Source organism: Dokdonia sp. R78006 (assembly GCF_042466145.1).
Classification (GTDB): Bacteria; Bacteroidota; Bacteroidia; order Flavobacteriales; family Flavobacteriaceae; genus Dokdonia.
In genome coordinates, this window is sequence record NZ_JAXHBU010000001.1 from 986,373 (window position 1) to 1,101,715 (window position 115,343).

Here is a 115,343-nt window from a genome sequence, read left to right on the forward strand (position 1 = left end):
GAGTAAGGCATCATAATCTTCTGCTTCGGCCTCTTCAAATGTCTTTCCAGAGGCGTCTTGCAATCTATTTGCAAGTGCGTCAAACCCTGCTAGAATTTGCGTTTTACCTTCTGCATCTACTGCTTGATTCCAGTAAGTATCTATAAACTTGTGTACACCTACATCTACCGCTCCTGGGATCATCTCGTCAGAAGGAATAATAAGATCTACCATATGGCGCAATGCTTTACCTTGAGACTTGCTTAAAAATACAGGCTCAAACACCGGTCCATCTGCTTTACAACTTTGTAAAAGGCTCAATATCGTAGGTGTTGCAACAAGTGCTACTCCACCTAATCCTAAGTTCTTTATTAATTGTCTTCTATTCATCTTACGCTTCTTTTTTGATTTGAGCAGCAGCGTGATTTGCAGCACGTGCGCTAAAAGCCATATATGTGAGTGATGGGTTTACACAACTTGCAGAGGTCATAAACGCTCCGTCTGTTACATAAACGTTAGGAACAGCGTGTAACTGGTTATTACCGTTACAAACTGATGTCTTAGGATCACGACCCATACGAGCCGTACCCATTTCATGTATTCCGTTACCCGGAGCACTAGGATCATCCATAGTCTGGATATCTGTAAATCCAGCCTTTTTAAGCATATCTTTTGCACTTGCAATCATATCCTTACGCATTTCCCATTCATTCTCTTTCCACTCTGCGTCAAAGTTTACCTTAGGTTGTCCCCATTTATCAAGATCATTATAATCTAGCGTCATTTTGTTCTCATGGTAAGGAAGACACTCTCCAAAGCCCATAAGACTCATAGTCCATCCTCCTGGTTTTTGAATCTCTTCTTTAAGCTTTGCTCCGTATCCTGCTTCGGCAATTTGTGGTTGGTAATCACCACGACCTGCACCACCTTGATAACCGTATCCACGCTTAAAAGTTTTTTGATCTGTTACTCCGCCTATGTTTCTAAAGCGAGGAATATATAATCCATTAGGACGACGTCCTTTGTAATATTTGTCTTTATCACCATCCCACTTTGCAGTTGCTCCTGCTTTAAAGTGGTGATCCATTAAGTTATGACCTAGCTCTCCAGAGTCATTACCCATTCCATTAGGAAAACGCTCACTCTTAGAGTTCATAAGAATACTAGCAGAGGCAATTGCAGAAGCACAAAGGAAAACGGTCTTTGCTTTAAACTCCATAGTCTCCATAGTCTCTTGATCGGTAACTTTTACTCCTGTTGCCTTCCCTGTTTTATCATCATACACCACTTCTGTCACGATAGAAAATGGACGTAACGTCATATTCCCTGTGCGTTCGGCAGCTGGTAATGTAGATGAGTTACTTGAGAAGTATCCTCCAAAAGGACATCCTCTCACACAGCGATTTCTAAACTGGCAAGCAGAGCGACCATCATATGTTTTTGCTCCTGTAATGTGCGCAACACGCCCAATAGTAAGTAAACGACCGTCTTTATAATTTTCGGCCATGTTTTTCTTAAGTACTTCCTCTACACAGTTAAGTTCCATAGGAGGTGAGAATTTACCATCAGGTAATACTTCAAGACCTAGACTCTCTCCAGAAACAGAGATATACTCTTCCACCTTATCATACCAAGGAGAAATATCGCTATAACGCACTGGCCAGTCTACAGCTATGCCTTCTTTTTTATTTGCTTCAAAATCAATATCAGATAAACGGTAACTCTGGCGTCCCCACATAATAGAACGACCTCCCACGTGATATCCACGTATCCAGTCAAAACGTTTTGTCTCATTGTAAGGATGATCTACATCATCTACAAAAAAGTGACGACTCTCTGCTTTATGAACATAACCCGTACGAGCTTGCTTCTCATAACGAGCCTCTACTTCTACACTATTATTACCCTTTAACTCAAAGTCCCAAGGGTCTTTATGCATAGTAGGGTAGTCTTCAATGTGATTAACCATACGACCACGCTCTAAAACAAGCGTTTTCATACCATTCTCACATAACTCTTTTGCTGCCCATCCTCCGGAGATTCCTGAGCCTACGACAATTGCGTCGTACATTTCGTTTTCGTTGGCTGTGTTCACTATATATTGTATTAATGAAAAAAAATTGTGATGTAGTTTACCAAATATATAAATTTTAAGTTGTTTTTTGTTAATATGAGAAAAAGGTTACCTTAGTCAAACACTAGATTTAACAGTAATTCACGGGCGAAAACGTTATAGTTCTACCCTCCAATTAAATTATATTATGAAAAAATATCTTCTAGGAGCATTTTTATGCGCATTTACACTCTTTTCTTGTAAAACAGATCAAAAAAAAGAGGGTGATAACGCTTCCGCGAAAGCAGAAATTGAAAATTCTCAAAAAACAGCTCCAACTTTCAAACATTCCCTCGCTCAATGGTCTCTTCACAAACCGTTTCAAGACGGTACTATGGACCCGATGGAATTCCCGCAAATTGCCAAAGATCTTGGTTTTACCGGAGTAGAATATGTGACACAATTATATCCATCTGTTGCTGAAGTAGGGGCAGGTTATAAAGAACGTGTAATGAAACTTGCAAACAACCTTAATGCTAAGGCAACTGCTGCAGGAATGGATAACGTTCTTATTATGGTGGATCACGCTGGTGAACTAGCAGATCCAGACCCTAAAAAACTAGAAGAAGCTATTGCAAATCACAAAATATGGATGGATGCAGCAAAACTTATGGGAGCACACTCGGTAAGAGCAAATCTCTTTGGAGAGCTAGATCCTGTAAAATGGCATGCTCTATCTGTAGCATCTCTTAAAGAGCTAGGAGCTTACGGTAAAGAAGTAGGTGTAAACGTAATCATAGAAAACCACGGAGGATGGTCAAGCGATGGAGAAAAGCTTATTGCTGTGATGAAAGAGGTTAATATGGAAACAGTAGGTGTTTTGCCTGATTTTGGAAACTTTTGTGTTAAACGTGAAGGTGGAGAACGCTGGAGCGCTCCTTGTGTGTTAGAATATGATACTTATAAAGGAATAGAAGAAATGATGCCGTATGCAAAAGGAGTGTCTGCAAAGTCATATAACTTTGATGAAAATGGTAATGAGACAAAATTAGACTACCAACGATTAATGCAAATCGTTGCCGATAGTGGTTTTGAAGGATATGTAGGTACAGAATATGAAGGACCTCTAGAAGATCCAAAAGAAGGCATCGCTCTTACTAAAGCACTAGTTCAAAAATCAATAGACAATCTAAAATAAGCCCTATGAAATCAACTACTAAATTCCAGTTATCTTTTATGATGTTCCTCGAGTTCTTTATTTGGGGAGGCTGGTTTGTGACCTTAGGCACATTCATGGGCAATAACCTGAATGCAGAAGGAGGAGAAATTGCAGCAGCATTCTCAACACAATCTTGGGGTGCTATAATTGCACCATTTATTATAGGTCTTATTGCAGATCGATTTTTTAATGCAGAGCGTATACTAGGTGTACTTCACATCATTGGCGCTGCATTAATGTATATGATGTCTCAAGCAACAGACTCAGCTGTCTTTTATCCTTATGTTTTAGGGTATATGATTGCTTATATGCCTACACTAGCACTTGTAAATTCCGTTGCGTTTAATCAAATGAAAGATCCTTCAAAAGATTTTCCATTCATACGCGTATGGGGAACAATAGGGTGGATTGTAGCTGGATTGTTAATCAGCTTTGCTTTTGGATGGGATTCACAAGATGCTATTGCATCAGGCATGCTTAAGAATACATTTGTAATGACGGCTATAGCTTCGGCAGTATTAGGCGTTTTTAGTTTTACACTTCCTAAAACACCACCAAGTGCAAAAGGAGAAAAAGTTGCTATCAAAGATATTTTAGGTCTTGAAGCGCTAGGTTTACTTAAGGATAGAAATTTCTTAGTGTTTTTCCTTTCTTCTGTACTTATCTGTATTCCACTTGCATTTTACTACCAAAACTTAAGTCCGTTCCTTACAGAATCTGGTGTAGAAAAATCTACAGCATTAGCTTCTATTGGTCAAGTATCTGAGGTAGTGTTTATGTTATTACTTCCTTTCTTCTTTAAGAAGTTTGGATTTAAGAAGACTATCCTAGTAGGAATGTTAGCGTGGACATTACGCTATTTATTATTTGCTTACGGAAACACTGGAGATTTATTCTTTATGGTTATCACAGGGATTGTACTTCACGGTATCTGTTATGATTTCTTCTTTGTATCTGGACAGATTTATACAGACAGCAAAGCTGGACCAAAAATCAAGAGTGCAGCTCAAGGGCTTATCACACTTGCTACTTACGGTGTAGGGATGTTAGTAGGTTTTTATGTGGCAGGAAAAATAACAGATGCAAACATTGTAGGTGAAGGTCACGATTGGAACTCTGTATGGATATTCCCAGCAATTTTTGCAGCAGCAGTATTTGTGATATTTGCAGTGCTATTTAAAGAAGAAAAAATAGAATATACGGAGTAGTAGTTCAGGCTTAAAAAGTTTTTCCCCTACCTTGAAGGGTGGACTTTTTTAGGACAAGTAATAATATACTCAGTATAAATAAAAATCTAAAAAGTCGATTTACACACCCTTTAAGACAGGGAAATGGAAATCGGCAAATAAAAACACAACACAATGAGCAATAAAATAAGATGGGGCGTCTTAGGTGGCGGCGGAGATAGTTTAATAGGTGTGTTACACCGCGTGGCGGCAAGTATGTTTGATGCATACCAGCTAGTAGGTGGTTCTTTTAACCCAGATATAGAGATAAGCAAAGACTTTGCTACTCAAATAGGCATCCCTACAGATCGTATTTATAAAGATCTCAACGAACTTATAGAAAAGGAATCAGCACTCCCAGCAGACCAGCGTATGCAAGTGGTATCTATACTTACGCCTAACTTTTTACACTTCCCGATGGCAAAGCAGCTTCTAGAAGCTGGCTTTAACGTGATTTGTGAGAAGCCTATGACAATGACGCACGCAGAGGCGCTAGAGCTTGAGGCTATCCAAAAGAAAAATGGTACCGTCTTTGGGCTTACACATACGTACACAGGTTATCCTATGGTGCGCCAGATGAGGGAAATGATAGCAAATGGAGAACTGGGTGAGATACAAAAGGTAGACGCGCAGTATTATCAAGGCTGGATTAATAACCTAATACACGACAAAGAGCAACGCAATAGCACCTGGCGTTTGATGCCTGAAAAATCGGGAATTTCTTGCTGTCTTGGTGATATAGGCGTTCACGCTTACCAGATGCTAGAGTTTGTAACTGGCAAGAAAATTAAATCTGTACTTGCAGACCTCAACCATCTATATGCAGATAATGAGATGGATATAGACGGTACCGTATTACTACGCCTAGACGAATACACAAAAGGTGTGTTGCGATCTAGTCAAATAGCAACAGGTGAGGAGAACAACTTTACCGTAGCTGTTTATGGTACAAAAGCAGGTCTCAAATGGGAGCAAGAAAACCCTAACTATCTCTATTTACTAGAAGATGGACAACCTATGCGCGTGCTTAAACCAGGCCACGCTTATAACAGTCCGCTATCGCTAGACGGCACAAAACTACCTCCAGGACACCCAGAAGGAATTTTTGATGCGATGGGTAATATCTATAAAGGTGTTGCAAAGGCAATACGTGGAGAAGACTACAATTCAGGGGAATTTCCGGGTATGACAGATGGTGTGCGAGGGATGAACTTTATAGAGAAAGCCGTACAATCTCATCGTGATGGGAATGTGTGGATAGACCTAGAGTAGTTTAAGTACGCTTTCGCGAAAGCGTAAAAAACAACAACTAAAAAGATTGTCGCCTTTGCGAGAATGAAAAAAATATATCCAATGAAAACAATAAAAGGACCCGCAGTATTTCTCGCCCAGTTTATGGATGACAAAGCTCCATTTAATTCGCTAGACGGATTGTGTAAATGGGCAGCAGACCTTGGGTATAAAGGAATACAAATCCCAACTTGGGAAAACCGATTAATTGACCTCACCACAGCTGGAGAAAGTAAAACCTACTGTGATGAACTTAAAGGGAAAGTAAATGACTATGGGCTTGAGATTACAGAGCTCTCTACACACCTACAAGGACAACTAGTCGCAGTACATCCTGCTTATGATTTGATGTTTGATAATTTTGCTCCAGATGATTGTAAAAACAATCCAAAGAAGCGTACGGAATGGGCTCGCAAGCAAGTAATAAGCGCTGCACACGCAAGTAAGCATCTAGGTCTTGATGTGAGCGCGACGTTTAGTGGTTCGTTGCTTTGGCACACCATGCACCCTTGGCCACAACGTCCTGCAGGACTTGTTGAGATGGGGTTTGAAGAACTAGCCAAACGATGGTTACCTATACTCAATACCTATGATGAATGTGGTGTAGATGTGGCTTATGAGATTCACCCTGGTGAAGATTTACACGACGGAGTGACTTTTGAGCGTTTTCTAGAAGCTACAGGTAATCACAAGCGTTGTAATATTTTATATGACCCAAGTCACTTTGTGTTACAGCAACTCGATTATATCGCATACATAGACCACTATCACGAGTTTATAAAGGCCTTTCATGTAAAAGATTCTGAGTTTAAACCAGATGGGAAGCGCGGTACTTTTGGCGGTTACAGTGACTGGCAAGATCGCGCTGGGCGTTACCGCTCTCCGGGTGATGGACAGATAGACTTTAAAACCATTTTTACTAAACTCACAGAATACGGTTGTGACGTTTGGGCAGTGATGGAGTGGGAATGTTGTGTAAAAAGTCCTGAGCAAGGAGCTCGAGAAGGTGCGCCATTTATCGCTTCACACATTATTGAGGCAACACAAAAACGCTTTGATGATTTTGCTGGAGAAGATATCGACAAAGAGCAGTTAAAAAAGATACTGGGACTTTAAAACACAATTATGAAGAGAACAATTTATATCGCAGCAGTGGCTTTAATGGCATTTGCTTGTAAAAATGAAACTAAAACCACGGTTGTAGACATTAGGAGCGGAGAAGGAAACACTTTCTCTATAGGTGGCAAAAAAATTGCCGATCCTAGTGATAAAGTTGTTCTTTTTGACGGCTCTAACCTCAACGCTTGGAAAGGATATGGTACAGACGGTATGCACGACAATTGGACCATAGAAGATGGAGCAATGGCTTTTACGCCTGGGGAAGAAGGTGGTAAAAACATCATTACAAAAAACACCTATAAAAACTTTGAACTCAATCTAGAGTGGAAAGTTTCTGAAGGTGGTAACAGTGGCATCTTTTGGGGTGTAAAGGAATCAACAGAGTTTAAAGAAGCTTATGAAACTGGCCCAGAAATACAAGTGCTAGATGACGAGCGTCACCCAGATGCAAAGGTGGCAAATGGAACGCACAAAGCAGGATCTCTTTATGATATGATAAAACCTGCGGACGGTATGATCAATCCCGCTGGTGAGTGGAATAAAGTAACGCTTTATATCAATCACGATAGCAATCTAGGTAAAGTAAGCCTTAATGATAAAGAAGCATACACCTTCCCCGTAAATGGCGAAGAGTGGGATGCTATGGTTGCAAAGACTAAGTTTGCAGACTGGAAAGGCTTTGGTAAATATCAAGAAGGTCACATAGGTCTCCAAGATCACGGAGATAAAGTATGGTACCGCAACATTACAATAAAAGAATTATAGATTATGAAATTATACCATTTAGGAATTATCGCAACAGCACTAACCATTATATCGTGCGGCTCAGGAAATGTGGGTGATGAACCAACGAAACCAGAACAAACAGAAGTATGGGGTCCAAAACCTGCAAAGGTTGCCATAAACGGGCAGACCGGTATCCCTAGTGATGCTGTTGTATTGTTTGACGGCACAAACCTCAACGCTTGGAAAAGTAAAAACGACGGCGGCGCTCCTAAGTGGACGATTAATCAAGACGGTAGTATGACCGTAAAAGATAAGACGGGAGATATTGTGACCAAAGAGGACTTCGGGAGTGTACAATTACACCTAGAGTGGCGTAGTGACCCAAACAACACACAGACCAACCAAAACAGAAGTAATAGTGGTGTGTTTTTTCAAGGCTTGTACGAGGTGCAAATCTTAAATAATAATGACAATGACACCTATGTAAATGGTATGGTAGGTTCTATTTACAAGCAAAAAGCACCAGATGTGATGGCTGCAAAACCTACTGGAGAGTGGAACACCTATGATATTGTCTTCCATGCGCCAGAATTTGACAGTGAAGGAAAAAGAACAAAAGCCGGCACACTAACAGTGTTGCTTAATGGTGTCCTTGTTCAAGATCACTATGAGTTACAAGGAAGCACAGAGTACATAGGTTTCCCAAAAAACAATGCCCATGGAGATGGACCAATCATACTTCAAGATCATGGCGATATGAGTGGTGTAGGATATAGAAATATTTGGTTACGTAAACTTTAAAAGCTCCAAACTAGACGAATTTAAAAGATGAAAGATCTTGCAACGGTAAATCAAGAAGTAATTTGGGCAATGATCACCATTGCTTTTATCATGCTCTGTATCTCCGTTTTTTACTGGAAAAATCCTCCCGTAAAAATCAATAAATTATACGGTTACCGCACGCGACACTCTATGAAAAACCAAGAGATATGGACAGCAGCAAATAAACATAGTTCGATTATGTTTATAAACCACGCACTTATTTTATTTGTGATTACCGTTGTTCTAAGTTTTTTAAAAACACCTTATTCACTTCTTATTTTTTTGATAGTATTGTTAGGTGGTATTTTATTTGGAGCATTAAGAACAAGTCAATTTCTAAAAAACAATTTTGACCAAGAAGGAAATAAAAAATGATAGATCTCCCTACAATACTCACCACGCTAGCGCCAGCACTCATAAGTCTAGCATTATTTATAAATACGCGTTACTTCCCACCGTCAATGGGTAACTCATTCTTAGCAAAATCTCCAGAATGGTGGATGAGAGATCAAGCCACTTGGAATAGTGCATATTCGTTTTTGGCTCAAAAATATGGCATCGGTACTATCGCACTTTTTGCAATTTGTAGCTGTTTGTTCTTTCTTGAAAGCCCTTATGCAGCATACGGCGGTTATGTTGCGCTTATAGCATATGTGATTTTAGCAAATTACCAAGTGCGCTCATATATGACTGACAAAATAAAATAGCATTGTCTCGCTTTCGCGAAAATTTGATTGCATTCACTAAACGTCTTGAATGATTGTATGTAAGCACGACTTAAATACTCTTTATTACAAGATTATGGGAATACAACTATGCTTTCGCGAAAGCGTACAAACCCCATTCATAATTAATAACTGAACCTTTATCTTTGCCGAATGATAAAATCGATGACTGGTTTTGGGAAAAGTGTACTACAACTTCCTGGAAAAAAAATTACAATAGAGATCAAATCGCTTAACAGCAAAAATCTAGATCTCAATGCTCGTATACCTTCTACCTATCGTGAGAAAGAACTTGCCCTGCGCAATATGGTTGCAAAAGCACTAGAACGCGGTAAGATTGATGTAGGTCTTTATGTAGAAAGTACTGGAGAAAACACCAATACAGTTATTAATGGAACGGTGGTAAACGCTTATATGGCTCAGCTCTCTGATGCTGTGAGTGGTAATCCTAGCGAGACAGAACTTCTTAAAATGGCAATGCGCCTTCCAGATGCTCTTAAAACAGAACGTGAGGAACTAGATGAAAACGAGTACACATCGATTGTATCAAATCTAGAGGAAGCACTTAAGGAAATAAACAAGTACCGTCTAGATGAAGGGAATTCTCTTAAAACGGAGTTTGAACTACGTATTGCAAACCTACAGCGCTTGCTGGAAGAGGTTATTGTACTTGATGTAGATAGACTGAGTGATGTAAAAGTAAGGCTTGAGAAAGCTGTTTCTGATCTTAAAGTAAATGTAGATGAGAATCGCTTTGAGCAAGAGCTTATCTATTACCTAGAGAAATATGACATTACTGAGGAAAAAGTTCGCTTAAAAAATCACCTAGATTACTTTACAGAAGCCCTAGAATCTGATGATTCTAACGGTAAGAAACTTGGCTTTATAGGTCAAGAAATAGGTCGCGAGATTAATACCGTAGGATCTAAGTCTAATTATGCACCTATGCAGCAGCTGGTAGTGCAAATGAAGGACGAACTAGAAAAAATAAAGGAGCAAGTTTTAAATGTACTCTAATGGCAAAGCAACCAGAAGATAATAATAGTGAACATCAAGGAAAGCTCATCGTATTTTCGGCACCTTCAGGAAGTGGAAAAACAACGATAGTAAGACACCTTCTAGCACAAGAAGAATTAAACCTTGAGTTTAGTATCTCTGCAACGAGCCGTGAGTCTCGTGGAGAAGAAAAGAATGGGAAGGACTATTATTTCATAGATCTCAAAGAATTTAAAAATCACATCAAGGCAGACGACTTTCTAGAGTGGGAAGAAGTTTACCGCGATAACTTTTATGGAACACTGTGGAGCGAGGTACAACGTATCTGGGCCATGGGCAAACATGTGATTTTTGATATTGATGTTGTGGGAGGTTTACGTATCAAAAAGAAATTTCCAGATAAGACACTTGCTGTTTTTGTAAAGCCACCTAGTGTTGACGAGCTTAAGATACGCCTTAAGAAGCGTAGCACAGAGAGTGAGGATAAGATTAACATGCGTATCGCAAAAGCTTCTGTAGAGCTCGCTACGGCACCACAGTTTGATCATATCATTCTTAATGACAATCTAGACAAAGCACTTAGAGAGGCTGTAACACTTGTTACTGATTTTGTAAAATAACATCAAGATGACATTACAAGATTTTAAAACCAAACTTGTTACCACACCTAGTGATATTCAATTTACCGATACCATGGAGGTTATAGAATCTCTATATACTTTTACGCCTAGCTCCTTTACAAATGGAGACATTCGTAATGAAAGCGGTCAGAACAATGGCTCTTGCAAGTTATTCGGTTTTGCAAAAGACCAAGGGTTGAATAAAAGTGACACACTACACTGTTTTGGCGCATATTACAGAGAAGATGTACTACAAAACCCAGAGGGTACAGATCACCAAAACATTAGAAACTTCATGCAGCACGGCTGGGATGGTATTTCCTTTGATGCAAATCCTCTCCATAAGAAATAACACATAAATACTACTCTATTGAAAATAGGTCTCTACTTCGGAACATTTAACCCTATTCACATAGGGCATCTTGCGATTGCAAATCACATGGCAGAGTATAGCGACCTAGACAAAATCTGGATGGTCATCACGCCACACAATCCATTTAAGAAAAAGAGTAGCTTACTAGATAACAATCATCGTTATCAGATGGTCTTAGAAGCTCTTGAAACCTATGATAAAATAGAGCCAAGTAATATTGAGTTCAATTTACCACAACCTAACTATACAGTATACACACTAGCTCATCTAGAAGAAAAGTATCCTCAGCACGAGTTTTGCTTAATCATGGGAGAAGACAATCTTAAAAGTCTTCATAAGTGGAAAAACTACGAAGTTATTCTCGAGCGTCACGACATATATGTATATCCTAGAATCTCTGAAGGTACGGTTGAAACACAGTTTGACAACCACTCAAAGATTCACAAAGTAGACGCTCCTATCATGGAAATTTCTTCTACAATGATTCGTAAGGCTATTAAGGATGGTAAAAATATAAGACCTTTATTACCACCTGAGGTACATACTTATATCGATCAAATGAACTTTTACAAATAGGTCATAAGTGTATGTCTAAACGGGACTTGACACAGCAAAATAGCAAAGAGGCTACCTACTACGGTATCTTGATGGTTATTTCATTTCTTGTACACCTCGCTTTAAAACGTGTAAAAGCTTCAGATAATGATTTACCTAATTTTCTCTTGGGATTTACGGTTGCTTTATTTGTTGCATCTAGTATACTCACTATCATTAAATATCTTAAAGCTAGAAAGGAACCTCAAAGCCCTAAGCTAGCTAAGGCTCGCGTTTTTATAATTATAGCAGTTATTTTCTGGCTATTTTTCTTAATGACCCTTTCTAAAGAAGTTTTGGAGATTTTTAGTCAGCTAGCTTAATTACTACAAATAAAAAAAGAACAAACATTCCAGACTATCGTCCTTCATATTTGTTCTTTTAATTAGTCTATAATCGCGCTTGAGCGCTTTCTTTTATTTCTCTAAGTGAGGAATACGTAATACTTGACCTGGATAAATCTTATCTACATCCTTAAGCATTGGTTTGTTTGCTTCAAAGATTTGTGGGTACTTCATTGGATCTCCGTACATCGCTTTTGAGATCTTGCTTAAAGAATCTCCGCTTACTACTGTGTAGAAACGAGCTTCTGGCTCTGGGTTCTCTACCGTAAGTCTATCATCTACAGTTGCAATACCTGTAGAGTTTCCTACTACCAGGATTACCTTTTCTTTAGTTGCTTGATCGTTTGCACTTCCAGTAACTACAGCAACATCTCCATCTATTGAGATATCAAGGTTATCAACATCAAGACCTAAGTCATTAATTGTTTCTGCCATGTTACTTGCTGCCTTAGCATTAGACATTGCAATTTTTTCTTCGGCTACTGCTGCTTTTTCGGCTGCTTCTTCTGCATCTGTTTTTCCTATTCCAAAAACTTTTGCTCCTGCATTTTTAATGAATGAAAATAATCCCATAGTTATAATATTTAGTTAGTGTTTTTATTGAGTACGGAAGTTACAAAAAAGCTAGAGTTATCAATCTATTGTTATGATGACTTTAGTAAATCTCAACGTATATTAACCCTTACCTAACATTTAAGCAGATCATCTATGTTTTTGTAGAATCTCATTCACATGAGCCACTTCCCAAAAAAAGAGAATCCTCACACTAAGTAACACTTAGGTAAGGATTCTCCAACTAAATAACCAACCAAAAATTCTTGAATCACACTGCCGTGGCTAGTGCAGTGATTATTACTTTTTAAGCGCTGCTGCTTTCTTTGCGGTAAGCGCTTTTATTTCTGCTTTAATGTCTGCCGTTTTCTTACGAAGTTTCGGCGCATTTTTACTCTTTCCATCTGTTGCTGTTCTAAACTGGATATACCCTCTACCTCTAAACTGGTAAGTAGTTCCCGTATTTACTTGATACAGCTCTATCGTTTCATCATCAATAACGGTAAGGTCAAAGAACTCATTGTCTGGAAAATTATAATCTAATGTTAAAGTCTTCAAGTAGAAATCTCCAGGCACATCATTTACATCATAGATTCCATCATAGTCCCAAAAAATGTTATTTGTAGATGTTCCGTTTCCATCTTCAGAGCTTCTAAAGTTTCCAGACTGTCCCGCAGGTAAAAACTGTAAGAAATTCTCATTATCAAATGGGTTTATTGCTCCTTCTTCACTGGTATATATTTTTTCCCAAGCTTCAAATTCTTGCAAGAAGTAGTGGATGTTGTTATAGAAAACCAAGTCATAGTCAAAAGTGCTACGTTGGTATCCTACTAGAATATATACTGCTCCTGTAGACGGGTGAAATAACTCTATCTCATTACCAGATAAAACACGCACATCAAATGAATAATCTCCATCCAGGTCATGATAAGCATCTAGCTCATACCCAAAAGTGTCATATGCTCCCACATCAATACCAAATCCTCCACCATTCTGACCTAAACCAGATAAGTTATTGTTTGCAAAGATGGTTCCGTTTCTAAAGGATACTGTAAATGCCTTTTGTAAAAATGGTACGGTAAGATTACCAGAAGAGGCATCGATATCTACATAAAATATTTCATACTGACTCAACACTTGATTAAGTGAAGGTCCATTATCTACTTCAACATAAGGATCTACTACTACGATCTCTTCTGTATAACAAGAAGTAAATAGAGCTGCGATAAGCGCTACTGCAAATAATTTTTTGATCGTTTTCATACTGTTTGTTTTTTGATTCCCTTAACAGTATTCAAACGGCGTGCCAAAAATATAAATATCTAATTATTAGTTGATTATGTTTTAATTTCGCTTTCGCGAAAATGTTCTCAACCTCTTAAAAGTGCATTATATATAAAGTACTCACTTACGATGAGAGCAACTAACTCATAACCAAACCTCTTAAAATATTTCAAAGATTACGTCAACTCAAACAACTTCCCAGGCAAAGGTCTAACCACTCCTTTGAGTTCCATTTGCAATAATATACTCGCGATTTTAAAAGTGGGTAGCTTGCAGTTGAGAGCAATAATATCCATAAGCTCTTTTCCATTCTCGTTAAGGAATCGCCACACTACCTTTTCTTCTTCTGTGAGTTCTACAAAAAGTTGTTTTTGAATGGCTGGCTGCTGCTTTTCTTCTAGTTTCCAGTTGAGAATATACACGAGGTCGGCTGCGCTTGTCATGAGATTTGCTCGTTGCTGCTTGATGAGATTATTACATCCTAAACTTTGCTTATCGTCTGCACGTCCAGGTACCGCAAATACATCACGATTGTAGCCATTTGCAAAATCTGCCGTTACAAGTGATCCTCCTTTCTCTGCAGATTCAATCACAATAGTCGCTTCAGAGAGGCCTGCTATAATCCGATTGCGCTGCAAGAAGTTAGTATGCACAAAACTACTACGACTCCAGAAATCTGTAACAAAACCACCGTTTGCTTCTACTCCGCTCATATACTTGCTGTGTACTTTAGGATACACTTGATTGAGGCCGTGAGCAAGTACGCCTATGTTTTGTAAACCGTGGTCAATACACGCTTTATGAGCTGTAATATCCACTCCATAAGCAAATCCCGAAATAATAAGCGGATTAAGCGGAGCTATCTCTTTTATGAACTTTTTCAAAAATTGCTCACCATAAGTGGTAATCTTACGAGTGCCCACAATACTAATGATGCGCGGATTATTCCAGTTAATGTTTCCTCTAGAAAAAAGTACGACTGGTCCGTCTATACAATATTTCAATCGCTGCGGATAGTCTGGGTCTGTGTAGGTAGTTGCCTTAATATCATTAGACTGAATGAATGAAAGTTCTTCTTTCGCGAAAGCGTAATACTTCTCCTCACCGAAGGCACTAAGTTTATGATTTCCTATCCCATCTATTTTGAGAAGCGTGGTTTTAGGCTGTTTTAGTACCTCCTCTGCACTCCCAAATTGTTGTATTAATTTCTTGATGGTACCATCACCTAGATTAGGAGTATGTTGTAATGTAAGCAAGGAAAGCAATTCTTTTTCGGACATTAACTGTTGATTTTAAGACATCTAAGTAACAACTATTATATCTGTTAATAAAATAAATCACTAAATCTTGGAGGGTTGTGCATTTTGATTAATTTTGAATTATGCAGTTAGATCAGTACATAAGCGATTTATTATATAGATATGAATGTGTGATATTACCTGGTTTTGGGGCGTTTTTGACTCAAATCCAGAGTGCACAGATTCACTCAACAACCCATGCCTTCTACCCGCCTAAGAAGAAACTTTCTTTTAACGCGCAACTTACAGATAGCGATGGATTGCTAGCAAATTATATTTCTAAAACTGAGATGATCCCTCATGAGGAAGCGAGTACTCGTATTAAAACATACGTGCGTTTTCTTTTTGACAGTCTTCACAAGGGAGAAGCACAAACACTATCAAACATAGGTACTCTTTCTCTAGACACAGAAAGCAGGTTACAATTTGAGCCATCATACCACCTTAATTATCTTACAGATTCTTTTGGTCTTTCTTCATTTACCTCTCCAGAGATTTTAAGAGAAGTGTACAAAGAAGAAGTTACTGCTCTAGAAAGCACAACTCCTATAGCTTTCACTCCAGAACGCAAGGCAACGAGCTCGTGGATGAAGTATGCAGCTGCAGCTGTAATAACTTTTGGCCTTATAGGCGCTGTAGGATTTAACTATGTAAAAGATGTAGAGCAGCATAACTATGTTTCTCATCAAGAGGCAGAAAAGCAACTAGAAGATAAAATTCAAGAAGCTACTTTTGAGATACCTAATCCGCTACCAGCGATTAAGCTATCACTTACGAAGCCTGTAGGAAGCTATCATATTGTTGCAGGAGCTTTCCGTATGGAAGAAAATGCACAAACACGTGTGGACCAACTTACAGAACAAGGTTTTAAGGCTCGCAAGATAGGAACTAACAAATATGGCCTTCATCAAGTAGTGTATGGAAGCTATACAGACTCTCAAGAAGCTCTTGCCGCATTAAAGTCTATACGCAGTACAGATAATAAGGAAGCGTGGCTTCTTGTGCAAGAAATGGAATAATCCTTTATTAGATTTTCATTTTTAACCTTTCGAGTTTGACGTACCTTTGCGCCAAAATTGAAATGTAATGCAAGCACGTACGCCTACTGATTCAAAAACAACACTAACAGATTTAGTACTACCTAGTGAGACTAACCCTTTGGGTAATCTCTTTGGAGGTGAGTTACTCGCTCGTATGGATAGAGCTGCAAGTATTGCTGCAAGAAGACACTCTCGTCGTATTGTAGTAACTGCATCTGTAAACCACGTAGCCTTTAACCGCATGGTTCCTCTAGGAAGTGTAGTAACTGTAGAAGCAAAGATTTCTCGCGCTTTTAGAACCTCTATGGAGATAGTGATTGATGTGTGGATAGAAGACCGTGAGAGCGGCTTAAAATCGCAGGCTAATGAAGCAATTTATACCTTTGTTGCCGTAGATGAACAAGGAATCCCAGTTTTAGTACCACAAGTAACTCCAGAGTCTGATCTTGAGAAGAAACGATATGACGCCGCACTGCGACGTAAGCAACTATCACTTGTGCTCGCTGGTAAGATGAAACCAGAAGACGCAACAGAGCTTAAAGCTTTATTTATATAACACAAAAAAAGCCTCCAATTGGAGGCTTTTTTTATGCTTGTGGTTATTACCACTTTTCTACTTCTTCTTTAATAGCTTCTTTGGTTTTTCCAGTTTTTTCTTGGATACGACCTACAACTTCATCAAATTTTCCATCTGCAAATGTCTCGTCGTCGTCAAAGTGCTTTCCGTATTTCTGTTTAAAATCCCCTTTTACTTGATTCCACTTTCCTTCTAGTTCTGTGCTGTTCATAATCTTCTCTTTTTAAGTTCACCACTAAATTACTTTTAATGAGCGCTTTATTGTAATAAGAGAGTATTAAAAAGTGTTATGGTTGTGCTAAAGTTAATTAGGCAAAGTACGCTTTCGCGAAAGCGTAAAAAAAGAACATTACATATTAAGTACCCAGTCTGATGGGTTGAGCTTTGAAGTGTTTTTACGCACCGAAAATTTAAGAACACTCTTACCGCTGAAGGCATTGCGCGTGACTTGACCTATTTCTTGTTTAAAAGAAACTTGGTCGCCCTGCTTCACCTTGATACTCTTAAGGTTTGTATAGACAGTGAGATAATCTCCATGACGTATAAAAACAGTAATAGTACCTCCTTGCATATCTTGTATTTGAGTAACCTCTCCTGCAAACACAGCTCTCACAGCTGCGTCTGGTTCTGTCTCAATATCTACACCACTATTAGTAAGTGTAATACCAGGAAGCGTAGGGTGTGCAGATTTACCAAAGCGACGAGTGACTCTACCTCGCACTACTGGCCATATTAATCTTCCTTTGTTTCCAGAAAACTCTTTGGCTAGTGCAACCTCTGCAGGAGTCATTGCAAATGTCTTACTGCTAGCCGACTTTCCAGCTTTTTTATTACTCGCTGCAATAGCATCTGCAATGAGTTTATCTATTTGCCTGTCTATACGATCTGCCTCTTGTTGTTTCGTTTTAATCTGAGCTATGTAGCTACTGGATTTTTTACGAATCTCTTTCACAAGTTCATCTTGACGTTCCTTCTCTTTATCGAGCTCTCGTCTAGCTATACGATTCTCTGCAATAAGGGCTTCCTTATCGCCTTTTTGTTTAACCAGCTTCTTATTTGTTTCTTGAATGAGTGTGGTGCGCTCCTTAATCTGCAAGCCTTGCTTCTTGCGATAATTTGCATACTGCTTCATGTATTGCGTACGCTTATATGCTTGCTTGAAGCTCTCACTAGATAAGAGGAACATAATCTTACTTTGACCGCTCTTACTTTTATAAGACTTACGAATCATATCACTATAGTCATCTTTGAGTATGGTAAGTTCCTTGCGTAGGTTTTCCATTTTCTCGAGGTTCTCATTAATCTCCCGAGTAAGTAAATTAGCCTGACTATTAGTGACCTTGATAAGATCTGACCTAAGTCTAATTTTTGTGTCAAGGTCTTCTACTTGTGTGAGGATGGAAACTTCTTTCTTTTTATTTGTTTCGCGCAAGCGTTGCAACTGTTGCATTTCCTTTTTAAGAGACTCTCTGCGCTGTTCTAGCTGTCTTTGCTTTGCAGACTGCCCAAAGGCTGCTTGTGACATAAATAACGTCAAGAAACAGCTTACAATAAAGATGTATGCTAACTTACTTTTTTGCATTGAGCTTGATTTCTTGGTATCCAGAAGGAATAGAAAATGGCATGCGTACCTCTCCGTTTAAATCTATATCGCGATACTCTATTTGCACTTGAGACTGGTTCTTACCATCATCTGCAAGGATATCTAGCAAGTAAGGAAAGATCTTATTTCCTACTTCTTTATAATCACCATATGCAATATCAAGTGATCCTCCATTATCCTTTTGCTCTATACGTTGTTCTTGAGTAACAAAGTTTTGAGTATTAATCCCAAAGAATAAATTCACTTCATCAAGTTGCTTTCTTGGGGTAACCTCGTAGCCATTTTGAGTTTCCTTAAATGTATACTTCCCTTCTCTCAAATCATAAACAGTTTGCCCAGTGAGTAAACGCTGCAGTTGGAAAAAGTCTATTTCTACACCGAGATACTGACTTAAAAATGCAAAGTCACCGTCAAAGTATTGATTGTTGAGCTTATCATAAAACTGCACTTTTTGTGGTGTTATTAAAGCACGAGCACCAGAAAAGCCTATCAAAGATGCGTTCATCCAGATTTGTTTATCCTTTTCAATACGGATAGTAAGAGTAACTGTAGGCTTTGTTCCTTTTTTATCTCTGTACTTAATTTTTGTACGAGCATCAAAAGTTGTAAAATCTATCGCATTATTATAATATTCCTTTACAAGACGCTTAGAAGAAATATCTTCTACTGTCTCTGTAGTAGTAACTTTCTTTGCACCACCGCAACTTGCGAGCACTATTACTAATAATATGTAGCCTAGCTTCTTCATTAATTTCCTTGTGCTTTAAGTTCTTTTACTTTGCTGTAATAACGAGCTGCTTTTGCAGCATCTCCATCACCAGTGTGTGCATCACCTAGTTGCTTGTAAAAGTCCATCTCCATAATCAAATCTTCAATAATATAATCTACACCCAGTTCCAGCTGATCAATAGCAGCTTTGAACTTACCTTGTTTATTTAATGCCACGCCATAAGTAAGATACAATAACGGCTGCGACGGATATAAATCAAGACCATCTGCCACTACATCTTCTACTTTTTCAAAATCACCTGCGTCTAGCAATAATAAACTTGTGTTTTTTATAAGTTCGAGATTTTCTGGCTCACTATCTAACGCCTTAATAAGGTATGGCAATGCCTTCGCTTTATTTCCTTTTTGAATGTAATACGTAGCTAGCTCTTGATAAATATTTGCATCTACTACTTGCGTGTCAAAAATTGCAATAGCTTGCTCTAGCTCCGGCTCGTACTTAGGATTTCTATTTACAAAGAGTACAAAATCATTAAGCACGCGATGCTTTGCTGGCGGACTCATACGCGTACTCTCAAGTACCTTTTGCATAGAAGCAATTGCTTCATCTATCTTCCCATCATTAAGGTTGAACTTGTATAAAGCTAAGTGCACTTCGTCTGCATAAGGATTTACCTTTTGTAGCTCAAGTGCAGTTTCGTATGCCTTTTGCGTGTCCCCTTGCTCACTGTACAGTAATATAAGTTTGAGGTACTCTGCCTCGCTCTTTGGATTAGAAGCAATATTCTGTTCTATCTCCTTTACCTGTCTATTTGTATTACCAGAAAGCGCATATAATTTGCTCTTTAATCGATCTCGATATATGTCACTTCCTATCTCATCATCTAGCTCTTCAATGAGGTCAAGAGCTTCTTCGTATCGCTTCGTACTTGTATAGATGCGTGCAAGATCTTCCTTGTACTGCACATCAAACCCTATAAGCTTTTTTACTGTAGTAGCTGCTGCATCATAATCTTGCTGCTGAAAGTGAACTTCATATAATGCCTCTAAAACATCTACATCATTAGGTTTGATATCTAAGTAAGTATTAAAATCTGAGGCAGCCTCATCATAATTTTTGAGAAATACTTGATTTTTCCCTCTCTCAAAATATAATATGGCAAGCTCAGGTTCTACAGCGATACACTTATTTAATGATGTGATGGCGCGTTCATAATTTTCAATCCCCTTTTGCTTAAGAGCTTCAAAAAAAGCAGTTTGAAAAGCATCTGACACATCACCTAAGTCATCCACATTCTCATCTGCAAAAGGTGTTACCTCTTGCGGTTGCTGTGCGTTCATACGCTTTCGCGAAAGCGTAAAAAACACCGTTAATATGAGTATGTAAATCCCTTTGTTCATCACTTTATATTATTTCATCACTGTGTAATCTCCAAGACTTACACGCGTGTGCTCTCCATTATACTGTACTTTGTTACCTATCATGGCTTCGGTCCAATGTGCATTTTTAATAAGGCTATCCTTCTGGATCAAGCTATGGCTTATCGTACTATCTTCAATAGTTGTGCCAGCCCCTATCGCAACACCCGGACCTATAGTACAATTTTTAAGAACTACGTTTTCACCTATAAAACAAGGTTCAATAATAGTTGAATTCTCATTTACCACAGAGTCTGCAATTAGTTGCTCTTCTTTTTCATCGTGTAAGAACTGTAACATCTTAGAATTAGTATCTATAGCTACTTCTTTATTACCACAATCCATCCACTCTGTAACGGTTCCCGTTTTGAAAATACGACCTTCGGCCATCATTTTCTTAATACCATCGTTAATCTGGTATTCACCTCCATTCATTAGATTTTCATCTAACACTTCTTGAAGCTTCTCTTTAAGAACGGCTACATCCTTAAAATAATATATCCCTATAACGGCTTGATCAGATACAAATGTTTCTGGCTTCTCTACAAGCTCTACAATTTCTTCTTTGTCATTAAGTTTTACAACTCCGTAAGCCTCAGGATTAGGGACTTTCTTAGTCCATATAACACTATCTGCCTTTGGATCTAGCTCTAAGTCTGCACGTATTAATGCATCTGCATATGCAATTACCGCAGGACCGGTTAAAGAAGGCTCTGCACTCATGATTGCGTGACCAGTTCCTAATGGCGCTCCCTGACGATAAATAGATGCTTTTGCACCAAGGCTTTGTGCAAGTTCCTCAAGTTGTGCAATTACAGCATCCCCAAAAAATGTAGGATCACCAAGTATAAAAGCAATCTCGTCTACTGGTTGCTTTAAAATTTTTGCAATATCACGCACTAAACGATGCACGATAGGTGCTCCTGCAACAGGAATAAGTGGTTTAGGTATTGTTAAACTATGTGGTCTTAATCTCGAGCCGAGTCCGGCCATTGGTACTATTATCTTCATCTTTTATAAATCTTTATTTATTCCATTTACATGGAATTTAATACTTATTGCTTTTAGAGAGAGCAATTCTTACCTACGTAGGAATTTATTTTACTCCTGTACTCCCAAAACCGCCTTGACCACGATCTGTAGTTGAAAGTTCTGTAACTTCTTCCCATTGTCCTTGCTCGTGCTTTGCTATGACCATTTGTGCAATGCGTTCACCATTTTCAATTGTAAACGGCTCATTAGAAAGGTTTACAAGAATTACTCCTACTTCTCCTCTATAATCTGCATCTATGGTTCCTGGAGCATTGAGTACGGTGATTCCTTTTTTGGCAGCTAGTCCGCTACGTGGTCTTACCTGTGCCTCAACACCTATAGGAAGTTCCATAAATATTCCTGTAGGAACAATGGCTCTTTCTAATGATCCTATCGTGATTGACTCTGTAATATTTGCACGTAAATCCATTCCTGCACTAGCAATGGTTTCATAGTGAGGAAGTGCGTGTGCACTTTTATTAATTACTTTAATCTTCATTATAATCTATTTCAATTCCGCAACTGCGGTGTTTTTATTAAACTAAGAGTTGACTTTATTTTCTTTTCAACAATCTTAATAAAAGCTCTTTTTCGCGAAAGCTAATAAAGCCTATTAAAACTACAATCATACCGACTCCTACAAGATACAATGGCAAGCTCCCAACACCAAAATAATCTCTAAAACCATAGAAGAACACACAAGAAAATGTAATACTCATGACTAGATACAAAAGTATATTTTTTACATCATAAGGAACTGCTAAATGTTTGCGTCCCATGAGATAAGATACAACCATCATTAATCCATAAGCACTACAGGTAGCAATAGCACTGGCGAGATATCCTATTCTAGGTATCAACGTTACATTTATAACGATAGTGAGAATGGCACCGCCTACAGAAATGTATGCACCATATCGAGTTTTATCTGTCACTTTATACCATACGGACAGCGTTTGATAAATTCCAAAAAACAGGTATGCTACGAGAATGAGTGGCACGATGTACATGCCTTCCCAATATTCTTCTCCATCTAACAAAATCACTTTTACAACGTCTACGAGGACCACATAAGCAAATAATGCAATGGAGCCTAAGACTACGAATGCCTTTGTAATCTGAGCATACATGACTTGTGCATTTTCATTTTTTGCTTCGCTAAAAAAGAAAGGTTCAATCCCTATTCTAAATGCAGTAGCAAACAGTGTCATACCAATAGATAATTTATAGCAGGCGCCATAAATAGCCACTTCCCCTTTGGCGATGTCTTCTGGTAGTAATTTTTCCAAGAGGATTTTATCAAAAGATTCATTGATCGTAAAAGCTAAGCCTGCCAGTAAAACAGGTGTTCCATACGTAACCATCTTCTTCCACAAGTTTACATCAAAAGACCACTTTACAAAATATGGCTTGATCACGATTAAAAAAGTGAGCACACTTGGTAAACAAAGTGCTATGAAAACGAGCTCTATCTTATCTGAAGGTAACCAACTAGAAACACCATCTAAACCAGGTAGCCATACTAGTAATATTACAGAGAGTCCTGTTGAGATTACAACATTGAGCAATTTTATAAATGCATATGTTCCCGACTTCTTTTGCGCTCTCATGTATGCAAAAGGGATTACGGTAAGCGTATCAAATGCAATAATGAGGATGACCCATCGCCAGTACGTAGCAGGTACATCTGAGATTTGTGATAGCGTATCAATACCCAAAAATGCTATAATCGTGAATGCAACTGTAGAAACCAGTAAGGCTATAAGGGATGTAGATAGCGTCTTAGCACTATACTTATCATCATTAAAAAATCTAAAAAAAGCTGTTTCCATACCATACGTAAGAAGCACGTTGAGTATCATCACATAAGAAAATACGATAGTCACTTCTCCAAAGGCCTCCTTGTCTGGTAAATATCCAGTATAGAGACGTGTGAGTAGAGCCGTAAGAACGCGCGGTAATACCGTCGCGAGACCATACACAAAGGTGTGTTTGAAAAGGCTTTTAAGAGAACTCAAATAATTATGTATTTAAGTAGCCAAAAGTACAGAAATTATACTAGCAACTAGTTACGACCACCACGTGGTTTCTGACGAGGGTAGGCTTTAGTTTCTTTCTCTACAACCTTCGCGATTTTAGCGTATTTAAGCACTCCATTATCACGGTAAGTTATACCAGCTTCAGATGGTGATAATGTAAATGGAAATACGTCATTTTGAACAGGAGGAGTATTTACCGCCTCATCTTCTACATTATCAGACATCACTAGATCTTGATTAGGACCTTGGTCTGTTCTAAAGCGAGCAATGTAGTTATCACTACCACGCATAATTTTTCCTACGCTTTCGCGAAAATATACGTTTTCTAATACCACATTTGCTTCTAATGCTTCTATATCTAAATAGAACTCTATTCCCGAGCCTCCTTGAGCCATGCCAGCAACATACGTATTATAATATGCTGGACTTGATGCAAAAGCTGGTTGAGATAGGACCATAGTTTGTTGAGTATCTGACACAGCGGTAGACTTACATTGTGTGAGTAATAATGAGGAGAATCCTATGCTTAAAAGCGCTACTAGTTTGTACATTTTCATAATTGGTTGTTTTGAGTTTATATTCAAAACCCTTGCCATAAAGATAGTAAAGATATTTCTTGCGGATATGACTTCATTTAAATGCAGCGCCTAGGCGCTATTACCCCAAAATGATGTGCATAAAAAACCCCAACCGTTACCGATTGGGGTTTACTATATAAGTTATAATAGTACTATTTAAGTCAATACTAGTTATTCAAAGCTTCTGCTCCACCTACGATCTCTAAAATCTCGTTTGTAATAGCAGCTTGACGTGCTTTGTTATATTGTAATTTAAGCGCATCTCTAAGCTCTGTTGCGTTGTCTGTTGCTTTGTGCATGGCAGTCATACGCGCACCGTGTTCTGATGCCACAGAATCTCTAATTCCTTTAAAAAGTTGTGTTTTTAAAGCTTTAGGGATTAATCCTTCAACGATTTCCTCTTTAGAAGGCTCAAAGATATAATCTGCAGTTGCTGTTGCTTCCTCTTGTATGGTTGCTACAATAGGTAGAAACTGCTCTGGAGTTACAATTTGAGTTGCTGCGTTCTTAAATTTATTGTAGATAATGTCAATGCGATCGTATTCACCAGCTTCAAAACGAGTCATTAGATCTTCTGCAATTGCGGCTACATTATCAAAAGTAAGATCATCGTAAATATCATTGTTATTTTCGATTACCTTAAAAGTCTTTGCTAAAATAGCATCAGCTTTTTTTCCTAATGTAACTAAGTGCACTTCTTTACCAGCATACTTTGCGGCAACACGTGCATTAACACCTTTGATAATATTTGTATTAAAAGCTCCTGCTAGACCTCTGTTTGATGAAATAGCTACTATAAGTACCTTCTTTATCTCACGATCTTCTGCAAGTTTACTTCCAGAATCTGCATCTAGTGTAGCGCTTAAGTTCTGTAAAAGCTCAGTAAGCTTATCAGAATATGGGCGCATTGCTGTAATTGCATCTTGTGCCTTTTTCAACTTTGCAGCAGATACCATTTTCATGGCACTAGTGATCTGCATCGTAGAAGATACCGATGAAATTCTGTTTCTTATTTCCTTTAAGTTTGCCATCTTCTTTAAATTCCCGTAGTCTCAAGCATTACATCTTGAACATCACGATTTGTCTTTAATTTTGACAAGTCTCCCGCTCGCGCGGGAGTTGTTGAATTACATTTTTCGCGAAAGCGAAATACTCTTAGATATACTTTGCAGATAGGTCTTTTGCAACAGCTACTAATGTATCTGTAACCTCGTCTGTAAGTTTTCCAGATTTAAGTGTATCAAGGATACCTCTATGCTTAGCGTTTAAGAATTCGATATAATCTGCTTCAAATTCTTTAACCTTATTTACTGGTACGTTACGTAGTAAGTTTTTAGACCCTGCATAAATAATTGCAATTTGATCCTCTACTGTAAACGGTGTATTTTCTGCTTGCTTAAGTATCTCTACGTTACGCTTTCCTTTTTCAATTACGTTAAGGGTTGCAGCATCAAGATCAGAACCAAACTTTGCAAACGCTTCCAATTCACGGAAAGCTGCTTGATCCAGTTTTAAAGTACCTGATACTTTTTTCATTGATTTAATCTGTGCGTTACCTCCTACACGTGATACCGAGATACCTACGTTAATAGCTGGACGTACACCAGAGTTAAATAAATCTCCATCTAAGAAGATTTGCCCATCTGTAATAGAAATTACGTTTGTAGGGATATAAGCAGATACGTCACCCGCTTGTGTCTCAATGATAGGAAGTGCAGTAAGTGATCCTCCTCCTTTTACGATAGGCTTAAGACTATCAGGAAGGTCATTCATTGTTCTTGCAATGGCATCATCATTAATCACCTTTGCAGCACGCTCAAGTAATCTAGAGTGTAAGAAAAATACATCTCCAGGGTATGCCTCACGTCCCGGTGGACGACGAAGAAGAAGTGATACCTCACGGTAGGCAACTGCTTGCTTAGATAAATCATCATAAATGATTAATGCTGGACGACCTGTATCTCTAAAATATTCTCCAATCGCTGCTCCTGCAAATGGTGCATATACTTGCATTGCTGCTGGATCTGATGCGTTTGCTGCAACTATCGTTGTATAAGCCATAGCTCCAGCCTCTTCAAGTACATTTGCAATAAGTGCAACTGTAGAAGCTTTTTGCCCGATGGCTACATATATACAATGTACTGGCTCACCAGCATCGTAAAATTCTTTTTGGTTAAGGATAGTGTCAATACAAACAGTAGACTTACCTGTCTGACGGTCACCAATTACAAGCTCACGCTGCCCTCTACCTACTGGTATCATCGCGTCAATTGCTTTGATTCCTGTTTGTAATGGCTCTGTTACTGGCTCACGAAAAACAACACCAGGCGCTTTACGCTCAAGTGGCATCTCATAAGTTTGTCCAGCGATAGGTCCTTTTCCATCAATAGGAAGACCTAGTGTGTTCACCACACGTCCAGTAATACCTTCACCTACCTGGATAGATGCGATACGCTGTGTACGTTTTACGGTGTCACCTTCTTTAATAGATAAAGAAGTACCTAAGAGTACAACCCCTACGTTATCTTCTTCAAGGTTAAGAACAATTGCTTCAAGACCACTTTCAAACTCAACAAGCTCACCATACTGTGCGTTTGCAAGTCCGTAAATACGAGCGATACCATCACCCACGGTCAATACTGTTCCTACTTCGTCAAGGGAAGCTGTTGCTTCAAAACCTGAAAGTTGTTTCTTTAAAATTGCCGAAACTTCTGCTGGTTTAACTTCTGCCATTACTATTTATATTTGGTTTACGCTTCCGCGAAAATTGATATTCGTTGTTTAATTATACAAACTCTATCACCGCATTAATGCAGCGACAAAGGTAATTACTTTTTAATGTTTTGATTGTAAAAATCAACTACAGCTTCTGCTGAACTTAATTCTCTATAATCTAAATCCTTTAGTGCTTCTAAATCCTCTCCAAAATACTTATTCATACCTTCAAGATTCTTATCTGCATTTGAGATATTGAATTGAAATCCTTTTTTCTCTTTCTTAACTTTAACACTGTAAGCGTTATTATCAACATCTTGTAATATTAAAATGTTATCATCTTCTTTGATAATTTTATAATACTCAGAAGTATCAAAGCTAAGTGAACTCATTGCTCCCGCAGCAAGCTCTAGGCCTTTTCCTTTAAGTTTTGCACCAATGTAACAACTCTCTTCTCCATCAACGGTAAGACAAAAACGCTCTTCGTTTTTTGAAGAAAAAGTTTTATATCTAGTCTTTCCTTTTTTATTCTTGTAACGTACAGATACTTTCTTTCCTGTATCCTCACCGCCTATTGCAACAACATTATCCCAATCACCAGGAGCAGGAATATCCGTCCATTTTACAGAGATATCTCCTTCAACACGTTCACCTTTTTCACTGATGATATATCCGGATGCACCATAAATATTATTTGAAGCTTCTTTAGCTACTTCATAAGCCTCTACAGCTTCAACACGAGCCGCCTTAAGCTGCTCTCCTCTTGCAATTTGTGCATTTTCTCGCTTTTCCTCGACCTGATGGCCTAGTGTTACTCCGTTTACACCTAATTGCTTAGCAAGCTCTTGAACAAATCTAGTCGAATAAGAACCATTATTATTTCTATTACTAGACTGAGCCACATAACTGAAAGTTGTTTTTTCATAGGGTAAATTAACTTCAACATTATTTGACTTAGATCCAAATGCCGTAATACTAGCAATTGCAACCTTATGATTATCTAAATCATAAACACTAAATGTTGTGGTAGATGCTTCACGTTCATCCGTGTAATATCCAATTACATTTGAATCATCCGGACCCTTGTAACCTTCACGAATTTTTTGATCATCCCCTACAGTTACATTTATACTTGCAAGCGCATTCTTCTTCGCTTTTTCTTCAGCAATTTGGCCTTTCAAAAGATCATTATACTGATTAGTTAAATTAGGACGATCAACGTCTAAAAAACTATTAAGTGTTTCAATTTCTACTCCGTCTGTTGAAAGAAGTTTATATTTCTTAAAAAGAAGCTCAGCTATACCTTTTTTCAAGTTCATTGTAAAACTAAGGTATTCCATGTCTACCTCCGTTCTCTTAGACTCGTCGGCATTTTTGATAATTAACCACTCCTTACTTAGGTCTTCAGAAATTTTGAGACCTTTATGATCAACAATAAATTTCTCAGCGTCATCATCTAAGCTTGTAAAAGTATAAGAGACACCAAGCTTTTCGATTTTAGCTACCTGCACCTTATCTGCTTCAACAAAGTCTTTTTTGACTTTAATTTTTTGAGCTAAACCTGAAGTTACACTCAAAATAATTACTGCGGCTGTTAGAAAAATGTTTCTCATAGAAGAAGGATAGGAATTATAAACTATTACTAAATTCTCTTTTTAATTTGCCTAACTGGCTAGCGATACTCGCATTATATTGCGTATCACCTACACGTAGCACAAAACCACCTATAATGCTCTCATCGATTACATTAGTTAGGGTTACGTTTGTACTTCCAGTAAGAGCTGTCACTTTTGCTAAAACTTTAGTTTCTAGCTCTGGTGTTAAAGCTACTGCGGTTGTTACCGTTGCAGCTTCAATTTTATTAGCTTTATTATATTCTGTAATAAAGCTTTGTGCTACGCCGCCTAACAAGTTAGCTCTTTTATTATCAACAAGAACATCAATAAGACCAAGAGTCTCCTTTGTTCCGTCTGTAAATACTTGACGTAATACTGCACGTTTATCGTCTGTTTTGATAATTGGGCTATTAAGAGCATTGCGAAGACCTTTACTTCCTTCTAGCGTTGCTGTAACAGATTTCATATCATTTAAAACTGCCTCAATAGTACCATTATCTTTTGCAAGATCTAGTACTGCTTTTGCATATCTTATTGCTGCTCTACTCATAGTGATGGCCGCTTAAATTCTATTAGTTTAAAGTCGTGTTTCCTAGCATCTCATCTACGAGCTCTAGTTGCCTTCCTTTATTTGAAAGTTCACTCTTTACAACTTTCTCTGCAATCTCTACAGATAGTGCTGCAACCTGACCTTTAAGATCTGCGATAGCGCTCTTACGCTCAGCTTCGATTGCGGCCTGCGCTTGTGATACCATTTTATCTGCCTCAAGTTTTGCTTCTGCCTTAGCATCGTCAATCATTTTAGCCTTCATCTCACGAGCTTCTTTAATCATAGACTCACGCTCTGCACGTGCTTCTTTTAAAAGCTTCTCGTTATCTGCTTGAAGATTTTGCATGTCTAGCTTTGCTTTTTCAGCAGCATCTAGAGCTCCTTGTATTCCTTCTTCACGCTCATTAAGAGCATTCATGATAGGCTTCCAAGCAAATTTTACCATCAATAAAATGATAAGTAAAAAAAGGATTGTTTGTTTTACAAACAGGTCAAGTGAAAAATTGTCTAATAATTGTTCCATCTCAAAAGTGATTCTTTGTTCTTTTATTCTTTGTTTAATGAAATTCAACTCCTGTAACCAACCGTTACAGGAAGTTGAATTTTAAGGTTGATTTGGATTAAGCTCCTAAAATTAGGGCACCAAATGCAAGTCCTTCTAAAAGTGCAGCAACGATAATCATCGCAGTCTGGATCTTACCAGCAGCCTCAGGCTGACGAGCAATTCCTTCCATTGCAGCTCCACCAATCTTACCAAGACCGATACCACCTCCAATTACTACTAAACCAGCTCCCACTAAATTTGGGATCATTGGTGCTACTTCTTGTACTAATGCTAAAGACATAATAGTGTATATAAAAAATTAAACAAATAAAAATTCTTAATTAAGTGAAGTTCTTTCTAATAACCTCAGTATCCTCTATCGTTTCACCATGCTCATCATGTAACTCCTCGTCATGATGATTATCTGCTACAGCCATACCAATAAATAGAGCTGACAATGTAGTGAATATATACGCCTGTAGAAATGCTACTAGCAATTCTATGAGCATAATAAATAGTGACAAGAATAATGATACTATAGTAGAACCTGCAACGCTAAGTGAATCTTGCAATAAGATTCCCACCGCAACAAGACTCATAACTACCGTGTGACCTGCCGTGATGTTTGCAAATAAACGTACTAACAGTGAAAATGGCTTAATAACCAATGTACCTGCAAGCTCGATAATACCTAATAATGGTCTGAACACGTAAGGTATACCTGGCATCCATAACATGTGACCCCAAAAATGCTTGTTACCGCTAAATACGTAAATCACTAATGTAATAACAGCAAGTGCTGCAGTTACCGCGATCTGACCTGTAACGTTAAAGCCAAATGGCATTAAACCTACAAGGTTAAGTATCCAGATAAAGAAGAATACCGTAAGAAGGTATCCAGTAAATTTTCTGTAGCTCTCCCCAATGTTTGGTTTTGCAATCTCGTCTCTCACGTAAATTACTAGAGGCTCAAGTACTCGTGCAAATCCTGTTGGGATATTTTTTTTCTTGTATTGTCTTGCTAGTCCTGAGAACCAGATTAGCATTAAAAGTCCGATTAGTAAGATACCAAAAACACTTTTTGTAATTGAAAGGTCAAAAGGTTTTGAAGCATTTGTAGCGTGGTGATCTTCATCATAAGTAAGACTTGTTGCTCCTGCATCAAGTTCATAGATACGACCGTGATTTTTTACAAAGCGGCTTTCTCCCTTAGTTACGATTACCTGTCCTTCATCATCATGATGAAACTCAGAAGACATAAACGCAGTAAATCCGTTTTCTCCCCATAACATTACAGGAAGTGGAAAGCCCCAGTGATGCTCTACTCCATTATCATCAAAAGTTGAGAATAAATGGAAGTCGTGAGAATCCTTTAAGTGATGCTGTATATAAGCCTTTACCTCCTCTTTAGTATTAACCGGATTTCCTTTTTCTCCAGTCTTTCCAGCATCCGCTTTCGCGAAAGCGTAAAAGGGAATACTAAGAACAAAAACTAATACTAAAAGTGTGATTGATTTTGATGCTACCTTCATTCTTAAATTTTCAATAAATAACGTAACCTTAAATTTTGTGCAAAAATACTCATTTTCTTGAAAATAAAATGCATTTCTTAATTATTTCAAAATTAATCCGCTCTGTTTAGCATTTTAACAACCACCATCACCTCATAAATTATGAAAATAGCAATAGGAATGAGTAATGATAATTTATCTGACTTTGTTAATTGCAAGCTTGTAGACAGCAATTCTCTAAAAATCACAAAGAAGAGCATCATTTTTAAAACAATAGATCCTAGGTATAAAAACCCTATTTGATCCTTAAACTCTTTTAAAAAATAAATTATGAGCTCAAATGTTAAAACAAAAAATAGAGATAATGAAGCATGAAAGATATATACATCTCTCAAGCTGTAAGGAGGAGAGCTATCTAGTGACGTTAACAAGTAATTATGCAAGCTGTAACTTATAAAAAAAGTGATTACAGCAATGATTACATACAAGAGTAATTTTTTTATCACGACTACTTGTTAAGTTGTATTACTCCTTTGATTACTATATAAATGGAAAGAAAAACTGATAATAATGTGATTGTAGTCTCTAGCCAATTTGCCTCATACCGCACATCGAGCCATTTTCCTAATAAATTACCTAAGTAGATGGTTACACCCATCTGGAAAGGTATGGTGGAAAATTTAACCCATTTATTAAGCTGAACGTTCTTCTTTTCCTTTGCCATTTGACAATGATTTTACGCTTCCCTTCATAACGCAAGATGCATTAAAGGTTGCTCCTGGCTCTACCGCTAGTTTACCAGTAATTACTTCGCCTTCAATATGAGCAGCTGTTTTAATAGAAAGAAGGTTTTTGATTTCTAATTTACCTTCTATTTTACCTTCTACATCTGCATCATTACAAATAAGAGTTCCTATGACCACACCTGTTTTTCCTATAACGATTTTATTAGGTGATGTAATATTACCATGTATAACTCCATCAATACGGAAACCACCTTCTGAGGTAACATCCCCTTTAAGTGTTGTACCCTGGCTTATGCGGTTCTGCTGGTTAGTGAGGTCAGGTCCTTTTCCTTTCTTATTGTCTGAAAACATCGGTAAAAAATTAGTCAGTTAATTTGAATCTTGTGCTTTGTAGGCATCAAGATTTTTATGCATTTGTATTATTTTATAATTCTCTGAAGCGATTACCATACTAGGTAATGTTATCAAAATATCTTTATTAGTACTAAGCAACTCTACGAGACCTTCTGCTTGCCTGCGGCTACTTAAAAAATGAACTACAACAAACGATTGTTGTGCATCATAAACATCAATGGAGGTTGAGAACTCAGTATAACCCACCTCATCAAAGCTTTCTAAAAGCTTTTTCTGTAAATCCTTTGCTCCTTGAATATTACTGTTATTAAATGGGTAGACTATTTTATAGTTAATTGCAATTGCCTCGTCATCAAACTGATCAAACTTCATGGTAGGCAGCGCATTTTGAAGTAAGCTTTGTGCTTTTTTTCCTTCTTCCGTACGGGGATATGTGAGTGCTACATAGCTCAACCCTTTTTTGTAAGCGTCATAACCTTCATATCTACCAGCGACTGTTGCCTTGAGTAATTCAAATTTTGGCAAATATGGATCGCCATAAAACTGGTCTATCCTTTTATTTAAATCACTCTCAAGATTTGCAAAGTTTTGATTTTGGAATCTCTTATATAATCCTTTGTACACCTCTTCTGGCGACTCTGCATCGGCTTCTAATGCTTTGTCTGGATTATTAATGCGGGTAGCATAACGAGAATCTGGATATTCCGTTGTGATTTTATTTTTATAAGTATTCGCTTTCGCGGAAGCGTTCATAGCCCCATACACTTGGTAGAGATTGTATAATGCAGGAAGCACTAACTTTTCATCTGGATTAAAAGCTAACAATTTTTCTAATCGCTGCGCTGCCAAAGGATATTCTTTAAACTTTTCCTTATAAATAAGCCCTAGTTGAAAGTATGCAAAGTCACGTTCTTTTAATAAACTATCTACCTGCGTTTTCTCTCTTGGTAAGGTTGCAATATAATCTGCCGCAGTCATCGCCTTCTCACCATCAAGCTCCGGGTTATCTAAGGCTACTGGCAATGTACCAGAATTGAGTGGTACAGACTGTGTAGAAGATAATCTCCACCCATCTACAAGGCGACGCTTTCCCCATCTTTTTTCAAAAGACTGTTTCCCATAAGAAACAGCTACGTCATTATAGAAATAAAATTCTCCTGGCTCACCTCCTATTGCCCTTCCGCCACTGCTTGAAGCATTAAAAAACTCATTGTTTCTTATGTTATCAATGCGCGCAATAGAATCTGCCGCTTTCTTTGCTTTAATTTGAGCAATATAGTTATCGAAATAAGCTGTAAGTGAATCTTCAGAAAGTGTAACAAGCGCTATAATACTGTCATTGCGCTGTGTAAGGTTTTCGTAATCTATAACATCGGTTAGATTCTCACGCTTTTTCTTGATAGTACGATACTCACGGCTGCGATCACTTATCTTACCTATAACGCTATCATAATAAGCTCCTGCAATTTTATAAGAGGCTTGCTCAAAACTATAGTCTGCAAGTGCTAGGTAATCTCTAGAAAGCAAATAATCATCTGTACTACTTTGTCTCAACGACTTATTATAATTTACAATTGCAGAGTCTTCTCTTGCTGTTTTCATAAAGAAGTCTGCCTTTGCATAATAGATTTTATCTAAAAATGGTCTGTTTTCACGGTTACGTACCATCTTATCTAATCGCTCTCTCAAAAGCAGAGTATCTGCTTCTTGATAATCATAATTACGTATCTGCTCTATATGAGCGTTTATGTGATACTTGCGGGGAATCTTTCTATTAAGATCAATTACTTCTTGGAATGCTAGGTTTGCACTATCCTTTTCTTCTAAACGATTGTAGAGTTGTCCCTTAATATAATTATAACGACCTCTCTCCTCAGATTTACGAGTTAATTTTGAAGCGTCTTTAATGTAAATAAGAGCACTATCTAGTTTATTTAAATTGAGATATGCTTGAGCAAGCATCGCCTTTGCATCTGCAATGTCTTGATCCTTTAATTTATTTTCAACCTTAAATATTTTCTCAAGGTTAGCAATTGCAACCTCATTATTTTCAAGGCGGATATTCGTCTTTTCTTTCCAGACTTTGGCTTGCGCTATATTATTACTTTTAGGATAGTATGCCAGCACGTAATTAAAGGCCTCTAGTGCAGGCACAAACTGCTGATCGTAATAACGTGCTTTACCTAAAAGAAGAAAAGCTTCATCCATTTGTGGATTACGCTCCTCACCATCTATCTTCATAGCATGGTTTTGTATTGCTTTAATAGCTTTTTCTTCTGCTCTTAGAAAATTAGGATCTCTGTTCTCTTCTCCTAGTGCCGTATTTTCCTCAAAAACGATACGCTCAATGGGTAAGATATCCCAGTAATTATCATTAAAGGTTTGCACGAGCGAGCTTTTGCCTTCTTCAAGGGCTACATTACCGTTATATAAAGTATTAAACTCTGTAGTAACAGCATGGAAGTTACGACTCAAAAAAGAATCGTTCTTACGAGAACAACTCGATAGAGATAGTGTGACAACACCAGTAATGAATAAACGTTTTAAGAGTAATTTCAAACCTTATTTGTTTTTACTAAAAGGAACTGTAATTTACCTTTATTAGTATGGAAGCTCGTAAAAATACGCTTCTTTTTGAAAAAACGAAGATTTCTATCAGTAATTAAATAGTATTCACTTAGTAAGAAATATCCTCTTCACAACAAATAAGCAGCAAAAAGACATTTTACGCAATCGTTTGAATTTTTATTATAAAAATTACCCCATGTTCATCATTGATTGCAAGCACTTTAGTACATTTACAATTCAAGCCGTTTAAACGGTTTGAACAATTAAGTTGGGGAACTTAGGAAATGGTTGCTTTATTGTGACCATTTTTTTTTACCTAAAACTTATATCTCTGTGATCACCTCATTACCAGCAAAATAACCTTCTAACTCTTTAAGAGTCGCTGGTGAGGTAATAATGTCCTTTACAAGTTCTCCTTTCTCAAGCACTACAATACGCTCACAAACTTCTGTAACATGCTGTAAGTCATGACTTGAAACAAGTACTGTAACCTCCTTGTCAATGGCCATTTGCTTGATAATTCCTTTGAGTCTTATTTGCGTAGTTGGGTCCAGATTTGCAAAAGGTTCATCAAGAATAATAACATCAGGCTTTCCTATAAGCGTTGCCACGATACCCACTTTTTTCTGATTTCCCTTAGAGAGATCACGCAAATACTTGCGCTTTCCTATAATCTCATCATTAAAGAAATCTTCAAAAGTTGCAAGTAACGCATCTACATCTGCCTTATTCTCGCCTCTCAAGTCTCCTATAAAGTAAAAGTATTCCTCTGGTGTTAAGTAACCTATGAGAAAAGTCTCGTCTATAAAAGATGCGGTGTGTGTTTTCCAGTCTTCACTTTCATTTACCTTTACTCCACCATTTTCTATATAACCAGAAGTAGGCTGGATAAGATCTAGCAAACAGCTAAAAAGTGTTGTTTTACCCGCGCCGTTATTACCTACGAGTCCAAATGATTGTCCCTTAGGAATCTCAAAACCTTCAAGATTAAGAACTGTTACTCCACTATATGATTTTGATAAGTTGTTTATAGTAATCATAGTCTCTGTTATTTAGTTTGTTTGTAAGCATCAAGCGTTTTATACTTCTCGCTCTTATATATTTTAATAATCTGGTCAAACACTTTATCTCTAAAGGCAAAACCTATCAACCCTACTATAGCAACAAGTGCGTACCCTAGCATAGGCCCCACTGTAAAGTGGCCTATAGCATATAAAGCCATTGGTCCAAGCATTTTTGGCAAGCTCACGAGTAATGTTTTAAGGTTAAAAGAGCTCTTATCACCAAAGGCTTTTTTACCACTCTGTAAGTCTATAGGTGTTTTTATAAACGCACCACCAAGTAACACTAAGTGAGCGTTAATTCCCATATTAAAAATGGCGCCAACAATGATGGCGAGTAGCACATCTACCCCAAAGTAAACATAAGGAATACAAAGTATTGCAGAGATAAGAGTGGCGATTACCACTAGTAACCACTTTGATTTTAAATACTCTTTATAAGCGATATTTTGCGTCATCATGAGCGGATAGTAAGCACTATCCCATGATGGAACAAACTGACCAAAACTGAACAAAAACCCTCCCGACACAAACACTGCCGCAAACATCATCCAGAACGGACCACTATAAACCTCTATAGCATCTCCAAAAAACAACAATCCATAAAACAAAAACATCATACTCATAAAGACCGTAGTCTTAGAGCGTTTATTTCTCATTATAAGTCTAATGTCATTTTTGAGAAATGTAGATTGTTTCCCAAAACGGTCTAACCATCCTAAATCTCCACCGCTTGCTTTACTCACCTTTTTTGCCAGCCCTGCATCAAGGTATAATCGTGCTAAGAAATATTTAAATGCGATGGTTGCCACCACAGCAAGTAGTGCTATGGGGAAAATAACCGTCCACTTCACTTCATACAACCCTTGAAAGAATGGCTGAGTGAAAGCAGTAATATCAAAATATTCATAATACTGAGCAGCGCCTAGAAGTGCAAAAAGCACTCCCGTACCTATCACTAACCACAGCTTATCATTCAAAAAGACATTGATAAAGTTATTTGCATATATAAAACAGAACATTGCAATATGCCATACCAATACTCCCAGCGGATTAAAGTCTTGTGTAATTAATACAATAGAGAATGGAATAAAGAAAAATGCATGCATCCAGTTCCAAAAAGAAAGTACCGTCTTGCCTAATGCAAATTTTACAATTTTGGTCTTCTTAAAAGGCAGTAGTAACAGCGGCTTGATATTAACTACTGGCATTTTCTGACCCATATATCGTATAATGAGATCACCCACTACATAATAAATCATAAACATATTTACCGTAGCAAATGGTTCGAGATCCATTTTCTCAAGAAGGAAATAGAGTCCTACACCTGCACCTCCTAAGTACAATATCATCATCAACACCCCAAAAATCATCAAGATCTTGAGAGCGAGGTTGGTTTGAAAAGAAGCACTTCTAAAAAAAGCCTTCCACTCAAGGCTTATAAATTGTTTTACCATAATTACAGGTTATTTAGCGAGGTATAGGTATTTAAACTCTCGATAATGTTACATACAAAACGCAATCGTTTGTATTTTTACAAAAAAAACATAATGTCACAATTCCATACACTTCATATACAAAGCATTACGCGCGTTACAGAAAAATCTGTGGCAGTAACTTTTGCCGTTCCAGATTCACTTAAAGAAGATTTTAACTTCTCTGCAGGACAATATATAACTTTAAAAACTCAAATTAATGGCGAGGAAGTTCGTCGCGCATATTCTCTTTGCAGCACTCCTCAAGAAGGACTTACTGTTGCGATAAAAGAAGTTGAGAATGGTACCTTTTCCACCTATGCAAACCGTGAGTTAAAAGAGGGTGATACCATGGACGTTCATACACCAGAAGGACGATTTAAAATTGAAAATTCCGCTTTCGCGAAAGCGCAAACCTACGCAGCCTTTGCCGCAGGATCAGGAATCACGCCTATCTTATCAATGATTAAGACTACTTTATCACAGTCTGCAGATAGTAAATTTGTTCTAGTGTACGGAAACCGCACCGAAGAAGAAGCCATGTTCCGCGATGAGTTAATTGCTTTACGTGACCAGTACAAAGATCGTTTCTCTATAGAGTTTATTTACTCTCAAACACGAGTAGATGGAGCACATTTTGGACGTATAATGAAAGCTACAGTTAATTTTGTAGTGAAAAATAAATATGCGGCAAATGACTTTAACGAGTACTTCTTATGTGGTCCAGAAGCCATGATCAAAGAAGTTTCTAAAGTGCTTAAGGAAAATGACACTAAGGAAGAAAATATACACTTCGAGCTTTTTACAGCAAGTACAGAAGAGGTAACTATAGAAGCAAACCTAGATGGTAAAACTGCTATCAAAGTAGTTTGCGACGATGAGGAATTTGAGTTTACTATGGAGAAAGATGCTGTCATTCTTGATGCAGCTTTAGATCAAGATATAGATGCTCCACATTCTTGTCAAGGCGGCATATGCAGCAGCTGTATTGCTCGTGTAACAGAAGGAACAGCAGTAATGTCACAAAACCAAATCTTAACAGACTCAGAAGTAGCCGAAGGATTAATACTTACCTGCCAGGCGCATCCTACCTCAGCTTCGATTGTAGTAGATTATGATGATGTGTAGTCTTTTACGATAACATATTTTTAAAACTCACTGGGTATAGCTACTTAATGAGTTTTTTCTTTTTAAACACTTGCATGTACTTATCATTTGTAGATATATTGCAGGCTTCTTTTTAGGAGAATGAAAATTTCGACAAATAGATAGCAAGTAAAAGAAATCACTAAACAAATTAAACAATGGATGTAAACCTACAAGAATTCCCAATATTATCTACACTACCAGCTCAAGAACTTCAATCCCACATTGATAGCTATATATTGTTTATGAAGACTACCTATAATGTAAGATATGTAGGTTTTGCAGTAGCTGGACTATTTGGTATTTACAGCATTTTTATTTCTGGAAAACGTGTTACTTATTCAGAGAAGAATATTATAGAAATGACAATGCTCGCACTAGGAGTCTTAATAATAGCTATACTTATTTGGTTTTTAGTTTCCATTCTTAAGAAAAATGCCGCACTGAAAAAAGGACTAAGAGCAACTGCAGAAAAGCATGCCTTAGATAAAAAATCATTTTTAAAGGAATTTAATGCTTTTGTTATAGGGCAACATGGTGGTAAGGGAGTTTATAAAATATAGCAATCAAGAATATCAACAAACAGCTTATATTCAATTAGTTAATGTTATCTACATTTCATGTAAAACTATTTATATTTATTACATTGATGTTTTAACTGTAAACATCTAATCATGAAACTTATACAATCCCTACATGTCGCTACAATATTTATTTTAACCACATTTTCGCTCTTTGGACAGCAAAGTAGTGTTACCGAGACTAATTTTAATGCTCTTTCCTCTATATCAAATGCTGGAGCACCTAATACTATAGGCACAGCATCAGGAAGTTCGAGTATGTTTTCTTCTTCGCCAACTAATGTTGAAGGGTCATATTACGTATTTGAAAATTGGGAAAACAATGCTGTAATTGAATTAAATAATGGCAAAAAATATGTCTTAGAGCAAAACTTCAATATTAACGCTTATAAAGGTTCATTTGAATCAAAAATATCAGAGGAATCTGTGTACATATTTGAACTTGGTGACATTAAAAAAGTAAACATTAACTACAATCCTTATGTAGTTAAGTATTTTAAGAAAGAAAATAAATTTGTTCTCTTTCAAGAGTTAGGAAATTATAATGGAAAGACTTTATTAAAAGACTTCAAAGCAGAGCTTATACAAAGAGGATCAGACCCATATAGGGGTAATTTAAATGATCAAATAGTTATAAATAGTAATTATTACATATCTCAAAATGATGAAATACTAAAGATAAGACTAAAAAAATCTTCTATTATCAATCAATTTGATAATGAGTCTAATGCAGTAAAAACCTTTATGAAAGATGAAAAGTTATCCTTTAAGGAAGATAATGACTTAAGAAAGCTCTTTAGATTTTTGAATAATTCTTAAGGTTTATAACCCCTGCTTTTTAACCATCATTACTCATTTGCAAAAACAATTACTCTCCCTACTTTTAATCCATGTGGACCTATTACCGTGATGTAACTTTATACGCCGCAGGCATTTGCTTACTGTTTGGGCTAGTTCACGTTCCCGCTAGTGAACGTATCGCTGTAGGTATAATTACCACCATCATTATTTTTGGAGTTTTTGGCACTGGCTTAGGTGTTTTGGCATTTGCGTATTTTCAAAAGCAGCAATATTATATGTATTATAATCTTGGTTTTACAAAGCGCTATCTGATACTACGTGCATGGGCGGTAAATTTTGTTCTTGCCTGTATACTCACTGTTTTTGTACTCCCGTTTATATGAAAAATGAACTCAATGTACACGGTCTCTACAAAAACTTTGGAAGGAAAAACATACTCACAGATGTATCTTTCAATCTTAGTACAGGAGATGTCTTAGGACTTTTTGGAAAAAATGGATGTGGAAAATCTACCCTACTTAAGATACTCTTTGGCACCTTGAAAGCAAATCAGATTGACCTTACTCTTAATGGCGCCAGTATATCTCCTAGCGCTGTAATATCTGAACAGTATATAGGTTATCTACCGCAAGAAAGCTTCTTACCCAAGCATTTAAAAGTGAGAGATATTATTCCGTTATTTCATGAAAGTGGTGATGCTCAAGACACCATCTTTAGAGCTCCATTTATTGAAAAAATTGCTTCAAGAAAGGCAGGCCTACTCTCCATGGGAGAAATACGTTATCTAGAATTACTACTTGTCGCAAACCTCAACCACCCTTTCTTAATGCTTGATGAGCCTTTCTCTATGATAGAACCTCTTTACAAGGAGAAAATAAAAGAGTTTTTAATTTCGCTTAAAGCGAAAAAAGGAATCATACTCACAGATCACTATTATACAGATGTATTTGATGTTTCTACTAAGAACTTGGTATTAAAAGATGGTGTTGCTCATGAAGTTCATACCTCAAAAGATCTGAAAGATTTTGGTTATTTGAGGTAAGCAGACTTTCTGAAAATTTCCGCCTTGAGCTACTTATGTGACCTCTCCTTTCGTCGAGATGACAATCTGTAGTCATTTCGACAGAGCGAGGTACGAGCGACGAGAAATCGCATAAGAGTGAAAACCTTGTGTGGGGAATCTTATGACGTTGCTTGTGAGCTATATTCTTAAGCTACTTGTGTGATCTCTCCTAGCGTCGAGATGACGAATCTATAGTCATTTCGACAGAGCGAGGCACGAGTGACGAGAAATCGCATAAGAGTGAAAACGTTGTGTGAGCTATATTCTTAAGTTACATGTGTGATCTCTCCTAGCATCGAGATGACAATCTGTAGTCATTTAGACAGAGCGAGTTACGAGCGACGAGAAATCGCATAAGAGTGAGAACGTTATATGAGAAATTTTAAAACGCTACTTGCGGAGCTATATTCCGAAGCTACTTGTGTGATCTCTCCTAGCGTCGAGATGACAGTTCATTTTTTCGCGAAAGCGTACTTCTATATAAACTTCTTTATAATAGTAGCCACAGGCTCTATAGCAGTCGTTTCTTCTATAGATGGCCCTGCTACCCAGACTGTTTTATAAGTAGCACTCTGAGCAGCTTTTGTGGTGTCACGCATTCCTTTTGCAAAGCGAATCGCTTTTACCCACTTCTTAAGTTTCTTATTCTTGTTAAGTAAGCCTTCTAACCACGTTTGCTTAGTCCCTATCTTTTGAACGTAAGGCGTGTTTATGACAGTACAAGGTGTACCAGAGATCTTCTGAGTCATTACGATATCCTTAGCTCCAAAGTCTACACAAGCTTGCTTGTATTCTTGAGATACTGGAGCCTCTTCTGATGCTATAAAAGGGCTTCCTATACTTGCTCCTATGGCACCATAAGACATGGCGCGCTCTAGATCTGCTTTATTTGCAACGCCTCCAGCAGTGATTACTGGAATGGTACAGTTTTCATTAAGTTCTTTTATTAATGCTTCGGGAGCGATGTTTCCTCTGTGTCCTCCTGCTTGATTGTTTACAGCAACGAGCGCATCACAGCCCATAGCCTCAACCTTTTTTGAATAACCAAGGTCTGTTACATCACAAAACACTTTGATTCCCTTAGGTTTTGCCTGCTCAATCACCATTTGTGGTGATCCTAAGGATGTAATTATAAAGTCTACCCCTAGCTCACAAGCCGCTTCCAGCTGTGCAGGGTATTTCATGTTTGACTTATTTACAATGAGGTTAATACCAAAAGCTCCTCCAGGAACTTTGGCAGCCTTAAGCTCAGTAATTGCTGCCTTAAGCTCATCTATCGTTCTATAATTGAGTGCTGGTACACAAGCAGCAATTCCGTTTTGCATTCCGGCTTTAAGCATCGCTACATTAGATACCAAAAACATAGGTGCCATAATGATAGGATGTGTAATTCCAAGTAAATCTTTTAGGGTAGGTTTTGTTGTGGTCATAACATTCAATTTAAACAAATATAATCAATCTTATTATGCGTGCATAATACTTTTATATTAGATCGTATCCGTGATTTTGTCAACAATATTAACAGGTAAGATAGTCGTCATCACATCCTCATACCCTTCTGGCACTACGTTTCCATAAATAGAAGTCGGTATTTCTGGATACTTTTTTCTATCTGAAAGTAAGCAGTTTGCATCTTGGTTAAATGGTGCAAATCCTGCGTATGGGTGCGTTACTCCCCACAACGTTATGGTAGGAATCCCATACATTGCTGCTAGGTGTGCATTACCGCTATCCATAGCGAGCATACCATCTAGCTGACTGATAAGATTAATTTCTTCTTTGAATTTGAGTTTTCCGGCAACCACCTTTGTCATCATGCAACCTTGCGAAAGGTCTCTAAGTATCTCCACCTCATCTGGCGCTCCAAAAAGGAATAAATTGTATTCTTTTTTATCATCTAGCTGTCTAATAACCTGTTCCATCAAGTCTAGTGGATATTGCTTTCCTTGGTGTGCTGCAAAAGGCGCTATGCCAATCCATTTTTTATGACAACGAGCAGTAAACTCCATAACCTCCTCCTGTTTGTTAGGTTTAGGAAGTGTTTCTGGTATAAAATGACGTCCATCTAACTCTTCAATAACATCTTGATATCTTGCTATTGTAGTCTTAAGGGCTTTAAAAACTTTATCTGTACTTCTAGTAAGTGCTTTTTTATCTGGTCTACCTTTATCTAGATAAACGCTGGGAAGATTAAGAAACTTACGCAGCATTTTTGACCGAATTACATTGTGCATATCTGCTACATGTGTAATTCCCAATTTTTTAAGTTGGCGCGATAATTTCCACATACCGCTTACACCTTTATGTATAGTATTAACTTCGGCAGCGATAAAGGCTACATTAGGTATTGCCTCTACAATAGGCCTAAAAAAAGGTTTTGAAAGGAAGTATATTTTTATTTCTGGGTTCGCTTTCGCGAAAGCGTACACCACAGGCACCGTCATCGCAACGTCTCCCATTGCAGAAAGACGAATGATGAGCATGTGTTTTTGTTGAGCCATTATCTCGCTAGACTTGTGAAGGGTTTATCGATTTCAAACTAAAACCTTCAACAGATAATTATTTTTTGATGTTGCGCAGTACTGGGTTGAGCTCATCATCATTGTACATCTTCATCTGCTTGTAGACTTTCATGTATTTATCTCCCTTTGAGATATCCTCAAGTAAGGTATCTATCGCTGTCGAAAGATCTACACGTTGCTCAAGTAATATATCAAGTTTAGTTTTACAAGCTGCTCGGTGTGCATCACTAGCATCTGTGCGAGTTGCTTCCTCGTCCATGTGGTACACTTTGAGCGCTAATATAGATAAGCGATCTACTCCCCAAGCCGGACTTTCTGTATTAATTGTAGCATTCTCTTTAACCTCAACACTGTTATATTTTTCAAGAAAATAGCTGTCTATATATTCAACCATGTCTGTGCGATCTTGGTTAGACGCATCAATCTTACGTTTTAGAGTCAAGGCTGCTACTGGATCAATCTGCGGATCACGAATGATGTCTTCATAATGCCACTGTACCGTATCTATCCAGCATTTTCTGTATAATAGGTGACCCAATAAATCTTCTCCCTTATCATACTTATTGATAAATGGTTGGTCTACCGTATTTACTAAATGATAAGTGTCGATTGCTTCTTTAAAAATGGCGTTTGCCTTTTCTGTAAACATATAATTGTTTTCTATAATGTAATTGTTCTATAATGCGGAGTGCTCCATACAAGGTATAAATCCTCTGAGGCATGCGGGTGATAAGCATGGTCTACAAAGATATTATTTTTTGAGTTGGCATAGCGACCTGCCTTTACTTGTTATAAGTAGCATTGGATTTAGAAACAAGAGCTGTCAAATTAAGGTAGTAGATGTATTATGATAGGTAATAATATGATAAACCATAATAAGCTTTCCTTAAATAGCAAGCTCTCTGTATTTTCGAGATAATTACTTACAATGATGGTCATTATGGGAATAATAAAGTACCACTCTGCGCCTGTTTTTGTGGTGGTAAACAAGATTACCATTAGACCCACAGTTAGTATTCCTAATATAACTGAATATCTACTTTTTGATCCCGTAGAAGCCCTTCGTTGTTCGCCTAGATATTTCCATATAGTCCACAATAATGTCCCTATGAAGAAAGCAATTGCCGCGAGCACCTGTAAATTATTATAAGCTGTAAAATCTAGTGATATAGACTGAAATGATAATGACACCTCAGAAGGATCACCCACTTGAAACAATAGAATAGAATAATAAATTACACTAAAACTCAGTAATGCTAGTAGCGGAATAAACAGATATCTTACTACCGTAATTCTATAAAATAATAACGCTAGATAAATTGCTATAACGTACAACCAGCTAAAATAAAAAGCTAGAGAGGCTAATAATATCCACAGTGCCGCGTCAAAAATTTTGCGCTCCATATGTAATTCTGACTTGAAACTGATGATCCTACGTAGCGCAATTAAGATAAAAAACCCAGCTATTAAAATGGCGTGATCCTTTAGAGCGACTGGTAATGCCAGGCTAAATGCTGCAAATAAAAGTACTCCATAAGATGATCGCTTAGTAAGATCATTTTTTTGAGAAACAAAACTTAATATAAACATTGTGAGTACATAAAGTATCCACATACCTAGTGTTGTAAATGTGCTTAGCCATGTAAATGGCTCAGTAATTATGTCCCTATGACTATAAAAAAAGCCCAAGGTCATATATATCAAAACAATTGCAATAGCGAGTGGTTTTGATGACCCAAAAAATCTTGTGAGCATAGCTAGTTTTTTTCCTATTTTTGCAATAACATCTTTATAAGATGCATAATTAAGATTTCAATATTGTAAACATACAACATTATGAGTTTGACAGGACTTTACGAAGGCATTCAAGAATTTGCAGAAGCAACTTTATTTGCACCTTTCAACGCACTTGCAGAATTAGAACTGAGCAATTGGTGGCTAGCTAACGGAATCAACTGGTTCTTTATGCTTATTTGTGCTGCAGCTATCGTATACTGGGTTATGGAAATCAAAAAGTATGACGATAACGATACAGAATACCGCGAGGCAAAAGCTCACGGTTTCTTAGGTAAAAACAGCGAGCTAGAAAGCAACCTTTAATTTACTATAGGTCAAAACCTATATCTGTACGATAATTCATCCTATCAAAATGTAGTTTTTCTATATTCTGGTAGGATTTTTTTATGGCCTCTCTGTAATCTTCATGGAAGGAAGTGATGGCAATCACTCTACCACCATTAGTAACTACTGCGCCATCTTTTTCTGTAGTTCCTGCATGAAAAGCTATAGAACCTTCAATTTTTTCAAGCCCTGTAATTACTTTTCCTTTGTCATATGCCTCTGGATATCCACCAGAAACAAGCATCACTGTTGCCGCACTTCTAGGATCTAGCTTAAACTCTTGCTGGTCTAATGTTTGATTATCAACCGCTTTAAAAAGTGATACAAGATCAGACTGGATACGTGGTAATACTACCTCTGTCTCAGGATCACCCATGCGTACATTGTACTCAATTACCTTGGGGTCATCTCCTACTTTGATAAGACCAATAAATATGAATCCCTTGTAATCTATATTTTCTTTAGTAAGACCATTAACCGTAGGCTTAACAATACGGTCTTCTATTTTTTTCATAAAAGTATCATCTGCAAATGGCACTGGGCTTATTGCACCCATTCCTCCGGTGTTAAGTCCTTTATCACCTTCACCTATGCGTTTGTAATCTTTGGCAGTAGGAAGCACTTTATAGTTTTTACCATCTGTTAGCACAAATACACTAAGCTCGATTCCGTCTAGAAACTCTTCAATCACTACGGTTGTACTTGCATCGCCAAATTTACCACCAAGCATACTTGCTAGTTCCTCCTTTGCCTCATTAAGATCTTCTATAATTAAAACTCCTTTACCCGCCGCAAGACCATCTGCTTTTAATACATATGGAGGATTTAAAGTTTCTAAAAAAGCTTGTCCTTTCTCTAGTGTTTCTGCTGTAAAAGCTTCGTAGGCAGCCGTAGGAATATCATGAGCGATCATAAATTCTTTTGCTCGCTCCTTGCTTCCTTCAAGTTCTGCTCCTTCCTTGCTTGGGCCAATTACAGCAACGTTTTTAAGAGACTCATCTGCTTTAAAGAAGTCATATACTCCTTGCACAAGCGGATCCTCAGGTCCTACAACAACCATTGTTATTTGTTCCTTAATCACTAAAGCTTTGATGGCTTCAAAATCGGTTACGCCTATGGCAACATTCGTTGCAATTTGAGCAGTACCTGCATTACCTGGTGCAACAAAAAGTGAATCACATTGCTCGCTCTGTGCTAGTTTATAAGCAAATGTATGCTCGCGTCCTCCAGAACCTAAGATTAAGATATTCATTATGGTGTATTTTGCGTTTAGACAAAAATAAATGTTTGTATTTTGGCTCCCTAATTAAGACGATGTGAATTTATTCAACTGGGCTTTAAAAATGAAAGGATTTGATACCGCTTTCGCGAAAGCGGAATTGCAACGTATCATAGACATCCCAGAAAATCAGTATGCGGCTTATATATCTGAGCAGAAAAAAAAAATTGTTACCCATCACGAAATCTATAATTCATTTTATAGAAATCTTCTTACTAAAAGAGACGAAAAAGATTGGGAAACACTGCCAGTGCTAACAAAATCAGATTTACAACAGCCTCTTGAAAATAGACTTTCTCAAAACTACGACCGCAAGAGTGTATACGTGAGTAATACTTCTGGTTCTTCTGGACATCCTTTTATTTTTGCAAAAGACAAAGTTGCTCATGCCTTGAGCTGGGTCAGTTTTCAACATAGGTATAATTGGTATCATCTTGATCTGGATACGTCAAAACAGGCCCGTTTTTATGGAATCCCTCTCAATAAAATAGGATATCGGAAGGAAAGGCTCAAGGACAAACTAGGCAACAGATATCGTTTTCCCATTTTTGATCTTTGCGAGCATAAGCTTGCAGATATGGTTAAGAAATTTAGCAAGACACCATTTGATTATATAAATGGCTACACAAGTAGCATTGTATTACTTGCTAAGTACTTGAAAAAGCACCAACTTATACTCACAGATGTTTGTCCTACTCTTAAGGCATGTATTGTCACCAGTGAAATGCTATTTCCTGATGATTTACAGTTAATGGAACAACAATTTAATGTCCCTATCATCAATGAATATGGAGCCTCAGAAGTAGGACTTATAGCCTTTCAAAACAAGAAGAATCAGCTCGAGATAGACAGTGAACTGTTATTTGTCGAAATTCTTGATGATAACGATAAACCTGTGCCTTACGGTGTTGTAGGGCGTATTGTTATTACGTCTTTTTATAACAAAGCACACCCTTTTATACGCTATGATATAGGTGATATGGGATCTTTATCACCGCAGAGCACACTTAAAAAACCTATTTTAGAAAACCTTCAAGGTAGAACAAGTGATATTGCACGTCTTCCTAGCGGTAAAGTAGTTCCTGGCCTCACATTTTATTACGTGACCAAAAGTATTATAGAGGAAGATGGCAATGTAAGTGAGTTCATTATTGAGCAAACTGCTCAAGATTCCTTTACATTTATTTATACCTCTGAAAGACCACTAAATGCTCACGAGAAAATAAATATTGAAAAGGCTACCGCCAAATATCTTGAAGATGGGCTAAAACTATCCTATGAAAAAGTAGCTATCATGAACCGTAGTAATAGAGGAAAGCTCAAACAGTTTACATCTCTAGTCTCTTAGACATCGTATCGCTGTATCCACTTAGGTCTCATTACAAAATACTCCCAGAAAAAGCGTACTAAATATAGGGTGGCTGCTACATGAGAATATCCTAGGCAAGTTTTGTAAAACTGGTAGTTGTACTTAACAAGATTTAATTTATTTGAGCTCATTGAGCCTTCACGTACTCTATAAAGAGCTAGGTCTTCTTTTAAACCTAAGGCTGGTTTCCCACTCTTCTTTATAGCATCTAACCACAGCGCCCAGTCTTGTCTTTTTCTAACATCTGGAGCGCTTATTTTGCCTATTGAGGTTTTGTTGTAAATACCTGTGAGATTTCCCACATAGTTATTACTATGTTGTTTCTTATAAGTGAGTTCTGGTAATGCCACGATGCGTTTTCCAAGTGGTTTTCCATTTTCATTAATATGCACATAGCTGGTATAAGAAACGTCACAACTTGTTTCTTGCATGAAAGCAATTTGTTTAGATAACTTTTCTCGATGCCACAGGTCATCAGAGTCTAAGAAGGCTATAAACTTACCTTGTGCAGCTTCTGTTGCAATGTTGCGGGTGTGTGCGGCACCACTATTTCGCGAAAGCGTAATAAGTTTAATTCTATTATCAAGAGCTATTAGCGCTTTTACAATTTGAACAGAATCATCTGTTGAGCAGTCATCAACGATAATTTGCTCCCAGTTTTGATACGTTTGTGCTTGAATACTCGCGATAGTTTGAGCAATAAAAGGTGCTGCATTATATAGCGGAGTGATAATTGAAACCAGTGGTTCTGTGTCTTTTTTAGTAAGCTTTGTCATCTCCTACAATAGCTTTGTAAATAGTATTAAAAACAATTTTAATATCTAAAAAGAGTGACCAGTTTTCTACGTAGAATATGTCAAATTTTACGCGGTTCACAATATCTTCATCGGTCTCAATTTCTCCTCTATATCCACTTACTTGCGCAAGGCCTGTAATTCCAGGTTTTATAAAGTGACGTACCATAAATTTATCTATGCGCTCCGCATACATATGTGTGTGTCTCACCATATGCGGTCTAGGCCCCACCACAGACATATCTCCCTTAAGAACATTTATAAATTGTGGCAACTCATCCATACTCGTTTTACGCAAGAAGCTACCTACTCTAGTAATACGACTATCATTTTTACTCACCTGCTCAATATCTGCCTCTTCATTATCTCTCATAGAACGAAATTTATAGCAGTAAAACTCGTGATAATCTAATCCATTACGCTTCTGTTTAAAAAACACAGTTCCTTTAGAGTCGAGCTTTATTAAAATAGCAAGTAAAGGTGTGAGCCATGACAATATTCCTACAAGCACGGCCACAGAAAGAAAAATATCAAACGTCCGTTTAATAAACTGATTAAGTGGTTTATCTATGGGGATAGTACGTAGTGATAAGATAGGAGTAATCCCGAGGTATTGATACTCTAGTTTCTTTGTGAAAATCTCGCGACTGTCTGGAATGAATTTTAATATCTTAAGATTGTTATCTGTAAATTCAGATATTTCTCTCAATTCTTCATTTGTAAACTGCTCTACTGAGCAGTATACCTCATCTACATTGTGCTCTAGTATGTAATTAAATATGCTATCAAGAGAAACACTTGAGTCTTTTATATCAAAGGTGCTACTCACTACATAGCCATACCTTTTATTTTCATCAAAAAACTTTTTAAGCTCCTTGACTTGGACATTCCAACCTAAAATGACAACACGACGATGGTTACCTCCTAAAACAGCCCTGTATGTTTTCAACAAGTAAAATATCCCAAATTTATTAATACCTATACCTATAAAAACATATAATACATATAGAAATACGTCGACAGGTGATGCATCTATTTTTTGAAATAGCCCAAAAAATGCAAAAACAAGTAGCGCAAAAATGAATAACTGTAGTAGTAAAAGTGAGACAATGCGTGTGGGCTTTGTGTATCTATATACCTCATAAAAATCTGACTTAATTGTTGAAAAAATCCAAGTCGTCGTGATATACAATGAGAACACCACAAAATTTTCATTCATGATAAGGCACACTTTAGCGAGTAATAAAATAATCACTAAGTCTATGCCATAAATTGCGGGCCTTATATAAAAGGAATATCTACCTACGCGTTGCGCCATACTTACTTGCGTATGTGTTTTGAAAAGTCTTTATGTTCACTTTTGTATAATTGCTCTTGAGATAAGCTTTTAAAGTATTCAAACGTCTTTCTCATGCCTTCCTTGCGGTCTACCTTAGCCTCCCAATCTAATATTTCTATTGCTTTTGAAATATCAGGTTTACGTTGCATAGGGTCGTCTACTGGTAAATCTTTATAAATAACCTTTTGATCTGTTCCAGTAAGTTTTATAATCTCCTCAGCAAAGTCTTTTATCGTGATTTCATCTGGGTTACCTATGTTTACTGGTAGTGCATAATCACTCATTAACAGACGGTAAATCCCTTCTATTTGATCATCTACATAGCAGAAAGAACGAGTCTGTAAACCGTCACCAAATATCGTTAGATCTTCTCCCCTGAGCGCCTGTCCCATAAATGCAGGTATTACTCTACCATCATTGAGTCTCATACGAGGTCCGTATGTATTAAATATACGTACGATACGAGTTTCTAGACCGTGAAAACGATGATAAGCCATCGTGATAGATTCTTGAAAACGTTTTGCCTCGTCATATACCCCTCTAGGTCCTATAGTATTTACATTACCGTAATAATTTTCATCCTGAGGATGCACGAGTGGATCACCATAAACTTCTGATGTTGATGCAATCAAAATTCGGGCATTTTTAACCTTAGCCAACCCTAATAGGTTGTGTGTTCCTAAAGAACCTACTTTAAGTGTCTGGATAGGAATTTTAAGATAGTCTATAGGACTTGCTGGTGATGCAAAATGCAAGATGTAATCGAGTTCACCAGGTACATGTACAAATGTTGTAACGTCGTGATGATGGAACTCAAATTGCTCTAATTTAAAGAGATGCTCAATGTTAGACAGGCTACCAGTGATAAGGTTATCCATACCAATTACATAAAAACCTTCTTTAATAAATCTATCACATAAATGAGACCCTAAAAATCCTGCAGCACCCGTAATTAAAACTCTCTTCATAGTTGGTTGATTAATCTATACAGACTTAAAAATCTGTGTTCGTAAAAATAAGGAAGTATTACCTGCTTGTAAAGCCTAAGCCTTATAACCTACTCAGGGTTTGAGAAAATTTCTCTAAAATAGGTTTCCTTGCAAATTTTTCAAGTACATACTTTCTCGCAGCTGTACCTATAGTCATAGCTATTTCTGGAGTCGAATTGAGAGTCTCTAGCTGGCTCAATATTATATCTACATTAATAACGGAGTTATAATATCCACCATTTGAATCTTTTATAATCTTAGCTGGCTCTGCGTCTGGGTGACCGGTGATGATAGATGGTCTAGCACTAGCCATCATACCTAGAATTTTAGAAGGCATAACCGTATCTACAACTTCGCCTTTTTGAAATAAAATATGCACATCTGCACTAGCAAGTAAACTTGACAACTCTATAAATGGAACAGGCGGGTAGAATTTTACCTTCGTGTCTTTTAGATTTTCCTTGAGAACCTCCATTTTTGCCCCTGCCCCTACTACAATTACTTCAAACTTATTAAAATCTAATGCTTTAACCACATTAGTAAATAACTGCCAGTCTTGCTTATCTCCCACATTTCCAGAATACAAAACACTACACTTATCATGAGAAAAATAAGGATGTACTTGTGACTTAGATGGATCACTCTCGTTTGCATCTATCCAGTTAGGTAGATAGTAAGTTTTGGAAGTGGTTTTCTCTTTAAGTTTGGCAAGCATTGTTTGACTTATAGTGCTTACATAATCTGCTTTATTAAGAATACTACGCTCTAATTTCATCAAAGCTTTGTATGCCATACTTTTATTTTCAACTCCAGAGGCAAGACCCGACTGAAAAGCTGCGTCAAATTCAAAATCTTGAATGTGAATCCAGTGTTTTGCGCTACGCTTTCGCGAAAGCGTATTACCTAACCATGCACTACTCGTAAAAGGAATTACAGAGATTACAATGTCACACTCTGTAATCTGTTTGAAATTAAAGCGTGATCCTATGGTAAAATCGGCTATGTGGATAACGCGCTTTAAGAATGTAGGCTCCTTGGGAGTAAACTGCTTATATCGATATATATCAATGGTTCCCTTCTTCTCATGCAGATAAGTTCCTTTGTTTTGATATGCTTCTGCTATCTCCCATTTTGGGTAATAAGGAAATGCTGTAATCACCGAAAGCAAAGCCCCTTGTGATTCCAGATATTCTGCTAGTTGTGTGCTGTAAAGACCTATTGCCGTGTCTTCTGGATAGAAGTTTAAGGAAATAAGCGTGATATGTTTGCCTTGTAGGTTATTCAATACGATCTTTTATAATGATTGCTGGTGTACCTGTGCAGATTTTTCCTGCTGGTAAATTTTTAAAAACACTGCTTCTAGCACCTACCACAGTACCACTACCTATTGAAACTCCAGGTGCCACATAAACATCTGTAGCAATCCAGCATTTTTCTCCTATAGTGATAGGGTGTGCTTCTATTGCAAAACTGGGAGAATGATAATCGTGTGTTCCTGTACATAAGTAACTGCGTTGTGACACCACAGCATTTGCACCTACAGTAATAGGTCCCAGTGTGTATAACGCCACCTCATCACCTATCCAGCAGTAATCACCTAGGACTAATTTCCAAGGATAGGTAATCTGAGCAGTGGGTCTTATAATCACTTTCTTACCCACTGTTGCTCCAAAGCATCTTAATAAAAACCGTCTCCAGCCGTATAAAGCCTGCGGAGAGTTTCTGAACAAAACAACGTACACAATACGCCATAATTGTACTATTATTCCAGACTTACCTCTGAAACCTTTAGGGGTATTATATGATTTTAAATCTTGATATTTCACTAGCTTTTAAAAATATTAGTAAGCCTTTCTGAAAAGGCTGTTATCGTAAAATTTTCATTAAAATAATTCACATTACCTTCTCCTATTTCCTTGATAGAGGAAACATTGTTTACAAGGTACTCCATCTTGGCCGCTAGACCTTCTACCTCTTGCTTTTCTACAAAAAAACCGTGTTTACCATCTTCTATCACATCTACAATCCCGCCTTGTGTGGTGGTGACTATTAATGATCCTGTTGCCATGGCTTCAAGTATGGAAATAGGTTGTCCTTCCATAGCATAATATGTAGGTAATACAAATACATTACCCCACTCAAAGAGTTCTTTCTTTTCTTTTCCGCGCACGACTCCTTTGTAATCTGTGTTTTTGAGAGTGAGCAGCAATGGGTTTACTTGAGACCACATTTCGGTAGTAACACCGCCTCCTATCTGTGCATGAAATGGCACTCCTTTGTCTTGAAGAATTTTAAGTGATTTTAAAAAGACTAAAATACCTTTCTCCTCCATCAAGTTACTCAAATATATAAAACGAGGTGTAGTATAGGTCTTTGTAATGTTTTCTTGTAAATATTCTTCGGCAAAATTAGGAAGTACGTGTATATCCTTCGGCTGTAAAAATGGAGTGAGATTAGCAACTAAAGATTGAGACAGTACAATCCCTGTAGTTGTTTTCGACATTAAATAATGGACGATTCTTTGTTGCACACTTCTCATTTGTTCATATGCAGTACCCAGGTGATTACCATGTATGTGGGTAATTATACGCTTTCGCGAAAGCGTACCAAACCCAATAAACAAGGCGTATTTAAGAACACCAAAAAAGGTCTGTCCTGGTGTTATATATAAAATATCGTTTGAAAAAACTTTAAACGCTGCTGTATTATACTTGAGATTATGCCAAAGTTTTTTAAATGAAAAACTTCCTAATTTTTCATCTAGCTCGCTAAATGAGGTATTAACTACAGTCACTTTGAAACCTGCCTTAATTAACAATTTACTTGCTACCTGGTTTGCCAGTGAGACCCCGGTGGTGGGCTCTGGAAAAGGGCCTACAATAAGTATTTTTTTATTAGTCATTAATAGGTGTGGCAAATAAGGTTTTGGCAGAAAGAAAATTAAAAAACAACGAGAAGTAAATGACCCCTGATTCTTTTTCAAAAATATTATCTGTGAGCATCATTATGCTATAGAATATGATTACCAAGATCAGTAGCTCATTATTGAACCTAACGGCAAAGATAAAATTTAAAACGAGTGTAGCTAAGAAAGCAAGCAACGCAATGAGACCTCCTATAAGCAAAAAACTAAGAAACTGATTGTGGGCATTATATCCTCCTTCTTCTAGTAGTTTGGTTTCTAAAAGCTCGTATCTCTCTGTGAGCACCTCGCGGTAATCTCCAACACCATAGCCAGCTATAGGACTTTCTCGTATAACATCTAAGGCTATTCCATAAATGGTAAATCTAATGTTTGTAGAAGTAGGAGCTCCCTGGGTAATGGATTCAATATTTTTAAATTCTAAAAATTTATCTCGTGTGCGTGGTATAGTAATCATCAATACCAGTAGACCTACTATTAGAAAAGCGTACGGTTTTACTAAGCCTTTATTATGCTGAAAGAGCACAAAGACAAAGGATACAACCATAAGTGCTATAATAGATCCCTTCTTTGCATAGAGTAATAAAAACAATACTAGTACAAGGTTTATAATAAGTAGTCCAACGATTTTCCATCGTGATTTTAGGGATCGAAATATGTATATGGAGAATAGTAAAGCAGCACTACAATGCATTCCAGAATAAATAGGATGAATTTTATATTTACCTACATGGATTTTCATGATCATAGGAAAGTGCATAAGCATCTCATCAAAGCTATAATGCGTTATATAAAACCATAAAAAAGATATAACGTTAAACAAAGCAACAGTAACGATATATACTGCAAAGTATCTTTCTAGATGAGTATGTAATCGCTTAATGTCTTCTCGAGAATACATTGCAAAACAGAGTGGAAAGAGTATTAACGATAAAAATATGGTGAGCTTTTTTATGCCAAATTCAAAATTGTCACTGTAGAGTAAAGTGCTCGCTACTACGATATACACAAGTCCATTTACTATAAAAAAACGAAAATTAAATGTGTTCTTACTTTTAAAAAAATGTAGTATTGAAACTACAGCAAATAGACCTATAGCTATAGACTTTGCATTAGAAGGTAGTAATACAGATGCAAATAATAGAAAGAGAGCACCTTCCGGTAATCTTAAGCTTTTTTGATGTGACTTTGCTTCCATTTTTGTTGATTGATTATTCCTTGTTTGATAAAATAATCTAATATTTTGGCAATACCCATAACTCCAACGAGGGTTCCTACGTAATATGAAAATCCATTTGCAAAATCACCTCTAAGAAAGAACACAAGATGAATAGCAAAATAAAAAGCCATCATCTTTTTCAGTAAGATACTACTTTGTAACCAAGTAAGTAAGTAAACAAGTGTGTACGCTAATGCTATTGCAAGCAGTATAACTCCCATTACTCCAAAGTTAATATAACCTTCTGAAACCATGGGGTTAGATAGATTACTAAAATTAAAGCCATAACTATCTATAAGGTGCTCTCCTACAAGTTGCCCGGTTGTTGTAGGTTTATCTGGCCATATTTTGCGTGGCACGAAAAACAGAAAGGCACTTAACAATTGATATCCGTATGAAAATCCCTCATACTTAACATAATTTATGGTGGCTACAATATTTATAAATGCATCATAGTGTAATGTATTAAAAACCTCTCCGATACCTTCTCCCTCAAATTCGTCTAGAAGCAATCGAGGTTGTATAAAAATCTCACGTAAAGATGACCTCACATGTGTAATTATTGCAGATAATGGAAATACAATAATCATTGTAAAAAACATAAAAAACATAGTTTTCACATTGCTATTAAATATTCCAGGTATAAAGAGGTAAATAATTGATATGTAGATAGGTCCTAAAGCATTTCGCTTTTCTACTAGCGGGTTTTTAAACCACAACAAGAGCATTACAAAGATCATAAGTACTAATGCTATTGCCAATAAATTTTTTGACGAGCTTTTTGCATTCTTGTAATATTGCACTGAAAGAATAATTCCTCCTAACGGAACTACAAATAGTAGTTTTTTCCATAATAGCAATGCCGTCGTTCCAACAGAAAACGATGTCTGTCCTGCTCTTGAAATCTCACTTATCACAAAATCATAACTTGCTATAAAAACGAATAATGATATTCCTAACAACCCTATTAATACCAAGGGTAATCTTTTATCACTCTCTATGTTATGTTTTACGACTCTAGTTTTTCTAGTTTTTTTAAGCAATGTATAAGTCCCAAAGAAGAAAGTAGTAAATATAACAACAAGCACATTTGCATAAATAATACCTCTAGGTGTATAAGGGAGGTTTGTAATAAAATCTGCATTCTTATTACCTATCACCCGCAGTTGCAATATGGGCGCTATTATGAAAAATAAAAAGTTAAAAACAATATACACAGATATAAAAGGAGAGTACTCTTTCTCCTTATATAAATGCCACCAGAGAAGTGTAAATAGCACTAAGTTACTCACAAAAAAAGATGCCCATACCTCTATCTCTGTTGCAAAATTTGCAAATAGAAATGTGCTTATTACTATATAAGCTCCAAGGAGCACTGCTTTTCCCAATTTACATTTTATATTTAAGTCAATATCATTTGCATTTACCCACAAAGACATGTCTGTTTACAGCCAGTTCCTCATCCAAGATATATTCAAAACGCTCTCTAAAGGCAGAATCAAACCACTCTAAAGAGTAGTAATCAGGAGTTTTAGGAATATTGTTCATATCACCAAAATAAAGACCTAAAGGCATAAATTCAACTATTACATAGTTGGCTGAAAGATTCTCTAATGTATCAAAAATATGATCTAATGAAACATCCTGGGTAAGTATCAAATGATGTGTGACTGCTAACGCTATTACTACATCGCCTTGAATTCGATCAACAAAAGAAGATGTATTATGGCGCTGGTTAGGTCTCACAAAATCATGTACTAGAGTTAAATAATTGTCTTGACTACCATTAACTTTAAAATTTTGATCAAGCGCATTCTTATCATAATCTGTAGAAATCATTGTAGACAGATGCGTATTGTTAATCAAAAAATTAGCAAATTTACCTTGGTTTGACGCTAGTTCAACAGCGCTAGTTGCATCTGCCATGTGCTTAGTTACGATTTCCTTAATCCTTAGAAAACGTTTGTCATTTTTTGGATCTTTATCATCATGGTAATCCTTCCAGTAAGAATCAAATGAGCTCCTGTCAATTTTACCAATGAGTTTACGGGCATGCTTTGTACTATAGTTGTTCTGAAATGCCTTTTTAAATCGTATGAGCTTTTCAAAGTGCTTATGATTACCATATTTATCAATGACTCTAGAATAACGAGCAGACGCTAGTCTACGTTTACTAAATCTTATATGGTACAAGAGATTTGAAATACTTTTTCCAAAAAGACCTGCATAGCGGTACCTTAAGTTAAATAGATCTTTATCGTTATAAAATCCATTATATAAAAAAATGTTGTTGGGAACATCTGCATAGCCTTTTTTGTAAAGAAATAGAGGAATATAAAATGAGTTATAAAAATTAGAAAAGCCAGACCAACTATTTTGGTTTCGAACATCTCTTTTTATAAAACTTCCAAAATCAACATAAACAGGCTTATTCATCATAAACACGACATTATAGGCGTGACTATCAAAAATCTCATACCCATGCTTAAAAGCAATCTCGTTTGCGTCTAAAACTACGTTTGCGGCTTTATGTAACATTGAAAAAGACCACTCATAAGGGTAGTTCCAATATTCAATATACTCATGTTCAATTACTAGTTTATAACCTTCTATCTCAACGTCAGATATCCATGTATTAACAAATAATTCTTTCTCAATAAGCTCACTTATCAAGCCGCAATCAAACATATCCTCTACTTGAGAGATATACTCATCGTTTACAGCTCTAAATATTCTTTTTCCATAAAAATAAAGTGTACACATCTGATCAATAGAAAAGTCTACAGTTTTAAGGTTTTTTACTTTTAAAGGAGTACTCATAATAGACGTGTCCATGTGTTTATATTGAAAATATTTACAAACGCTTTGGTTTGTAGCTTAAAGTTTTCTCTTGTTTTTTTAAACAGTGCATTAATCAAATATCCTGAAATTGCATAAGAGATAAGTGTTGCGTAGGCCGCCCCAACTAGTCCATACCACTTTATGAAAAAGATATTTAATGTAATATTTATAATTGCTCCAACAACCAATCGTATACTGGAAAATTTTTCTAGATTTTCATTTAGATAATATCCCCAAGACCCATTACTCAAGAAAACAAAAACAATTGACCAAATATATAGAACTAGAACATCACTACTATCACTGTATTCATTTCCAAATAGCAATGGAACAAAGAAGTGTGCAGATAATGTATAAATCAAAGAAACTACTATTGCTATCTTAATAAGTAAATCGTAAAGCTGTTGGAGTCTTTTTAAAAATAAATCCCGATTGCTTTTTCTAATATTTACAAGTGATGGAAAAACTGATTGTGTGATTGCAGCTGTCACAAAAAGCCATATTCCCGTTAGTTTTACTGCCACGCTATATATCCCCAGTGATTCTTCACCTAAAATTTCCTTAATCATGACTTGGTCAATTTTCATGTATAATGCAGCTGCAACAGAACCTATAATTAAAAACCAACTTTTACTTAATAACCTTTTTGCCCAATAGGTTTTAAATTTCCACAGCCATATAGAAAGTCCTGAAACATGATAAGCAATAATATAACTGAGAGATATAATAATCCATTCGGCAACAATTACATAACCAAAGTAAATTAAAGGGGCTTTTGAAAAAATAAGGAACACCTTAACTGCAGCAACAGCACCTACTGCAACGATGTTTCCTATAACCGTGTATTTACTACGTACATTGCTCTGAAAATAAAAATCAATCCCCTTAAAGCTTTGTAGGAGTATGCTTGACGCTATCACAAATATCATTGTATTTGTGAGTGTTGTATGATCTAAAAACTGAGTTGCACCCACTATGAGACTAAACATCACAACAAATCCTAATAGTCTTAACCCTAGCGTAGTTCCAAGAATTTCATCTCTACTAGAACTATTATTTACAAGCTCTTTTGTTACTATTTGGTCTAAACCTAAAGCCGCAATTGCAGCAAATAGATATACAAATGACTCTGCATAGCTTAATATTCCAAAATCGCTAGGACCTAAGTACCTAGCAATCCAAATGCCTATAAAGAAACCATCTAAAACACGTAGTCCTTTCTCAAATAATATCCAGACAGTATTTGAAAAATAGCGGCGAACATTAGCCTCCGCTAAAAATTGTTTCTTACCAAACATCTACAGGTTTCCTAGATACCAATTATATAATCTATTAACTCCATCCTCAAGCGCTACCGTATGTTTCCATCCTAAACTATTAAGTTTTGTAACGTCTGTAAGTTTGCGCGGGGTGCCATCTGGTTTTGAGCTATCAAAAATTAACGCTCCTGTAAAACCTATCGTTTCTTTGATGAGGGTAGCTAGTTCTTTTATAGAAATATCCTCTCCTGTGCCTATGTTTATGTGTGTATTCCTTACTTCGGTGGTGCTTCCTTTTACATCGTCAAAACTTGTGTTTTCTAAGATATGTACACAAGCATCTGCCATATCTTGACTCCATAAAAATTCTCTTCTGGGCGTTCCTGTTCCCCATATCTCAACACTTTCGGCTGTGACACCAAACTTTTCTAGTATAGGTTGCGCTTTCGCGAAAGCGGAAACATCAAGATCCTTACAAACCTCATCCTTCCTTCCTTCAGACAGTAGTTTTGCAAGGTGAATTTTTCTAATCAATGCTGGTAGCACGTGAGATTTCTCTAAGTCGAAGTTGTCATTAAATCCATATAGATTAGTAGGCATCACCGAAATGAAATCTGTTCCGTATTGCAGATTATAACTCTCGCAGAGTTTAATGCCTGCTATTTTTGCAATAGCGTACGGCTCATTTGTATATTCTAAAGCACCCGTAAGTAACGCCTCTTCTAACATAGGTTGCGGTGCATTTTTAGGGTAAATACAGGTACTTCCTAAAAACAATAACTTCTTAACTCCGTGTACATAACTCTGATGAATCACATTATTTTGAATCATGAGATTCACGTACAGAAAATCTGCTCGGTATGTATTATTTGCGATAATACCACCCACTTTTGCGGCTGCTAGAAAAACATACTCTGGCTTTTCTTGTTCAAAGAATTGTTGCGTTGCAACAGTATCTGTTAAGTCAAGTTCCTTGTGAGTTCGCGTGATTATATCCGTGTAACCTTTCGTTTCAAGTGTATTCACAATGGCGCTCCCTACTAGACCGCGATGTCCAGCAACAAATATTCTAGCGTTTTTAGGTATTGGTGTGTTACTCAAAATAATTCATCGTTTTATATCCGCCTTCTTTGAGGTAGCTGTCTTTCTGCATCAGCCTTAGGTCACTTTGCATCATATCATCTACAAGTCCTTGTAGTTGATATTCTGGCTTCCAGCCAAGCTTGTTGTAAGCCTTTGAAGCATCGCCTATAAGTAATTCTACCTCTGTAGGTCTAAAGTACTTAGGATCCACCTCAACAACTACTTGCCCTATTTTTACAGGATAATCTGCATTTTCTGATGCAGTAACAATTCCTTTTTCATCTATTCCTTCACCTTCAAATGACAACGTAACACCTATATGAGCAAATGACATTTTTATAAAGTCACGCACCGTCGTAGTCTCTCCAGTGGCGATTACCCAATCTTCTGGCTCATCTGCCTGCAAGATCATCCACATCATTCTCACATAATCCTTAGCATGACCCCAGTCACGCTTTGCGTCTAGGTTTCCTAGATACATTTTATCTTGTAACCCTAAAGCTATTTTTGATGTAGCTCTAGTAATCTTTCTAGTCACAAAAGTTTCTCCTCTTACTGGAGACTCGTGATTAAATAAAATACCGTTACACGCAAACATATTGTAAGCTTCACGATGGTTTACGGTAGACCAGTATGCATATAACTTTGCTACTGCATAAGGACTTCTTGGATAGAAAGGTGTTGTCTCAGACTGTGGCACTTCTTGTACCTTTCCATATAACTCTGATGTAGAGGCTTGATAAATGCGCGTCTTTTTTTCAAGACCTAAAGCTCTCACTGCTTCTAATAGTCTTAGAGCACCTAGTCCATCTACATTAGCCGTATATTCTGGCATCTCAAAGGATACCTGTACATGGCTCATTGCCCCAAGATTATAAATCTCATCTGGTTGTACTTCTTGTATGATTCTAAACAGATTTGTACTGTCCGTAAGATCTCCATAATGAAGAAAAAATCGCTGGTTATCAATATGTGGATCTTCATAAAGATGATCTATTCTATCTGTATTGAATAAAGACGATCTACGTTTAATACCGTGTACCTCATAGCCCTTCTTAAGTAAAAACTCACTTAAGTACGCTCCATCTTGACCAGTCACGCCGGTAATTAATGCTACTTTATTACTCATAAATAATTATTAATATGTGGGAGAAACTATCCTTTTAGGACCGCTGTTTCACGCCTGTATGATTTGTATACACTTGCAATCCCTGAGAGTATTAGAAATATAATCACTAAGCCTAATGGGAAAATAACAATCAAATTATCTGTTATAGATGACTTCTTTGATACTTGAATAGCACTTACGATTACAGCTACATCAGTATAGCTCACAAAATCATTTTTTTCAATCTCTAAATCTTCTACTAAGTCTGATTTAGTGTGAAATAATGATGCTAGGTTCTCATTTTGATTGTTAAAATAAAACCCCTCCCTGTCCTTTTGCTCTGATATATTGTTATCCTTACTGAAAGAATTGATAAGCTCATTTATCTGAGCAATAGATTGTTCTTGGCTTTCAAGATAAATCTTATGATTTTTAAGACCTTCTTTTTTCAACTCTTTAGCATAAGGGTTATCATTAATAAAAGATAAGAAAGACTCAATATCTTCTAAACTCTTATCACTGTCAAATACTATTTGGAGTTTGTGAAATTTAAACTTAGATAAAAACCGATCTGTTGCAAACAATTCACGGTCATCTTTGAGCTTAAACTCTCTCGTCATTTCTCCTAGCGCACCATCATTATCACCTATATAATTCACTAAGTCTATCACCTCTACTACTGGCTCTACGCTAACGTCTTTAATACTAAAGTTTTCAGGAGACTTACCTAGAGATATTATAAAACCTTCATCGTCTTCTTCAAGGTTATTATTAAACTGCTCTATTGCCGTATAAACGTACGCCTGGCTCGTAAAATTAGTTTTAAGTAACAGGTTTGCCTCATAAGATGGCTCCTCCTTTAAAACCAACCCTAAAGCTATTCCAGCAACGATGAGTAATAAAAACACCCACCACATTTTAATCATAAAATCAACAACTCTAAAAAATGAATAGACCACATTTTTGAATAGTCTACCTATCAAAGAAAAGATGTCTGAGAGGTCCATTTCTTGCTGATTTCCAGACTGATTGTAGTGATCGCTCATGTGCTTACTTAAAATTGAATGTTAGTTGTAATATATTCCTACTTATTAGTAGTAAATAGTTGGTGCAATATCTTTTCAGTGATTAGGTATGTAGGCTTCACTCCTGTAGTTCCTAGTCCGCCAGATGCTAGTGTGCTTCCTGTTTCTAAAGGGTTATCACTTGCATAGTATGCATATCTCACTTTTACATCTTCTTGAATGCTCTTACGAAGTTTTGCGGCAGCTTGTATTGCTTTTTGATAGTGTGCTCCTTCCATTTCTAGACCTATCACACTCCACGTACTGTCATGGAAGAATTTAAGGATATCTCTATTTTGTAACGAGGTTCCTAATACAGAAACCATAGCACCTTCAAAAACTTCTAATCCATGTCCTTCAAAATCCTCTTTAGTAAGTTCGTTCTCAAAAGGATAATTATCTGCTGTTCCTTCAAAAAGGTGTGCACTTGGAATCATAAGATCCCCCTTTCCACCTTCTAGAATACCTGCTTTACCCATGATAGACACAGAATCTACATCTAAGTATGTTTTCTCCTCTCCTTCTTCATAAGGCTTAAGAAGCTCTTCCATAGTTTCATAAGCTTGCTCTCCAAAGGCGTAGTCCATTACTATAATAACGGGCTGTTGTTCCTTTTTTACATCGTTGCTACAGAAGTCATTTTCAGCTACAGGCAGCTTACACATGTCAAAAATCTGAACATTGATATTTGTACCACTATCATCTGGCAGATATATCATTCCATTTTGTAATGCGACTTTCTCTACTTTAGCACGTAGAGCTGCGTTACCACTATTACTAAGCATTTCATACACCTCCAGTTTAGACTTTTTCTTAAGTTCAGACTTAAGTGCAAGTGGTGCATACAGCGTATTCATTACAGAGTGCATGTTTGCACTAATAATATGAAGAGGTCTATCTAAAAGATTATTATCCTTTAAGGTAGCTTTAATATCATTTGCCCAGATCTCACCGTGTATGTGATGACCTAATCGTTCTCTTAAAACAGGACTAAAGGTAACTGTGCGTTTTTCCTCTTTAAGTACTTCTGCTATGGCAAGTTTACCTAACCAGTAAATAAGCTCAAAGAAGCGCTTGTTATTAGTGCGCGTATTAAAAAGAGGTGCAATTGCTCGTACTTCGGCAAAAGTGCGTCCTAAGATATTTGCGGTATGTGTAGTTGCAATCTCCCAGCTATTTTGATCTAGCTCTTCATTGTTTAAAACTGCTTTTTCTAGCTTTTCCCAATCACGTATTACTGCGCCTTCATCATTTATAAGGACACGTTTCATAATCTTATGAGACTCAATAAATAGGAAGGTCACGTGTGTAAGAATATCATAAATTTCAGAACGACCACGAGTGATCTCGATATTCATTTGCTCCTCATCTATACGGTAGCAATTACGACGACGTTTTGCTGGAATAATAGGTTCAAAGTGACTGTTTTTGTAGCCTTCATCACTTGTTAAGTTAATGAATCTACATTGCTCTATTCCTTCTGGAAGTCTATCAATAACGTAAAGAAGACCATCAAGCTCTACTTTTTCTTCGGCAATGGTACCGTAGATTTCTGGCCTTAATATAAGTAATGACTCTCTAAGTGTCTCTCCAGAGACACCCATAGGTTTATAAAATCCTCTGTTAAAAAGGTGACGCATTGTAATATACATGCGTTCTATAGCGCTACTGCTCTCTTGGGCTCTTGTACGGCCTTGTGTTTTGTTTGTGCTCATAATTGGGGATAAAGGTACTTAATAGAACTTGACCATGGTAATTTCATCGCCAGCTTACCTATTAAATACTATTTTGATTGCAATAGATCGGCAATCTTTCGATCGTTTGAAAGACGTGGAATTTTATTTTGACCACCTAACTTTCCTTGTGATTTCATGTAATTATTAAAGCCATCTTTTACCACCTTGGTGATTTTTAATGGCTGGAGTACCTTTCCTGTGATTAGGTCTAGGTAGTATGAGTTTTGAGCTTGTAGTGAGGAATCTAACGCTTTCGCGAAAGCGTGTAAATCACCACTCCCCTCATTTTCAAATTCTATAAACCATTCATGATAAGGTAATCCTTCTTGAGGTGCTACTTGAGGTGCTACCGTAAACTCGGTCACTTTAATATCTGTTCCTGCAGAGGCTTCAAGCATGGCCTGCTCTACTTCCTTACCTATCACATGCTCTCCAAAAGCCGAAATAAAGTGCTTGATTCTCCCAGAAACCATAATACGATAGGGCTTGAGACTCGTAAACATCACGGTATCTCCTATGTTATAAGCCCATAGTCCTGCTGTGGTAGAGATAATCATCACGTAATTTACATCAAGCGCTACATCCTTAAGCGTTATCCTTGTTGGGTTTTCATTAAAAAACTCTTCTGCTTTTACAAACTCATAAAAGATACCGTTGTCTAGTTGCAACAGCATTCCTTTCTCTGTCTGTGTGTCTTGAAAGGCAAAAAACCCTTCACTGGCTGGATATAACTCAATGCTGTCTACGCTTCTACCTATAAGATCCTCTAACTTGCGACGGTAAGGCTCGTAGTTTACGCCTCCGTACACAAATAACTGATAGTTTTTAAAGAGCTCTCCCACGGTTTTACCGCTCTTCTGGATAAGACGTTCATAATACATCTGTACCCACGGAGGAATCCCTCCTATGAGTGTCATATCTTGATTTATAGTTTCAGCTACAATCGCATCTACCTTTTGTTCCCAGTCTTCTATACAATTAGTTTCCAGACTAGGAAGCCTATTCTTCTGTAGGTAATTAGGCACATAGTGTGCGACAATACCAGAAAGGCGGCCTAGTTTGATGCCATTCTTTTCGGTCATCTCTGGACTTCCTTGTAAAAAAATCATCTTACCATCTACAAAGTCTGTATTTCCTGTCTCTGCGATGTAAGAAAGAATTGCATTACGCGCACTGTTAGGGTGCGTTTTCATACTATCCTTAGTAAGCGGAATGTACTTTACTCCAGAAGTAGTTCCAGAAGTTTTTGCAAAGTAAAGAGGTTTACCTGGCCAGAGTATATCTGGTTCTCCAGCGACCATTTTATCTACATAGTAGCGCAAGTCTTCATAATCTCTTATGGGAACTTGCTTTACAAAATCTGCATGTGATTTTATAGTATCAAAATGGTGATCATTACCAAAGGTCGTATACTGAGCAGCATCTATAAGACTCTCAAAAACCTTGTGCTGAGTCTCAATAGGGTTGTCTGCCCATTTTTTTATACTACGCTGTATGTACGACGCAAAAATTTTTGCTCCAAAAGACTTTATCGACATTAATTAAAATCTATAAAATTAGTCGGATTTATAGGGTATCCATTACTCCACAATTCAAAATGTAAGTGCGGTCCAGTACTATACTCACCTGTATTACCCACCGTGGCAATAACTTCACCTGCTTGTACTAGGGCTCCTTGTGATTTATTGAGAGAAGCATTGTGCTTATATACGGTGATAAGGTTCTTACCATGATTGATGATAAGTACATGACCTGTCTCTGCAGTCCACTCGGCAAAAATCACAGTTCCATCTGCTGCGGCTTTTACAGGAGCATCTTTTACCGTTACAATATCTACCGCAAAGTGTTTTTGACTAGCATTATATGCAGATGATATGGTTCCTTTTACTGGAGGAAACAGTGAGAAATCTGTATCCTCAATAGCTTTATCAAACACATTGTACTTGTCTTCCTGCTCTACTGTTTGCCTTAGTAAGCTATCTTCTCTACTAGGAAGCACATATATTTCTTCATCATTAAATACGGCATCGCGTATAGAATCTCTATCAAATTCTAGCTCTTCTACATCACCACTCAATACTCTACGTATAGAAGAGTAGTATTGCTCATTTACTCTAATTGCATTTTCTATAGAGTCCGTTTTTGCAACGAGTAGCGTCGCATTGCGCTTGAGTTTTGTGCTTGAGTAACCAGGAATATATTCCCTTAATGGTGTAAATGCGATAAGTAAAGTGGTAAGTGCAATAAGAATAATAGCAGATATACCTACTAGAATAAACACATTGAGTCGTGTAAGTTTAAAAGAAATACGCTCCTCAAAAGTATCTTCATTGAGAATAACTAAGCGATACTTGTGCAGTAGCTTTTTTGCAATCTTTTTTTTCTTCTCTTTTTTTTCTGCCATTTGAGATACAAATATACTTTTTAGATATGAGATAATTGATGTCTTTACGCTTTCGCGAAAATTGGATTGCGATAACCACTCAGCACCAATTAAGTCCTTTTTATGACTTTAACGCTCGTATGTCTGTTTTCTTACTATCTTTGTTTTTCTAAAACAGATGAAGATGAATTTTTTAGCAATATTTTTAGGAATGGTAGGCCCTTGGCAAATAGGTCTTATTGTATTAGTTGTTTTATTACTTTTTGGAGGTAAGAAAATCCCTGAAATGATGCGCGGCTTAGGTGGCGGTATCAAAGAATTTAAGAAAGCGTCTAAGGACGAAGAAGACGATATGATAGAAGAGAAGAAGTAATACTCGCTCTTTCTTATATAGAAAAACCGCATAGCTCTTTGAGTTATGCGGTTTTTCTATGTGTATCACCTTTCGCGAAAGCATAATTTCTAAAAGTCATTTATCAATCTACTAGGGTTTTGATATGTACTAAAGACTCTTAAAATAACAATGTCATCACCTTCTCTATCATACACTATTTTATAATGTCTTATTATAATCCTTCTAAAGGTATTATTAATTTCATCCTTTTGATATTGATCAAAGTAAATAATAGTTTCACTTGCCTCGATAATATCATTAACCACATTTAGAGCGCCTTGTGGTGATTTCTTTACATTCTTTATGTAATTGTAAATTTGCTTTAAATCTCTTTTTGCTGTATTGGTCCAGACAGTATTAAGCATCAATTACCAATCCTTTATTTCTTTCTTAAAATCATCAACAGCTGTATACTCTCCTCGTTTATATTCTGATTTTGCCTCCTGTAGCTCTTGTTTGTATTGTTCTCTACTCAAAGGTTCTCCCTCCACGGTATAAGCAATTACTTCAGATTCTTGATAGCTTATTGCTAGCGCATTTATCATTGCAAGTAAACGCTCATCTGCATCTTGCACTTTTTTTAAAACTTCTTCTCGTAACTCTAGTGCTCCCATAATATACTGTTTAACAACATAATAAAGATAACGTTTTTACCTCAACCTAGCACTTTTCAAGATACTCTCAAGCTCAAACATATTATCACGCTGGTCTTGTGAAGGGGAGAATATAAAACCTTCTAATATCAAGTATCTCCCATTTTTTTCATCTCTTACAGCATAGTTTACAAAAGGTCCAGCCATATAACGACCGTCTACTTCCCATGTTCCTTTGGTCTCATAAGCTAGTTTTCCATCTATCTCTGTTTCTTGTAAGTATGGTGAGAAAGCACGTTCTGTAATAAAGCGACCGTCATCTACTGGTATTTTCTTTCCACCTATAGAATCACGCATGCGTATAATGTTCTTAATTGTTAAGGTATCCTTATCAATTGCCTCTAGCGGCACCTCGTACACCGTTATGTTCATGTTACCGCTGCGCTTAAGCTCTTTGCGCATCCAGAAGAAATCTGCTTTCTGTTCTGCATATCGATAAGCATTAGGAAAGTTAAGTCTTACTCCAAATACCTTTTGTAAAGAATCTGTTTTCTTCAATGCCTTTTTAATTCGACTTTGATTTGCAACAAGCTCTTGTCCTTTAAAAGCAGTTACAATACGTTCCTCATTATCAATAATAAGATTTGCAATTTGTGTGTGGCTACTTCCAGTAACAATTACTCCTGTTTGTGGGCGTGCATACTTATCTTTTACAATAGTTAAAGAAGCACTATCTGCTGGTTTTATTTGCAAATAAATTCTATTCTTAAGTAAAAAATCACTGAAAGCCTCTGGCGGAATCTGATCTATAGAAAACTTAGGCTCCTCACGTGGTAATCCATACACCGGATCTGCCAGCACGTCGCGTAGCGCGTCTCCTATAGCTCCTTGCCATTGTGCTTTAGTCACAATCACCTTAACGTTGTTAATATTACCTACAGACTGGCTTAAAATGCGTTTACCGTCATTATCCCCACAAGAAAAAAGTAAGGATGCTGTTACTATACTTAAAAATATTCTTTTTATCATATTACTATTATTAATGATTAACATCCAGACATCACAAGGACCGTGGTGTAATCTATATCTCTCTTAATTGTAAAAAAACCTCCTAGTATATTGTCGGTAGGTCTGTATTCTGTAAGGTCAAAGTTCCAATGATTCTGACCATAATCTCCAAAAATCTTATTAACCGACTCTACCCACAACAGCACAGATTCTCTATTAGGGTTTGATATCGTTAGTACTTCTCCAGTTGCAAGTGCTGCGTCGCCACAATTGCGTTTTGTGTAAACGATTCCATTTTCAAAAGTTTGTGTAAATCCACAATCTCCGCCACCATTAGGTGGAAGAATTTCCTTGTCTGAAATGGCTTTATAATTATCTATCAAGTACGTGTAAACAGGATTTTTTAAAATACTTTTTTCATTTCCCTCACTATTTACTACAGTATAAGCCGCAGCATCATACGTTTTAAGGGTTACTTCTTGTGCAGCAAGTACTGCTGTAAAGCATAAGCTTAATGAAAGAAGTAACTTTTTCATAATTGATTTATTTAGAAACACGTAGTTTCATTCCTGGCTTCAGTTTACTGCTACTAATATCATTCCAAACTTTAATATTATCAATGCTTACTCCAGGAAACTTATTTGCAATTTTCCAGAGTGAGTCACCATTTTGAACAGTATATGTTTTCTTTCCCTTTAATGAAACAGTTTTTGAGCTACTACTTGTACTGCTATTGGTAACAGGTTTTCTTGGATAAATAGTTAATCGCTGCCCTATTTTAAGAGCATTTGATCGTAGGTTATTCCATTTCTTGATTTGGCTTACACCTACTCCGTATTTGCTTGCTATCTTTCCTAGATAATCACCGCTACGCACTCGGTATCTCACCTGAGAGCTTGCTGTAAGTACTTCTGGTAATGGTTTTTCTCTTTTGTCTAGTTCAGCTTTCGCGAAAGCGTAAATAGCCTGTTCATTCTGCACAAATTTACCCACACTTTCAATAGGAAGTCGCACGTAATATTTCTTGTCCTTTACCACTGGAATGATATCCAATTTATACTGCGGATTTAGAAATTGAACAATCTCCAAAGGAATTCCCACGATACTAGAAACCTGATCTAGCGCAATGCTTTGTTTTATGTGAATGGTATCTGTTGCAAAGTAATTTATAGGTGCTTTTTCTGGGGTATAGCCATGCTCATCTGCATATTCAAAAAGATACATGGTGGCTAGAAACGCAGGTACATAACCAGCGGTTTCTCTAGGTAAATTCTTTCTAATATTCCAGTAATTTGTAGCACCTCCAGAACGTCTTATTGCTTTAGACACATTTCCTGGACCAGAGTTATAAGAAGCCAGTGCCAGATCCCAATCTCCATGAATGTCATAGAGTTGTGATAAATAAGCACAAGCAGCCTCTGTTGCTGCAATAGGATCCATGCGATCATCTACATAGCTGTTTACTTCAAGGTTAAACATTTTACCCGTTGCAAACATAAATTGCCATAATCCCGTTGCTCCTACTCTAGATTTTGCTCTTGGACGCAGTGCACTTTCTACAATGGCGAGATATTTCATCTCTAGAGGGATGTCATACTTATCGAGACGCTCCTCAAACATAGGGAAGTAAAACTGGCTCACGGCCATAAGTTTCTCCATAGCTGGTTTGTGACGCTTTAAGTAGCGATTAATAACGCTTTCTAGCGAAGGGTTATACTCCACGTTAAATGGAGTACGCGCATTTATTTCGGCAAGGCGTTTTTTTAGTGTGTCTGTAGGAAGTTCTAGGTTTACTTCAGGCTGGTACGTGTGGCTTTCACGTATATTATTTATAGAATCAAATAGATCCATTCTTGCCAGTTCCTTACGCCAGCGCATATCTATAAGTGCTGCTTGAGGGTTATCTGGTAAGTTGAACGTTATAGAATCTCTTACTTGTGTATCTAGTAATACTTGAGGTAAATCTTGAGAAATTGTATTGGTAATGACAGTATCTACTACTTTGATAGTATCTCTTTGGAGTGCCGGTTTTTTATCTTCTTTGATAACCGGAGCTTTCTGTTTATAAGCCTCATATGAGAGGGTGTCTTGCGCTTTCGCGAAAGCGGAAAACAAGAGTATAGAAGCTACTAGGGATATTTTAAAATTATGTTGCATTTGAGTCATAGTCAAGGAACGAAAGATACGGGAAAATCGTATGGTTTTAAAGAGAGGAAATATAACTTCTAGCCAGCACAACTTCTGTTAGGTATATAAATAATAAGACCACCTCAAGAGGTGGTCTTATTACATGATGTTTTATTAATTATTCTTGTATAGCAGCTATACCTGGTAGTGTTTTACCTTCCAGCATCTCAAGCATTGCACCACCTCCAGTAGAGACGTAGCTTACTTTTGTATCAAAACCAAATTGCTTTACAGCCGCAACACTATCTCCTCCACCTACTAGTGAGAACGCGCTATCCTTTGTAGCTGCAGCAATACTATGACCTAGTGCAATAGTTCCTCCTGCAAATGTTTCCATCTCAAAAACTCCTAATGGTCCATTCCATAAAATAGTTTTTGCACGCTTTGCTACTTCGTCAAAAAGTTCGCGAGATTTTGGTCCTGCGTCAAGGCCTTGCCATCCATCTTCTATATGCATGATATCGCACACCTTTGTATTTGCATCGTTTGAGAAATCATCTGCAGCAATAACATCTACTGGTATGTGAATTTGTACTCCTTTTTCTTTGGCTTGTTTAAGAATATCAAGCGCAAGCTCCATTTTATCATCTTCACAAATAGAGTCTCCTATGGTACCTCCTTGTGCTTTAATGAAGGTAAAAGCCATACCTCCACCTATGATCATCTCATCTACTTTATCTAGGATATTCTCAATAACTGTAATTTTTGAAGATACTTTAGACCCACCAAGAATAGCTAGTACAGGCTTCTCGCTGTTATTAAGAACGCGATCAAGACTCTCTATTTCTTTTGCTAGTAAATAACCATAGCATTTTGCTTCAGGAAAGAATTGAGCAATGATCGTAGTAGAAGCATGCGCACGGTGTGCGGTACCAAAGGCATCATTTACATAAATATCTCCTAGCTCACTTAATTGCTTTGCAAAGTCTACATCACCAGCTGTTTCTTCGCTGTAGTAACGAAGGTTTTCTAGTAGTAATATTTTACCCATTTCAAGGTTAGATGCAGCCTCTGTAGCTTTTGCACCTACACAATCCTCCACAAAGTTTACTTCTACACCAATGACTTCAGAAACTGTTTTACAAATCTGAGAGAGAGAAAACTCCTCTTCTTTGTTTTTAGGTCGACCTAAATGAGACATAAGGATAGCAGATCCTCCATCTTCTAATACTTTCAAGATTGTAGGTTTTGCAGCCTCAATTCTTGTAGTATCAGTAACATTACCATTCTCATCAAGGGGAACATTAAAATCTACGCGAATTAATGCTTTCTTATTCTCAAAATTAAAGTCGTCTACTGTGATCATTTTCATTGGTTTTGCTAACAAATATAATAGATACAGAGGATAAAAAATGCAGTGATTCCTTTATATTTGACGCTATGCTGTTTTCAAACGTTATCGGGCAAGATTTTATTAAAAATCATCTCACAACAAGTGTTGATGCAGGGCGTATTGCTCATGCTCAACTTTTTATAGGTTTATCTGGCACAGGGGTTTTACCCATGGCCATTGCTTATGCACAATATATTTTATGTAATAACGCTCAAGGCGAAAATGAGGGAGGATCTCAAGCTTGTAATTTAAAGTTTGAGCACTTATCGCATCCGGATTTGCACTTTGCTTTTCCTGTAGCAACTACTCCCGAAGTAAAAAGCCATCCTGTCTCTAATAATTTTATGCGAGAGTGGCGCTCGTATATTACAGAAAACCCATATGGTGATCTCTTTGAATGGCACCAGCATCTTGGTATTGAAAAAAAACAAGGACAGATAGGTGTAGATGAAGCTTCTGAAATTAATAAAGCACTCGCTTTAAAGTCATATGAAGGTGGTTATAAAGTAATGATCATTTGGGCAGTTGATAAAATGAATACTGCTGGATCAAATAAACTTCTCAAACTACTAGAGGAGCCACCAGCAAAAACTTTATTTATTCTCATTTCTGAAAATGAGGATAGCATTATAGACACGATAAAGTCAAGATGCCAAGTATTGCATTTCCCAAGATTAAGCGAACCACAAATTGCCGATGCTTTAATTACTCATCATAAAACTCCAGACGCCGAAGCTCATAAAATAGCTCATCAAGCACAAGGAGATTACCAGCAAGCGATGCATTTATTGCATCACGATGGTGACGATATTCAGTTTGAAAAATGGTTTGTTACTTGGGTGCGTACAGCCTTCCAAGCAAAGGGTAAAAAAGAGGCCGTTTTAGGACTCATGGAGTGGAGCGAAATCATAGCAAAATCTGGCCGTGAAACCCAGAAAAATTTTCTTGCATACTGTGTTCAATTTTTCCGCCAAGCTTTGCTTAAAAATTACAAGGCAAATGATCTTGTTTTTATGGAAACAGAGACCGGTTTTGATCTCTCAAAATTTGCTCCATTTGTTCATAATAATAATATATTTCCTATTGTAGAAGCCATTCAAGAGGCTTCGTATCACATAGAACGCAATGGAAATGCTAAGATTATCATGACAGACCTTTCTATAAAATTAACTCGATTTCTACATCGTAAGAGTTGATTATATCAAATAGTTATGTCTATATTTAGTTTTGTCTAAATAAATTTTTAGATAAACAATCGATAGTGTACGCTATCTATATACTCAGATGATCTCAGATCTTTCACTAAACGAGAACATTTAAAGGCTCTATAATCTACAAGTACAATTTCTATCTCGTTAATCGGTACCATTTGGTTAGTGAAGTCTTATTTAAATAAGCTTGATTATCTTGATGAAAAGTACGTAGATTTTACGGCGCTATCTAGTCATTTATTGATGAGAAAAATCATCAAAATTAGGCATAAAAAAAGCGATGATTTCTCATCGCTTTTAAAGCTATTTTAAAGAATAGAATTTAGTCTTCTTTTGGAGCATATTCTCCATTCATTTCTGTAAGAATTGCTTCTGTAAGATTTAACTCCTCTTTACCATAAAGAACACTTCCAGCATCGTTAGATCCATAGATATAAGAGTACCCATTTGTCTTTCCGTAAGCCTTTACTTTATCCTTCACTTTTGTAATAAGTGAGTCTATTACTTTCTGGCTTTCTACTTGTAGTTGACCTATTCTTGCTTGGCGTTCTTGTTGTAATTGTTGTGCCTCTGCTCCTAGTTCGTTATAAGTTTCTTCTTGTTTTTTACGTGACATAGACGGTCCGTTTTTTCTAAACAAGTCTTCTTTGATTTGGTAAGACTTAATCTTAAGCTCTAATTCGCCCATGATTTCGTCATTTTGCTTTGTAAAACGATCCTTTGCGCTTTTAAGCTCTGCATATTCTGTAAGCAACTCTTCAGTATCTACAAAACCTGTTTTCTCTGTTTGACAAGCTACAGCCATCATAGCCGTAACAAGTAGCATTCCTATTTTTTTCATTGTGTTATTTTGATTATTTGATGCGAAAATAGGTAGAATCCATTAAAACTTAATTAAAATCATGTCTATTTCCATTTTGACTCTTAAATAAATATAAATAGACTTAAAGTGAGCGATTATTCACTAAAACTTGAATCTTTTGAAACCTACACTTAGAGAATTAATTGAGAACGCTACAATTCAAAATAAGGAAGTAATTTGTAATTAATAAATACGATATACTGAAAGCATTAAAATTGAAGAGAAGTGAAATAATCAGGAAGATTGATAAACACATTACAGGGGATAGTAATTGTGTGATTTAAAAATTGACATTGTTAATTGAAAATATTCCACGTGGAACATTTTACAATAAAATGCATTTTGAGCAGAAACATCAAAAACTACATTCTCAATTGCAGATTAAATATAAAAAGGTCAAAATTGATTGAAATAAGCCATCATAAGAAAAAGTAATGACCAAAAAGAAAATTAATAATAAAATCTTATTAAAAACGAAGCCTATAAACACTGTTTTTAAGCGGCTTCAGCATTTAGCCATATACATTTAAGGCATTCGTACTCATAAGCCCTTAAAAGCGCTTATTTGCAATTTAAGCGTGTTTTAGGACATAAATATGAGATGAATAACCTCCAGACTGCTTTGCTTTACGATTTGACTTGAATCCAGTTACAAATGCAGTGAAGAAATTCATTTTACCACTTTTATATTTTTCTGAAAGAAGACTCACATAATAGGAATCAAATTTCATAGGCAGTGTTTTTACTAATTGTAAATCTTGTTCTGCAAAAAGTCTTTTTATAGAAGTTTCTGAAAAATGGTATAAGTGCCTTGGCACATCAAAAGCTGCCCAATATGATTTATAATAACTAGCATCAAAAGATTTAAAATTAGGAACGGCAATAAATATAGTTCCATTTTTTGCTAGTTGCTTTTTCAACCATGCTATTTGCTCTTGTAAATCATAAACATGTTCTAGCACATGCCACATAGTTATCACATCGTATAACTCCCCTCCTACTTCATCGATAGTGTTATAAATATCGAGTCCTTTATTTTGAGCAAGCTTTTTAGCTTTATCATTTGGCTCTACTCCTTTTACGTTCCATTTTCTTTTAGATAGAAATTCTAAAAAATCTCCAGTTCCAGCTCCTATGTCTAAAACAGAACCTTGGTCAGGATGAAACTTTTTTAAGAGTTTTTGCTTTCGCGAAAGCGTGATACCTTTTATAGTTTGATATGCGATTTCAAATAAAGATCGTTTTCCATCTGTGTGAGATATATAATCTTCACTTTCATAATATGAAGGAAGCTTAGAAATATCCGGCTTAGGATTTGTGAAATACATGTGGTACTTCTCATCATACTTTAGTGTAAATTCTTCCCTACTTACCGAATGATCTCTTACTTTAAAATCTTCTTTCATCAACTTTGTTTCACGTGGAACGTATACTATTTAAAAACTATCGCCCCATATAAACTAACATTACACTTATGTCTGAAGGAGAAACTCCGCTCACTCTTGATGCTTGAGAAATTGTAGTTGGCCTAATTTTAGATAATTTTTCCCTAGCCTCAAAAGACAACGACTTCAGTTTTGTATAATCAAAACCTTCTGGGATTTTAATATTTTCTAAGCGCTGTAGCTTGTCTGCATTTGCTTTTTCCTTTGCAATGTAACCTGCATACTTAACTTTAATTTCTGCTTGTTCTAATACATCACGATCAAGATCTTTCTCCTCAATATAGGCAGCTACTTTCTCAAAGCCTTTCATATCATCAAGCGTGATTTGGGGTCTAGAGAATACTTTAAACATTTTATCAGATTGTCTCATAGGAGAAGATCCTCTCTCCTCTAGTATATCATTTACTTCTTCAGGAAGAATACTTGTGTCTTCAAAAAACTTAACAAGATCATTAGATTCCGCTTGCTTCTTCTCCATGGTAACGAGACGTTCCTCAGAGGCTAAACCTACAGCATTTGACATAGGCGTGAGACGCTCATCTGCATTATCTTGACGTAACAGTGTTCTATACTCTGCACGAGATGTAAACATCCTGTACGGCTCTTCTGTACCTTTTGTGATTAGATCATCTATAAGAACTCCTATATACGCCTCATCTCTTTTAAGCATAAAAGGATCTTTCTCATGCACCTTAAGGTGTGCATTCATACCAGCCATTAATCCTTGAGACGCTGCTTCTTCATATCCTGTAGTTCCATTAATTTGTCCAGCAAAATACAGCCCGCTCACAAGCTTAGTTTCTAGCGTATGCTTTAACTGTGTAGGCGGAAAATAATCATACTCGATAGCATATCCCGGACGGAAGAATTTTACATTCTCAAAACCAGCTACAGACTTTAAAGCCTTAAACTGGACATCTTCTGGAAGTGATGTTGAAAATCCATTTACATAGATCTCGCAGGTATTCCACCCTTCTGGCTCTATAAATAATTGATGTCTATCCTTATCTGCAAAGCGGTTAATCTTGTCTTCAATAGACGGACAATATCTTGGTCCAAGAGATTTGATTCTACCATTAAACATAGGCGAGCGATCAAAACCTTCTCTCAAAATATCATGCACTTCTAGCGAAGTATAACTCATATGACAAGGACGCTGATGTGTAAGCGGACTTGTTTCTTTACTATAACTAAACTTCTCTGGAACTTCATCACCTGGTTGAATAATCATCTTAGAGAAATCTAACGATCTACCATCCACTCGTGGAGGTGTTCCTGTTTTCATTCTTCCAGATTCAAATCCAAACCCCGCTAGCTGTTCTGTAATTCCTGTAGCTGCTCTTTCACCTGCTCTACCTCCACCAAATTGTTTGTCTCCTATGTGGATTAATCCATTTAAAAAAGTACCATTAGTTAGCACCACAGATCTTCCTCTTACTTCAATACCAAGAGACGTTTTTACACCAACTACTTTATCATTTTCTACTACAAGACCACTCACCATCTCTTGATAAAAATCAAGATTCTTAGTGCCCTCAAGCTTCATTCTCCACTCCTCTGCAAATCTCATTCTATCAGATTGCACACGTGGAGACCACATCGCAGGACCTTTAGATTTGTTAAGCATCTTGAATTGTATTGCTGTCTTATCAGAGACGATACCGCTGTATCCTCCTAGTGCATCAATCTCTCTTACTATTTGCCCTTTTGCGATTCCTCCCATAGCAGGATTACAACTCATTTGGGCAATGGTTTGTAGGTTCATAGTTATAAGAAGTGTAGAACTTCCCATATTTGCAGCAGCAGCGGCAGCTTCACAACCTGCATGACCAGCACCTACTACTATAACATCGTATGTATCTTGAAATAGACTCATTGTTTCACGTGGAACATTAAAATATTAATCTCTCTAAGAGAAGTTACGCTTTCGCGAAAGCGTTATATACATTCTTTTAAAGGCGTGCAAAGATACAGCCTTTAATTCTCTCTAACACAACTTCCCGCTGGGACAGATGTTAAACCTTGAAATAGAGCGCTGTAAGAAAATTACTACTTATCTAACTGATAAATATAAATTTTCCTTTACTCTCATCTCCTTAGCCTCATCCTCACTCTTATCTTTATAACCGCAATAGTGCAGTAGTCCATGAACCATAACGCGGCTTAATTCGTCTTTAAAGGAGGTTTTAAAATCTGCAGCATTATCCTCAACACGCTCTACAGATATATATATATCCCCACTAATTACATCTCCACTCGTGTAGTCAAAACTGATTACATCTGTAAGCGTATCATGATTCAAATATTCAACATTGAGTTTATGCAAGTAGGCATCATTACAAAAAATGTAATTGATCTCACCCATTTGTTTATGTTCAGCTTCTATAACAGATGTTAACCACTGAAGTAATTCTTCTGGATTTGATAACTCAAAATCATTTGTACTATTAAATTCAATCATTGTTTTTCTGGAAGTAATCTTGCACTTTACGCTTGTATTCTTCCTTAAGCGGAAGTGCATTTCTGTTTAATATTTCTGTTGTATTAAAATACTTTTTGGCTTTCTCAAGAGCACTATTTACAGGATTTGCAAACTTCTTTAAGTTGGTATTTGCTTCACGCTTATTCTCTTCTCCTTGTTGTAACGTTGCCTCTTTAAGTTTAAGTAGCTCGTGCTTAAGATTAGTCATACGTTGTAAGGTTTCATTATTAAAACCTTTGTCTAATAATTGCTGCTCAACATCCTTCATATCCTTAACTAGCTTCTTTGCATTATCCCCAAGACCTTCCCTTTGAATAGCATCTTCTAGTTGTTGTCTTAACTTAGACTGCTCTTTATAAATTTCATAAAGAAGTCCCTGCTCATACTCGTCACTTTGTCCATCTCCATTTTCTCCACCTCCATTCTCGCCATTTCCATCACCTTTTAAATCACTATTACTCGAGCCTTTTCCTCCGCCTTGACCACCTTCACCTTCGCCTTCTTTTCCTCCCTCGCCTTCAGATCCAGGTTGATCACCGCCTCCTTTTCCTTGTCCTTCTTCACCTTCAGAACCTTCACCAGATTCTCCTTCCTTGCCTTCACCTTCTTTTCCTTCCCCGGGTTTCTTACCCTCACCCATTTTCTTATTGAGTTCTTCTTGACTCTGGATAATATCGGGGAGTTGTCCTCCACTTCCACTGCCAGAACCCATGCCCATTCCTTTTCCTTTGCCGGAGCCGCTACCAGACATCATTGCATTTTGCATATTATCTAACGTCTGACTAAGGAAGTCTGCTAGTTTATTAGTTCCAGTAATAACATATTGCTGGCTACTTACACCTTGCATTATTTGATTTTCGGCAAGTCTTGATAATGCTTGATCCATGCTGTAATCAATATCGACTAAGGTCTCATTAATAATCTCATCCAGTTTTGGCTGGCGCAATGACAAGGCATATAAACTATCATCTATATGTTTGAAGTTTTGTTTGAGTACATTTTGCCTTCTTAACTTACGTGCATAATTAGGATTCTTATCATCCATCTTACGAAATTCCATCATGATAGCTTCTTCCTCAAAACTAAAAACAAGAAGATTATCTAGTATCTGGCGTAACATCTCTGTATCTTCTTCAAGACTTTCTTCTCCATCCATTTGCATTTGAGACTGCATAGACTTGCTCATTTGCTTCATCTTCTCTGCAGCCTTTTTTTGCTTTTCTTGAGCACCAGATTTATCTTGAGGTGTTCCGTCTTGTTGTTCTTGATCTTCTTGTTTTTCTAGTTCTTCACTAGCTCCCTCCTGTTCTTCTTTGATTTCTTCTTGCTTTTTCTCATCACCAGGAAGGTCCATAGGCTTTTTAAGTTCTTGGTTTTCTTTTTCAAGATTCTTTAACGCTTCCTCAAGTTTTTTGAACTCTTCATTGAGTTCATCTTGCTTTTCCTTAGTATTTTCTTTTCCTTCCTTCTTACTTAAGTCTTCTTGTTTTTTTGCGAGTTCCTCTAAGTCACGTGCAATTTGCTCGGTCTTTTTCTGAACATAATAACGCTTTGTAAGCTCAACCATTTGCTCTAGGTTTCGCTTATTATTTTTATTTTGCTTTTCAAGTTCCTCAAGCTTTTCAGAGAGTTCTTCTTTTGGCATTTTCTCTCGAAGCTCTTGTAATTCTTTTAAGAGCTTTTCATTTTCCTTTGCTTTCTTTTCTTGACGCTCTAGACGTTCCTTCAGTTTTTCTTTATCCTCATCTGTAAGTTCTTCTTCTTTTTGAAACTCATCCAGGTTCTCTTTAAGTTGCTTAGAAAAATCTTTCATCATTTCCTCTTGCTGCTTCTGGCGTTTCAGAAAACTATCAAGTTTCTTTTGATCGTTAAAACTCAGCTGCTTTTTCTCCTTCTGAGTTCGTGAGATTTCTTGTAATTCCTTCTCACTATCCTTCATCTTCTGTAAGGACTTATCAAGATTACCTATAGATTTTTGTTGTTGCTCAAGCTGTTTGTTTTTAAGCTCATCATCTGTCAGTTTTACAAAACTATATATCGTGCTCTTCGTACTTTTAAAACGATGGATGGCATCATTATCAAAAACCTCAAAATAATACTCATAATTTACTCCTTCTTGTAAATCAAGATTATTAGGGAATGCATATATAAACTGATCTACATTACCCTTTGAAATACTGATTTCCTCATACTGTTTATTATCACTCTCTGCAGGATAATAAACAATTTGTAATTTTTTAAGTCCGTAATCGTCGCTTACTTTTCCGTAGAAATAATTCTGCTGCTCGTTTACAGTATCCTTTTTTGCTTCCAAGGATATTTGAGGATACTGATCTTTTATGACTTGTAAGTTATAAGCCAGATTTTCATAGTTTTTCAGTTGGCTATTACTCGTACTTACTTCATAACTCGTGTTATTATAGATACGTTTTACTGCTTTAAAAACTTTTGAGGTTGTCACATTTTCGCTTAAAGCGAAAGGAATAATAGTATCCTTAAGCACAAGATCTACACCATCCGTCTGCCTCGTACTTATATTCCAAGAAACGGTAGTTCCTTCTGGAATGATTGCATTCCCAGTATTTTTTACAGTCTCTTTTCCTTTGCGAGTATGTGCAGGATAGTTGAGCTCCATATCAAAATCCATAAGTACCGGAACCTTGAGTACCTCAATGGTATAAGGCTGGGATACGACTTTATTACCCTTAAGATTAAAGGTGATATTTTCTGTAGGCTGTTCAAATATATAGCTATACTCTCCCGGAGCAATTTGCTGTAAAAAATACACCTCATCATTAAATCGCACAGATGCCTCCTCAGGAATTATATCTCCCAGTGTGCGCACGCGCAACTCAAAATCTTTATTTTCTATGGCCTGTAAATTCTCATTGACTACATAAAAACTAAATGGAGCTGGTGGCTCATACGCCTCGTTGTAATTTACAACACGCTCATAGCTTGTTGAGAAAACCTTTTCCTTCCCCGCATAGTTTGCAATGAGAAATATAACTACAGGTATTGCAGCATATTTGAGGTACTTCTTATTTTTTGTAAAATCTATAGCTAGCCTAAAAGGGATAGGCTCAAGCTCTTCACTCTTCTGCTCTATGCTTGCGAGCATTAACTCTGAGTCTGTTACTTCACTATGTAATTGCAAGGTGTTTATAAGCTTGTCGCTTACTTCTGGAAAATAATTTCCTATCAAACTAGCGGCATCCTTATAGTTGATACCTTTTGACAATTTAAATAATCTAGCTAGTGGTACTGCTATAAACTTGATGAGTAAGGCAATTTCTACTACTATAAACGCCCAGAAAAGAACCGTTCTTCCCGCTGGACTAAGCCAGAAAAAGTACTCAATGAGCAGTGTGATTAAGAAATAAAATAAGCCTAGTGCAAAAAACAATATTGCACCGCGCAGCAATTCATTAGTGTAATATTTTCTAATAAATCCCTCTAGCTTCTTCTCTATTTTTTCAAATCTATTCGTCATCTATCCTAATTCTCTTTATAGCAACCTCTAAAGTACTATTTTATTATGTTTTAAGAGGATGTCAACATTTACAAAGATATCACTGTGAACTTCATAAAAAACTTTAAACGGTAATCGTTAAGCCTTTTTAAAGGCTTAAAAGTATCTTTGCACAAAATCTAAGACTATGTCTCAAAACGTTCGGGTGCGATTTGCACCTTCACCTACTGGGCCATTGCACATCGGTGGTGTGCGTACGGCGCTTTTTAATTATTTATTTGCAAAAAAACATGGAGGTACTTTTATCCTCCGTATAGAAGATACAGATCAAAATCGCTATGTACCTGGTGCAGAAGATTATATACGTGAAAGTCTAGACTGGTGCGGGATATCGTATGACGAGGGGCCTACTAAAGATGGTGGTTTTGGACCTTATAGACAAAGTGAACGTAAGGATAAATATCACGCTTTCGCGAAAGCGTTAGTAGACTCAAATAATGCTTACTATGCATTTGATACTGCCGAAAGTCTTGATGCACACAGAAAAGATCACGAAGCAAACGGCAAAACCTTTATCTATAATTGGCACAATCGCCTTAAACTAGATAACTCTCTCGTTCTATCACAAGAGGAAACAGAGAAACGTATTGCCGCTGGTGAAAACTATGTAATCCGCTTTAAGTCTCCACAAGATGAAATATTACAACTACGTGATGAAATACGTGGTGCTATGGAGATTGATACTAACATTCTAGATGATAAGGTGTTATTTAAATCTGACGGGATGCCTACCTATCACCTAGCAAACATAGTAGATGACCATTTAATGGAAATTACTCATGTGATACGTGGTGAAGAGTGGTTACCATCTCTAGCGCTTCACGTATTATTGTATAGAGCCTTTGGATGGGATGCGCCAATATTTGCTCACTTACCACTTATTCTTAAGCCTGTAGGAAAAGGAAAATTAAGTAAGCGTGATGGTGATAAACTAGGATTTCCAGTATTTCCGCTACAATGGGAAGATCCAAAATCAAAAGAAATCTCATCTGGATATAGAGAAGACGGTTACTTTGCAGAAGCCATGGTAAACATGCTTGCCTTTCTAGGATGGAATCCTGGAACGGAGCAAGAAATTTTTAGTCTAGAAGAACTTGTAGCAGCTTTTGACTTAAAACGTGTTAATAAAGCTGGAGCAAAATTTGATCCAGAAAAGACTAAGTGGTTCCAGCAGCAGTATATGCAAGAATCTCCTGTAGCACTTATAGCAGATCAATTTATGACATTCTTAAAGGATAAGAATGTTACTACTACAGAGGAATACACTACACACGTAGTTGATTTAATTAAAGAACGCGCCATCTTTGTAGAAGATTTATGGACACTAGGAAGTTATTTCTTTACTGCTCCAACGGTGTTTGATGAAAAGGCAGCCAAGAAAGCTTGGAAAGAAGATACAGCGGCTATCATGGAAGAGGTAAAAATTATCTTATCTGGAGTATCAAACTTTACCACTATTGAAGCACAAACAGCTCTTAAAGAGTGGATTGTAGCAAAGGAACTTAGTTTTGGAAAAGTAATGCAGCCTTTTAGATTATCACTTGTGGGCGCTATGCAAGGACCTGATGTTTTTGATATTGCTACCACCATTGGTAAAGAAGAAACATTACGACGTATAGATTATGCAATTACCACACTAGGATAACTGTTATACATCACATTATTAATTAAGGCTACAAATCATTGATTTGTAGCCTTAATTTTTTACCGATAGTTTATAAATAAAAGACAACTCCAGCAGCGATTATTGATGCATTACCTTTAAAATCTCTCGTATTATTATCAATTACAAGGTTTTGATTATTGAGATTATTGAGGATGTTTGTAAATCCATATTGGTACTGCAGCGTGAGTCTTACGTGTTCAAAACCCCCTGTAAGTCCTATGACACCAAAACCATTTACTCGAGATATTTCTTGTATGTCACTTGCGGTAAGAGTAGTATAACCGCTTACTATATTTGTGCTTTGACTAGAATTATCTAGCTTCATTTTACTGTTGATAAGTAGTGCAGGTCCAATGTCTACTGCTAGATGGTTTGCAATTAAATTATAACTGAGTAATAGATTAAGTTGAGCACCTATGATATTATATTGAGTATCCTCACTAGTAAGTTGATCTAAGGAAGTTGTTTGAACTGTAACCGCAGTACTTAAAAAATCAATCCCGTAAACCATACCCCAATTATTATACACATTTCCTCTAGTAGTAAAACCTGCTAGAAAACCTGTTTCTCCTTGAATATCAAAGTTCTTTGTATCTATATCTACCAAAGCAACTTTACCTTGAAGGCCTATACGATTGTAGTTACCACTACTCTTGTAAGATTGAGCATAAATAGTTGTTGACGTAACAAGTAATAAAGCGAGAAGTGATAGATATTTCATAGGGGATTATGTAAAGAGGTTATGCTTAATTAATGGTTCTAAGGTATAATAACTTTCAGGCAATCAAGAAACTTTTAGTTTATGTGTTACATTTTATCGATTATGGCTACTTATCTTTAAGATTACAATAATCACCATCAATAATTTTTAAAAATATCCAATATGGGACAGATTCTTTTACCAGTATTAATAGTACTAGCCATACTTATAATCCTTTCGGGGATATTTATGGTTAAGCAACAAACCGCCGCTGTTGTGGAGCGTTTTGGAAGATTTATTGGAGTGCGTAACTCGGGGCTTCAATTTAAAATTCCTGTATTTGATAAAATTGCAGGTCGTATTAATTTAAAAATACAGCAGCTTGATGTTGTTGTTGAGACTAAAACTAAGGATGACGTTTTTGTACGTCTTAAGATATCTGTACAGTTTCAAGTAGTAAAAGATAAAGTGTATGACGCATTTTATAAACTTGAAAATCCTCATGATCAGATTACTTCTTATGTATTTGACGTTGTAAGAGCAGAGGTTCCAAAAATGAAACTAGATGACGTTTTTGAGCGTAAAGATGATATTGCGATTGCGGTAAAACGTGAGCTTAACGAGGCTATGTCTAGTTATGGTTTTGACATCATTAAAACGCTTGTAACAGACATAGACCCAGATATGCAGGTAAAGGCAGCTATGAACAGAATTAATGCAGCAGAACGCGAGAAAGTGGCTGCAGAGTTTGAAGCAGAAGCAGATCGTATCAAGATTGTAGCAAAAGCTCGTGCAGAAGCAGAATCTAAGCGCTTACAAGGACAAGGTATTGCAGATCAAAGACGTGAGATTGCTCGTGGTCTTGAAGAGTCTGTAGATGTACTAAACAATGTGGGGATTAATTCTCAAGAAGCATCTGCGCTTATTGTTGTAACACAACATTACGACACATTACAATCTATGGGAGAGCAAACTAACTCTAACTTAATCTTAATGCCTAACTCACCACAAGCTGGAAGTAATATGCTTAATGATATGATAACTTCATTTGTAGCTTCTAATCAAATAGGAGAGCAAATGAAAAAAGATAATGAAGCAAAAGGTATTGTTAATAAGAAGAAGGGAGACACTCAAGAAGATTAATAATTACCATTGACCTCATAAAAAAGCCCCAAGAACAAATTGTTCTTGGGGTTTTTATTTAATTATAAAATAAGTCTTTACACTTTGTAATCTCCGTCCTTGTTCACTTCCTTGACACGCTTGTAGCCAAAAATAGTACCTAGTAATTTTGTAACTACTGCTTTTTGAATCAAAGATCCTACAAGAGTTCCTAATGATGAAACTGGAGAAAATCCAGAGCTCATACCATTTTTAGCTCCATTTATATTGAGCCTTACCTCCTCCTCGCTTATTTGTCGTTTAAGTTTGAGAATTTTAAGATCATGCTCTATTTGTTCAAAACTACTATATTCGGTCATCAGTGTTTATATTTTGAGTTGCTACAGGAGCAACTGGTGAAACATCTGGAAGTGAATCATCACTAAAAGCTAGTTTACTATATTTCTTAAGTAACATAGTTTCAAGAGGCTTTGCAGCAAAAAGAAATACTAAAAAGAATATCACTAAGTAAATTCCTCCTACAATAAAGAATCCTGCACTCAAGCTATCTAAAGAATCCCCTATCACAATCGAAAGACCTATAGAAAAGAACATCATTGCTATAAGACCAAAAGTTGCTCTCAAAGCTAAGTTTGCACCACTTACTAATCCTCTCATTCCATTTTTGAACAAGCTTAGTTTGTAGTATTCTGCAGTGACTTTGGCATATTCCTGCCCGTTGTCTGTTAGTCCTTTTAAGTTATTTGTTAACTTTTCAAAAGCCATATCTGATTGGTTTCTTTTGGCTTATGATAATGCTTTCTCCACTTTGGCAACATTTTTATCTACTACAGCATCTTTTTGAAGTTTTGCATTTTGTACACGTAACTCAGCTAGTTTTGTTTCTAAAGTTGAGATTACATCATCTGCTTTATGACTCGCTGTTGAAATAGAGTCGTTTAACTTTTCTTCAAAAGTTAACTTAGCTTTCTGAGCATTATCTGTAAGCGAGCTTCTTGTTTCTTTAAGTTGCTTTACTAATTTATCCTGCTCTTTCTTAGCTTTCTTAGAAAGATCTTTTCTTGTTTTAGTTCCTTTTTCTGGAGCATATAAAATTCCTGCTGCTGCACCTATTGCACCACCTAAAACTAACGCTAACAATGTATTACTTGACTTACTCATATGATTCTATTTTATATTAATAATTGGTTGAGTGTAAAGATATTTTGATATGTTTCTTTTCTCCGTTAATAACCGGTTAATATCTCTTTAACCAACTCACAATCTTTGTTAAAAGTAGTCTCTTATCTAGATAAATTTAAGCTTTAATCTAAAATACTGTTAAATTATCTTACTTTAATTATAAACTAATAGCCCTCTAAATTAAAATTTAGAGGGCTATTAACTTAAAAATATTAAAATCTTTAGCTTAGAATTGGTAAGCAGATATAACTCTATTCTTCTCATTTACAAAAACAACATTATCTACTTCATCTATAAAGTAATTAGGTGTTTTGTCTAAGAGTTCAATTTGTTTATCGCGTTTACCTGTGGCCTTATTTATCATATAAATATAATGCTGAGAACCTGTTTCCTTTTTGATTTTTGCAACTATAAATTTATGAGAATCAATAGATTTTGAGTTAAAATAACGTGTTTTTGTTATTTCAAAAACCTTGTAATAAGTACTAAGATCACCATCTACAGAATTTTCATCACCTATATATAATCCAACAACAGAATCAGTATTTGAGGTAACATCAGATTGATCACCTCTTGTTCTATATGCGCCATTAGATAGCGAAGAAAGCATACTTATGTTCTCCATAGATCCTTGTATATCTAAGTCTACTCCTGCAATATTTAATCCCAATTGCGCTAACCCTACAAATCCTCCTAGACTAGATGGTGGTGTATAGTAATCTGTATATTTCAAATTTCCAGATGGTTCTAATAAAGACATATGCTGGTCTGTTTGTAATAAATAACCTGCCCCTGGCACATACTCTGCAACTAGGGGCGTTTTTCTTTTTACCGCTTCCAGATCAATATCTTCTGCAAAAAGATTAATATCTCCTGTGGTAAGATCAAACTTATAACCATTGCCATTTTCAAAAAGAACCACTTTATCTTCTTGATTATCATAAGTTACTGCTGGTATGGTTCTAAATTTTACATCTCTTTTCCAAACATCTTTACCATCTTCAAAATCAAGAATATTTGATCTTTCTGTTGAGACATATAATACCCCTTTTTTTGTAGGTGTTACATAATATGCATACCCTTTTACTTTGCTATTCCAGATCTTATCACCTTCACGATCTACAAGAGCTATTGTACCATCATCTTCATCTTTACCGATAGCGATATAACCTTGCTCATTAGGAATCACTTCATCGAGAAATTCAATTTTAAAACTCTTTTTCCAAGTAAATTCGTTTGTTTTTGGGTCTATAATGTTGAAGCCCTCTGTTTCTACAAGGATAAGATTCCCATTATCTTGACGCACATCTATTAATGTACCACGAAGCTTTAATTTTCCTGGTGTTATATCTTCACCAGTAGAAGGATTAAGAACAATAAGTCTTTTTGATTTTCTAATACCTACGTAAAGACTATTATTAACATCTGAATATACTAAAGCGTTTATTTTTTTATCACCCTTATATTGCCACAACATCTCACCAGTAACGGCGTCTATTGTAAATATTTCATCTTTAATACTTATGATGATATTACCTTCTTTATTGAAAAAGGGACCTTTATCAATAATAGATATTCTTGTAAATTTCTTTAATAAATTTTTAGATTTCCCCAGTGCCGTTACCCATTGAGACTTCCAAGTTTTTAAGCTAAAAGACATAAAGTAACGCTCAGGACCATCAAGAAGTTCAAAGAAAATAGCTTCCTTTTCTGGTATCGTAGTAAAATTTCTAATTTTATACCCTTCATCCTTAGTATCAAAAAGTATATCTCCAGTACTAGAGTTGAGTAATAGACCTCTTATATTGCCTAAGATAGGCGTATACTCAACGTAAATAATAGGAAGACCCTCTATGGCAAAAAACGTGTTTTTATCAACAGCCTTCAATTCTTTATTATGCCATAAGGTTTCACCAGTAACATTATTAAGAGCTAAAAGTCCTTTATCACCAGCAGCAATAATAACACCATCATTAGATTGTTTAATCCAGCTTACATTGTAAAGCTCTTCCTTAAGATTCTTTTCCCATAGTTTATCTTGTGCACTCACAGTGTGAATACTCATAATTAAACCAAAAGTGACTAGTAATAATTTTTTCATAAATAGTTAATTGATTAGTTTTTGTCACACCATTAATTAATTAAAAAAAGGTATAATCTTCTACGTACGAATATACTGTGACCAATCAATACTAAAAAACACTATGCCGATTAAAAACTAATTTAATCGGCATTTGCTTTTCATTTATGTATTAAAATCTAGACGCTGCATCTTGTAATATTTCGTTGCTATCTTCTTTTGCCTTTTCAACAAATGCTTCGGCTCCTTCAATGTCATTAATAGTTTTGTTTTGCGCTTTCGCGAAAGCGTACAAACTCTCAATACCCGCAATACGAGTACCCACCTTTTTTGCCGAAGTATTAAAGAATCCTTTTACCTCATCCTCTGTTAAACTCGCTGCTAACTTTTGTATATCTGCAACAGCCGCAATACGTTTATCTTCTGGTAGATTTGCAAGTTTCTTACCTAGTTTATTAATCGTACTAAGAGCTGAAGCTTTTTGCTGTTGCTGTGGTTTTGCTTGACCTTGCGTGTTACCTTGTGCTTGTTTAGGCTTCACTTTTGCCCATGAATCACGTAAACCTACCGTTCTATTAAAAATAAGGTGATCTGCTGTAGATTCTTTATCTACATTAAAATATCCCTTGCGCTGGAATTGGAATATATCCCCTACCTCAACGTCTTTAAGACTTGGCTCAAGATATCCAGTAATAGTAGTAAGGCTGTTAGGATTTATAAATTCCATAAAGTCTTTATCCTCATGACCATCAGGATTTTCATCACTAAATAGTCTATCAAATAAACGTACCTCAGCTTTAATCGCATGAGCAATAGAAACCCAGTGTAGTGTTCCTTTTACATTGCGCTTAGAAGCTTCTGTACCGCTTCCAGATCTACTCTCTGGATCATAAGTACAGTGTATCTCTGTGATAACTCCGTTCTCATCTTTGATAACCTCACCACCTTTAATGATGTATGAATTTTTTAAACGTACTTCTTTATCTGTAGTAAGGCGGAAATACTTGTTTCCAGCATTTTCTTTAAAATCCTCACGTTCTATGTACAACTCTCTACTAAAAGGTACTTTACGCTCTCCAGCAGCCTCATCTTCTGGATTATTCTCTGCATCTAGCCACTCCTCTTGCCCTTCTGGATAGTTAGTAATCACCAGTTTTACTGGATCTAATACTGCCATTACTCTAGGAGCAATGTTATTTAAATCCTGACGAATGTGGAATTCTAACAATGCAACATCAATCACATTCTCACGCTTTGCAACTCCTACTGCATCTATAAAATTACGTATTGCTGCAGCTGTATAACCACGACGTCTCAGTCCAGAAATAGTAGGCATACGTGGGTCATCCCATCCAGATACAACTCCTTTTTCTACTAGTGTGAGCAACTTGCGTTTACTCATAATTGTATAGTTGAGGTTAAGACGTGCAAACTCGCGCTGCTTAGGACGTAAATCCTCACCAGAGTATACTTGGTCTAAGAACCAATCATAAAGTTCTCTGTGAGGCTTAAACTCAAGCGAACATAAACTATGACTTACCTGTTCTATATAATCGCTCTCTCCATGTGTCCAGTCATACATAGGGTAGATACACCAGTCACTACCTGTACGGTGGTGATCTTTGTGCAACACACGATAAATAATAGGATCACGCATTAACATGTTTACATGCGCCATATCAATTTTTGCACGTAAAATATGCTCTCCTTCCTTAAACTCACCCGCTTTCATTCTAGCAAAAAGGTCTAAGTTTTCTTCTACCGTGCGATCACGGTAAGGTCCAGGCACACCAGGTTGTGTAGGTGTTCCCTTCTGCTCTGCCATTGCCTCACTAGATTGAGAATCTACATAAGCTTTTCCATCCTTAATAAGCTGGACAGTCCAATCATATAACTGCTGGAAATAATCACTTGAAAAACACTCCTTATCCCATTGATACCCTAACCAAGAAACATCTTCCTTGATAGCATCTACATATTCTTGCTCTTCTTTTGCTGGGTTAGTATCGTCAAAACGTAAGTTTACCGGTGCCCCGTACTTCTCCCCTAGCCCAAAACTTATACAGATTGCCTTACAGTGACCTATATGCAAATACCCATTAGGTTCTGGTGGAAAGCGAAAACGCAAATCCTCTTTAGAATAGCTCCCTTTAAGGTCTTCTTCAACAATTTGTTCTAGAAAATTCAATGATTTATTATCCTCTGTCATGATGTATGATTGTAAGGGTAAAATTAATCAATTTGTAGTTGGATTTAATAAGTGTTTTAACTGATGTTTTTATTGCTTACGCGAAAACTTGAAATCATTATACAGAAGCATTCATACAAACCATTGTGCTAGGTAACTCTCTTACCAAGCATAGTATCAAAAATTCTTCTTTATAACTGGCTTATGAGGTTTAAACTGTCACTGTGTAACATTTTTTAAAAATAGACACTCATATTAGACAACAACAATACACTATGAAACCACTTAATTATACTTGCGTAAAATGCCAAAACCATACTTACAAAATAGGCGAAATGCGTGCTACTGGTAGTTTTCTAACAAAATTGCTCAATATGCAAACAGAAAAGTACAGCACAGTAACATGTAAAAATTGCTCATACACGGAGTTTTACAAGGCCAAAACTGGAGCACTTAGTAACATTTTTGATTTGTTTGGAGGATAAGACAAGATTAAACCTCGTGTTTTAAAAATGCAAAATCATGTTTTGAGTTGTAACTTTGGACACTTATAAACAATACCATATCATGGGAAAAATAAGAGTAACAAACATACGTGCCTACGCCTACCACGGCTGTCTTTCTGAGGAAACTGCCATAGGATCAGACTACAGAGTAGATGTAGAGATTGAAGCAGATTTATCAAAAAGTGCACAAACAGATAAACTTGCAGACACGGTAGACTATGTATTACTTAACCGCATTGTAAAAGAAGAAATGGCAATTCCTTCTGCATTACTAGAAGTAGTGTGCGAGCGTATTTTAGTCCGATTTTTTAAGGAAGAAGCTCTTATACAGCTAGCTACGGTTGCAGTATCAAAAGTAAATCCTCCTATAGGTGGAGATGTAGAGATGGTTACTGTAGAGCGTACTCGAGTACGCTAATACCTTTATTCTCAGAGGTAAAACGAGTTAAAAATTCGTAAAAAGAATTTGTATTATTTATAAAGAAAAAAAAGAATATCTCATTTCGATATTTGTCAGTACTATTCCTATATTTGCACCCACATAAGGTGTCGTGGCCGAGTGGCTAGGCAATGGTCTGCAACACCATCTACAGCGGTTCGAATCCGCTCGACACCTCAAAAAGGAACTTCTAACGGAGTTCCTTTTTTTTGTTCTCTATTGTAAAGACTTAATTAATGGATGGTGTCTGGCTTGATTTCTGGAATCTCTTGAAAACGTTCCATCTCTTGCTGGATATTAAACTCATCTGAAGGAACAAAACCTTTTGTTACCAGTACAAGACCACAGAAAATAAGAATAAGACCTAAAACCTTTTTTACTTTAAAAATTCTGCGTGGTGTGAGGTAACGCTTAAGTTGCTTTGCGAGTATTATTTTACCTAAATCTGTAACGAGATAAGCACCTATCATCCCTATAAAGAAACCTAGTAAACGGTCACCATCATTCTCTACCGTAGGACCTACAATTATTAAGATTCCTAACCAGAAAACAAGTACTCCTATATTGATAAAGTTGAGCAAAAATCCTTTTATAAATAGCTGTAAATAACCACCTTTCTTAACTTTGGCTCTGTTGGGATCAAGTGCATCTCGGGTAGGTTTTTTAAGATAAATGGTAAGTCCGTATACAATTAATATCGCTCCTCCAAAAACATAAAGCCCTGGCTGGTTGCTTAAATTTTCTAGTAGTTGATAACTACTTAAATATGCAACTACTATAAACACGATATCTGCAATGATAACACCTATATCAAAGGTAAGTGCAGCTCTAAAACCTTTGGTAGCAGCCGTTTCTAGTAACACAAAAAATACAGGGCCTATCAAGAACGCTAAGAAAAATCCTAGAGGTATAGCCGTGTGTAAATCTTGAAACATATAGAAAGTGCTTTACACAAAGTTAGACAAAAGCATACAGTAAAAAGAAAAGGATGCCTACGTATGTAAACATCCTTTGTATATATCTATTGATTAATAATTTAAAGTGCTTTCAAACCTGTTATAGAAGATTGCACTATGATCATAATAGCTTACATTATTTTGATACGCCCTCCAAAAGTACGACGACGCTTCACCTCTGCTGGGTTACCATAAATTACTATATCTCCACCTGCTCTTATTGTTAAATCTGCTAGTTTACTCGCATAGGCCTCTACTTCTCCTCCTGCTTGTACAAATATCTCGGCAGTTTCGGTTTCTAGATCTCTACCCTCATAGATGCCTCCTGTGTTCACTTTAACCTTTTGTAGGGTTGCTTGACCACTTGCTTCTATAATACCTCCTGTAACGGCTCTTAAATGTGCTTCTTTTACAAGTAAGCCTACTTTTACACGAGCACCTTCTTGCATTTTAATCTCAATCTTGTCTTGTTCTATGAGTTCATTTGAGGTAATTACAGCTCCTTCATTTCCATCAATTACTTGCAGGTTGTTGTAATGCACATGCACAAAGGTTTTGTTTCCATCAAAAATAAGATCGAGATCCATTTTGATTTTTAATGTTCCATCCTTGTTTACTACTTGTACTTGGCTCACATCTTCACCCGTAATAATTACTTTATTCTCGGTAGACTTTACAAGGTTTACTACAATGCGATCATACACTTTTACTTCTGTAAAATCTCCTACGTCTTTTGTAACTGGATTTTGAGCAAATGCTGTTGCTGTAATTACTAGCGCTACTATCGTATATATAAATTTCATATTCATTGTTTTTGTTTGATATAGAGACCAGACAATTACTAGGTTGTTACAGTTTACAGCTTAATGCCTCTTCCCTTTCCATGTTCCACCATAGGTGTAACCTTCTTTATAACGATGTTTATTGCAACATGTTTCACATATAAAAACCCATTCCTTGGCGTGATTTAACCGCGCTCTAAAAGCTACAGTTATTTCCCTCTTACAAGTATGACAGTTCTTTGTTTTAATATCAAATTCTTTATGAAACAGTTCTTTGTGAGATGTGTTACGCTTTCGCGAAAGCGTATTTAAAAATCTATCTTCTTCTTAACTCAAATAAATCTTTACGACGATCTCTTAGGTTCTTAACAGCTCCAAACTGGTTGAGGTTACGTAATAAGTCTATATCACAATCTGCAATAAGAATCATCTCTGTGTTAGGTGTAGCCTCTGCCTTAATCCCGTTTGCTGGAAATGAAAAGTCACAAGGAGTAAATACCATAGACTGTGCATACTGGATATCCATGTTATGCACCTTAGGTAAGTTACCCACACTACCTGCAATGGCAACGTAACATTCATTTTCAATAGCTCTTGCTTGTGCGCAGTTACGTACTCGAGAGTATCCGTTTTGAGTATCTGTAAGGAAAGGAACAAAAAGAATATCCATACCGTCGTCTGCAAGAATCCTACTTAGTTCTGGAAACTCAGAATCATAGCAAATTAGAATTCCTATTTTACCACAGTCTGTATCAAAAGAGTGCAGTTTATTACCTCCTTGCATTCCCCATACTTTTGCCTCATCTGGAGTTACGTGAAGTTTTTCATAACGTTCTGTACTTCCATCTCTACGACATAAATAACCTACGTTGTATAGTAAATCATCTACCACTTCTGGCATACTACCCGTAATGATATTGATGTTATAAGATATTGCTAACTGTGAAAAACGATTTTTAATCTCCTCAGTATGTTTTGCGAGCTCACGTATTGCTTCTGAAACTGGTAGGTGATTATTTTCTGCCATAAGCGGAGCGTTAAAGAACTCTGGAAAGAGTGCAAAATCTGATCGGTAACCAGATACTGCATCTACAAAGTACTCTGCTTGCTGCATGAGCTCTTCAAGATCTTTATACAAACGCATTTGCCACTGTATCAAGCCAAGTCTTACTACCTTCTTTTGTGTAGCTGCAACAACAGATTTTTTCTCATAGTAGATGTTATTCCACTCTAGAAGTACGGCAAACTCACCTGAGTCTTCATCACCAGGTAGGTATCCTTTTAAAATCTTAGCAGGGTGAAAATCGTTATTGATCTGGAAGTTTAATACTGGATCATGGATTTCTTTACGCTTTACCTTCTCAATATATTCCTTAGGAGTTACAGAATCTGCGTGTTTGTGGTAGTTAGGAATACGACCTCCAAAGAGAATTCCTTTTAAGTTTTGCTCCTCACAAAGTTCTTTACGGTAGTCGTATAATCTTCTTCCTAGACGTAAACCTCTATATTCTGTTTTAATAAACACGTCTATACCATATAGAATATCTCCATCTGGCTTATGCGTATTAAACGTATAATTACCTGTGATTTCTTCATAGGTATGAACACTGTCAAAAGTAGACTCATTAAGTTTTATGGAAAGCGCGCAACCTGCAAGTTTTCCATCAATTTTAATTACTACTTGACCTTCTGGAAACTTATTAATAAGTGCAGTGATTTGCTTCTCATTCCAGTACATGTCTGGCATATTAGAATACGCCTGTATCATTGCACTTTTAAGTTCTTCGTAGTCGTTGAGCGTAAGATATTTAAGCTCGATATTTTCTATAGATGTTGACATGTAGTATGGTTAAGAAGAGCGATTTTTAATTCTTCTATAAGATCACAAAATTAGTGCGCTTTTTCTTAATAATTTGCTAAACTTTTAAGAATAATCAATAGCATAAAAAAAACCATCACACTTATGATAGTGTGATGGTTTAAACTTTAATATAAGTAATAAGTTACCTACTGATGCAACCCTTCCTTTACACCCACAAGTGTAAAATCAAGATGCTTCTTCACTAGATCTGCCTCTTTTACTTTTACAATTACTTCGTCTCCTAGAGTAATCTGGTTACCAGATTTCTGCCCTATTACAGAGTAACTATCTTGATCAAATTCATAGTGATCACCTTTAATATCTCTTAAGCGCACCATTCCTTCACACTTGTTTGAGATTATCTCTACATAGATTCCCCATTCTGTAACTCCAGAAATAACACCTACAAACTCTTCATCCTTATGATCTTGCATGAACTTAACTTGCATATACTTGATGCTGTCTCGTTCTGAACTTGTAGCTAGCTGCTCCATTTGTGAAGAGTGCTTACATTTTTGCTCATACTCTTCTTCACTAGCAGATTTACCACCATCAAGATAATGCTGTAATAATCTATGCACCATTACATCTGGATAACGACGTATAGGCGATGTAAAGTGACTGTAATAATCAAATGCTAGACCGTAGTGACCTATGTTATCTGTAGAGTATACTGCCTTACTCATGGTGCGTATAGCAAGTGTATCTACCATGTTTTGCTCCTTCTTCCCTTGTACATCTGTAAGAAGTTGGTTTAAAGAAGAGGTCGTAGTCTTACGATCTTTTAAGTCTAATTTATAACCAAACTTCCCTATCACTTTTTCAAGAGATGCTAGTTTTTCATCATTAGGCTCGTCGTGTATTCTGTATACAAATGTCTTTTTAGGAGATTGTTTACCTATAAACTCAGATACTTTTCTATTTGCCAGCAACATAAACTCTTCAATAAGCTTATTTGCATCCTTAGAGGTTTTAAAATAAACGCCCTCTGGATTCATATCATCATCCAGCTTGAATTTTACTTCTACTTTATCAAAAGAAATAGCTCCATCCTTCATGCGCTGGCGGCGCATAATCTTAGCAATTCTATCCATTTCTAATGTTGCTTCTACAAGCTCATCAGATACTTTATAAGCTTCTCCGGTAAGAGAGACTTCGGTTGGGATGAGGTTTGATCTGCTTTCTATAATTGCTTGTGCTTCTTCATATGCAAAGCGGGCATCACTATAAGTTACAGTACGTCCATACCAAGAATCTACTATTTTTCCAGAGTCTGCTTTCATTTCAAACACTGCAGAGAATGTATACTTCTCTTCATGAGGTCTTAATGAGCAAGCGCCATTACTCAATATTTCTGGTAACATAGGTACTACCCTATCTACTAGATATACTGATGTTGCACGCTCATAAGCTTCATCATCTAGTATCGTTCCTGGTACGAGATAATGACTTACATCTGCAATGTGAATTCCTATTTCATAATTACCATTCTCCAGCTTTTGAAAACTTAATGCGTCATCAAAATCTTTTGCATCCTTAGGATCTATGGTATATGTGAGTACATCACGCATGTCGCGACGTTTTGCAATTTCGTCTGTTTTTATAGACGTATCTATCTTATTTGCAAACTCTTCTACCTCTTCTGGAAACTCATATGGAAGTCCATATTGAGCAAGGATAGAATGTATTTCTGTATTATGTTCTCCTGGTTTTCCTAAGACCTTCGTGATTCTTCCAAAGGGAGAATCTGCCTTATCTGGCCAGTCTTCTATAGTTACCACCACCTTATCACCATCTTCTGCCTTGCACAGCTTTTTAAGCGGTACAAAAACATCGGTGTACATCTTGTTTGACTCAGAAGTAAGTACAAAAGCAAACTTCTTTTGAAGTTTTACTACGCCTACAAACTCTTCAGTTTTGCGCTTAATTATTTTTGTAATCTCTCCTTCATGCTTCTTACTACGGCGCTGGCGGTAAATATATACCTCTACTTCGTCACCATTTAAAGCTTTATTTAAGTGATGCGGCGGTACATAAATGTCTTGTTCGAGATCATCTACCATCACATAACCTCCACCTTTTCCAGATACATCTAGAATTCCAGTGTGGTAATTTTTATTTGAAGCAATCTTAAACTGGCCGCGTTCTTCCTCTATAATCTGCTCTTTGGCCTTAAGTTGTTGTAAGTGTTTGATAATTTGGTTGCGGCTGGATGGATCGTCTACATCAAGTTTGGCCGCTATTTGTTTGTAATTGTAGGTTTTTTGGTGATCGTCTTTTAATATTCTAACGATTCTTTCTGAGAGGTTTGATATTTTTCCTGGTCCTCTCCTTCTCTTCTTGCTATTCATCTATTTTATTTCTGTCACAAAATTAGTCCTAAAAAGCTCAACTATAGCTTTTATGTTAAAAATTTAAGGTTTAGTAACGTTTTGTATACTTTAATTTGTTTTTATAGCTTTCGCGAAAGCGTACTTTAAAGATATAATATCTAATGCAACTCTTATACCGTTTTTACACAGTCTCACAACCCTAACAAGATCTATACTAAAGTTTAACACTCTAATTTTAACAAAATATTAGTATTATCTTAATAAAATCTTAATTTTGCTGTAACGTTTTGATTTTTATTACGTCTTTAAGTAGATGACAACTATGAATACCTCCAAATTAATACATAAAAACACGATTCTGCTCCTTGCTATATTCTTAGTAGGGGTAATCGTTGCTGTGGTATATATCAATGCAGCTTTTGAAGAGGAAACAAATAGCCGTCATACTACAGCACCTGCTACAACGAAAGGAGTTTCTTACCACTCATAAATTTCATTTAAGCTTTTCTTTTAAAACGATTCCTTCTTCTTTTTTACAAAAGATAGAAGCATATACTCATGCCTTCATCTTTCTAGTATTTTTCTTTTCAAGTATACAGAAAGTCAAGTACTACGTTTATAAAAATAAATCACTTCAGGATAATCATAAGTAGTCACTCCCATTTTTTCATTCAATTGACTAAAGAGAGCTTTCATTTTACAGAATTCAATTTTTTAAATTTTAGATGTTATTCACATATATATATATATCATTTGTTTTCTTTTAAAATTTTAAAAAATAATGTTGCTTATTATATACTGTGAATAGCGGTATAACTTTTAAGAAGGAATATTGTAAATATCACTTTTTGATAGTTGTTCACACCTTATCATACAGTTATGATATTGTTTTTCTACTGAAAACATGAGGTTTATGAATCACTGTTAACAAATGTTGATAACCATAGATTATTACAAATTGCTCATAAGTCGAGTTATCAACTTATTAAAAATCGGCTCTTTTTGTGCTCATAAAATTGATCACTATTAAGCAAAGAAAAATTTGGTTCGTGTACACTAAGTCTAGTATTGTTTTTTTAATCTTAATCTGCAAGTAGAGTTATCATTTACCGTCAAAAGTTATTGACAAACGCTATCAACAGGTATTCAAGGGTTATTAACAATAGTCTAGAATTGGAATATTTAGTCCCTAATTATGATAATTCACTATGTAAATATTGAGTTAAATAACTACATATTAGTCACTTAACGTTATTAACAATTGTCGTGCTTTATACCATAATGTAGTTAAGAGCTATCACTCACCTTATTGTTCATATAAGAAGGATATCACGTTACCACTTATTTATAAAACGAGAATGCTATTCCTTAACTTTGATGTGTAAAACAAACGTACTATGAAAATCTCTATAGGTAACGACCACGCAGGAACCAGTTATAAGAATCTTATTGTAAATTTTTTAAAAGAAGCTGGACATACCGTTAATAACTACGGCACAAACGATGATGGAAGTGTTGATTATCCAGACTTTGGACACCCTGTCGCTAGCGATGTAGAAAAGGGTGAGGCAGATTTTGGGATTGTAATTTGTGGTAGTGGTAACGGTATTGCCATGACTGTTAATAAACATCAAGGTGTAAGAGCAGCATTATGTTGGATTAAAGAAATTGCAGTGCTTGCACGTGAGCATAACAACGCAAATGTAATAGCAATTCCTGCCAGATATACTTCAGAAAATCAAGCACTAGACATGGTTAAAGCTTTTCTCGCAACAGATTTTGAAGGCGGACGCCACCAAAGACGCGTAGATAAGATAGCTTGTAAATAACTTAAAAAAATTCGCTGCGCGATATACATATGGAAGAAGCTGCCATTCATTTTATTATAAAGAAGTACGAGTTTATAAGTAGAGACGAGTTATACGCCATACTACAGCTCAGATCTGAGGTTTTTGTTGTAGAACAAGATTGTGTGTACCAAGATATAGATGGTAAAGATGACAAAGCGGTACACGTTCTAGGTTATAAAGATGACCAACTCATTGCTTACACACGTATTTTCAAACCAGGTGCATACTTTGATCAAGCCAGTATAGGTCGCGTTCTTGTAAAAGAAAACCAGCGAAACTTTAAGTACGGTTATGATCTTATGAATGCATCTATAGAAGCCGTGCATAAATACTACGATGAGCGCATTATAAAAATATCTGCACAGAAGTACTTAAAAAGCTTTTACAACAACCTAGGTTTTAAAGAACAAGGACCAGAATATCTAGAAGATGGGATTCCTCACATTGTGATGATCAGAACATAAAAACAACGTATAATTATTGAGATAATTATATGGTTGAGTTACGCTTTCGCGAAATCGTAAGACGTTTAATAAAAAGTTATAATGATGACTCTCAAAACTTTTGAAACAGAGCGATTATTACTCATACCTACTACAGTAGATGACGCTCCATTATTTCTTGAATTACTCAATATGCCTAAATGGCTTGAGTTTATAGGCGATAGAAATGTACACAATCTTATAGAGGCTCAAACGTATATCAAAACAAAAGTGCTTCCACAGTACGAACGTCTTAGTTATGGCAATTATACGGTGATTAGAAAGGCTGATAATGAAAAATTAGGCTGCTGTGGTCTCTATGACAGAGAAGGTCTAGATGGTGTAGATATAGGTTTTTCTTTTTTAGGAAAATTTGAAGGAAACGGCTATGCATATGAAGCTGCAACTTGCTTAAAAAACGCCGCCTTCAATATATTTAAGATACCTACACTAGGGGCCATTACCATGGAAAGTAACATCGCCTCCCGAAAATTACTAGAAAAACTAGGCCTTAGCTTTACAAAAAATATAGATCTAGAAAACGAAGAACTGATGTATTATGAGCTTGAAAATGAAGGACTGTAACAACTACTTCTTAGGCTTCACCTTCTTGATATAAGTCACATAAATTTCCACACGCTTATCATCTGCCGGGTCACCACCTAGTGGAAATCTGCTTCCAAAACCTTGATAACGCATGCGTTTTTTTGCAACTCCTTGATCTGCTAGATAATCATAAATGAACTTTGCTCTTGCTTCAGAGAGATTGCGTTTGCCAGTTTTAAGATTGATACCATCGCGACCATGATCTACACAACATACATGACCTTGAATCTTAAATATGATTTCTGGATGTTCTTTTAAGTATTTGGCTAGCTTTTTTAAATCATTGTATGACTTCCCGTGTATGTAGCTATAGTTGGTTTTAAAGAGGATGTTTTTAAGCAAAATACGATCTCCTTTGGCTATCGTGTCTTCCTCGTAGTTTTTATAGCGATCTATTTTAGTCGTGATTTCTTCAGCCACTTCTACTTCTTCTGGAGTAGCCTTGCGGGCTTGTTTTAGAGAAACGATAATCTCTACTTTTCGATTAAGTTTACGTTGTATCTCACTTCCCGCATCATCTAATCTGGTGAGTAAAAGCTCTCCCTTTCCATCAGAATTTTTGATAATTGTGTCTGCAACACCTTGCAACATAAAAATGTCCTTAATGGTATTTGCGCGATCTTGCGAGAGACGTTTATTATAGGCATCTGTGCCACGATCATCACAATAGCCATAAATAGATATATCTTCTATTTTATCTTTAGGCAGCGACGCGATAAAGCGATTTAAAGACGCTAACTCCGTTTTAATAAGCGCCGATTTATCGGTGTCAAAAAAGGTTTCATGAGTGCGATCTACTTGCGCACTTGCAGAAAGTACACAGAGGTAACATGCAATATGTAAGGCAAAAAATTTAATAATTTAGAATCTTACTATAGCGTTTACTATCATTGAGCACAGTAGTCGCTTCTTTAATTTCTGTATTGTTAATAAGCTGGTATTCATACAGTCCGTCACGATAGAAGTATCGTTTTACAATCTCATCAATCAGTAAATTTTGAATCTCTTCTTGACGCTCATCTATCGCTTTATTTTTGGCTTGTGCAATAGCATTGTCTAGTTGTGAGTATGCAGATTGTACTTCTTTTTTAAGATCATCCTTCTCTGCTTGAAGAAGCGCTTTTGCAAATGCTTTTTCAGTCTCGGTCTCATAGTTAAAACCTGTACGTGTCAAGAAGCTTTTAAAATCACTAAAATCAGCTTGAGACCATGAGAATTCGCTCATATCGCTATATTGATGCTTATAATAATAATCTGTAGCGTATTCAAAAATGGCATTATCCTTAAGTAGCGCCGTAGTCACAGGACTAAGCTTTGCAGATGATACTTGAATGTCTGGTTGTACACCACCACCATCAAAAACCTTACGGCCGTTCTTAGTTTTAAACTCGTTATAATCTTCAGAATTCGTACGCACGGCATTACCATCATTATCACGATTCCAGTAGTCTAATGCCTGAATACAACGTCCAGAAGGCGTGTAATATCGCGATATCGTAATCTTTACAGAAGTCCCATAAGTAAGAGGCTTAGGACGCTGTACAAGGCCTTTCCCAAAGGTTCTTGCTCCCACTACCACTGCCCTATCATAATCTTGTAAACCACCAGATACAATTTCAGATGCAGAGGCAGATCTACCGTTTACGAGCACTACGAGTGGTATTTCAATATCCACCGGTTCTTGCTGGGTTACATAGGTTTTATTATACTTTTTAACAACAGACTTTGTCGTAGTAATAAGAGATCCTTTAGGTAAAAATAGATTACAAATATTGATAGCTTCACTTAGTAATCCACCACCATTACCGCGTAGATCTAGAATGATTTTTTTTGCCCCATCCGTTTTTAAACTTACGAGTGCATCCTTCACTTGGCTTGATGCTTTTTTACTAAAAGTAGTAAGTACGATGTACCCAGTATCTCCATCAATTAATTTTGAAAACGGAACCGCATCAATCTCTACAGAAGAGCGTTTTATCGTAGTGGTATTCGTTTTTCCTTGACGTTCATAAGTGATGACTACTTCACTGTTAGGAGCTCCTTTTAATAAATCTCCTGCATCTCCGTCCATATCTGCAACGGTGATATCTCCTATTTTAAGGATATTGTCACCCGCTTTTAATCCTGCTTTATCTGCTGGATATCCTTTACGAGGTTCAACAATGGTCATTTTATTATCTACATTTCTTACCGTTGCTCCTATTCCAGAGTAATCTCCAGAACGGTTTATTTTGGCATCCTCAACCTCTTGCTCAGTCCAGTATTTAGTATAAGGATCAAGATCTGCCAGCATCCCTTCTATTGCGCTATCCATCAATTCTGCAGGGTTAGTTTCATCTACATAATTCATGTTAAGCTCCTTAAAAAGCTCTGTAAAAATTTCGATTTGCTTTGCAATTTCAAAAAAGTCACTTTTAAAACTTACCGTTCCTATACCAATCGCAACCGCAATGATGGGGATGAATATTTTCTTTTTCATAATCTTTTATATCTATAGTAGACCGTAGTTGTGAGTATAACGCTTTCGCGAAAGCGTACGTATATTATTTATCTTTCTTTTTTATCCAGCGACGCACAAAAAACGTGCTTACACTTAACAAGATAAGAAACGGCCAAAGATGCAACAAACCTAAAAAGAATACTGAAACGCCGTTCCAGCCACTTTTAAGGGCATTAATCATTTTTGAACCATAGGAGTTTGTGACCTTAGTCGCCACCTCGTTCTTATAAAAATGTATGTGTAGAGTGCTTAGGGAGACCTGGCTTTGTAGATATTTAAGTCTTCCCTGCTTTGCTTCTATTTCTTCTCTTATTTCTGCGAGTTCGCCTTCTATCTCTAGCATTTCCTTGACATTTTTTGCCTTAGAAAGTAAGTTGATGTAACGGTCTTCTAGCGCTCGCTTTGCTTTAAGGCGGGCGTTGAGGTCTACAAACTCTTCTGTAACGTCTTTTTGAGAGATAGTCTTCTCGTCAAAATGTGCTACACCTTTTGAAATCTCATCAAGTGCCATCTGGAAATTACGAGTAGGAACACGTACGGTAAGATTTTGAAAAACGCCGCCGTAGCTCTCTTTACCAGAATTATCATTCTGTATATATCCTTCAGTCTTTTTTATAACTGTAAGAATATGTGCGTGCGTTGTCGCCATATCCTGAGTTTCAAAACGTAGATTTCCTGTTTTGATAATTTTTTGTGCAGTGGCTTGAGTATCTGGAGCAGTTTCTTCAAGTACTATTTCATCAATCTCCATATCATCATAAGACTCGTAAGCTAGTCCTGGTTCGCTGGTGCTAGAAGTACCGTTATTAGCATTCTCACATGAAAGAATGAGTAAAAAACTAAGAAGTAGTAGTAGCTGTCGCATCGTTAAAACGTTTTATAAGTTTGACCATTGCCTTATGAAGAACTGCTTGCGGGACTTCCTCTTGGCCTGTATATAAAATAAGCATCGCAAATGTCGTGCCTTTTGTATCTATAAGGTCTTTATGTAAACGATATGATTCTCGCATTAAGCGTTTTATGCGATTGCGAGAAACGGCCAACTTAAAATTACGCTTGGATACAGAGACTCCAGCTTGGACCATGTAAGCATCAGTAGATAGTGGGGTTTCTATATAAACCATCCTAAGCGGAAAAGACTTGACAGACCTTCCCTCAATAAAAAGAGTGTCTATCAATTTTTTAGACTTTAATTTTTCGGCTTTTGGGTAAGTGTGTGGCATGGCTGGCAAAGATAGTAGAATTGAAATAGGTTGTGTGGTAGTATTACGCTTTCGCGAAAGCAAAAAAGCACATAAAATTATGGATAAAATACGTTTAATAGGAATATATCCATAAATTTGTAGTGTGAACGAATTACAACCTCATAAAGTAAAAAGAGCCAAAGAAGATTATGCAGGTAATCGATCTTTGCAAACTGGTTTCCCCAGTCCCGCGACGCACTATCGCGAGCCCATGATTGATCTCAATAAAGAGCTCAGTTCTTCTCGAGATGCGACATTCTTTGTACGCGTAAAGGGGGATACGTGGAAGGAATATAATATTCTAGACCAAGATGTTCTAATTATAGATAGAGCTTTGAATCCTAGTCAGGGCAAGCTTGCTTTGGTAATAACTCCAGACGGTTTTGATGTACAGAGAATCAACACCAATAAAACGGTGGAACTCTGGGGAATGATAAGCTACATAATTCACAAGGCGCTATGATTGCAATGGTAGATTGTAATAGCTTCTACGCCTCGTGCGAGCAAGTATTTCGTCCAGATTTACGAGGAAGACCAGTGGCTGTACTTAGCAATAATGATGGTTGTATTATCGCAAAAAATAAAGAAGCAAAGGCGCTCACACACATTCCTTATCGCGATCCACTATTTAAAATCAAGGGACTGCTAGCGCAAAATGATGTAACCTTATTTTCATCTAATTATACGCTGTACGGCGATATGTCTGATCGCGTGATGAATGTGCTCAGAGACTTCTCACCAGCCGTTGAGGTGTATAGTATAGATGAGTCATTTGTAGACCTATCTGGTATTACCCACGTAAACCTCGAAACATATGGGCACCAAATTAAAGATGCCGTTGTGCGACGCACAGGAGTGCCAGTAGGCGTAGGGATTGCACCTACTAAAGTCCTAGCTAAACTCGCTAATAGAATTTCAAAGAAGATAGCACGCTTTAATTATGTCTTTGTCATGGACACCGAAGAACGCCGTATAGAATGCCTCAAATGGGCCGAAACAAAAGATGTCTGGGGACTTGGTAAAAAGCATGTAGAACGCCTGGCAAATGTGGGTGTTTTTACAGCTTATGATTTTACACAATTGCCGCTAGCGTGGGTACGCAAAGAAATGACGGTAATAGGGGAGCGGCTCTGGCGCGAACTCAATGGAGAATCATGTATTCCTTTTGATACGCTTCCGCGAAAGAAAAAAGCAATAGGTACCGCAAAATCCTTTGGTAAAAAACTGGATAATCTTCCTCAAATTGAGGAGGCTTGTGCGTATTATATAAGCGAAGTAAGCGAGGTGCTACGTTTCCAGAAATGTTGCTGTACACAGCTGCGTATCTATCTCACCACAAACTACCACAGCACAAATGATGTGCAACACGCAGACAAGACCATTATAACCTTATCGGTGCCCACAAATGATACATTCATACTCATAGTAGAAGCTAAGAAAGCTTTAAAGCGAATCTACAAGCCAGGCTTTAAGTATAAAAAAGTAGGAGTAGACCTCTTAGGCCTCATCCCAGAGGAGCAAGTACAAGGTAATCTATTTATGCCCGAAGCAACAGGAGATAAACGGCTCATAAAAGCCTTTGACGCAATAAACAATCGCTACGGGAAGTCTACCGTTTCTGCGGGATTATCTGGCACCACAAAAAGTAACAAGGAATGGGAACTCATCAAAGAAGAGCGCAGCCCTAGATATACAACGCAATGGGATAGTTTGCTGGAGATTGGGGAATAAAACAACCAACCCATTGCGGGTTGGTTTATAGTATTATATATTTAAAAGAGATTCCTTACTCTTTCTCCCAAACGTTATCTGTTTGATCAATATCTGCCATCATAGATGTAGGATCAATTTTCATCATTTTTACCTCACTTAGTGGGGCATCAATGGTGAATGTATATGTAGGGTTTGTCCAAGGCCAGTCTGCTAGTTGCTCACGAGCGATGTTTGGTGTTGGGTTTGGCTTTTCGGCGCGCATCATACGTAAAGGCATGTAGTATGATCTTTGAGAACCATCTGCCATATCAACATAAAGATCTATAGGCATAGGCATGAGTCCTTTTCGCGTAAGCGTAACCTTAGTTTTATTACCATCTGCTTCTACACTTGTGATACCGTAATCAATAGTGTTTGTAGTCTGTGCCCAGTCCATTAAGTACCAGTCTAGCTCCATTCCAGAAACTTTTTCTGCAGTACGTTTAATATCGTTAGGTGTAGGGTGCTTAAAAGAAAAATCGTCAAAGTACTTTCTAAGTGTTTTTTTAAGGTTGTCTTCACCAATAACGTATCCTAACTGTGCAAGAAATACTGCTCCTTTACTGTATGCTGCGATGCTGTAAGGCATATTCTCGTTATAACGATCTGCATGCGTTGTCTGTGGTTGCTCTTTACCGCTTTTAACGAGGTAATAGTAGCCTCTGTACGACCCAGAAAGCGGATTAGGATTATCACCTCCTGTAAGTTCATTTTCGGCAAGAGAAGAGATGTATGACGTAAATCCTTCATCCATCCATTCGTGCTTTGCTTCATTACTTGCTAGTAAGAACTGGAACCAAGTGTGTGCCATCTCGTGTGCAGTCACGCCAAATAGGCTTCCAAATTTACGTTCACCAGTAATAAGTGTGCTCATTGCATACTCCATACCACCATCACCACCTTGTATCACAGAGTACTGCTTGTATGGATATGTACCTACGTGCTTGTTGTAGAAGGCAAGTAAGTCTGCCGTCATAGGCTGGAGTTTCTTCCAGTTTGCTTTGATAGACTCTTTATTTTTATAGAAAAAGTGAAGCTCTGTATCATTTTCTCCTATGATCATGTCGTGCACATACTCAGGATCTGCAGCCCATGTAAAGTCGTGTACGTTTGGTGCTTTAAAGTGCCATTGTAATTTACCACGCTTTGCATTTTTACCTGGCTTCATAGAAGTTCCTGCATACCCATGACCCATATCTTCTGGATCTTGTAAATATCCTGTACCACCTACTGTGTAGTTTTCATCAATGTTGATTTTTACATCAAAATCTCCCCAAACTCCGTGAAACTCACGAGCGATATAAGGATCTGCGTGCCAGCCTTCAAAATCATATTCGGCCATTTTTGGGTACCATTGTGTCATAGATAGTGCAACACCTTCTTTGTTGTTACGACCACTGCGGCGTATTTGAGTAGGTACTTGACCTTTAAAATCCATCTCAAAAGTAGTAGTTGCTCCTGGTGCAATAGGAGTTGCAAGTTGTACTTCAAGTACCGTTCCCGCTACTTCGTAAGTCAACTGCTTACCATCTTGGGTAAGGCTATTTACTTTAATAAACCCAATCTCATCTGGAGCTAGCTTACTGATACGATCTTTTACACGACCATCTGGATCTGCAATGTTGCGTGAGCGCACATCCATCTCACTTCCTGGTTGGAACGCGTTAAAATATAAGTGATAAAATACACGGTCTAGCGTCTCTGGAGAGTTGTTTGTATATTCCAGCTTTTGCGTACCATCATATTGATAGTTTTTTACATTCATGTCGATTTCCATTTCGTAATCGACGTGCTGTTGCCAGTAAGAGGTGTTGTTTTGTGCATACGCTTTCGCGAAAGCGAACAACGATACCATCACCAGTAATTTGTAAGCGTTTTTCATTATTGATTGATTTAAAGTTAAAATCCCAAACTCCGTTATTGAGGAGTTTGGGATTTTGAGAAATTACTAAAATTATTTTTGTAGTTCTGCTAGTTTAAAAGCGTTGTACATATTTACCATTTCGCCAGATTTTGATACTTCATTGAAGCGTGCTTGCTTCTCTGTATCTCCACCTAGAATTACCGAAGTATTAGTAGTAAGACCACTCTTCATGATAATGTTTTTAACCTCGTTTGCAGAAAGCTTAGGGTAGTAGCTACGTAACATTGCAGCAACTCCAGCTGTGTTAGGCGCAGCCATAGACGTACCGCCTAGATACTCATACGTATCTTCTGGTGTAGTAGAGTAAATATCTACTCCAGGAGCAAATACATCTACATTAGATTTCCCATAGTTTGAGAAGTTTGCAAGCAACTGGCTTCCATACTTAGGTGCTAGAGCGCCTATCGTTAAGAAAGTATCTGCCATTTCTGTTACGTTATCTAGTTGATCATTAGGATATACACGGTTTGCTGGATCATCAAGAGAAAGTCCCTCATTACCCGCAGCGTTTACGATAAGCACATCATTTTTGGCAGCATACTTTATTGCATCATATACCCACTCCGGGTTTTGTGCATAATACTTTCCAAAAGAAGTATTAATCACCTTTGCACCATTATCTACTGCGTAGCGTATTGCAAGTGCGATATCTTTATCATACTCATCTCCATCTGGCACAGCGCGTACTGCCATGATTTTAATGTTACCATTTGCAACACCATTCATTCCTTTACCATTGTTACGTGTTGCAGCAATGATTCCTGCTACGTGCGTACCGTGTTTTGCGCCGTCTGGCTCAGGTCCATATACATTATTATTACCGTATTTTGTGTCTGTAATATCGTAAGGATCATCACCTAGTACTTTTCTAAAATCGGCTGTTTTATTATAATTTGCTTCTAGCTGACCAGTAAAGTATTCAACACCTTCATCTATGTTTTTCATAAAGTCAGGAATACTCTCTGTGTACTGAAACATTTGAGTAATAAACCCAATGTGGTTCTGCATCTCGGCAGAAGGGTTTTTAATAGTTGCAAGATCTGCTTGCGTGTAATCTTCTTTCCCTAATGCTTTTACTATCGCAGGATGTGAAGATTTAAGCTGGCTAGCAATTTGCTCGTATTGTGTTTTTTGACGCTGTGCACCTGCAACTTTCTCGTCATACTCAGCTTTTGCTTTTTGATATTGTAAGAAGATATCTTTTTGAGACGCAGGAATAGTTGCTAGTGTTTTACCAGCGAACTCACCTTCAAAACGTTTGATGATACGTACAAACTCAAGTTGCTCTGCACCTACATCCCCTAGAAAATTCCAGCCATGTACATCATCTATATATCCATTGTTATCGTCATCCTTACCGTTACCAGCAATCTCTTTTGGGTTAGTCCATATACGACCTTTAAGATCTTCATGGTTAATATCAATACCAGAATCTATTACAGCAACAATTACTTGCTGTCCAGACTTACCAGGAAGAATTTCGGCATACGTACGATCTACGCTCATGCCTGGGATGGTATCAGTTCTAAGATCTCTTGAGCTCCATGCTTGTTTCTCACTTTCTGTAAGTGCAGAAACTTTGAGAGGGTTGCTATCTACATTTTCTACGGGTACAGTTACCAGTGCAGATGGAGTCTCACAAGAGGCTAAAAAAGTGGCAGCCATTGCTGCAATCACAAGAGATTTTGTGTGTTGTAAATTCATCATATTAGTTAAATAAGTCTTTAAAGGTATAAATTTCATTTGCACGCACGCCTTTCTCGGTGTGCTGTACGGTAATAATTTCATTGTGAGCATCGTGCTCTAGCCATAGATAGTAATTATTATCTGCAGCGATGTTTAAGAATTGTTCTTTCTCGCTTATAGAAAGTAGCGGTCTTGTATCATAACCTGTCACATAAGGAATGGGTAAGTGTCCTAGAGTAGGGAGCAGGTCTGCCATGAAAACAATGGTCTTACCTTGATACTCGATATGTGGAAGCATTTGCTTTTCTGTATGACCATCTGCAAAGAGAATACCAAAGTTGAGTTCGCTATTTTTTTGAAAAGCTTGTTCTCCTCGTTCTATAAAGTGAAGCTGTCCACTTTCTTGCATAGGGATGAGGTTTTCCTTTAAGAAACTAGCTTTCTCTCTATTGTTAGGTTCAACAGCCCATTGCCAGTGATTTTCATTGGTCCAGAATTTCGCATTTTTAAATGCAGGTTCATAGCCTGTTCGGTCTTTATTCCACTGTATGGCTCCACCTACGTGATCAAAATGTAGGTGCGTCATAAATACGTCTGTAATGTCATCACGGTGAAAACCATATTGAGCAAGTGATGCATCTATAGAGTGGTCTCCCCACTGATGGTAATAGCCAAAAAACTTTTCAGATTGCTTATCACCCATTCCATTATCAATGAGGATAAGTCTGTTGCCATCCTCTATAAGCATACATCTTGCGGCGATATCTATAAGGTTATTAGTATCTGCAGGGTTTGTTCGGCTCCAGATAGTCTTTGGAACAACGCCAAACATGGCACCACCATCTAACTTAAAATTTCCGGCTTCAATGGGATATATTTTCATAAATAAGGTTGCATCTAAGTGGGATTACTACAGTTACGCTTTCGCGAAAGCGTGAAAAATGTAAAAAAGAGTACTATTCCCAAAAACAAAATCTCTGCAAAATACCAAAAAGGCGCTTTTTAAACGGTTGGCACCCCTAGTTTTTAACAAAGAATTGTAACTTCACAACGACCGCCAAAAACGGAAAAACACTAATATCGCATCAAAACAGAATTACCATGTTAGAACTCGCTGGAATCATTATTTTAGGAATCATTGCACAATGGGCCGCATGGCGTTTAAAATTACCAGCAATTTTACCATTACTACTCATAGGTCTCTTTGTAGGACCTGTATCTACTTTAATCTCTGAAGATGGTACAAAATGGATAGAACCTATATGGAATGGGGAAGAAGGACTTTTTCCAGGAGAGAGTTTGTATTGGTTTGTATCGCTTGCCATATCTATTATCCTTTTTGAAGGCGGACTTACATTAAAACGTGATGAAATTAAGAATGTAGGTCCAGTAATTACAAAGCTTATTTCTATAGGAAGCCTTGTAACATTTTTAGGAGCAGGATTTGCTGCCTACTGGATATTTGGACTTAGTCTTCAGATCTCTTTATTGTTCTCAGGACTTATCATTGTAACAGGACCTACCGTGATATCGCCAATTTTGAGAAACGTACCTGTAAAGCGAGATATCTCTACAGTACTTAAATGGGAAGGGATTCTTATAGATCCTATAGGAGCACTTGTGGCAGTATTAATGTATGAGTTTATCTCTGTAGGAGAAGGAGCAGCTTTTACAAAGACGGCCTTAGTGGAGTTTGGTAAAATTGTACTTTTTGGAAGTACGTTTGGGTTTACGTTTGCTCATGCGCTGGCTTTTATTATCAAAAAGAAGCTTGTACCACACTATCTGATGAATGTATTTACACTAGCCGCAGTGCTAGGTGTATTTGTAATGTCAGACCAGTTTGCTCACGAGTCTGGACTACTTGCAGTAGTAGTGATGGGGATGGTGCTAGGAAACATAAACCTTCCTAATATTAAGGAACTACTATACTTTAAAGAGTCGTTAAGTGTCTTACTTATTTCTGTGCTGTTCATTTTGCTTTCGGCAAATATGAATCTTGTAGATCTTGAGTTATTATATCGCTGGGAGACACTAGCACTATTCCTTGTAGTGGTATTTGTTATACGACCTATAGGCGTCTTCTTGAGTACTTGGGGATCAGATTTACAAACCAATGCCAAGCTGTTTATTTCATGGGTAGGACCACGAGGAATTGTAGCAGCAGGTATTGCTTCACTTTTTGGGTCTAAACTGTTAATAAAAGGAGAGCCAGGAGCAGAGTACATCACACCATTGGTATTTATGATTGTACTGGGTACCGTATTATTGAATGCAACTACTGCACGATTATTTGCAAAGATGGTGGGCGTATTTCTTACTAAATCTGAGGGTATTCTTATTGTAGGAGCGTCAGAAATGCCACGATTAATAGCCAAATATCTTCAAAAAAATGGTCGTCACGTAGTTCTTCTTGATAGCAATTCTAATCATATACGTACAGCAAAAGAAGCTGGGCTCATGGCGCTAGAGGCAAATGTCTATGCAGATGATCTTACAGATGATGTTGAGCTTAGTGACATAGGATATTTAATGTCATTAACAGGAAACAGCGATATTAATAAATATGCGATTAACCGATTTAGAAAGCAGTTTGGAGAAAATGGAGCTTACCGTCTTATCTCTAAGAGAGAGATGGATAACATCGCACAACTACCTAAGGAAGGATTATTTTCGGCAACAGATGACTTCTTTAATATGACAGATGTTACGAGACAGTATCCTACGATCAATGAGGTTGCGGTATCTTCAAAGGAGGAGTACATGGCTATAGGAAAACTTGTGGCAGATGATAAAAATATGATTCCGCTGTTTGTAAAGAAGAAGGATAATACCTTAGAAATCATTAGCTCATTTATACAAGACGTGGATGTAAAATCTTTTGAGGGAAGCCACTTAATTTACCTAGGAAAACCGATTACCGATGAAGATCTAGCCAAAGTAACTGAAGCTAGCCAGACACTATCGAGTGATGATGGAGATGTTATTGTCCCAATAGGTGATTAAGATATACTTTAAGATAGCCTGTTGTAATACTTTTTCTTGTAAAAGAAGACGAGCATGCCTGCTCTAAAAAGCATCCATACGATAAAGGCGAGCCAGATGCCTATCACACCCCATCCTAAATATTTACTTATATAGAGCACAGGTACAAAACCTACAAAAGTAGCTAGTAATAGCGTGTTGCGTAGCCACGCCATCTCACCGAGCCCTTTAAAAATGGCATCTAGTGTGAATGCTACAGCATTAATAGGCTGCATGATAATTACCATAAAAAACACTCCGTAAAAGACAGAGAGTACCGTTTCTTCATTGCTAAAAAGAAGACCTAGAGGTTTGTATAAAAAGGTACAAACAATAATTAATACAGCCGAAACAACAAGATTGTAACGAACAACTTTCTTGGTTAATTGCCATAGATTAGGATAGTCTTTTGCTCCAAGTAGACGGCCGCTTAGCAGGTTTCCTGCAGCACCATAACCATCGATAAAAAAGGCTGTAAATAGCCAGATATTGGCAGCAATAGTATGTGCCGCCACAGTTTCATCACTTATTGCAGTTGCTTCTCTTACAGCCAGCACAAGCGCCACGTTAAGAGAAAATGAGCGCACAAACAAGTTAAGACTCATGGAGATAAGCCTTTTTATTTCCGGATGTAAGGGCAATGTAAGTTTAAGAGAAACCTCTGTTTTTACTAGTAAAAGTATGAGCGCCATAATGGCCATAACTCCTTGAGCAATCAAGCTAGCCCACGCAGCTCCTTTTACACCAAGCGGTTCGATAATTCCTTCTACACCGTACACTAATGCAATGTCTAAACCTATGTTTAGAGAAGCACCAATGATGGCAACAATCATAGGCCAAAAAGTGTTCTGCAATCCTCTGAAAATCCCAAAAACAGCAAACGTAAATAAGGTGAGCGGAAAGCCCCATACTCTAATATTATAGTAATCGATACTTAATGAGAGGACTAAACCTTTTGCATTGAGTAGCGTAAAAATTTCGGCAACAAAGAAATAGGTGCTAGCAAGTACCACAATACTTAGGATGATATTAAAGTAAATTGCTTGAGCAGGGAGAACCTTTATATCCTCTAGTTTTCCTGCTCCTAGATTTTGGGAGATAATGGTAGATATCGCACTACGTGTTTGACCTAAAATCCATATTAGCATAGATAAGAAAGAACCCACAATTCCTACCGCAGCAAGTGACTCAACGCTATTTTCTGCCATATTACCCACTACAGCGGCATCTGTACTAGACAGTATAGGCTCTGCAATACCAGCAACAAGCGCAGGAATGGCAAGCTGTTGTATACGCTTGAATGAAATATCTATATTACTTGTGGAGGTGCTGATAGGATAGTTTTTTAAATAGAAAGATCAATAAAATGTAAAATTACAGACTAATAAAATGATAACCCACCTCTAGAGAACTCTTTCGTAGCAGTAAAATGGGTACTCACTTTGTTTTGGAAAAAAGATACTCCCTAGTTTCTCATAACCTCGAGCTTCATAGAACTTTTGATTACGTTTATTTTGAGAAAAAGTATCGAGACGTATGGATGGTGCCGAGTGCGCTTTCGCGAAAGCGTATGCATAATCCATTAGTTTGCGAGCGTTTCCTTGTCCTTGATAGTCGGGATGTACGGCAAGTCTATGGATGTACAAATTATTTTTTGAAGGGGTGAGCCAGTCAATGTCTAGATACTCATCATCCATTAATGTTGACAACACAATGGTACCTATAACGCTATCATTCTCTTTGAGAAGAAAGAGCTCATCACGAGCAATATCTTGCTCAAAAGCAGTGGCAGTAGGATAGTGCTCATTCCACTGAAAAATATTTCTTGAGATCATTTCTTGCGCACAGGCACGAGTAAGTGAAAGGATTTCAGGGATTTCTGAATTTTTTGCAGGTACAATCACAGATTAAAAAGTATTTTTGTGTTAATAGGTAAAAATACAAGTTACAGTATGAAAAATATTCTCGTTCCCATAGGTTCTTCAGATAGCGCTTTTAATACGCTTCAATATGCAATAGATCTTGCACAAGAGATTGATGCAAATGTGTATGCGATATCAGTCTTTCAAGAGTTTTCTAAAGCAGGTAGTGCTTCAAAGCTCAATACCGTTATTAAAGAAGAGTCAGAAAGCAGGCTCGAGAAAGTTGTAAATGGAGTAGACCACAAAGGAGTATCTGTAGTTGCTCACCCTATTAAAGGAGGTGTGATAGAGGGCGTAGAGCGCTTTAATAAGCACGTTCCTGTAGATCTTATGGTATTGTCACCACGTAGTAACTCTGTGCGTGATGAGGTGTATCTAGGTAACATGACAGGGAAGCTTGTAAAAGGAACTGATATTGCGGTACTGGTAGTGCCAGAAAATGAAAAATTTAAGGAGCCTTCAAATATTTTAATGGCTTTCAAAAATGGAAAGTT

Annotated in this window: 113 protein-coding genes and 1 tRNA gene (2 of these 114 cut by a window edge); 37 read left to right on the top strand and 77 right to left on the bottom strand. The window is 36.9% G+C overall.

Annotated features, from left to right (window positions below):
* Positions 1-369 carry the 5' portion of a gluconate 2-dehydrogenase subunit 3 family protein gene (locus tag SJY37_RS04455; protein WP_035335199.1) on the bottom strand. Its footprint begins 276 nt before the window's first position, so 369 of the gene's 645 nt are visible here — the first part of the coding sequence; it begins with the start codon at positions 367-369; the stop codon falls past the left edge of the window.
* A gap of 1 nt (position 370) precedes the next feature.
* A complete protein-coding gene (locus tag SJY37_RS04460) occupies positions 371-2,050 on the bottom strand; it encodes a GMC oxidoreductase (protein WP_298323861.1) in 1,680 nt (559 codons plus the stop codon).
* Between the two features lie 190 nt (positions 2,051-2,240).
* Between SJY37_RS04460 and SJY37_RS04465 the strand changes: the two genes are divergently transcribed.
* The 13 genes from SJY37_RS04465 to SJY37_RS04525 all read left to right on the top strand — a co-directional run bounded on the left by SJY37_RS04465 (position 2,241) and on the right by SJY37_RS04525 (position 12,065).
* Entirely contained in the window at positions 2,241-3,230 is a 990-nt protein-coding gene (locus SJY37_RS04465) for a sugar phosphate isomerase/epimerase (protein ID WP_298323547.1), read from the top strand.
* 5 nt (positions 3,231-3,235) lie between these two features.
* Complete coding sequence (locus SJY37_RS04470) at positions 3,236-4,459, top strand: nucleoside permease (RefSeq protein WP_298323545.1); 1,224 nt, start codon at positions 3,236-3,238, stop codon at positions 4,457-4,459.
* Between the two features lie 153 nt (positions 4,460-4,612).
* Positions 4,613-5,749, top strand: a complete 1,137-nt coding sequence (locus SJY37_RS04475; protein WP_298323543.1) for a Gfo/Idh/MocA family protein — start codon at positions 4,613-4,615, stop codon at positions 5,747-5,749.
* 81 nt (positions 5,750-5,830) lie between these two features.
* Positions 5,831-6,883, top strand: a complete 1,053-nt coding sequence (locus SJY37_RS04480) for a sugar phosphate isomerase/epimerase (RefSeq protein ID WP_035335192.1) — start codon at positions 5,831-5,833, stop codon at positions 6,881-6,883.
* A gap of 9 nt (positions 6,884-6,892) precedes the next feature.
* Entirely contained in the window at positions 6,893-7,651 is a 759-nt protein-coding gene (locus SJY37_RS04485) for a DUF1080 domain-containing protein (RefSeq protein ID WP_379952845.1), read from the top strand.
* A gap of 3 nt (positions 7,652-7,654) precedes the next feature.
* Positions 7,655-8,413, top strand: coding sequence for a DUF1080 domain-containing protein (locus tag SJY37_RS04490; protein ID WP_379952846.1), 759 nt, complete (start codon positions 7,655-7,657; stop codon positions 8,411-8,413).
* Between the two features lie 27 nt (positions 8,414-8,440).
* Positions 8,441-8,809 carry an SdpI family protein gene (locus tag SJY37_RS04495; RefSeq protein ID WP_379952847.1) on the top strand — a complete coding sequence of 123 codons (369 nt, stop codon included), beginning with the start codon at positions 8,441-8,443 and terminating at the stop codon, positions 8,807-8,809.
* The gene (locus SJY37_RS04500) at positions 8,806-9,141 is read left to right on the top strand and encodes a hypothetical protein (RefSeq protein ID WP_298323533.1); all 336 of its coding nucleotides are present in this window, start codon (positions 8,806-8,808) and stop codon (positions 9,139-9,141) included. Before SJY37_RS04495 ends, SJY37_RS04500 begins: the two co-directional genes overlap by 4 nt.
* Positions 9,142-9,312: 171 nt before the next feature.
* Entirely contained in the window at positions 9,313-10,176 is an 864-nt protein-coding gene (locus SJY37_RS04505) for a YicC/YloC family endoribonuclease (protein ID WP_298323531.1), read from the top strand.
* Positions 10,176-10,775: a guanylate kinase gene (gmk, locus tag SJY37_RS04510; protein WP_298323530.1), complete on the top strand. Its 600-nt coding sequence runs from the start codon at positions 10,176-10,178 to the stop codon at positions 10,773-10,775. Before SJY37_RS04505 ends, gmk begins: the two co-directional genes overlap by 1 nt.
* A gap of 7 nt (positions 10,776-10,782) precedes the next feature.
* Positions 10,783-11,127 carry a HopJ type III effector protein gene (locus SJY37_RS04515; RefSeq protein ID WP_298323528.1) on the top strand — a complete coding sequence of 115 codons (345 nt, stop codon included), beginning with the start codon at positions 10,783-10,785 and terminating at the stop codon, positions 11,125-11,127.
* Between the two features lie 18 nt (positions 11,128-11,145).
* Positions 11,146-11,724 (top strand): nicotinate (nicotinamide) nucleotide adenylyltransferase, encoded by a 579-nt coding sequence (gene nadD / locus SJY37_RS04520; protein ID WP_108877405.1) that lies wholly within the window; start codon positions 11,146-11,148, stop codon positions 11,722-11,724.
* A gap of 11 nt (positions 11,725-11,735) precedes the next feature.
* A complete protein-coding gene (locus SJY37_RS04525) occupies positions 11,736-12,065 on the top strand; it encodes a hypothetical protein (RefSeq protein ID WP_298323524.1) in 330 nt (109 codons plus the stop codon).
* A gap of 93 nt (positions 12,066-12,158) precedes the next feature.
* Here the strand turns inward: SJY37_RS04525 and lysM are convergent, their stop codons facing one another.
* The 3 genes from lysM to dprA form a co-directional block, all read right to left on the bottom strand.
* Positions 12,159-12,659: a peptidoglycan-binding protein LysM gene (lysM, locus tag SJY37_RS04530; RefSeq protein WP_298323523.1), complete on the bottom strand. Its 501-nt coding sequence runs from the start codon at positions 12,657-12,659 to the stop codon at positions 12,159-12,161.
* A gap of 279 nt (positions 12,660-12,938) precedes the next feature.
* A complete protein-coding gene (locus SJY37_RS04535) occupies positions 12,939-13,901 on the bottom strand; it encodes a nicotinic acid mononucleotide adenyltransferase (protein WP_298323521.1) in 963 nt (320 codons plus the stop codon).
* A gap of 197 nt (positions 13,902-14,098) precedes the next feature.
* Entirely contained in the window at positions 14,099-15,202 is a 1,104-nt protein-coding gene (dprA, locus tag SJY37_RS04540) for a DNA-processing protein DprA (protein WP_379952848.1), read from the bottom strand.
* Between the two features lie 101 nt (positions 15,203-15,303).
* On the opposite strand from dprA, the gene SJY37_RS04545 reads away from it, so the two are divergent.
* Entirely contained in the window at positions 15,304-16,239 is a 936-nt protein-coding gene (locus SJY37_RS04545; protein WP_298323517.1) for an SPOR domain-containing protein, read from the top strand.
* A 67-nt stretch (positions 16,240-16,306) separates the two neighbouring features.
* Positions 16,307-16,816 (top strand): acyl-CoA thioesterase, encoded by a 510-nt coding sequence (locus SJY37_RS04550; protein WP_108877412.1) that lies wholly within the window; start codon positions 16,307-16,309, stop codon positions 16,814-16,816.
* Positions 16,817-16,862: 46 nt separating this feature from the next.
* Here SJY37_RS04550 and SJY37_RS04555 read toward each other — a convergent pair whose 3' ends face one another.
* The 21 genes from SJY37_RS04555 to SJY37_RS04655 all read right to left on the bottom strand — a co-directional run bounded on the left by SJY37_RS04555 (position 16,863) and on the right by SJY37_RS04655 (position 37,359).
* Positions 16,863-17,048 carry a CsbD family protein gene (locus SJY37_RS04555; RefSeq protein WP_013750728.1) on the bottom strand — a complete coding sequence of 62 codons (186 nt, stop codon included), beginning with the start codon at positions 17,046-17,048 and terminating at the stop codon, positions 16,863-16,865.
* 138 nt (positions 17,049-17,186) lie between these two features.
* Positions 17,187-18,419 (bottom strand): murein hydrolase activator EnvC family protein, encoded by a 1,233-nt coding sequence (locus SJY37_RS04560; protein ID WP_379952849.1) that lies wholly within the window; start codon positions 18,417-18,419, stop codon positions 17,187-17,189.
* Positions 18,406-19,188, bottom strand: coding sequence for a DUF4292 domain-containing protein (locus SJY37_RS04565; protein ID WP_379952850.1), 783 nt, complete (start codon positions 19,186-19,188; stop codon positions 18,406-18,408). The genes SJY37_RS04560 and SJY37_RS04565 overlap by 14 nt, the downstream gene beginning before the upstream one ends.
* Positions 19,188-20,570, bottom strand: coding sequence for a tetratricopeptide repeat protein (locus tag SJY37_RS04570; RefSeq protein ID WP_379952851.1), 1,383 nt, complete (start codon positions 20,568-20,570; stop codon positions 19,188-19,190). Before SJY37_RS04570 ends, SJY37_RS04565 begins: the two co-directional genes overlap by 1 nt.
* Positions 20,571-20,579: 9 nt before the next feature.
* Positions 20,580-21,599, bottom strand: coding sequence for a sugar phosphate nucleotidyltransferase (locus tag SJY37_RS04575; protein WP_379952852.1), 1,020 nt, complete (start codon positions 21,597-21,599; stop codon positions 20,580-20,582).
* An 85-nt stretch (positions 21,600-21,684) separates the two neighbouring features.
* Positions 21,685-22,119, bottom strand: a complete 435-nt coding sequence (gene dut / locus SJY37_RS04580; RefSeq protein WP_379952853.1) for a dUTP diphosphatase — start codon at positions 22,117-22,119, stop codon at positions 21,685-21,687.
* Positions 22,120-22,174: 55 nt separating this feature from the next.
* Positions 22,175-23,638, bottom strand: a complete 1,464-nt coding sequence (locus tag SJY37_RS04585) for a lipopolysaccharide biosynthesis protein (RefSeq protein WP_379952854.1) — start codon at positions 23,636-23,638, stop codon at positions 22,175-22,177.
* 47 nt (positions 23,639-23,685) lie between these two features.
* Positions 23,686-24,216 (bottom strand): hypothetical protein, encoded by a 531-nt coding sequence (locus tag SJY37_RS04590; protein ID WP_379952855.1) that lies wholly within the window; start codon positions 24,214-24,216, stop codon positions 23,686-23,688.
* Positions 24,217-24,404: 188 nt separating this feature from the next.
* The gene (gene atpG / locus SJY37_RS04595; protein ID WP_379952856.1) at positions 24,405-25,268 is read right to left on the bottom strand and encodes an ATP synthase F1 subunit gamma; all 864 of its coding nucleotides are present in this window, start codon (positions 25,266-25,268) and stop codon (positions 24,405-24,407) included.
* Between the two features lie 124 nt (positions 25,269-25,392).
* Positions 25,393-26,970 (bottom strand): F0F1 ATP synthase subunit alpha, encoded by a 1,578-nt coding sequence (gene atpA, locus SJY37_RS04600; protein WP_298323499.1) that lies wholly within the window; start codon positions 26,968-26,970, stop codon positions 25,393-25,395.
* A 95-nt stretch (positions 26,971-27,065) separates the two neighbouring features.
* The gene (locus SJY37_RS04605; RefSeq protein WP_379952857.1) at positions 27,066-28,565 is read right to left on the bottom strand and encodes a hypothetical protein; all 1,500 of its coding nucleotides are present in this window, start codon (positions 28,563-28,565) and stop codon (positions 27,066-27,068) included.
* Positions 28,566-28,581: 16 nt separating this feature from the next.
* The gene (gene atpH / locus SJY37_RS04610) at positions 28,582-29,118 is read right to left on the bottom strand and encodes an ATP synthase F1 subunit delta (RefSeq protein ID WP_298323495.1); all 537 of its coding nucleotides are present in this window, start codon (positions 29,116-29,118) and stop codon (positions 28,582-28,584) included.
* A 22-nt stretch (positions 29,119-29,140) separates the two neighbouring features.
* The gene (locus tag SJY37_RS04615) at positions 29,141-29,641 is read right to left on the bottom strand and encodes a F0F1 ATP synthase subunit B (protein WP_298323493.1); all 501 of its coding nucleotides are present in this window, start codon (positions 29,639-29,641) and stop codon (positions 29,141-29,143) included.
* A gap of 97 nt (positions 29,642-29,738) precedes the next feature.
* On the bottom strand, positions 29,739-29,963 hold the full coding sequence (atpE, locus tag SJY37_RS04620; protein ID WP_013750716.1) for an ATP synthase F0 subunit C: 225 nt from the start codon (positions 29,961-29,963) through the stop codon (positions 29,739-29,741).
* Between the two features lie 40 nt (positions 29,964-30,003).
* Complete coding sequence (atpB, locus tag SJY37_RS04625; RefSeq protein ID WP_379952858.1) at positions 30,004-31,194, bottom strand: F0F1 ATP synthase subunit A; 1,191 nt, start codon at positions 31,192-31,194, stop codon at positions 30,004-30,006.
* 92 nt (positions 31,195-31,286) lie between these two features.
* Positions 31,287-31,679: a DUF6168 family protein gene (locus SJY37_RS04630; protein WP_144782508.1), complete on the bottom strand. Its 393-nt coding sequence runs from the start codon at positions 31,677-31,679 to the stop codon at positions 31,287-31,289.
* A 2-nt stretch (positions 31,680-31,681) separates the two neighbouring features.
* On the bottom strand, positions 31,682-31,897 hold the full coding sequence (locus SJY37_RS04635) for an AtpZ/AtpI family protein (protein WP_144782510.1): 216 nt from the start codon (positions 31,895-31,897) through the stop codon (positions 31,682-31,684).
* Positions 31,866-32,270 (bottom strand): polymer-forming cytoskeletal protein, encoded by a 405-nt coding sequence (locus SJY37_RS04640; protein WP_298323485.1) that lies wholly within the window; start codon positions 32,268-32,270, stop codon positions 31,866-31,868. Before SJY37_RS04640 ends, SJY37_RS04635 begins: the two co-directional genes overlap by 32 nt.
* Before the next feature lie 18 nt (positions 32,271-32,288).
* The gene (locus SJY37_RS04645; protein WP_298323483.1) at positions 32,289-34,832 is read right to left on the bottom strand and encodes a hypothetical protein; all 2,544 of its coding nucleotides are present in this window, start codon (positions 34,830-34,832) and stop codon (positions 32,289-32,291) included.
* A gap of 332 nt (positions 34,833-35,164) precedes the next feature.
* On the bottom strand, positions 35,165-35,881 hold the full coding sequence (locus SJY37_RS04650) for an ABC transporter ATP-binding protein (RefSeq protein WP_298323481.1): 717 nt from the start codon (positions 35,879-35,881) through the stop codon (positions 35,165-35,167).
* 8 nt (positions 35,882-35,889) lie between these two features.
* Positions 35,890-37,359, bottom strand: a complete 1,470-nt coding sequence (locus SJY37_RS04655) for a DUF5687 family protein (RefSeq protein ID WP_298323479.1) — start codon at positions 37,357-37,359, stop codon at positions 35,890-35,892.
* Between the two features lie 93 nt (positions 37,360-37,452).
* Between SJY37_RS04655 and SJY37_RS04660 the strand changes: the two genes are divergently transcribed.
* From SJY37_RS04660 to SJY37_RS04680, 5 genes are all read left to right on the top strand, one after another.
* Positions 37,453-38,505: a ferredoxin--NADP reductase gene (locus tag SJY37_RS04660; RefSeq protein ID WP_298323477.1), complete on the top strand. Its 1,053-nt coding sequence runs from the start codon at positions 37,453-37,455 to the stop codon at positions 38,503-38,505.
* 176 nt (positions 38,506-38,681) lie between these two features.
* Positions 38,682-39,086, top strand: a complete 405-nt coding sequence (locus SJY37_RS04665; RefSeq protein WP_298323475.1) for a hypothetical protein — start codon at positions 38,682-38,684, stop codon at positions 39,084-39,086.
* A 111-nt stretch (positions 39,087-39,197) separates the two neighbouring features.
* Positions 39,198-39,923 (top strand): hypothetical protein, encoded by a 726-nt coding sequence (locus SJY37_RS04670; RefSeq protein WP_298323473.1) that lies wholly within the window; start codon positions 39,198-39,200, stop codon positions 39,921-39,923.
* Positions 39,924-39,994: 71 nt separating this feature from the next.
* Positions 39,995-40,288, top strand: a complete 294-nt coding sequence (locus SJY37_RS04675) for a hypothetical protein (protein ID WP_298323460.1) — start codon at positions 39,995-39,997, stop codon at positions 40,286-40,288.
* Positions 40,285-40,947, top strand: coding sequence for an ATP-binding cassette domain-containing protein (locus SJY37_RS04680; RefSeq protein ID WP_298323459.1), 663 nt, complete (start codon positions 40,285-40,287; stop codon positions 40,945-40,947). Before SJY37_RS04675 ends, SJY37_RS04680 begins: the two co-directional genes overlap by 4 nt.
* A 497-nt stretch (positions 40,948-41,444) precedes the next feature.
* On the opposite strand, the gene SJY37_RS04685 is transcribed toward SJY37_RS04680, so the two are convergent.
* The 4 genes from SJY37_RS04685 to SJY37_RS04700 form a co-directional block, all read right to left on the bottom strand.
* Positions 41,445-42,398 (bottom strand): nitronate monooxygenase family protein, encoded by a 954-nt coding sequence (locus SJY37_RS04685; RefSeq protein ID WP_298323457.1) that lies wholly within the window; start codon positions 42,396-42,398, stop codon positions 41,445-41,447.
* A gap of 57 nt (positions 42,399-42,455) precedes the next feature.
* Positions 42,456-43,469: a glycosyltransferase family 9 protein gene (locus SJY37_RS04690; protein ID WP_298323455.1), complete on the bottom strand. Its 1,014-nt coding sequence runs from the start codon at positions 43,467-43,469 to the stop codon at positions 42,456-42,458.
* A 58-nt stretch (positions 43,470-43,527) separates the two neighbouring features.
* Entirely contained in the window at positions 43,528-44,139 is a 612-nt protein-coding gene (locus tag SJY37_RS04695) for a DUF4254 domain-containing protein (protein WP_013750696.1), read from the bottom strand.
* A 179-nt stretch (positions 44,140-44,318) separates the two neighbouring features.
* On the bottom strand, positions 44,319-45,245 hold the full coding sequence (locus tag SJY37_RS04700) for a DUF6427 family protein (RefSeq protein WP_298323451.1): 927 nt from the start codon (positions 45,243-45,245) through the stop codon (positions 44,319-44,321).
* Between the two features lie 81 nt (positions 45,246-45,326).
* On the opposite strand from SJY37_RS04700, the gene SJY37_RS04705 reads away from it, so the two are divergent.
* Complete coding sequence (locus tag SJY37_RS04705) at positions 45,327-45,590, top strand: uracil phosphoribosyltransferase (RefSeq protein WP_108877437.1); 264 nt, start codon at positions 45,327-45,329, stop codon at positions 45,588-45,590.
* Positions 45,591-45,594: 4 nt separating this feature from the next.
* Here the strand turns inward: SJY37_RS04705 and purD are convergent, their stop codons facing one another.
* Positions 45,595-46,863: a phosphoribosylamine--glycine ligase gene (gene purD / locus SJY37_RS04710; RefSeq protein ID WP_298323447.1), complete on the bottom strand. Its 1,269-nt coding sequence runs from the start codon at positions 46,861-46,863 to the stop codon at positions 45,595-45,597.
* 91 nt (positions 46,864-46,954) lie between these two features.
* On the opposite strand from purD, the gene SJY37_RS04715 reads away from it, so the two are divergent.
* Positions 46,955-48,238 (top strand): phenylacetate--CoA ligase family protein, encoded by a 1,284-nt coding sequence (locus SJY37_RS04715; protein ID WP_298323858.1) that lies wholly within the window; start codon positions 46,955-46,957, stop codon positions 48,236-48,238.
* Here the strand turns inward: SJY37_RS04715 and SJY37_RS04720 are convergent.
* From SJY37_RS04720 to SJY37_RS04795, 16 genes are all read right to left on the bottom strand, one after another.
* The gene (locus tag SJY37_RS04720) at positions 48,235-49,035 is read right to left on the bottom strand and encodes a glycosyltransferase family 2 protein (RefSeq protein WP_298323444.1); all 801 of its coding nucleotides are present in this window, start codon (positions 49,033-49,035) and stop codon (positions 48,235-48,237) included. The two genes, SJY37_RS04715 and SJY37_RS04720, sit on opposite strands and share 4 nt — an antisense overlap.
* Complete coding sequence (locus SJY37_RS04725; RefSeq protein ID WP_298323442.1) at positions 49,019-50,371, bottom strand: undecaprenyl-phosphate glucose phosphotransferase; 1,353 nt, start codon at positions 50,369-50,371, stop codon at positions 49,019-49,021. Before SJY37_RS04725 ends, SJY37_RS04720 begins: the two co-directional genes overlap by 17 nt.
* A gap of 2 nt (positions 50,372-50,373) precedes the next feature.
* Complete coding sequence (locus SJY37_RS04730; RefSeq protein ID WP_298323440.1) at positions 50,374-51,360, bottom strand: UDP-glucuronic acid decarboxylase family protein; 987 nt, start codon at positions 51,358-51,360, stop codon at positions 50,374-50,376.
* Between the two features lie 82 nt (positions 51,361-51,442).
* Entirely contained in the window at positions 51,443-52,666 is a 1,224-nt protein-coding gene (locus SJY37_RS04735; RefSeq protein WP_298323439.1) for a WcaI family glycosyltransferase, read from the bottom strand.
* Positions 52,659-53,207, bottom strand: a complete 549-nt coding sequence (locus SJY37_RS04740; RefSeq protein WP_298323437.1) for a putative colanic acid biosynthesis acetyltransferase — start codon at positions 53,205-53,207, stop codon at positions 52,659-52,661. Before SJY37_RS04740 ends, SJY37_RS04735 begins: the two co-directional genes overlap by 8 nt.
* Entirely contained in the window at positions 53,207-54,283 is a 1,077-nt protein-coding gene (locus tag SJY37_RS04745; RefSeq protein WP_298323434.1) for a glycosyltransferase family 4 protein, read from the bottom strand. Before SJY37_RS04745 ends, SJY37_RS04740 begins: the two co-directional genes overlap by 1 nt.
* Entirely contained in the window at positions 54,276-55,502 is a 1,227-nt protein-coding gene (locus SJY37_RS04750; RefSeq protein WP_298323432.1) for an O-antigen ligase, read from the bottom strand. The genes SJY37_RS04745 and SJY37_RS04750 overlap by 8 nt, the downstream gene beginning before the upstream one ends.
* Entirely contained in the window at positions 55,472-56,962 is a 1,491-nt protein-coding gene (locus SJY37_RS04755; RefSeq protein ID WP_298323431.1) for an O-antigen polymerase, read from the bottom strand. The genes SJY37_RS04750 and SJY37_RS04755 overlap by 31 nt, the downstream gene beginning before the upstream one ends.
* Complete coding sequence (locus SJY37_RS04760) at positions 56,937-58,358, bottom strand: hypothetical protein (protein WP_298323429.1); 1,422 nt, start codon at positions 58,356-58,358, stop codon at positions 56,937-56,939. The genes SJY37_RS04755 and SJY37_RS04760 overlap by 26 nt, the downstream gene beginning before the upstream one ends.
* Entirely contained in the window at positions 58,340-59,662 is a 1,323-nt protein-coding gene (locus SJY37_RS04765; RefSeq protein ID WP_298323427.1) for a flippase, read from the bottom strand. The genes SJY37_RS04760 and SJY37_RS04765 overlap by 19 nt, the downstream gene beginning before the upstream one ends.
* Positions 59,663-60,709: a GDP-L-fucose synthase gene (locus tag SJY37_RS04770; RefSeq protein ID WP_298323856.1), complete on the bottom strand. Its 1,047-nt coding sequence runs from the start codon at positions 60,707-60,709 to the stop codon at positions 59,663-59,665. It abuts the gene before it with no gap.
* Positions 60,710-60,716: 7 nt separating this feature from the next.
* Positions 60,717-61,835, bottom strand: coding sequence for a GDP-mannose 4,6-dehydratase (gene gmd, locus SJY37_RS04775; RefSeq protein ID WP_298323425.1), 1,119 nt, complete (start codon positions 61,833-61,835; stop codon positions 60,717-60,719).
* Positions 61,836-61,861: 26 nt separating this feature from the next.
* Positions 61,862-62,860: a hypothetical protein gene (locus SJY37_RS04780; RefSeq protein WP_298323422.1), complete on the bottom strand. Its 999-nt coding sequence runs from the start codon at positions 62,858-62,860 to the stop codon at positions 61,862-61,864.
* Between the two features lie 38 nt (positions 62,861-62,898).
* Positions 62,899-64,593: a DUF6909 family protein gene (locus SJY37_RS04785; protein ID WP_298323420.1), complete on the bottom strand. Its 1,695-nt coding sequence runs from the start codon at positions 64,591-64,593 to the stop codon at positions 62,899-62,901.
* A 68-nt stretch (positions 64,594-64,661) separates the two neighbouring features.
* Complete coding sequence (locus tag SJY37_RS04790) at positions 64,662-66,152, bottom strand: GH3 auxin-responsive promoter family protein (protein WP_298323418.1); 1,491 nt, start codon at positions 66,150-66,152, stop codon at positions 64,662-64,664.
* Complete coding sequence (locus tag SJY37_RS04795) at positions 66,152-67,018, bottom strand: M23 family metallopeptidase (RefSeq protein WP_144782555.1); 867 nt, start codon at positions 67,016-67,018, stop codon at positions 66,152-66,154. The genes SJY37_RS04790 and SJY37_RS04795 overlap by 1 nt, the downstream gene beginning before the upstream one ends.
* A 163-nt stretch (positions 67,019-67,181) precedes the next feature.
* On the opposite strand from SJY37_RS04795, the gene tatA reads away from it, so the two are divergent.
* Positions 67,182-67,370, top strand: a complete 189-nt coding sequence (gene tatA, locus SJY37_RS04800) for a twin-arginine translocase TatA/TatE family subunit (protein WP_013750675.1) — start codon at positions 67,182-67,184, stop codon at positions 67,368-67,370.
* Positions 67,371-67,459: 89 nt separating this feature from the next.
* On the opposite strand, the gene SJY37_RS04805 is transcribed toward tatA, so the two are convergent.
* The 6 genes from SJY37_RS04805 to SJY37_RS04830 all read right to left on the bottom strand — a co-directional run bounded on the left by SJY37_RS04805 (position 67,460) and on the right by SJY37_RS04830 (position 72,485).
* Complete coding sequence (locus SJY37_RS04805; protein WP_298323412.1) at positions 67,460-67,756, bottom strand: type II toxin-antitoxin system RelE/ParE family toxin; 297 nt, start codon at positions 67,754-67,756, stop codon at positions 67,460-67,462.
* A 3-nt stretch (positions 67,757-67,759) separates the two neighbouring features.
* The gene (locus SJY37_RS04810) at positions 67,760-68,005 is read right to left on the bottom strand and encodes a hypothetical protein (RefSeq protein WP_298323410.1); all 246 of its coding nucleotides are present in this window, start codon (positions 68,003-68,005) and stop codon (positions 67,760-67,762) included.
* Positions 68,006-68,041: 36 nt separating this feature from the next.
* The gene (locus SJY37_RS04815; RefSeq protein ID WP_298323408.1) at positions 68,042-69,013 is read right to left on the bottom strand and encodes a DUF4837 family protein; all 972 of its coding nucleotides are present in this window, start codon (positions 69,011-69,013) and stop codon (positions 68,042-68,044) included.
* Between the two features lie 17 nt (positions 69,014-69,030).
* Positions 69,031-69,528, bottom strand: a complete 498-nt coding sequence (locus tag SJY37_RS04820; protein WP_298323406.1) for a hypothetical protein — start codon at positions 69,526-69,528, stop codon at positions 69,031-69,033.
* Positions 69,529-69,535: 7 nt separating this feature from the next.
* A complete protein-coding gene (locus tag SJY37_RS04825; protein WP_298323404.1) occupies positions 69,536-71,158 on the bottom strand; it encodes a lytic transglycosylase domain-containing protein in 1,623 nt (540 codons plus the stop codon).
* 139 nt (positions 71,159-71,297) lie between these two features.
* Positions 71,298-72,485 carry a phosphoglycerate kinase gene (locus SJY37_RS04830; RefSeq protein ID WP_298323402.1) on the bottom strand — a complete coding sequence of 396 codons (1,188 nt, stop codon included), beginning with the start codon at positions 72,483-72,485 and terminating at the stop codon, positions 71,298-71,300.
* Positions 72,486-72,559: 74 nt separating this feature from the next.
* Here SJY37_RS04830 and SJY37_RS04835 point away from each other — a divergent pair, with 74 nt between their 5' ends.
* On the top strand, positions 72,560-73,708 hold the full coding sequence (locus tag SJY37_RS04835; RefSeq protein ID WP_298323855.1) for a DNA polymerase III subunit delta': 1,149 nt from the start codon (positions 72,560-72,562) through the stop codon (positions 73,706-73,708).
* A 337-nt stretch (positions 73,709-74,045) separates the two neighbouring features.
* Here SJY37_RS04835 and SJY37_RS04840 read toward each other — a convergent pair whose 3' ends face one another.
* From SJY37_RS04840 to SJY37_RS04860, 5 genes are all read right to left on the bottom strand, one after another.
* A complete protein-coding gene (locus SJY37_RS04840; RefSeq protein WP_298323400.1) occupies positions 74,046-74,564 on the bottom strand; it encodes an OmpH family outer membrane protein in 519 nt (172 codons plus the stop codon).
* Between the two features lie 593 nt (positions 74,565-75,157).
* Positions 75,158-75,991 (bottom strand): class I SAM-dependent methyltransferase, encoded by an 834-nt coding sequence (locus SJY37_RS04845; protein ID WP_298323398.1) that lies wholly within the window; start codon positions 75,989-75,991, stop codon positions 75,158-75,160.
* A gap of 37 nt (positions 75,992-76,028) precedes the next feature.
* Positions 76,029-77,906 (bottom strand): tRNA uridine-5-carboxymethylaminomethyl(34) synthesis enzyme MnmG, encoded by a 1,878-nt coding sequence (gene mnmG, locus SJY37_RS04850; protein ID WP_298323396.1) that lies wholly within the window; start codon positions 77,904-77,906, stop codon positions 76,029-76,031.
* Positions 77,907-78,083: 177 nt separating this feature from the next.
* Positions 78,084-78,491 carry an rRNA maturation RNase YbeY gene (gene ybeY / locus SJY37_RS04855; protein WP_298323394.1) on the bottom strand — a complete coding sequence of 136 codons (408 nt, stop codon included), beginning with the start codon at positions 78,489-78,491 and terminating at the stop codon, positions 78,084-78,086.
* Entirely contained in the window at positions 78,484-82,005 is a 3,522-nt protein-coding gene (locus SJY37_RS04860) for a DUF4175 family protein (RefSeq protein ID WP_298323392.1), read from the bottom strand. The genes ybeY and SJY37_RS04860 overlap by 8 nt, the downstream gene beginning before the upstream one ends.
* A gap of 166 nt (positions 82,006-82,171) precedes the next feature.
* On the opposite strand from SJY37_RS04860, the gene gltX reads away from it, so the two are divergent.
* Positions 82,172-83,689, top strand: coding sequence for a glutamate--tRNA ligase (gene gltX / locus SJY37_RS04865; RefSeq protein WP_298323390.1), 1,518 nt, complete (start codon positions 82,172-82,174; stop codon positions 83,687-83,689).
* 70 nt (positions 83,690-83,759) lie between these two features.
* Here gltX and SJY37_RS04870 read toward each other — a convergent pair whose 3' ends face one another.
* Positions 83,760-84,431 carry a hypothetical protein gene (locus tag SJY37_RS04870; RefSeq protein ID WP_298323388.1) on the bottom strand — a complete coding sequence of 224 codons (672 nt, stop codon included), beginning with the start codon at positions 84,429-84,431 and terminating at the stop codon, positions 83,760-83,762.
* A gap of 162 nt (positions 84,432-84,593) precedes the next feature.
* Here SJY37_RS04870 and SJY37_RS04875 point away from each other — a divergent pair, with 162 nt between their 5' ends.
* Positions 84,594-85,553, top strand: a complete 960-nt coding sequence (locus SJY37_RS04875; RefSeq protein ID WP_298323386.1) for an SPFH domain-containing protein — start codon at positions 84,594-84,596, stop codon at positions 85,551-85,553.
* Positions 85,554-85,630: 77 nt separating this feature from the next.
* Here the strand turns inward: SJY37_RS04875 and SJY37_RS04880 are convergent, their stop codons facing one another.
* The 5 genes from SJY37_RS04880 to SJY37_RS04900 all read right to left on the bottom strand — a co-directional run bounded on the left by SJY37_RS04880 (position 85,631) and on the right by SJY37_RS04900 (position 91,003).
* Positions 85,631-85,891: a DUF6327 family protein gene (locus SJY37_RS04880; RefSeq protein WP_298323384.1), complete on the bottom strand. Its 261-nt coding sequence runs from the start codon at positions 85,889-85,891 to the stop codon at positions 85,631-85,633.
* Positions 85,878-86,297, bottom strand: a complete 420-nt coding sequence (locus SJY37_RS04885; RefSeq protein WP_298323382.1) for a hypothetical protein — start codon at positions 86,295-86,297, stop codon at positions 85,878-85,880. The genes SJY37_RS04880 and SJY37_RS04885 overlap by 14 nt, the downstream gene beginning before the upstream one ends.
* A gap of 21 nt (positions 86,298-86,318) precedes the next feature.
* Entirely contained in the window at positions 86,319-86,693 is a 375-nt protein-coding gene (locus SJY37_RS04890) for a YtxH domain-containing protein (RefSeq protein WP_298323380.1), read from the bottom strand.
* Positions 86,694-86,940: 247 nt separating this feature from the next.
* Positions 86,941-88,815 (bottom strand): PQQ-binding-like beta-propeller repeat protein, encoded by a 1,875-nt coding sequence (locus SJY37_RS04895; protein ID WP_298323376.1) that lies wholly within the window; start codon positions 88,813-88,815, stop codon positions 86,941-86,943.
* Positions 88,816-88,966: 151 nt separating this feature from the next.
* Positions 88,967-91,003 carry a glutamine--tRNA ligase/YqeY domain fusion protein gene (locus SJY37_RS04900; protein WP_298323373.1) on the bottom strand — a complete coding sequence of 679 codons (2,037 nt, stop codon included), beginning with the start codon at positions 91,001-91,003 and terminating at the stop codon, positions 88,967-88,969.
* Between the two features lie 254 nt (positions 91,004-91,257).
* Here SJY37_RS04900 and SJY37_RS04905 point away from each other — a divergent pair, with 254 nt between their 5' ends.
* From SJY37_RS04905 to SJY37_RS04915, 3 genes are all read left to right on the top strand, one after another.
* Positions 91,258-91,467 (top strand): zinc ribbon domain-containing protein, encoded by a 210-nt coding sequence (locus tag SJY37_RS04905; protein ID WP_013750656.1) that lies wholly within the window; start codon positions 91,258-91,260, stop codon positions 91,465-91,467.
* Between the two features lie 82 nt (positions 91,468-91,549).
* Entirely contained in the window at positions 91,550-91,906 is a 357-nt protein-coding gene (gene folB, locus SJY37_RS04910) for a dihydroneopterin aldolase (protein ID WP_108877472.1), read from the top strand.
* Positions 91,907-92,033: 127 nt separating this feature from the next.
* Positions 92,034-92,104: transfer RNA gene (locus tag SJY37_RS04915), tRNA-Cys, on the top strand.
* Between the two features lie 56 nt (positions 92,105-92,160).
* Here SJY37_RS04915 and SJY37_RS04920 read toward each other — a convergent pair.
* The 4 genes from SJY37_RS04920 to rnr form a co-directional block, all read right to left on the bottom strand.
* Positions 92,161-92,862 (bottom strand): LysE family translocator, encoded by a 702-nt coding sequence (locus tag SJY37_RS04920; RefSeq protein WP_298323368.1) that lies wholly within the window; start codon positions 92,860-92,862, stop codon positions 92,161-92,163.
* A 152-nt stretch (positions 92,863-93,014) separates the two neighbouring features.
* Positions 93,015-93,686, bottom strand: coding sequence for a head GIN domain-containing protein (locus SJY37_RS04925; protein ID WP_041295636.1), 672 nt, complete (start codon positions 93,684-93,686; stop codon positions 93,015-93,017).
* A 295-nt stretch (positions 93,687-93,981) separates the two neighbouring features.
* Positions 93,982-95,505, bottom strand: coding sequence for a carbon-nitrogen hydrolase family protein (locus SJY37_RS04930; protein WP_298323363.1), 1,524 nt, complete (start codon positions 95,503-95,505; stop codon positions 93,982-93,984).
* Positions 95,506-95,672: 167 nt separating this feature from the next.
* Positions 95,673-97,877 (bottom strand): ribonuclease R, encoded by a 2,205-nt coding sequence (rnr, locus tag SJY37_RS04935; RefSeq protein WP_298323361.1) that lies wholly within the window; start codon positions 97,875-97,877, stop codon positions 95,673-95,675.
* A 304-nt stretch (positions 97,878-98,181) separates the two neighbouring features.
* Here rnr and SJY37_RS04940 point away from each other — a divergent pair, with 304 nt between their 5' ends.
* The 4 genes from SJY37_RS04940 (at position 98,182) to SJY37_RS04955 (ending at position 100,776) form a co-directional block, all read left to right on the top strand.
* Entirely contained in the window at positions 98,182-98,349 is a 168-nt protein-coding gene (locus SJY37_RS04940; RefSeq protein ID WP_298323358.1) for a hypothetical protein, read from the top strand.
* A gap of 907 nt (positions 98,350-99,256) precedes the next feature.
* Positions 99,257-99,688, top strand: coding sequence for a ribose 5-phosphate isomerase B (rpiB, locus tag SJY37_RS04945; RefSeq protein ID WP_298323356.1), 432 nt, complete (start codon positions 99,257-99,259; stop codon positions 99,686-99,688).
* 29 nt (positions 99,689-99,717) lie between these two features.
* Positions 99,718-100,173, top strand: a complete 456-nt coding sequence (locus SJY37_RS04950; protein ID WP_298323354.1) for a GNAT family N-acetyltransferase — start codon at positions 99,718-99,720, stop codon at positions 100,171-100,173.
* An 81-nt stretch (positions 100,174-100,254) separates the two neighbouring features.
* A complete protein-coding gene (locus SJY37_RS04955; protein WP_298323352.1) occupies positions 100,255-100,776 on the top strand; it encodes a GNAT family N-acetyltransferase in 522 nt (173 codons plus the stop codon).
* Positions 100,777-100,779: 3 nt separating this feature from the next.
* Here the strand turns inward: SJY37_RS04955 and SJY37_RS04960 are convergent, their stop codons facing one another.
* The 4 genes from SJY37_RS04960 to rnpA all read right to left on the bottom strand — a co-directional run bounded on the left by SJY37_RS04960 (position 100,780) and on the right by rnpA (position 104,520).
* A complete protein-coding gene (locus SJY37_RS04960) occupies positions 100,780-101,658 on the bottom strand; it encodes an OmpA family protein (protein WP_379953356.1) in 879 nt (292 codons plus the stop codon).
* Positions 101,651-103,276 (bottom strand): S41 family peptidase, encoded by a 1,626-nt coding sequence (locus SJY37_RS04965; RefSeq protein WP_298323350.1) that lies wholly within the window; start codon positions 103,274-103,276, stop codon positions 101,651-101,653. The genes SJY37_RS04960 and SJY37_RS04965 overlap by 8 nt, the downstream gene beginning before the upstream one ends.
* A gap of 64 nt (positions 103,277-103,340) precedes the next feature.
* A complete protein-coding gene (locus SJY37_RS04970; RefSeq protein WP_298323348.1) occupies positions 103,341-104,162 on the bottom strand; it encodes a DUF4349 domain-containing protein in 822 nt (273 codons plus the stop codon).
* Complete coding sequence (rnpA, locus tag SJY37_RS04975; RefSeq protein ID WP_298323346.1) at positions 104,137-104,520, bottom strand: ribonuclease P protein component; 384 nt, start codon at positions 104,518-104,520, stop codon at positions 104,137-104,139. Before rnpA ends, SJY37_RS04970 begins: the two co-directional genes overlap by 26 nt.
* Positions 104,521-104,644: 124 nt before the next feature.
* On the opposite strand from rnpA, the gene SJY37_RS04980 reads away from it, so the two are divergent.
* Together SJY37_RS04980 and SJY37_RS04985 are read left to right on the top strand one after the other, a co-directional pair.
* Positions 104,645-105,004, top strand: a complete 360-nt coding sequence (locus tag SJY37_RS04980; protein ID WP_298323344.1) for a S24 family peptidase — start codon at positions 104,645-104,647, stop codon at positions 105,002-105,004.
* Complete coding sequence (locus SJY37_RS04985) at positions 105,001-106,272, top strand: Y-family DNA polymerase (protein ID WP_298323342.1); 1,272 nt, start codon at positions 105,001-105,003, stop codon at positions 106,270-106,272. Before SJY37_RS04980 ends, SJY37_RS04985 begins: the two co-directional genes overlap by 4 nt.
* A gap of 55 nt (positions 106,273-106,327) precedes the next feature.
* Here the strand turns inward: SJY37_RS04985 and SJY37_RS04990 are convergent, their stop codons facing one another.
* The 3 genes from SJY37_RS04990 to SJY37_RS05000 all read right to left on the bottom strand — a co-directional run bounded on the left by SJY37_RS04990 (position 106,328) and on the right by SJY37_RS05000 (position 110,786).
* Positions 106,328-108,175: a M1 family metallopeptidase gene (locus SJY37_RS04990; RefSeq protein WP_298323340.1), complete on the bottom strand. Its 1,848-nt coding sequence runs from the start codon at positions 108,173-108,175 to the stop codon at positions 106,328-106,330.
* Between the two features lie 72 nt (positions 108,176-108,247).
* Complete coding sequence (locus SJY37_RS04995) at positions 108,248-109,921, bottom strand: S8 family peptidase (RefSeq protein ID WP_298323852.1); 1,674 nt, start codon at positions 109,919-109,921, stop codon at positions 108,248-108,250.
* A 4-nt stretch (positions 109,922-109,925) separates the two neighbouring features.
* The gene (locus tag SJY37_RS05000; RefSeq protein WP_298323338.1) at positions 109,926-110,786 is read right to left on the bottom strand and encodes an MBL fold metallo-hydrolase; all 861 of its coding nucleotides are present in this window, start codon (positions 110,784-110,786) and stop codon (positions 109,926-109,928) included.
* Between the two features lie 218 nt (positions 110,787-111,004).
* Here SJY37_RS05000 and SJY37_RS05005 point away from each other — a divergent pair, with 218 nt between their 5' ends.
* Complete coding sequence (locus SJY37_RS05005; RefSeq protein WP_298323336.1) at positions 111,005-112,909, top strand: sodium:proton antiporter; 1,905 nt, start codon at positions 111,005-111,007, stop codon at positions 112,907-112,909.
* A gap of 8 nt (positions 112,910-112,917) precedes the next feature.
* On the opposite strand, the gene SJY37_RS05010 is transcribed toward SJY37_RS05005, so the two are convergent.
* Positions 112,918-114,261 (bottom strand): MATE family efflux transporter, encoded by a 1,344-nt coding sequence (locus tag SJY37_RS05010; protein ID WP_298323849.1) that lies wholly within the window; start codon positions 114,259-114,261, stop codon positions 112,918-112,920.
* A gap of 69 nt (positions 114,262-114,330) precedes the next feature.
* Positions 114,331-114,831 carry a GNAT family N-acetyltransferase gene (locus tag SJY37_RS05015; protein ID WP_298323335.1) on the bottom strand — a complete coding sequence of 167 codons (501 nt, stop codon included), beginning with the start codon at positions 114,829-114,831 and terminating at the stop codon, positions 114,331-114,333.
* Between the two features lie 48 nt (positions 114,832-114,879).
* On the opposite strand from SJY37_RS05015, the gene SJY37_RS05020 reads away from it, so the two are divergent.
* Positions 114,880-115,343, top strand: the 5' portion of a protein-coding gene (locus SJY37_RS05020) for a universal stress protein (RefSeq protein WP_035335057.1). Its footprint extends 328 nt past the window's final position; 464 of the gene's 792 nt are visible here — the first part of the coding sequence; the start codon lies at positions 114,880-114,882; its stop codon lies off the right edge, out of view.

Bases quoted from the DNA above. Each gene is read 5' to 3' on its own strand.
- rpiB (WP_298323356.1), top strand. From the start codon at position 99,257: ATGAAAATCTCTATAGGTAACGACCACGCAGGAACCAGTTATAAGAAT.
- SJY37_RS04550 (WP_108877412.1), top strand. From the start codon at position 16,307: ATGCAAGCACGTACGCCTACTGATTCAAAAACAACACTAACAGATTTA.
- SJY37_RS04860 (WP_298323392.1), bottom strand. From the start codon at position 82,005: ATGACGAATAGATTTGAAAAAATAGAGAAGAAGCTAGAGGGATTTATT.
- rnpA (WP_298323346.1), bottom strand. From the start codon at position 104,520: ATGCCACACACTTACCCAAAAGCCGAAAAATTAAAGTCTAAAAAATTG.
- SJY37_RS04900 (WP_298323373.1), bottom strand. From the start codon at position 91,003: ATGACAGAGGATAATAAATCATTGAATTTTCTAGAACAAATTGTTGAA.
- SJY37_RS04680 (WP_298323459.1), top strand. From the start codon at position 40,285: ATGAAAAATGAACTCAATGTACACGGTCTCTACAAAAACTTTGGAAGG.
- SJY37_RS04590 (WP_379952855.1), bottom strand. From the start codon at position 24,216: ATGAAAATGTACAAACTAGTAGCGCTTTTAAGCATAGGATTCTCCTCA.
- tatA (WP_013750675.1), top strand. From the start codon at position 67,182: ATGAATTTTTTAGCAATATTTTTAGGAATGGTAGGCCCTTGGCAAATA.
- SJY37_RS04780 (WP_298323422.1), bottom strand. From the start codon at position 62,860: ATGAGCGATCACTACAATCAGTCTGGAAATCAGCAAGAAATGGACCTC.
- SJY37_RS04750 (WP_298323432.1), bottom strand. From the start codon at position 55,502: ATGGAAGCAAAGTCACATCAAAAAAGCTTAAGATTACCGGAAGGTGCT.
- SJY37_RS04830 (WP_298323402.1), bottom strand. From the start codon at position 72,485: ATGATCACAGTAGACGACTTTAATTTTGAGAATAAGAAAGCATTAATT.
- SJY37_RS04470 (WP_298323545.1), top strand. From the start codon at position 3,236: ATGAAATCAACTACTAAATTCCAGTTATCTTTTATGATGTTCCTCGAG.
- atpE (WP_013750716.1), bottom strand. From the start codon at position 29,963: ATGTCTTTAGCATTAGTACAAGAAGTAGCACCAATGATCCCAAATTTA.
- SJY37_RS04745 (WP_298323434.1), bottom strand. From the start codon at position 54,283: ATGACTAATAAAAAAATACTTATTGTAGGCCCTTTTCCAGAGCCCACC.
- atpB (WP_379952858.1), bottom strand. From the start codon at position 31,194: ATGAAGGTAGCATCAAAATCAATCACACTTTTAGTATTAGTTTTTGTT.
- gmd (WP_298323425.1), bottom strand. From the start codon at position 61,835: ATGAGTAATAAAGTAGCATTAATTACCGGCGTGACTGGTCAAGATGGA.
- SJY37_RS04485 (WP_379952845.1), top strand. From the start codon at position 6,893: ATGAAGAGAACAATTTATATCGCAGCAGTGGCTTTAATGGCATTTGCT.
- dut (WP_379952853.1), bottom strand. From the start codon at position 22,119: ATGAAGATTAAAGTAATTAATAAAAGTGCACACGCACTTCCTCACTAT.
- SJY37_RS04505 (WP_298323531.1), top strand. From the start codon at position 9,313: ATGATAAAATCGATGACTGGTTTTGGGAAAAGTGTACTACAACTTCCT.
- SJY37_RS04895 (WP_298323376.1), bottom strand. From the start codon at position 88,815: ATGAAAAAATTATTACTAGTCACTTTTGGTTTAATTATGAGTATTCAC.
- SJY37_RS04700 (WP_298323451.1), bottom strand. From the start codon at position 45,245: ATGCTCACAAGATTTTTTGGGTCATCAAAACCACTCGCTATTGCAATT.
- SJY37_RS04635 (WP_144782510.1), bottom strand. From the start codon at position 31,897: ATGGCAAAGGAAAAGAAGAACGTTCAGCTTAATAAATGGGTTAAATTT.
- mnmG (WP_298323396.1), bottom strand. From the start codon at position 77,906: ATGAGTCTATTTCAAGATACATACGATGTTATAGTAGTAGGTGCTGGT.
- SJY37_RS04560 (WP_379952849.1), bottom strand. From the start codon at position 18,419: ATGCAAAAAAGTAAGTTAGCATACATCTTTATTGTAAGCTGTTTCTTG.
- atpG (WP_379952856.1), bottom strand. From the start codon at position 25,268: ATGGCAAACTTAAAGGAAATAAGAAACAGAATTTCATCGGTATCTTCT.
- SJY37_RS05000 (WP_298323338.1), bottom strand. From the start codon at position 110,786: ATGAAAATATATCCCATTGAAGCCGGAAATTTTAAGTTAGATGGTGGT.
- SJY37_RS04765 (WP_298323427.1), bottom strand. From the start codon at position 59,662: ATGTTTGGTAAGAAACAATTTTTAGCGGAGGCTAATGTTCGCCGCTAT.
- SJY37_RS05005 (WP_298323336.1), top strand. From the start codon at position 111,005: ATGTTAGAACTCGCTGGAATCATTATTTTAGGAATCATTGCACAATGG.
- purD (WP_298323447.1), bottom strand. From the start codon at position 46,863: ATGAATATCTTAATCTTAGGTTCTGGAGGACGCGAGCATACATTTGCT.
- SJY37_RS04690 (WP_298323455.1), bottom strand. From the start codon at position 43,469: ATGGCTCAACAAAAACACATGCTCATCATTCGTCTTTCTGCAATGGGA.
- SJY37_RS04805 (WP_298323412.1), bottom strand. From the start codon at position 67,756: ATGCTTAATACTGTCTGGACCAATACAGCAAAAAGAGATTTAAAGCAA.
- SJY37_RS04885 (WP_298323382.1), bottom strand. From the start codon at position 86,297: ATGGCTTTTGAAAAGTTAACAAATAACTTAAAAGGACTAACAGACAAC.
- folB (WP_108877472.1), top strand. From the start codon at position 91,550: ATGGGAAAAATAAGAGTAACAAACATACGTGCCTACGCCTACCACGGC.
- SJY37_RS04875 (WP_298323386.1), top strand. From the start codon at position 84,594: ATGGGACAGATTCTTTTACCAGTATTAATAGTACTAGCCATACTTATA.
- SJY37_RS04760 (WP_298323429.1), bottom strand. From the start codon at position 58,358: ATGGACACGTCTATTATGAGTACTCCTTTAAAAGTAAAAAACCTTAAA.
- SJY37_RS04870 (WP_298323388.1), bottom strand. From the start codon at position 84,431: ATGAAATATCTATCACTTCTCGCTTTATTACTTGTTACGTCAACAACT.
- SJY37_RS04605 (WP_379952857.1), bottom strand. From the start codon at position 28,565: ATGAGAAACATTTTTCTAACAGCCGCAGTAATTATTTTGAGTGTAACT.
- SJY37_RS04655 (WP_298323479.1), bottom strand. From the start codon at position 37,359: ATGGTAAAACAATTTATAAGCCTTGAGTGGAAGGCTTTTTTTAGAAGT.
- SJY37_RS04495 (WP_379952847.1), top strand. From the start codon at position 8,441: ATGAAAGATCTTGCAACGGTAAATCAAGAAGTAATTTGGGCAATGATC.
- SJY37_RS04460 (WP_298323861.1), bottom strand. From the start codon at position 2,050: ATGTACGACGCAATTGTCGTAGGCTCAGGAATCTCCGGAGGATGGGCA.
- SJY37_RS04720 (WP_298323444.1), bottom strand. From the start codon at position 49,035: ATGACAAAGCTTACTAAAAAAGACACAGAACCACTGGTTTCAATTATC.
- SJY37_RS04820 (WP_298323406.1), bottom strand. From the start codon at position 69,528: ATGAAAAAGTTACTTCTTTCATTAAGCTTATGCTTTACAGCAGTACTT.
- ybeY (WP_298323394.1), bottom strand. From the start codon at position 78,491: ATGATTGAATTTAATAGTACAAATGATTTTGAGTTATCAAATCCAGAA.
- SJY37_RS04515 (WP_298323528.1), top strand. From the start codon at position 10,783: ATGACATTACAAGATTTTAAAACCAAACTTGTTACCACACCTAGTGAT.
- SJY37_RS04785 (WP_298323420.1), bottom strand. From the start codon at position 64,593: ATGAGCACAAACAAAACACAAGGCCGTACAAGAGCCCAAGAGAGCAGT.
- gmk (WP_298323530.1), top strand. From the start codon at position 10,176: ATGGCAAAGCAACCAGAAGATAATAATAGTGAACATCAAGGAAAGCTC.
- SJY37_RS04650 (WP_298323481.1), bottom strand. From the start codon at position 35,881: ATGATTACTATAAACAACTTATCAAAATCATATAGTGGAGTAACAGTT.
- SJY37_RS04615 (WP_298323493.1), bottom strand. From the start codon at position 29,641: ATGGAACAATTATTAGACAATTTTTCACTTGACCTGTTTGTAAAACAA.
- SJY37_RS04930 (WP_298323363.1), bottom strand. From the start codon at position 95,505: ATGTCAACATCTATAGAAAATATCGAGCTTAAATATCTTACGCTCAAC.
- SJY37_RS04950 (WP_298323354.1), top strand. From the start codon at position 99,718: ATGGAAGAAGCTGCCATTCATTTTATTATAAAGAAGTACGAGTTTATA.
- SJY37_RS04525 (WP_298323524.1), top strand. From the start codon at position 11,736: ATGTCTAAACGGGACTTGACACAGCAAAATAGCAAAGAGGCTACCTAC.
- atpA (WP_298323499.1), bottom strand. From the start codon at position 26,970: ATGGCAGAAGTTAAACCAGCAGAAGTTTCGGCAATTTTAAAGAAACAA.
- atpH (WP_298323495.1), bottom strand. From the start codon at position 29,118: ATGAGTAGAGCAGCAATAAGATATGCAAAAGCAGTACTAGATCTTGCA.
- SJY37_RS04675 (WP_298323460.1), top strand. From the start codon at position 39,995: ATGTGGACCTATTACCGTGATGTAACTTTATACGCCGCAGGCATTTGC.
- SJY37_RS04925 (WP_041295636.1), bottom strand. From the start codon at position 93,686: ATGAAATTTATATATACGATAGTAGCGCTAGTAATTACAGCAACAGCA.
- SJY37_RS04955 (WP_298323352.1), top strand. From the start codon at position 100,255: ATGATGACTCTCAAAACTTTTGAAACAGAGCGATTATTACTCATACCT.
- rnr (WP_298323361.1), bottom strand. From the start codon at position 97,877: ATGAATAGCAAGAAGAGAAGGAGAGGACCAGGAAAAATATCAAACCTC.
- SJY37_RS04755 (WP_298323431.1), bottom strand. From the start codon at position 56,962: ATGTCTTTGTGGGTAAATGCAAATGATATTGACTTAAATATAAAATGT.
- SJY37_RS04575 (WP_379952852.1), bottom strand. From the start codon at position 21,599: ATGAAGATAATAGTACCAATGGCCGGACTCGGCTCGAGATTAAGACCA.
- SJY37_RS04665 (WP_298323475.1), top strand. From the start codon at position 38,682: ATGGATGTAAACCTACAAGAATTCCCAATATTATCTACACTACCAGCT.
- SJY37_RS04640 (WP_298323485.1), bottom strand. From the start codon at position 32,270: ATGTTTTCAGACAATAAGAAAGGAAAAGGACCTGACCTCACTAACCAG.
- SJY37_RS04790 (WP_298323418.1), bottom strand. From the start codon at position 66,152: ATGTCGATAAAGTCTTTTGGAGCAAAAATTTTTGCGTCGTACATACAG.
- SJY37_RS04475 (WP_298323543.1), top strand. From the start codon at position 4,613: ATGAGCAATAAAATAAGATGGGGCGTCTTAGGTGGCGGCGGAGATAGT.
- SJY37_RS04810 (WP_298323410.1), bottom strand. From the start codon at position 68,005: ATGGGAGCACTAGAGTTACGAGAAGAAGTTTTAAAAAAAGTGCAAGAT.
- SJY37_RS04940 (WP_298323358.1), top strand. From the start codon at position 98,182: ATGAATACCTCCAAATTAATACATAAAAACACGATTCTGCTCCTTGCT.
- SJY37_RS04995 (WP_298323852.1), bottom strand. From the start codon at position 109,921: ATGAATTTACAACACACAAAATCTCTTGTGATTGCAGCAATGGCTGCC.
- SJY37_RS04545 (WP_298323517.1), top strand. From the start codon at position 15,304: ATGCAGTTAGATCAGTACATAAGCGATTTATTATATAGATATGAATGT.
- gltX (WP_298323390.1), top strand. From the start codon at position 82,172: ATGTCTCAAAACGTTCGGGTGCGATTTGCACCTTCACCTACTGGGCCA.
- SJY37_RS04705 (WP_108877437.1), top strand. From the start codon at position 45,327: ATGAGTTTGACAGGACTTTACGAAGGCATTCAAGAATTTGCAGAAGCA.
- SJY37_RS04730 (WP_298323440.1), bottom strand. From the start codon at position 51,360: ATGAAGAGAGTTTTAATTACGGGTGCTGCAGGATTTTTAGGGTCTCAT.
- SJY37_RS04695 (WP_013750696.1), bottom strand. From the start codon at position 44,139: ATGTTTACAGAAAAGGCAAACGCCATTTTTAAAGAAGCAATCGACACT.
- lysM (WP_298323523.1), bottom strand. From the start codon at position 12,659: ATGGGATTATTTTCATTCATTAAAAATGCAGGAGCAAAAGTTTTTGGA.
- SJY37_RS04880 (WP_298323384.1), bottom strand. From the start codon at position 85,891: ATGACCGAATATAGTAGTTTTGAACAAATAGAGCATGATCTTAAAATT.
- SJY37_RS04535 (WP_298323521.1), bottom strand. From the start codon at position 13,901: ATGAAAACGATCAAAAAATTATTTGCAGTAGCGCTTATCGCAGCTCTA.
- SJY37_RS04480 (WP_035335192.1), top strand. From the start codon at position 5,831: ATGAAAACAATAAAAGGACCCGCAGTATTTCTCGCCCAGTTTATGGAT.
- SJY37_RS04920 (WP_298323368.1), bottom strand. From the start codon at position 92,862: ATGTTTCAAGATTTACACACGGCTATACCTCTAGGATTTTTCTTAGCG.
- SJY37_RS04990 (WP_298323340.1), bottom strand. From the start codon at position 108,175: ATGAAAAACGCTTACAAATTACTGGTGATGGTATCGTTGTTCGCTTTC.
- SJY37_RS04490 (WP_379952846.1), top strand. From the start codon at position 7,655: ATGAAATTATACCATTTAGGAATTATCGCAACAGCACTAACCATTATA.
- SJY37_RS04890 (WP_298323380.1), bottom strand. From the start codon at position 86,693: ATGAGTAAGTCAAGTAATACATTGTTAGCGTTAGTTTTAGGTGGTGCA.
- SJY37_RS04715 (WP_298323858.1), top strand. From the start codon at position 46,955: ATGAAAGGATTTGATACCGCTTTCGCGAAAGCGGAATTGCAACGTATC.
- SJY37_RS04570 (WP_379952851.1), bottom strand. From the start codon at position 20,570: ATGAACAAAGGGATTTACATACTCATATTAACGGTGTTTTTTACGCTT.
- SJY37_RS04555 (WP_013750728.1), bottom strand. From the start codon at position 17,048: ATGAACAGCACAGAACTAGAAGGAAAGTGGAATCAAGTAAAAGGGGAT.
- SJY37_RS04660 (WP_298323477.1), top strand. From the start codon at position 37,453: ATGTCACAATTCCATACACTTCATATACAAAGCATTACGCGCGTTACA.
- SJY37_RS04670 (WP_298323473.1), top strand. From the start codon at position 39,198: ATGAAACTTATACAATCCCTACATGTCGCTACAATATTTATTTTAACC.
- SJY37_RS04725 (WP_298323442.1), bottom strand. From the start codon at position 50,371: ATGGCGCAACGCGTAGGTAGATATTCCTTTTATATAAGGCCCGCAATT.
- SJY37_RS04985 (WP_298323342.1), top strand. From the start codon at position 105,001: ATGATTGCAATGGTAGATTGTAATAGCTTCTACGCCTCGTGCGAGCAA.
- dprA (WP_379952848.1), bottom strand. From the start codon at position 15,202: ATGTCCGAAAAAGAATTGCTTTCCTTGCTTACATTACAACATACTCCT.
- SJY37_RS04685 (WP_298323457.1), bottom strand. From the start codon at position 42,398: ATGACCACAACAAAACCTACCCTAAAAGATTTACTTGGAATTACACAT.
- SJY37_RS04795 (WP_144782555.1), bottom strand. From the start codon at position 67,018: ATGGCAGAAAAAAAAGAGAAGAAAAAAAAGATTGCAAAAAAGCTACTG.
- SJY37_RS04835 (WP_298323855.1), top strand. From the start codon at position 72,560: ATGCTGTTTTCAAACGTTATCGGGCAAGATTTTATTAAAAATCATCTC.
- SJY37_RS04970 (WP_298323348.1), bottom strand. From the start codon at position 104,162: ATGCGACAGCTACTACTACTTCTTAGTTTTTTACTCATTCTTTCATGT.
- SJY37_RS04565 (WP_379952850.1), bottom strand. From the start codon at position 19,188: ATGAAGAAGCTAGGCTACATATTATTAGTAATAGTGCTCGCAAGTTGC.
- SJY37_RS04815 (WP_298323408.1), bottom strand. From the start codon at position 69,013: ATGATAAAAAGAATATTTTTAAGTATAGTAACAGCATCCTTACTTTTT.
- SJY37_RS04840 (WP_298323400.1), bottom strand. From the start codon at position 74,564: ATGAAAAAAATAGGAATGCTACTTGTTACGGCTATGATGGCTGTAGCT.
- SJY37_RS04965 (WP_298323350.1), bottom strand. From the start codon at position 103,276: ATGAAAAAGAAAATATTCATCCCCATCATTGCGGTTGCGATTGGTATA.
- SJY37_RS04905 (WP_013750656.1), top strand. From the start codon at position 91,258: ATGAAACCACTTAATTATACTTGCGTAAAATGCCAAAACCATACTTAC.
- SJY37_RS04500 (WP_298323533.1), top strand. From the start codon at position 8,806: ATGATAGATCTCCCTACAATACTCACCACGCTAGCGCCAGCACTCATA.
- SJY37_RS04465 (WP_298323547.1), top strand. From the start codon at position 2,241: ATGAAAAAATATCTTCTAGGAGCATTTTTATGCGCATTTACACTCTTT.
- SJY37_RS04825 (WP_298323404.1), bottom strand. From the start codon at position 71,158: ATGACTCAAATGCAACATAATTTTAAAATATCCCTAGTAGCTTCTATA.
- SJY37_RS04845 (WP_298323398.1), bottom strand. From the start codon at position 75,991: ATGAAAGAAGATTTTAAAGTAAGAGATCATTCGGTAAGTAGGGAAGAA.